The organism is Rouxiella chamberiensis (assembly GCF_026967475.1).
GTDB lineage: Bacteria > Pseudomonadota > Gammaproteobacteria > Enterobacterales > Enterobacteriaceae > Rouxiella > Rouxiella chamberiensis.
Genome location: NZ_CP114058.1, coordinates 3,167,837 through 3,283,179, shown reverse-complemented (window position 1 = coordinate 3,283,179; position 115,343 = coordinate 3,167,837). Strand labels below are relative to the sequence as shown.

The 115,343-nt window shown below is 54.6% G+C and carries 96 protein-coding genes, 4 tRNA genes, 1 other RNA gene, 12 pseudogenes and 1 other annotated feature (2 of these 114 running past the window's edge); of the genes and pseudogenes, 57 read left to right on the top strand and 56 right to left on the bottom strand.

Features of this window, described 5'->3' with window-relative positions; all coding sequences use genetic code 11:
• The 6 genes and pseudogenes from lptB to O1V66_RS15185 all read right to left on the bottom strand — a co-directional run.
• A protein-coding gene (gene lptB, locus O1V66_RS15210; protein WP_045048345.1) for an LPS export ABC transporter ATP-binding protein crosses the window boundary here: on the bottom strand, positions 1 to 127 show its 5' end (the start). Its footprint begins 599 nt before the window's first position; only the first 127 of its 726 coding nucleotides appear in the window; the start codon lies at positions 125 to 127; its stop codon lies off the left edge, out of view.
• A gap of 6 nt (positions 128 to 133) precedes the next feature.
• Positions 134 to 685 carry a lipopolysaccharide ABC transporter substrate-binding protein LptA gene (gene lptA / locus O1V66_RS15205; RefSeq protein ID WP_045048346.1) on the bottom strand — a complete coding sequence of 184 codons (552 nt, stop codon included), beginning with the start codon at positions 683 to 685 and terminating at the stop codon, positions 134 to 136.
• Positions 663 to 1,238, bottom strand: coding sequence for an LPS export ABC transporter periplasmic protein LptC (gene lptC / locus O1V66_RS15200; RefSeq protein ID WP_045048347.1), 576 nt, complete (start codon positions 1,236 to 1,238; stop codon positions 663 to 665). Before lptC ends, lptA begins: the two co-directional genes overlap by 23 nt.
• Positions 1,235 to 1,801: a 3-deoxy-manno-octulosonate-8-phosphatase KdsC gene (gene kdsC / locus O1V66_RS15195; protein WP_045048348.1), complete on the bottom strand. Its 567-nt coding sequence runs from the start codon at positions 1,799 to 1,801 to the stop codon at positions 1,235 to 1,237. Before kdsC ends, lptC begins: the two co-directional genes overlap by 4 nt.
• Before the next feature lie 67 nt (positions 1,802 to 1,868).
• Positions 1,869 to 2,853: pseudogene (gene kdsD, locus O1V66_RS15190) on the bottom strand (arabinose-5-phosphate isomerase KdsD).
• Positions 2,854 to 2,918: 65 nt separating this feature from the next.
• Positions 2,919 to 3,896: a calcium/sodium antiporter gene (locus O1V66_RS15185; protein ID WP_045048350.1), complete on the bottom strand. Its 978-nt coding sequence runs from the start codon at positions 3,894 to 3,896 to the stop codon at positions 2,919 to 2,921.
• A 363-nt stretch (positions 3,897 to 4,259) separates the two neighbouring features.
• Here O1V66_RS15185 and mlaF point away from each other — a divergent pair, with 363 nt between their 5' ends.
• The 7 genes from mlaF to murA all read left to right on the top strand — a co-directional run bounded on the left by mlaF (position 4,260) and on the right by murA (position 9,205).
• Entirely contained in the window at positions 4,260 to 5,063 is an 804-nt protein-coding gene (mlaF, locus tag O1V66_RS15180) for a phospholipid ABC transporter ATP-binding protein MlaF (protein WP_045048351.1), read from the top strand.
• A gap of 15 nt (positions 5,064 to 5,078) precedes the next feature.
• Positions 5,079 to 5,861 carry a lipid asymmetry maintenance ABC transporter permease subunit MlaE gene (gene mlaE, locus O1V66_RS15175; protein WP_045048352.1) on the top strand — a complete coding sequence of 261 codons (783 nt, stop codon included), beginning with the start codon at positions 5,079 to 5,081 and terminating at the stop codon, positions 5,859 to 5,861.
• Positions 5,862 to 5,864: 3 nt separating this feature from the next.
• On the top strand, positions 5,865 to 6,500 hold the full coding sequence (gene mlaD, locus O1V66_RS15170; protein WP_045048353.1) for an outer membrane lipid asymmetry maintenance protein MlaD: 636 nt from the start codon (positions 5,865 to 5,867) through the stop codon (positions 6,498 to 6,500).
• Between the two features lie 11 nt (positions 6,501 to 6,511).
• Positions 6,512 to 7,159: a phospholipid-binding protein MlaC gene (gene mlaC / locus O1V66_RS15165; RefSeq protein WP_045048354.1), complete on the top strand. Its 648-nt coding sequence runs from the start codon at positions 6,512 to 6,514 to the stop codon at positions 7,157 to 7,159.
• Entirely contained in the window at positions 7,156 to 7,458 is a 303-nt protein-coding gene (mlaB, locus tag O1V66_RS15160; RefSeq protein WP_045048355.1) for a lipid asymmetry maintenance protein MlaB, read from the top strand. Before mlaC ends, mlaB begins: the two co-directional genes overlap by 4 nt.
• Positions 7,459 to 7,612: 154 nt before the next feature.
• On the top strand, positions 7,613 to 7,867 hold the full coding sequence (gene ibaG, locus O1V66_RS15155) for a BolA family iron metabolism protein IbaG (RefSeq protein WP_045048356.1): 255 nt from the start codon (positions 7,613 to 7,615) through the stop codon (positions 7,865 to 7,867).
• 75 nt (positions 7,868 to 7,942) lie between these two features.
• Complete coding sequence (gene murA, locus O1V66_RS15150) at positions 7,943 to 9,205, top strand: UDP-N-acetylglucosamine 1-carboxyvinyltransferase (RefSeq protein WP_045048357.1); 1,263 nt, start codon at positions 7,943 to 7,945, stop codon at positions 9,203 to 9,205.
• An 80-nt stretch (positions 9,206 to 9,285) separates the two neighbouring features.
• Here the strand turns inward: murA and degS are convergent, their stop codons facing one another.
• From degS to zapG, 3 genes are all read right to left on the bottom strand, one after another.
• On the bottom strand, positions 9,286 to 10,353 hold the full coding sequence (gene degS, locus O1V66_RS15145; protein ID WP_045048358.1) for an outer membrane-stress sensor serine endopeptidase DegS: 1,068 nt from the start codon (positions 10,351 to 10,353) through the stop codon (positions 9,286 to 9,288).
• 91 nt (positions 10,354 to 10,444) lie between these two features.
• Entirely contained in the window at positions 10,445 to 11,812 is a 1,368-nt protein-coding gene (locus O1V66_RS15140; protein WP_045048359.1) for a Do family serine endopeptidase, read from the bottom strand.
• A gap of 106 nt (positions 11,813 to 11,918) precedes the next feature.
• A complete protein-coding gene (gene zapG / locus O1V66_RS15135; protein ID WP_045048360.1) occupies positions 11,919 to 12,323 on the bottom strand; it encodes a Z-ring associated protein ZapG in 405 nt (134 codons plus the stop codon).
• 291 nt (positions 12,324 to 12,614) lie between these two features.
• Here zapG and zapE point away from each other — a divergent pair, with 291 nt between their 5' ends.
• From zapE to sspB, 5 genes are all read left to right on the top strand, one after another.
• Positions 12,615 to 13,748: a cell division protein ZapE gene (gene zapE, locus O1V66_RS15130; protein WP_045048361.1), complete on the top strand. Its 1,134-nt coding sequence runs from the start codon at positions 12,615 to 12,617 to the stop codon at positions 13,746 to 13,748.
• Between the two features lie 316 nt (positions 13,749 to 14,064).
• Positions 14,065 to 14,493 (top strand): 50S ribosomal protein L13, encoded by a 429-nt coding sequence (rplM, locus tag O1V66_RS15125; RefSeq protein WP_045048362.1) that lies wholly within the window; start codon positions 14,065 to 14,067, stop codon positions 14,491 to 14,493.
• Positions 14,494 to 14,508: 15 nt separating this feature from the next.
• The gene (gene rpsI / locus O1V66_RS15120) at positions 14,509 to 14,901 is read left to right on the top strand and encodes a 30S ribosomal protein S9 (protein ID WP_045048363.1); all 393 of its coding nucleotides are present in this window, start codon (positions 14,509 to 14,511) and stop codon (positions 14,899 to 14,901) included.
• Between the two features lie 437 nt (positions 14,902 to 15,338).
• On the top strand, positions 15,339 to 15,983 hold the full coding sequence (gene sspA, locus O1V66_RS15115) for a stringent starvation protein SspA (protein WP_045048364.1): 645 nt from the start codon (positions 15,339 to 15,341) through the stop codon (positions 15,981 to 15,983).
• 3 nt (positions 15,984 to 15,986) lie between these two features.
• A complete protein-coding gene (gene sspB / locus O1V66_RS15110) occupies positions 15,987 to 16,472 on the top strand; it encodes a ClpXP protease specificity-enhancing factor (protein WP_045048365.1) in 486 nt (161 codons plus the stop codon).
• A 106-nt stretch (positions 16,473 to 16,578) separates the two neighbouring features.
• Here the strand turns inward: sspB and O1V66_RS15105 are convergent, their stop codons facing one another.
• Positions 16,579 to 17,997 carry a glutamate synthase small subunit gene (locus O1V66_RS15105; RefSeq protein ID WP_045048366.1) on the bottom strand — a complete coding sequence of 473 codons (1,419 nt, stop codon included), beginning with the start codon at positions 17,995 to 17,997 and terminating at the stop codon, positions 16,579 to 16,581.
• Between the two features lie 9 nt (positions 17,998 to 18,006).
• Positions 18,007 to 22,478, bottom strand: a pseudogene (gene gltB, locus O1V66_RS15100) (glutamate synthase large subunit).
• An 888-nt stretch (positions 22,479 to 23,366) separates the two neighbouring features.
• Between gltB and arcB the strand changes: the two are divergent.
• Positions 23,367 to 25,766 (top strand): aerobic respiration two-component sensor histidine kinase ArcB, encoded by a 2,400-nt coding sequence (gene arcB / locus O1V66_RS15095; RefSeq protein WP_269127895.1) that lies wholly within the window; start codon positions 23,367 to 23,369, stop codon positions 25,764 to 25,766.
• An 844-nt stretch (positions 25,767 to 26,610) separates the two neighbouring features.
• Entirely contained in the window at positions 26,611 to 27,342 is a 732-nt protein-coding gene (gene mtgA / locus O1V66_RS15090; RefSeq protein WP_045048369.1) for a monofunctional biosynthetic peptidoglycan transglycosylase, read from the top strand.
• Between the two features lie 71 nt (positions 27,343 to 27,413).
• Here the strand turns inward: mtgA and dolP are convergent, their stop codons facing one another.
• The 4 genes from dolP to O1V66_RS15070 all read right to left on the bottom strand — a co-directional run bounded on the left by dolP (position 27,414) and on the right by O1V66_RS15070 (position 31,112).
• Positions 27,414 to 27,989, bottom strand: a complete 576-nt coding sequence (gene dolP, locus O1V66_RS15085; protein ID WP_045048370.1) for a division/outer membrane stress-associated lipid-binding lipoprotein — start codon at positions 27,987 to 27,989, stop codon at positions 27,414 to 27,416.
• A 9-nt stretch (positions 27,990 to 27,998) separates the two neighbouring features.
• Complete coding sequence (gene diaA, locus O1V66_RS15080) at positions 27,999 to 28,589, bottom strand: DnaA initiator-associating protein DiaA (protein ID WP_026110499.1); 591 nt, start codon at positions 28,587 to 28,589, stop codon at positions 27,999 to 28,001.
• Between the two features lie 70 nt (positions 28,590 to 28,659).
• Entirely contained in the window at positions 28,660 to 29,049 is a 390-nt protein-coding gene (locus O1V66_RS15075; RefSeq protein ID WP_414058392.1) for a YraN family protein, read from the bottom strand.
• Between the two features lie 14 nt (positions 29,050 to 29,063).
• Complete coding sequence (locus tag O1V66_RS15070; protein ID WP_045048372.1) at positions 29,064 to 31,112, bottom strand: penicillin-binding protein activator; 2,049 nt, start codon at positions 31,110 to 31,112, stop codon at positions 29,064 to 29,066.
• 62 nt (positions 31,113 to 31,174) lie between these two features.
• Between O1V66_RS15070 and rsmI the strand changes: the two genes are divergently transcribed.
• Together rsmI and rnpB are read left to right on the top strand one after the other, a co-directional pair.
• Positions 31,175 to 32,056 (top strand): 16S rRNA (cytidine(1402)-2'-O)-methyltransferase, encoded by an 882-nt coding sequence (gene rsmI, locus O1V66_RS15065; protein ID WP_045048373.1) that lies wholly within the window; start codon positions 31,175 to 31,177, stop codon positions 32,054 to 32,056.
• A gap of 74 nt (positions 32,057 to 32,130) precedes the next feature.
• Positions 32,131 to 32,508, top strand: an RNA gene (rnpB, locus tag O1V66_RS15060) — RNase P RNA component class A.
• 303 nt (positions 32,509 to 32,811) lie between these two features.
• Here the strand turns inward: rnpB and O1V66_RS15055 are convergent.
• Positions 32,812 to 33,516, bottom strand: coding sequence for a pirin family protein (locus O1V66_RS15055; RefSeq protein WP_045048374.1), 705 nt, complete (start codon positions 33,514 to 33,516; stop codon positions 32,812 to 32,814).
• A 110-nt stretch (positions 33,517 to 33,626) separates the two neighbouring features.
• Between O1V66_RS15055 and O1V66_RS15050 the strand changes: the two genes are divergently transcribed.
• Positions 33,627 to 34,523 (top strand): LysR family transcriptional regulator, encoded by an 897-nt coding sequence (locus O1V66_RS15050; RefSeq protein WP_045048375.1) that lies wholly within the window; start codon positions 33,627 to 33,629, stop codon positions 34,521 to 34,523.
• Positions 34,524 to 34,574: 51 nt separating this feature from the next.
• Here O1V66_RS15050 and O1V66_RS15045 read toward each other — a convergent pair whose 3' ends face one another.
• From O1V66_RS15045 to O1V66_RS15010, 8 genes are all read right to left on the bottom strand, one after another.
• Positions 34,575 to 35,561 (bottom strand): glutathione S-transferase family protein, encoded by a 987-nt coding sequence (locus tag O1V66_RS15045; RefSeq protein WP_045048376.1) that lies wholly within the window; start codon positions 35,559 to 35,561, stop codon positions 34,575 to 34,577.
• A gap of 180 nt (positions 35,562 to 35,741) precedes the next feature.
• Complete coding sequence (locus O1V66_RS15040) at positions 35,742 to 36,134, bottom strand: DoxX family protein (RefSeq protein WP_045048377.1); 393 nt, start codon at positions 36,132 to 36,134, stop codon at positions 35,742 to 35,744.
• A 353-nt stretch (positions 36,135 to 36,487) separates the two neighbouring features.
• Entirely contained in the window at positions 36,488 to 36,775 is a 288-nt protein-coding gene (locus O1V66_RS15035) for a YqjK-like family protein (RefSeq protein WP_045048378.1), read from the bottom strand.
• On the bottom strand, positions 36,768 to 37,133 hold the full coding sequence (locus O1V66_RS15030; protein WP_269128362.1) for a phage holin family protein: 366 nt from the start codon (positions 37,131 to 37,133) through the stop codon (positions 36,768 to 36,770). Before O1V66_RS15030 ends, O1V66_RS15035 begins: the two co-directional genes overlap by 8 nt.
• 48 nt (positions 37,134 to 37,181) lie before the next feature.
• Positions 37,182 to 37,487 (bottom strand): ElaB/YgaM/YqjD family protein, encoded by a 306-nt coding sequence (locus tag O1V66_RS15025; RefSeq protein WP_045048380.1) that lies wholly within the window; start codon positions 37,485 to 37,487, stop codon positions 37,182 to 37,184.
• Positions 37,488 to 37,612: 125 nt separating this feature from the next.
• Positions 37,613 to 37,990, bottom strand: coding sequence for a DUF1090 domain-containing protein (locus O1V66_RS15020; protein ID WP_045048381.1), 378 nt, complete (start codon positions 37,988 to 37,990; stop codon positions 37,613 to 37,615).
• A gap of 183 nt (positions 37,991 to 38,173) precedes the next feature.
• Positions 38,174 to 38,617, bottom strand: a complete 444-nt coding sequence (gene mzrA / locus O1V66_RS15015; RefSeq protein ID WP_241481424.1) for an EnvZ/OmpR regulon moderator MzrA — start codon at positions 38,615 to 38,617, stop codon at positions 38,174 to 38,176.
• On the bottom strand, positions 38,610 to 39,290 hold the full coding sequence (locus O1V66_RS15010) for a DedA family protein (protein WP_045048382.1): 681 nt from the start codon (positions 39,288 to 39,290) through the stop codon (positions 38,610 to 38,612). Before O1V66_RS15010 ends, mzrA begins: the two co-directional genes overlap by 8 nt.
• Before the next feature lie 499 nt (positions 39,291 to 39,789).
• Between O1V66_RS15010 and O1V66_RS15005 the strand changes: the two genes are divergently transcribed.
• Positions 39,790 to 40,350, top strand: coding sequence for a YgjV family protein (locus O1V66_RS15005; RefSeq protein ID WP_045048383.1), 561 nt, complete (start codon positions 39,790 to 39,792; stop codon positions 40,348 to 40,350).
• Between the two features lie 57 nt (positions 40,351 to 40,407).
• Here the strand turns inward: O1V66_RS15005 and O1V66_RS15000 are convergent, their stop codons facing one another.
• From O1V66_RS15000 to argF, 10 genes and pseudogenes are all read right to left on the bottom strand, one after another.
• On the bottom strand, positions 40,408 to 41,139 hold the full coding sequence (locus O1V66_RS15000) for a proteasome-type protease (RefSeq protein ID WP_045048384.1): 732 nt from the start codon (positions 41,137 to 41,139) through the stop codon (positions 40,408 to 40,410).
• Between the two features lie 33 nt (positions 41,140 to 41,172).
• Positions 41,173 to 41,968, bottom strand: a pseudogene (locus O1V66_RS14995) (transglutaminase family protein).
• Positions 41,965 to 42,891 carry an alpha-E domain-containing protein gene (locus O1V66_RS14990; protein ID WP_045048386.1) on the bottom strand — a complete coding sequence of 309 codons (927 nt, stop codon included), beginning with the start codon at positions 42,889 to 42,891 and terminating at the stop codon, positions 41,965 to 41,967. Before O1V66_RS14990 ends, O1V66_RS14995 begins: the two are co-directional and overlap by 4 nt.
• Positions 42,885 to 44,321: a circularly permuted type 2 ATP-grasp protein gene (locus O1V66_RS14985; protein WP_045048601.1), complete on the bottom strand. Its 1,437-nt coding sequence runs from the start codon at positions 44,319 to 44,321 to the stop codon at positions 42,885 to 42,887. Before O1V66_RS14985 ends, O1V66_RS14990 begins: the two co-directional genes overlap by 7 nt.
• 280 nt (positions 44,322 to 44,601) lie before the next feature.
• On the bottom strand, positions 44,602 to 44,988 hold the full coding sequence (gene ridA, locus O1V66_RS14980) for a 2-iminobutanoate/2-iminopropanoate deaminase (RefSeq protein ID WP_045048387.1): 387 nt from the start codon (positions 44,986 to 44,988) through the stop codon (positions 44,602 to 44,604).
• Between the two features lie 115 nt (positions 44,989 to 45,103).
• The gene (pyrI, locus tag O1V66_RS14975; RefSeq protein WP_045048388.1) at positions 45,104 to 45,568 is read right to left on the bottom strand and encodes an aspartate carbamoyltransferase regulatory subunit; all 465 of its coding nucleotides are present in this window, start codon (positions 45,566 to 45,568) and stop codon (positions 45,104 to 45,106) included.
• A 10-nt stretch (positions 45,569 to 45,578) separates the two neighbouring features.
• Positions 45,579 to 46,514 (bottom strand): aspartate carbamoyltransferase, encoded by a 936-nt coding sequence (gene pyrB, locus O1V66_RS14970; RefSeq protein WP_045048389.1) that lies wholly within the window; start codon positions 46,512 to 46,514, stop codon positions 45,579 to 45,581.
• A 39-nt stretch (positions 46,515 to 46,553) separates the two neighbouring features.
• Positions 46,554 to 46,697 (bottom strand): hypothetical protein, encoded by a 144-nt coding sequence (locus tag O1V66_RS14965; RefSeq protein ID WP_160292257.1) that lies wholly within the window; start codon positions 46,695 to 46,697, stop codon positions 46,554 to 46,556.
• Positions 46,698 to 46,761: 64 nt separating this feature from the next.
• Positions 46,762 to 48,582 (bottom strand): alpha-amylase family glycosyl hydrolase, encoded by a 1,821-nt coding sequence (locus O1V66_RS14960; protein WP_045048390.1) that lies wholly within the window; start codon positions 48,580 to 48,582, stop codon positions 46,762 to 46,764.
• A gap of 152 nt (positions 48,583 to 48,734) precedes the next feature.
• Positions 48,735 to 49,742, bottom strand: coding sequence for an ornithine carbamoyltransferase (argF, locus tag O1V66_RS14955; protein ID WP_045048391.1), 1,008 nt, complete (start codon positions 49,740 to 49,742; stop codon positions 48,735 to 48,737).
• Positions 49,743 to 49,902: 160 nt separating this feature from the next.
• Here argF and rraB point away from each other — a divergent pair, with 160 nt between their 5' ends.
• Positions 49,903 to 50,364 carry a ribonuclease E inhibitor RraB gene (gene rraB, locus O1V66_RS14950; protein ID WP_045048392.1) on the top strand — a complete coding sequence of 154 codons (462 nt, stop codon included), beginning with the start codon at positions 49,903 to 49,905 and terminating at the stop codon, positions 50,362 to 50,364.
• Between the two features lie 96 nt (positions 50,365 to 50,460).
• Here rraB and O1V66_RS14945 read toward each other — a convergent pair whose 3' ends face one another.
• The 4 genes and pseudogenes from O1V66_RS14945 to pepA form a co-directional block, all read right to left on the bottom strand.
• A complete protein-coding gene (locus O1V66_RS14945; RefSeq protein ID WP_045048393.1) occupies positions 50,461 to 50,979 on the bottom strand; it encodes a GNAT family N-acetyltransferase in 519 nt (172 codons plus the stop codon).
• Between the two features lie 222 nt (positions 50,980 to 51,201).
• On the bottom strand, positions 51,202 to 54,057 hold the full coding sequence (locus O1V66_RS14940; protein WP_045048394.1) for a valine--tRNA ligase: 2,856 nt from the start codon (positions 54,055 to 54,057) through the stop codon (positions 51,202 to 51,204).
• A 9-nt stretch (positions 54,058 to 54,066) separates the two neighbouring features.
• Positions 54,067 to 54,534, bottom strand: coding sequence for a DNA polymerase III subunit chi (locus O1V66_RS14935; protein ID WP_045048395.1), 468 nt, complete (start codon positions 54,532 to 54,534; stop codon positions 54,067 to 54,069).
• Between the two features lie 62 nt (positions 54,535 to 54,596).
• Positions 54,597 to 56,109, bottom strand: a pseudogene (gene pepA / locus O1V66_RS14930) (leucyl aminopeptidase).
• Positions 56,110 to 56,386: 277 nt separating this feature from the next.
• Between pepA and lptF the strand changes: the two are divergent.
• Both lptF and lptG read left to right on the top strand, forming a co-directional pair.
• The gene (gene lptF / locus O1V66_RS14925; protein WP_045048397.1) at positions 56,387 to 57,481 is read left to right on the top strand and encodes an LPS export ABC transporter permease LptF; all 1,095 of its coding nucleotides are present in this window, start codon (positions 56,387 to 56,389) and stop codon (positions 57,479 to 57,481) included.
• Positions 57,481 to 58,551: an LPS export ABC transporter permease LptG gene (lptG, locus tag O1V66_RS14920; protein ID WP_045048398.1), complete on the top strand. Its 1,071-nt coding sequence runs from the start codon at positions 57,481 to 57,483 to the stop codon at positions 58,549 to 58,551. The genes lptF and lptG overlap by 1 nt, the downstream gene beginning before the upstream one ends.
• A 73-nt stretch (positions 58,552 to 58,624) precedes the next feature.
• Here lptG and ampH read toward each other — a convergent pair whose 3' ends face one another.
• Entirely contained in the window at positions 58,625 to 59,773 is a 1,149-nt protein-coding gene (gene ampH, locus O1V66_RS14915) for a D-alanyl-D-alanine-carboxypeptidase/endopeptidase AmpH (protein WP_045048399.1), read from the bottom strand.
• Positions 59,774 to 60,060: 287 nt separating this feature from the next.
• On the opposite strand from ampH, the gene O1V66_RS14910 reads away from it, so the two are divergent.
• A tRNA-Leu gene (locus O1V66_RS14910) sits at positions 60,061 to 60,145 on the top strand.
• A 137-nt stretch (positions 60,146 to 60,282) separates the two neighbouring features.
• Positions 60,283 to 60,422, top strand: a pseudogene (locus O1V66_RS14905) (Arm DNA-binding domain-containing protein); the annotation flags it as partial.
• Positions 60,423 to 60,606: 184 nt separating this feature from the next.
• On the opposite strand, the gene O1V66_RS14900 reads toward O1V66_RS14905, so the two are convergent.
• The gene (locus O1V66_RS14900) at positions 60,607 to 61,386 is read right to left on the bottom strand and encodes an HNH endonuclease (protein WP_045048400.1); all 780 of its coding nucleotides are present in this window, start codon (positions 61,384 to 61,386) and stop codon (positions 60,607 to 60,609) included.
• Between the two features lie 164 nt (positions 61,387 to 61,550).
• Here O1V66_RS14900 and ovoA point away from each other — a divergent pair, with 164 nt between their 5' ends.
• The 3 genes from ovoA (at position 61,551) to O1V66_RS14885 (ending at position 65,345) form a co-directional block, all read left to right on the top strand.
• The gene (gene ovoA, locus O1V66_RS14895) at positions 61,551 to 63,692 is read left to right on the top strand and encodes a 5-histidylcysteine sulfoxide synthase (protein ID WP_045048401.1); all 2,142 of its coding nucleotides are present in this window, start codon (positions 61,551 to 61,553) and stop codon (positions 63,690 to 63,692) included.
• Positions 63,693 to 64,338: 646 nt separating this feature from the next.
• Positions 64,339 to 64,902, top strand: coding sequence for a hypothetical protein (locus O1V66_RS14890; protein ID WP_269127873.1), 564 nt, complete (start codon positions 64,339 to 64,341; stop codon positions 64,900 to 64,902).
• Positions 64,872 to 65,345, top strand: coding sequence for a hypothetical protein (locus tag O1V66_RS14885; protein WP_045048402.1), 474 nt, complete (start codon positions 64,872 to 64,874; stop codon positions 65,343 to 65,345). The genes O1V66_RS14890 and O1V66_RS14885 overlap by 31 nt, the downstream gene beginning before the upstream one ends.
• Positions 65,346 to 65,372: 27 nt before the next feature.
• On the opposite strand, the gene O1V66_RS14880 is transcribed toward O1V66_RS14885, so the two are convergent.
• A complete protein-coding gene (locus tag O1V66_RS14880; protein WP_206540503.1) occupies positions 65,373 to 66,290 on the bottom strand; it encodes a helix-turn-helix domain-containing protein in 918 nt (305 codons plus the stop codon).
• A 525-nt stretch (positions 66,291 to 66,815) separates the two neighbouring features.
• Between O1V66_RS14880 and O1V66_RS14875 the strand changes: the two genes are divergently transcribed.
• A complete protein-coding gene (locus O1V66_RS14875) occupies positions 66,816 to 68,492 on the top strand; it encodes a dihydroxyacetone kinase subunit DhaK (protein ID WP_045048404.1) in 1,677 nt (558 codons plus the stop codon).
• A gap of 98 nt (positions 68,493 to 68,590) precedes the next feature.
• Here the strand turns inward: O1V66_RS14875 and O1V66_RS14870 are convergent, their stop codons facing one another.
• A complete protein-coding gene (locus O1V66_RS14870; RefSeq protein WP_045048405.1) occupies positions 68,591 to 69,226 on the bottom strand; it encodes a carbonic anhydrase in 636 nt (211 codons plus the stop codon).
• Positions 69,227 to 69,625: 399 nt separating this feature from the next.
• On the opposite strand from O1V66_RS14870, the gene O1V66_RS14865 reads away from it, so the two are divergent.
• The gene (locus O1V66_RS14865) at positions 69,626 to 69,910 is read left to right on the top strand and encodes a DUF1435 family protein (RefSeq protein WP_045048406.1); all 285 of its coding nucleotides are present in this window, start codon (positions 69,626 to 69,628) and stop codon (positions 69,908 to 69,910) included.
• A gap of 120 nt (positions 69,911 to 70,030) precedes the next feature.
• Here the strand turns inward: O1V66_RS14865 and O1V66_RS14860 are convergent.
• The 4 genes from O1V66_RS14860 to O1V66_RS14845 form a co-directional block, all read right to left on the bottom strand.
• Positions 70,031 to 70,117: transfer RNA gene (locus tag O1V66_RS14860), tRNA-Leu, on the bottom strand.
• 63 nt (positions 70,118 to 70,180) lie between these two features.
• A tRNA-Leu gene (locus tag O1V66_RS14855) sits at positions 70,181 to 70,267 on the bottom strand.
• Between the two features lie 37 nt (positions 70,268 to 70,304).
• A tRNA-Leu gene (locus O1V66_RS14850) sits at positions 70,305 to 70,391 on the bottom strand.
• Positions 70,392 to 70,593: 202 nt separating this feature from the next.
• Entirely contained in the window at positions 70,594 to 71,487 is an 894-nt protein-coding gene (locus tag O1V66_RS14845) for a LysR family transcriptional regulator (protein WP_045048407.1), read from the bottom strand.
• A gap of 117 nt (positions 71,488 to 71,604) precedes the next feature.
• On the opposite strand from O1V66_RS14845, the gene O1V66_RS14840 reads away from it, so the two are divergent.
• The gene (locus tag O1V66_RS14840; protein WP_045048408.1) at positions 71,605 to 72,597 is read left to right on the top strand and encodes an aldo/keto reductase; all 993 of its coding nucleotides are present in this window, start codon (positions 71,605 to 71,607) and stop codon (positions 72,595 to 72,597) included.
• A gap of 112 nt (positions 72,598 to 72,709) precedes the next feature.
• On the opposite strand, the gene rsmC is transcribed toward O1V66_RS14840, so the two are convergent.
• Complete coding sequence (gene rsmC, locus O1V66_RS14835) at positions 72,710 to 73,756, bottom strand: 16S rRNA (guanine(1207)-N(2))-methyltransferase RsmC (protein ID WP_045048409.1); 1,047 nt, start codon at positions 73,754 to 73,756, stop codon at positions 72,710 to 72,712.
• A gap of 111 nt (positions 73,757 to 73,867) precedes the next feature.
• On the opposite strand from rsmC, the gene O1V66_RS14830 reads away from it, so the two are divergent.
• Both O1V66_RS14830 and rimI read left to right on the top strand, forming a co-directional pair.
• Positions 73,868 to 74,305 (top strand): DNA polymerase III subunit psi, encoded by a 438-nt coding sequence (locus tag O1V66_RS14830; protein WP_045048410.1) that lies wholly within the window; start codon positions 73,868 to 73,870, stop codon positions 74,303 to 74,305.
• Positions 74,250 to 74,693, top strand: a complete 444-nt coding sequence (gene rimI, locus O1V66_RS14825; protein WP_045048411.1) for a ribosomal protein S18-alanine N-acetyltransferase — start codon at positions 74,250 to 74,252, stop codon at positions 74,691 to 74,693. Before O1V66_RS14830 ends, rimI begins: the two co-directional genes overlap by 56 nt.
• 50 nt (positions 74,694 to 74,743) lie before the next feature.
• Here rimI and tsgA read toward each other — a convergent pair.
• Positions 74,744 to 75,923: pseudogene (tsgA, locus tag O1V66_RS14820) on the bottom strand (MFS transporter TsgA).
• Between the two features lie 427 nt (positions 75,924 to 76,350).
• Between tsgA and prfC the strand changes: the two are divergent.
• The 9 genes and pseudogenes from prfC to deoD all read left to right on the top strand — a co-directional run bounded on the left by prfC (position 76,351) and on the right by deoD (position 86,467).
• Positions 76,351 to 77,940: a peptide chain release factor 3 gene (gene prfC, locus O1V66_RS14815; RefSeq protein ID WP_045048413.1), complete on the top strand. Its 1,590-nt coding sequence runs from the start codon at positions 76,351 to 76,353 to the stop codon at positions 77,938 to 77,940.
• 384 nt (positions 77,941 to 78,324) lie between these two features.
• On the top strand, positions 78,325 to 78,921 hold the full coding sequence (gene osmY / locus O1V66_RS14810; RefSeq protein WP_045048414.1) for a molecular chaperone OsmY: 597 nt from the start codon (positions 78,325 to 78,327) through the stop codon (positions 78,919 to 78,921).
• Between the two features lie 277 nt (positions 78,922 to 79,198).
• Complete coding sequence (locus O1V66_RS14805; RefSeq protein ID WP_013577105.1) at positions 79,199 to 79,360, top strand: DUF1328 domain-containing protein; 162 nt, start codon at positions 79,199 to 79,201, stop codon at positions 79,358 to 79,360.
• A 249-nt stretch (positions 79,361 to 79,609) separates the two neighbouring features.
• Positions 79,610 to 80,881 carry a patatin-like phospholipase family protein gene (locus O1V66_RS14800; protein ID WP_045048415.1) on the top strand — a complete coding sequence of 424 codons (1,272 nt, stop codon included), beginning with the start codon at positions 79,610 to 79,612 and terminating at the stop codon, positions 80,879 to 80,881.
• Positions 80,878 to 81,666: a TatD family hydrolase gene (locus tag O1V66_RS14795; protein WP_045048416.1), complete on the top strand. Its 789-nt coding sequence runs from the start codon at positions 80,878 to 80,880 to the stop codon at positions 81,664 to 81,666. Before O1V66_RS14800 ends, O1V66_RS14795 begins: the two co-directional genes overlap by 4 nt.
• Before the next feature lie 457 nt (positions 81,667 to 82,123).
• A complete protein-coding gene (gene deoC / locus O1V66_RS14790; protein ID WP_045048603.1) occupies positions 82,124 to 82,903 on the top strand; it encodes a deoxyribose-phosphate aldolase in 780 nt (259 codons plus the stop codon).
• A 91-nt stretch (positions 82,904 to 82,994) separates the two neighbouring features.
• Positions 82,995 to 84,333, top strand: a pseudogene (gene deoA, locus O1V66_RS14785) (thymidine phosphorylase).
• Between the two features lie 76 nt (positions 84,334 to 84,409).
• Positions 84,410 to 85,633, top strand: coding sequence for a phosphopentomutase (deoB, locus tag O1V66_RS14780; protein WP_045048418.1), 1,224 nt, complete (start codon positions 84,410 to 84,412; stop codon positions 85,631 to 85,633).
• A gap of 114 nt (positions 85,634 to 85,747) precedes the next feature.
• Positions 85,748 to 86,467 carry a purine-nucleoside phosphorylase gene (gene deoD / locus O1V66_RS14775; protein ID WP_045048419.1) on the top strand — a complete coding sequence of 240 codons (720 nt, stop codon included), beginning with the start codon at positions 85,748 to 85,750 and terminating at the stop codon, positions 86,465 to 86,467.
• 130 nt (positions 86,468 to 86,597) lie between these two features.
• Here deoD and O1V66_RS14770 read toward each other — a convergent pair whose 3' ends face one another.
• Positions 86,598 to 87,401, bottom strand: coding sequence for a YtjB family periplasmic protein (locus tag O1V66_RS14770; RefSeq protein WP_045048420.1), 804 nt, complete (start codon positions 87,399 to 87,401; stop codon positions 86,598 to 86,600).
• A 127-nt stretch (positions 87,402 to 87,528) separates the two neighbouring features.
• On the opposite strand from O1V66_RS14770, the gene serB reads away from it, so the two are divergent.
• Genes serB through nadR form a run of 3 tightly spaced genes read left to right on the top strand, consistent with a single transcriptional unit; the run spans position 87,529 to position 91,182 of the window.
• Positions 87,529 to 88,494 (top strand): phosphoserine phosphatase, encoded by a 966-nt coding sequence (gene serB, locus O1V66_RS14765; RefSeq protein ID WP_045048421.1) that lies wholly within the window; start codon positions 87,529 to 87,531, stop codon positions 88,492 to 88,494.
• 39 nt (positions 88,495 to 88,533) lie between these two features.
• On the top strand, positions 88,534 to 89,916 hold the full coding sequence (gene radA / locus O1V66_RS14760; RefSeq protein ID WP_045048422.1) for a DNA repair protein RadA: 1,383 nt from the start codon (positions 88,534 to 88,536) through the stop codon (positions 89,914 to 89,916).
• A 21-nt stretch (positions 89,917 to 89,937) separates the two neighbouring features.
• A complete protein-coding gene (gene nadR / locus O1V66_RS14755; protein ID WP_045048423.1) occupies positions 89,938 to 91,182 on the top strand; it encodes a multifunctional transcriptional regulator/nicotinamide-nucleotide adenylyltransferase/ribosylnicotinamide kinase NadR in 1,245 nt (414 codons plus the stop codon).
• A 137-nt stretch (positions 91,183 to 91,319) separates the two neighbouring features.
• Here nadR and O1V66_RS14750 read toward each other — a convergent pair whose 3' ends face one another.
• Positions 91,320 to 92,321 (bottom strand): zinc-binding alcohol dehydrogenase family protein, encoded by a 1,002-nt coding sequence (locus O1V66_RS14750; RefSeq protein ID WP_045048424.1) that lies wholly within the window; start codon positions 92,319 to 92,321, stop codon positions 91,320 to 91,322.
• Positions 92,322 to 92,438: 117 nt separating this feature from the next.
• Here O1V66_RS14750 and O1V66_RS14745 point away from each other — a divergent pair, with 117 nt between their 5' ends.
• Complete coding sequence (locus O1V66_RS14745; RefSeq protein ID WP_045048425.1) at positions 92,439 to 93,347, top strand: LysR family transcriptional regulator; 909 nt, start codon at positions 92,439 to 92,441, stop codon at positions 93,345 to 93,347.
• 59 nt (positions 93,348 to 93,406) lie between these two features.
• Here the strand turns inward: O1V66_RS14745 and ettA are convergent, their stop codons facing one another.
• A complete protein-coding gene (gene ettA / locus O1V66_RS14740; RefSeq protein WP_072045090.1) occupies positions 93,407 to 95,074 on the bottom strand; it encodes an energy-dependent translational throttle protein EttA in 1,668 nt (555 codons plus the stop codon).
• Positions 95,075 to 95,512: 438 nt separating this feature from the next.
• Here ettA and sltY point away from each other — a divergent pair, with 438 nt between their 5' ends.
• The gene (sltY, locus tag O1V66_RS14735) at positions 95,513 to 97,441 is read left to right on the top strand and encodes a murein transglycosylase (protein WP_045048427.1); all 1,929 of its coding nucleotides are present in this window, start codon (positions 95,513 to 95,515) and stop codon (positions 97,439 to 97,441) included.
• Between the two features lie 56 nt (positions 97,442 to 97,497).
• The gene (gene trpR / locus O1V66_RS14730) at positions 97,498 to 97,845 is read left to right on the top strand and encodes a trp operon repressor (RefSeq protein WP_045048428.1); all 348 of its coding nucleotides are present in this window, start codon (positions 97,498 to 97,500) and stop codon (positions 97,843 to 97,845) included.
• A 17-nt stretch (positions 97,846 to 97,862) separates the two neighbouring features.
• Here trpR and yjjX read toward each other — a convergent pair whose 3' ends face one another.
• Complete coding sequence (gene yjjX / locus O1V66_RS14725) at positions 97,863 to 98,396, bottom strand: inosine/xanthosine triphosphatase (RefSeq protein ID WP_045048429.1); 534 nt, start codon at positions 98,394 to 98,396, stop codon at positions 97,863 to 97,865.
• A 49-nt stretch (positions 98,397 to 98,445) separates the two neighbouring features.
• Between yjjX and gpmB the strand changes: the two genes are divergently transcribed.
• On the top strand, positions 98,446 to 99,093 hold the full coding sequence (gpmB, locus tag O1V66_RS14720) for a 2,3-diphosphoglycerate-dependent phosphoglycerate mutase GpmB (protein WP_045048430.1): 648 nt from the start codon (positions 98,446 to 98,448) through the stop codon (positions 99,091 to 99,093).
• 118 nt (positions 99,094 to 99,211) lie between these two features.
• Here gpmB and robA read toward each other — a convergent pair whose 3' ends face one another.
• Entirely contained in the window at positions 99,212 to 100,081 is an 870-nt protein-coding gene (gene robA, locus O1V66_RS14715; RefSeq protein ID WP_045048431.1) for an MDR efflux pump AcrAB transcriptional activator RobA, read from the bottom strand.
• A 212-nt stretch (positions 100,082 to 100,293) separates the two neighbouring features.
• On the opposite strand from robA, the gene creA reads away from it, so the two are divergent.
• On the top strand, positions 100,294 to 100,770 hold the full coding sequence (gene creA / locus O1V66_RS14710) for a protein CreA (RefSeq protein WP_045048432.1): 477 nt from the start codon (positions 100,294 to 100,296) through the stop codon (positions 100,768 to 100,770).
• 166 nt (positions 100,771 to 100,936) lie between these two features.
• Here creA and arcA read toward each other — a convergent pair.
• Positions 100,937 to 101,669: pseudogene (gene arcA / locus O1V66_RS14705) on the bottom strand (two-component system response regulator ArcA).
• A 650-nt stretch (positions 101,670 to 102,319) separates the two neighbouring features.
• Between arcA and O1V66_RS14700 the strand changes: the two are divergent.
• From O1V66_RS14700 to thrC, 5 genes and pseudogenes are all read left to right on the top strand, one after another.
• A pseudogene (locus O1V66_RS14700) lies at positions 102,320 to 102,991 on the top strand (tRNA/rRNA methyltransferase); the annotation flags it as partial.
• Between the two features lie 232 nt (positions 102,992 to 103,223).
• The gene (gene thrL, locus O1V66_RS14695) at positions 103,224 to 103,292 is read left to right on the top strand and encodes a thr operon leader peptide (RefSeq protein WP_072045096.1); all 69 of its coding nucleotides are present in this window, start codon (positions 103,224 to 103,226) and stop codon (positions 103,290 to 103,292) included.
• Positions 103,231 to 103,348: a sequence feature (Thr leader region), on the top strand. (Overlaps the previous gene by 62 nt.)
• A gap of 53 nt (positions 103,349 to 103,401) precedes the next feature.
• Positions 103,402 to 105,877 (top strand): annotated as a pseudogene (thrA, locus tag O1V66_RS14690) (bifunctional aspartate kinase/homoserine dehydrogenase I).
• Position 105,878: 1 nt separating this feature from the next.
• Entirely contained in the window at positions 105,879 to 106,808 is a 930-nt protein-coding gene (thrB, locus tag O1V66_RS14685; protein ID WP_045048436.1) for a homoserine kinase, read from the top strand.
• 3 nt (positions 106,809 to 106,811) lie between these two features.
• Positions 106,812 to 108,100 (top strand): annotated as a pseudogene (gene thrC, locus O1V66_RS14680) (threonine synthase).
• Positions 108,101 to 108,180: 80 nt separating this feature from the next.
• Here thrC and yaaA read toward each other — a convergent pair.
• Positions 108,181 to 108,957 carry a peroxide stress protein YaaA gene (yaaA, locus tag O1V66_RS14675; RefSeq protein WP_045048438.1) on the bottom strand — a complete coding sequence of 259 codons (777 nt, stop codon included), beginning with the start codon at positions 108,955 to 108,957 and terminating at the stop codon, positions 108,181 to 108,183.
• Between the two features lie 135 nt (positions 108,958 to 109,092).
• Positions 109,093 to 110,505, bottom strand: a complete 1,413-nt coding sequence (locus tag O1V66_RS14670) for an alanine/glycine:cation symporter family protein (RefSeq protein WP_045048439.1) — start codon at positions 110,503 to 110,505, stop codon at positions 109,093 to 109,095.
• 209 nt (positions 110,506 to 110,714) lie between these two features.
• On the opposite strand from O1V66_RS14670, the gene tal reads away from it, so the two are divergent.
• The 4 genes and pseudogenes from tal to dnaK form a co-directional block, all read left to right on the top strand.
• The gene (tal, locus tag O1V66_RS14665) at positions 110,715 to 111,668 is read left to right on the top strand and encodes a transaldolase (protein WP_045048440.1); all 954 of its coding nucleotides are present in this window, start codon (positions 110,715 to 110,717) and stop codon (positions 111,666 to 111,668) included.
• Positions 111,669 to 111,863: 195 nt separating this feature from the next.
• Positions 111,864 to 112,451 (top strand): molybdopterin adenylyltransferase, encoded by a 588-nt coding sequence (gene mog, locus O1V66_RS14660; RefSeq protein ID WP_045048441.1) that lies wholly within the window; start codon positions 111,864 to 111,866, stop codon positions 112,449 to 112,451.
• 120 nt (positions 112,452 to 112,571) lie between these two features.
• A pseudogene (locus O1V66_RS14655) lies at positions 112,572 to 113,893 on the top strand (MFS transporter).
• 215 nt (positions 113,894 to 114,108) lie between these two features.
• Positions 114,109 to 115,343: the 5' portion of a molecular chaperone DnaK gene (gene dnaK, locus O1V66_RS14650; protein ID WP_045048443.1), read on the top strand. It continues 667 nt past the right edge of the window; the window shows 1,235 of its 1,902 coding nt (coding positions 1–1,235); its start codon is at positions 114,109 to 114,111; its stop codon lies beyond the right edge, outside the window.

Sequence of the window (115,343 nt, the reverse complement as noted above, 5' to 3'; positions counted from 1 at the left end):
TTTTACCGGCGCCGTTTGGACCCAAAAGTCCGACGATTTCACCTGACTTGACCGACAGGCTGACGTCTTCAACAACTTTACGGCCCTTGTAGGCTTTCGCCAGATTTTCTGCGATTAACGTTGCCATAGATTATCAGTTACTCTTTTTCTGACCTGCAGCCGCAGGGGTCTTTTGCTGTAGCTGAGACGGTACCAGCACGGTGGTCACGCGGCTACCCTTGTCGCTATAGGCCTGCATCTGCTGCTGTTGCACCAGATAGGTAATGCGATCGCCCTTGACGTTACTGTCGAGCTGTTCGAGATACGCATCGCCTGTCAGCGTAACCAGATCCTTCTCGACTTCATAGCGGACTTTCGCGGCGTGGCCTTTCAGCGGCTTGCCGTTGTCCTGCATCTGCTGGAACGTCACCGGATTACCGAAACCTTCGACCACTTCCTTGCCGGACTCGCCGTTGGGACGAACGATGGTCGCGCGATCGGCATGGACCAGAATACTGCCCTGCTTCAGGATAACGTTACCGGTCAGGGTCACGGTATTGGTATTGATATCCACCGCCTGATTATCCGATGTGATAGTCATGGGTTTGGTGGTGTCATCTTTCAATGCCAGCGCCGGAAGACTTACCGCTAACAGCGCGCTGGTGATCAGAAGGTTACGGAGATTATTTTTGGTTTTGAATTTCATAATTTGTATTTACCTTTTCGATCAGCTGTGCGGTTTTATTTCTCAGATTACCACGCATTTTCATGCCGTTAGAGGTAAAACCGGTGCCATAAATGTAGACTTCATCGTCTGAGGCTACGTCCTGTGTGACCAGATTCACCTGGGCATTGTCTGTTTTTATTCTTTGCAGCTGTGACGTGGTCGGCGTCAGGCTATCAACCTGCACGTGACCATAGAGATACAGCATCTTGTCATCGGTCAGTTTGGCGCGGTCGGAACGAATGGTCCAGGTCGCGACGCTGGTTTGCGGGTCATACATGGTCACCACCGGATTGGTAAACCAGGTAAGCTGGTCCGTGGTGTAATATTTCACTTCTTCCGAGACCAGCTTGTAGTTCAGTTTTCCGGTCGGGTCATAGACCACGGTCACCGTGTGCTGACTCTGGTAGGTCGGATCCTGGGTATTGACTGCGGCACCGGGCGTCGGCTCGGTGTTGTCCGACAGGGTCCAGCCGATCAGGATAAGGACCAGCAGACCCAGCAGCAACGTTATCCAAAGCTTGGTTTTATTCATATCGACAGCCCTTTGGCGTCCTCCAGCTTGCCCTGCGCCAGCAGAATCAGGTCGCACAGTTCGCGAACCGCGCCACGTCCACCGGCAATGCGCGTCACATAATTTGCCTTGGGCAAAAGAATGGGATGGGCATCCTGCACGGCCACGGAAAGCCCGACCTGCTCCATGACCGGCCAGTCAATCAGGTCATCGCCGATATAGGCAACCTGCGCAGGTTCGAGGGACAGTGTATCCAACAGTTCGCGGAAGGCCAAAAGCTTATCGGACTGACCCTGATAAAGATGGCGAATGCCGAGTGTTTCGGCACGATCTTCCAGTAATTTGGCCTTGCGCCCCGTAATGATGGCCACCTCGACTTCAGAGGTCAGCAGGCAGCGGATCCCGTAGCCGTCGCGCACATTGAAGCTTTTTAGTTCTTCGCCCTGGTTGCCCATGAAAATCAGGCCGTCGGACATGACGCCATCAACGTCGCAAATCAGCAAGCGAACCGCCTTGGCTCGCTCCAGCACTTCTGCGCTAACGGGACCATAACAGGTATCCACGGTGGCTGCGCTATTACTCATTCGGGAAGTTCCTTAATTTAAGGCTGTTTTTTGTTGCCAGTGTTAAACATGTTAATGCGTTTGGCTATCAGACAACACCGGCTCGCAGCATGTCATGCATATGTACCACACCCATCAACTGGTCGCCATCGGCCACCATGACGCAGGTAATGTGCTTGTCCTGCATCAGATTAAGGGCGTCGACGGCCAGCAGGGAAGGCCGGACGCGGATACCGCCGGTTGTCATGACATCGGTGATTTTGGCTTCGTTGATGTTTACGCCCATATCGAAGATGCGGCGCAAGTCGCCGTCGGTGAAGATCCCCTCGATTTTCATCAGGTCGTCGGTAATCACCGTCATGCCGAGATTCTTGCGGGTTATCTCCAGCAGGGCATCGCGCAGCGAAGCCTGGCGGCTGACCTGCGGGATTTCGCTGCCGGTGTGCATGATATCGCTGACGCGCAGCAGAAGCTTGCGACCCAGTGCGCCGCCCGGATGGGACATCGCAAAATCTTCCGGCGTAAAGCCGCGGGCCTCGAGCAGCGCAACGGCCAGCGCATCGCCCATGACCATAACCGCCGTCGTGCTGGACGTTGGCGCAAGCCCGAGCGGGCAGGCTTCTTTTGGCACCTTGACGCAAATGTGCACGTCGGCCGCCTTGCCCATCGAGCTTTCCGGATTGGCCGTCAGGCAGATAAGACGGATATCCAGCCGTTTGAGCACCGGTATCAGAGACAGAATTTCGTGCGATTCACCGGAGTTGGAGATAAGGATGACAATGTCCTGTTTCGACACCATGCCCAGATCGCCGTGGCTCGCTTCGCCGGGATGCACGAAAAACGCAGGCGTGCCGGTGCTGGCAAAGGTCGCGGCCATCTTGCGGCCGACGTGGCCCGATTTGCCCATGCCCATCACGATGATTTTGCCGGTGCAGTTGAACATCATCTCGCAGGCGCGGCTAAAGTCATGGTTGATGTACTGGTCGAGCTGCTCCAGCCCCTCGCGGTTCGGTCAACAGAACCTGTTTACCAACCTCGATGAAATTAAAATTTTCGTTCTCAAATGATGTCATCGTCAATTCCTGTGACTTTGTCCGAACTGCGCAATATCTACACAGATTCTATCAGATCTTCAGATCTAGAGTGCTGCGCTTCCGGGAGCAAAGAAAAGCACGCCGAGATAGGCAATAAATCCGCACAACAGCAGGGCGCCGGCAAGGTGGCCAATCCGGTGCTTGCGCATCAGGCAGAGTCCGGTCAATACGATGCTGACCACCAGCATCACCCAGTAATCCCGATGGAAGGCGTCGGGGTTGAAACTGCCCGGGGCGACCAGCGCGGGCAGGCCGAGAACCAGACACATGTTAAAAATATTGGCACCGATGATATTGCCGAGTGCAATATCGTCTTCCCCTTTCAACGCACCCGCAATAAAGGTGGCGAGTTCGGGCAGGCTGGTGCCGATGGCGACGACGGTCAGGCCGATAACCAGCTCGCTCACGCCAAAATAGCGGGCAATGACCGAGGCATTGTCTACAATCATGTTCGATGCCAGCGGCATGATAATAAACCCCAGCGCCAGCCACAAAAATGCTACTGTGTTGCTGCCATCCTGCGGTAATTCGGCCATCTGCTCGCTGGTGAGCGTGTCCTGCCCAAGCTGCTGGGACTTTTTGGCAATCCTGACCATAAACAGCAGAAACACGGCGGCAGCGGCAATCAGGATAATGCCGTCCCATCGATTAAGCTCGCTGTCACTCAGCAGGAATCCGCAAAGCACGGTGACCATCAACATTAGCGGCAGTTCGCGTCGCAGGATATCAGAACGCACGGAAAGTGGATGAATTAGCGCAGCACCACCTAGAATCAGAAGAATATTAGTGATATTCGAGCCAATCACGTTGCCAACCGCCAGATCCAGCTGACCATTCATGGCCGCCGTCGTCGAGACAACCAGCTCAGGCAGGGAAATCCCCACGCCAACGACCGTCATACCAATAACAAGAGGGGGAATACCGACCGAGCTTGCCAGAACCGAAGCGCCGTACACCAGACGATCGGCGGCATAAACAAGCAGAAACAGGCCGACTATCATTAGTACGCTAGCGAGAAGCATGGAAAATCCTTTAATGGGTATAATGCAATGTTCGTAAGTCTGGCAAGGAACCAAAATGAGTTTGATCAATCAGACTTTCGGCAAAGGGCCGAGTCGGATTGAAAAGGGTTCCATAATAGCGATTACCTTGGCTTCTGACTTTCTGTTTTGACACTTTTATTGCATGCAGAGGTGAGTTCTGCCGCAGTCCGCTGATTTTGACCGTCCGAGCCTGAAAAGTAAATCAATGGCAACTTTGGTAACGTATTCGCAGTAAGTTTTTGTAAAATGTTGGGAGTTGTTCGCCCTGTTTAGGACAAAGTTAGGCAATGACTTCTACCCTAAGAGGGTTTTTATGTGGCGTTCGCCCAGAGGAAGAGACTAATGAGTCAGAGCGAAGCGAATCTGGTGGAGATTAAGGGCATGAGTTTCATGCGCGGCGATCGACCCATTTTCGAAGAGATAAACATGACCGTACCGAAAGGCAAAGTGACCGCAATCATGGGGCCTTCCGGGATCGGTAAAACCACGCTGCTGCGACTCATCGGCGGCCAGCTTGCTCCCGACAGCGGAGAAATCTGGTTCGACGGAGAAAACATCCCGACTCTGTCACGCGGCAGACTGTACGAAACGCGCAAGAAAATGAGCATGCTGTTTCAGTCGGGCGCGCTGTTTACCGACCTGACCGTGTTCGAAAACGTGGCCTTTCCGCTGCGCGAGCACAGCAAGTTGCCCGAAGAACTGCTGCACAGTACGGTCATGATGAAGCTCGAGGCGGTAGGCCTGCGCGGAGCCGCCGACCTGATGCCGGCCGAGCTCTCCGGCGGCATGGCGCGTCGCGTTGCGCTGGCGCGTGCCATTGCGCTCGACCCCGAACTCATCATGTTCGACGAGCCGTTCGTGGGACAGGATCCCATCACAATGGGCGTACTGGTTAAACTTATTGATGAGTTAAATCATGCGCTGGGCGTTACCTGTATCGTGGTTTCTCACGATGTACCGGAAGTTCTCAGTATCGCCGACTATGCTTATATCGTTGCCGCTCAGCACGTTATCGCTGAAGGAACCACCGAAGAACTGCGCAGCAACCCGGATCCACGTGTTCGCCAGTTCCTCGACGGTATCGCCGACGGACCGGTGCCTTTCCGTTTCCCTGCCGGTGATTACAAGGCCGAGCTGCTTGGATGATGGAGTAGTAAATCAATGTTAATTAGGGCGTTAGCGTCAGTAGGCCGCAGCGGATTGGCGACCTGTGCGTCATTTGGACGAGCAGGGCAGCTTTTATTCCGCGCGCTGGTTGGACGACCGCAGTTTGCCAAACAGTGGCCATTATTAATCAAACAGTTGTACAGCGTTGGCGTATTGTCGCTGATGATCATCGTGGTATCGGGCCTGTTTATCGGCATGGTACTCGGCTTGCAGGGCTATCTGGTCCTGACCACCTACAGTGCAGAAGCCAGTCTCGGCATGATGGTTGCGCTGTCGCTCCTGCGTGAACTGGGGCCGGTTGTGACCGCGCTGCTGTTCGCCGGGCGCGCCGGTTCTGCGCTGACCGCCGAAATCGGCCTGATGAAGGCGACCGAGCAAATCTCGAGTCTGGAGATGATGGCTATCGACCCGCTGCGCCGCGTCGTAGCGCCGCGTTTCTGGGCCGGGCTTATCAGTATGCCGCTTCTGACGGCCATTTTCGTTGCCGTGGGTATCTGGGGCGGATCTCTCGTTGGCGTGAACTGGAAGGGCATCGACAGCGGCTTTTTCTGGTCGGCGATGCAAAACGCCGTAGAATGGCGTTCGGATTTGCTTAACTGTCTGATTAAAAGCGTGGTTTTCGCGATTACTGTGACCTGGATAGCGCTTTTCAATGGTTATGATGCAATCCCGACCTCGGAAGGGATTAGCCGGGCAACGACCCGTACCGTCGTGCATGCGTCACTGGCGGTGTTGGGATTGGATTTTGTGCTGACAGCACTGATGTTTGGGAATTGAGCCATGCAAAGTAAAAAGAGTGAAGTGTGGGTTGGCGCATTTATGCTGATAGCCTTGTGTGCCGTAATATTTATCTGCCTGAAAGTGGCCGATATTCGCTCCTTCGGTTCGGATCCGACCTATCGTATCTATGCCGATTTCGACAATATCGGCGGATTGAAAACCGACTCGCCTGTCAAGGTGGGCGGCGTGGTGATTGGTCGCGTCAACAGCATCACCCTTGATAAAAACTATTCGCCTCGTGTGGCGATGGATATCGACCAGAAATACAACGAGATTCCTGACACCAGTTCGCTGGCGGTGCGTACTTCCGGTTTGCTGGGCGAACAGTATCTGGCGCTGAACCTGGGCTTCCAGGACCCCGATATGGGCACGGCCATTCTGAAAGACGGCGGCACTATCCAGGACACCAAATCGGCCATGGTGCTGGAAGACCTTATCGGTCAGTTCCTTTACAAGAGCGGCGGGAAGGATGATGCATCGAAATCCGCAGACCCTGCCGCAACGCCCGACGGCGTAACCCAACCCGATGCAGCAGACCCTTCCGCGCCGGAAGCGACATCCCGGCCAGACACTGCGGCTCCACAAGGCACGTCCGCTCCAGCAGCTTCCTCTGCGCCAGCGGCTCAAGGTAATTAAGAGGACTTTCTATGTTTAAACGTTTAATGGTGGTGGCTTTACTGATGATTGCTCCGCTGGCAGCCAATGCGGCCGCCGCGGTAGACAAGACCAATCCCTACAGCGTGATGAATGCCGCGGCCGACGCGACCTTCACCCGCCTGAAATCGGATCAGCCGAAAATCAAGCAGGACCCCAACTACCTGCGTACCATCGTGCGTGAAGAGCTTCTGCCTTATGTGCAGATAAAATACGCCGGTGCGCTGGTGCTGGGCCGTTATTACAACTCTGCCACGCCTGCGCAGCGCGAAGCCTACTTCAGCGCGTTTGGCGACTACCTGCAACAGGCCTACGGTCAGGCGCTGGCGCTGTACACCAACCAGACCTACCAGGTGCAGCCGCAGCAGACTATCGCCTCCGGCACCAACATCGTGGCGATTCGTGTGACCATCGTCGATCAGGGCGGTCGTCCACCGGTTCGTCTGGACTTCCAGTGGCGTAAGAACAGCCGCACCGGTGAGTGGCAGGCGTACGACATGATTGCCGAAGGTGTGAGCATGATAACCACCAAGCAGAACGAATGGGCAGACATCCTGCGTCAGAAGGGCATTGACGGTCTGACCGCGCGCCTGAAATCCGCCGCCGCCCAGCCCATCACCCTGCAGCAGAACAATAAATGAGTAATGGACTGCACTTTGAATCATTGCAGCAATGCCTGATCCTCAGTGGCTGCCTCGACCGTGAAACGCTGCTCCCGCTCTGGGAGCAGCGCGAAAGTCTGCTCAAGGGCGTAACCTGCGTCGACGTCGCGCAACTCGAGCGCGTTGACTCTTCCGGCCTCGCATTGCTGGTCCATTTGCGTGATTTTGCGGGCAGGCACGGCGTCGAGCTGCAAATCTCCGGGATTACCGACAGATTGCGCACGCTGGTCGAACTGTACAATCTCAAGGGAATAATTCCTCTCGATTCGGACAGTTAGCGCTACTCCCATCGCCATTTTTCTGCGATAAATCAGGCTTCAAAACAGGGCCCCTGTCTGAAACTCTCAAACAGGGGCTTTTTGATGGTTTAAGAGTTGGCCGGATCTCTATAATATGTTCGGCTATTACTTCCCATACGATTAAACAGGTTTTATGGAAACTAGCGAAATTAAAGACGTGCTGATGGCCGCACTGGCCCTCGATGAAGCACACGTGACCGGCGACGGCAGCCACTTTCAGGCCATCGTGGTAGGCGCCATGTTCGACGGCATGAGCCGCGTCAAAAAACAGCAGACCGTCTACGCTCCGCTGATGGAATACATTGCCGACAACCGTATCCACGCCCTCTCTATCAAGGCTTATACCCCGGAAGAGTGGCAGCGCGACCGCAAGCTCAACGGTTTTTGAGCATGACGGGCACGCACTGCGGCCGGTTATTTAGCTATACCCAAAAGCACATTGATTACAGATAAGAGAGCAATAATGGATAAGTTTCGTGTACAGGGCGGAACCCGCCTGAGTGGAGAAGTCACGATCTCGGGTGCGAAAAATGCCGCGCTGCCTATTTTGTTCGCCGCATTGCTCGCTGAAGAACCGGTTGAACTGCAAAACGTCCCGCATCTGAAAGACATCGACACCACCATCAAACTCCTGAGCCAGCTCGGCACCAAAATCGAGCGCAACGGGTCTGTGTGGGTCGACGCCAGCGGCGTGAACGAGTTCCGCGCCCCTTACGACCTGGTGAAAACCATGCGTGCCTCTATCTGGGCGCTGGGTCCGCTGGTCGCACGTTTCGGCTGTGGCGAAGTTTCGCTGCCGGGCGGTTGTGCCATCGGCGCACGTCCCGTTGACCTGCACATCACCGGTCTCGAGCAACTCGGCGCGAAAATCGTGCTGGAAGAAGGCTACGTCAAGGCGACCGTCGAAGGCCGTCTGAAGGGCGCACACATCGTGATGGACAAGGTCAGCGTTGGCGCGACCGTGACCATCATGAGTGCCGCGACGCTGGCCGAAGGCACCACCGTTATCGAAAACGCGGCACGTGAGCCGGAGATTGCCGATACGGCAGCCTTCCTGAACGCGATTGGCGCGAAGATCACGGGCGCTGGTACCGACAAAATCACCATCGAAGGTGTTAAGCGTCTTGGCGGCGGTGTTCACCGCGTCGTGCCCGACCGTATCGAAACCGGCACCTTCCTGGTGGCCGCGGCGATTTCGGGTGGCAAAGTGGTTTGTCGCGAAACCCGTCCCGACACGCTGGATGCCGTCTTGGCAAAACTGCGTGAAGCCGGAGCCGACATCGAAACCGGCGAAGACTGGATAAGCCTCGACATGCACGGCAAGCGCGCGAAAGCCGTGACCCTGCGTACTGCGCCGCATCCGGGCTTCCCGACCGATATGCAGGCTCAGTTCAGCCTGCTGAATCTGGTGGCCGAAGGCACCGGTGTTATCACCGAAACCATCTTCGAAAACCGCTTCATGCACGTACCCGAGCTTATCCGCATGGGCGCACACGCTGAAATCGAAAGCCATACCCTGATTTGCCACGGCGTTGAAAAACTGTCCGGCGCACAGGTCATGGCGACCGACCTGCGTGCCTCGGCAAGTCTGGTGCTGGCGGGTTGCATTGCAGAAGGCGTGACCATTGTGGATCGCATCTATCACATCGACCGCGGTTATGAGCGTATCGAAGATAAACTGCGCCTTCTGGGTGCCAAAATCGAACGCGTGAGCGGCGCGGAATAACGCCTCGCGTCTCGATAGCGTCATCAAAAAAGCCGGAAGGGGAGACCTTTCCGGCTTTTTTTGCGGCTGATTCAGACATCCTAGTGCTCTGGATATTCCTGAATGGTGACTTGCAGGCTTATTTTCTTGCCATTGCGGTTAATCACCACCGGAATCACCGATCCCGGACGGATTTCCGCGACCTGGTCCATCGTCTCGATGGCCGAAATTGCCGGCTTGTTGTTGACGCTGACTATCACGTCTTTTACTTCTATGCCCGCATTGGCCGCCGGTCCGTTGGCGGTGACTTCGTTCACCACGATGCCCTGAAGATGATCAACGTTGTTGGTCGGGCCATGCAGCGGCGACACTTCACGTCCGGCAATGCCGATATAGCCGCGAATCACGCGTCCGTCACGGATAAGCTTGCCCATAACCTTGGTTGCCAGCGCGGTGGGAATGGCGAAGCCAATGCCTTCCGGCGTGGCGCCATCGTTGCTCTGGTCAAACGACAGCGTATTGATGCCCACCAGCTCGCCGAGCGAATTCACCAGAGCCCCGCCGGAGTTGCCCTGATTGATGGAAGCGTCGGTTTGCAGGAAGTTCTGACGACCGGACGGGCTAAGACCAATGCGGCCCGTCGCGCTGATAATGCCCTGCGTCACCGTCTGACCGATGTTGAACGGGTTGCCGATAGCCATCACCACGTCGCCGACGTGCGGCACGCGTTTGGCGTTGATAGGGATCATCGGCAGATTGGTGGCGTCTATCTTGAGCACGGCCAGGTCGGTCAGGCTGTCGGACCCGACCAGCAGCGCGTCGAACACGCGGCCATCCTGCAACGCCACGATAATTTGATCGGCATTGTTGATGACGTGTTTGTTGGTCAGGATGTAGCCTTTGTCATTCATGATGACGCCGGAACCCAGCGTGCGGATCTGCAATTCGTTTTGCGAGGAGTCGCCCATATTGCGGTTGTAGACGTTGACCACCGCGGGCGCAGCGCGGCGCACCCCTTCATTGTAACTGGCGGGCTGTTCGCTGTGATTGCTGAAGTCGTGCTCGAAAATCGGTTCGATGATGCTTTTACGCAGCGTCGGGACAGCCACCAGCAGAATGGCAGCCACAACAAGACCAATGAGTGCGGATCTCAATAACTTAACAAACATGGGTTTATAAAGGTCGCTAGAAAATGTGCAAGCAGGATAGCATGAGTTTTTAGACGTAGCTTGCGCTACGTCTAATTCATCAGTCGAATTGTTAAGGCATCAGCAGATACAGGCTCTGGCCCTTGCGCATAATGCTTAACGCGACGAGGTCGGGCTTGGCTTCCAGAATCTTGCGCAGGGCGTCGAGATTATCGATAGGCGCACGGTTCACCCCCACGATGATATCGCCCTGCTGGAACCCGACCTGATCCGCCGGCGAGCCCTTCACTACTTCATCAATCTGCACGCCCTTGCCGACCTTGGCATCGACATTGCTGAGCGTGGCACCGGTCAGCGCCGGGTTTATCTTGTCGAGCGCCACGGCGACGTCGGGACTGGTGCCGAGCGTGACATCGACGTCCATCGCCTTGCCCTCGCGCAGCACGCCGAGCTTCATGGTGACGCCCGGACCCGCCGTGCCGACTTTGGCGCGCAGCTCCGCAAAACTGCTCAGCGGTTTGCCGTCAAGGCTTATCACCACGTCGCCCGATTTGATCCCGGCTTTGGCCGCCGCCGAATCAGGCAATACTTCATTGACGAAGGCCCCGCGCTGGCTGTCGAGCTTGAAGGCTTTGGCCAGATCCGGCGTCATTTCGCTGCCGCGAATACCCAGCAGACCCCGTTTAACCTGACCGAATTCGATTAACTGCTTGCTGAGGTTCTTCGCCATGTTGACAGGAATGGCAAAGCCTATCCCCATGCTGCCGCCCTGCGAAGAGAGAATGGCGGTATTGATGCCGACCAGCTCGCCCTCCAGATTCAGCAGCGCGCCGCCCGAGTTGCCGCGGTTGATGGAGGCATCGGTCTGAATAAAGTTTTCCAGCCCTTCGAGATTCAGGCCGCTGCGACCCAGCGCAGAAATAATGCCGGAGGTCACCGTTTGTCCGAGGCCGAAAGGGTTGCCGACGGCGACGGCGAAATCGCCCACGCGCAGCTTGTCGGAGTCGGCCATCGGAATTTGCACCAGATTTTTGGCGTCTTTGAGCTGAATGATGGCGATATCGGACTGGTCGTCCTTGCCTATCAGTTTGGCCTCGTATTCGCGGCCATCGTTAATTTGTACGGTAATCTTGCTGGCGTTGTTGACCACGTGATTGTTGGTCAGTACATAGCCTTTGGCGGCGTCGATAATGACCCCGGAACCCAGACCTTCAAACGGCTGGCCGTCCTGCTTTTGCGTTGGCGCATCGGGGCCGAAGAAGAATTTGAACTCCGGCGGCACTTGATCTGCAGGCGGCTGCGTGCCGGAAACACGCACGCTTACCACGGCGGGCAACACTTTTTGCAGCATGGGCGCCAGACTTGGCAGGGCTTGTCCTTCAACGGCGACGGGCAGGGCGGCGCTGGCTACCTGAAAGGAAGAGAGGCTTAATCCAAGGCTGACCGCCAGTACACTGAGTAAAAATGACTTTTTGTTCATTGGGATCACTCTCTCTTGATTGAATCGAGAACTTAAACCAGATGACAGGGCCAGGCTGCGGGCCGAAGGAAGAGCCAGTGACGGATGCCACTGGCTTGGGACAATCTTATTTGCGGCGTGGACGGTCTCCGCCGCGCAGCAGGCCTGACGCACCGTCGGAATAGTCACGCGGCATTTCAACCGGCGCCTGATCGTTATCGGCTTCGGAGCCGGTCAGACGGTAGTTGAACGGGTTATCCTGCATCGGCATATCAGGTAACAGGTTGTTGGAGCTTTTCGCCATGTGCTGATAAAGCTGGCGATAATCCGTCGCCATGTTATCCAGCAGTTCGGCGCTGCGGGCAAAGTGGCCCGTCAGTTCCAGACGATACTCTTCCAACTCGGCTTTGCTCTTGTCGATTTCGTTCTGCATCACTTGCTGATCGCGTAGTTTACGGTTGCCAAAGCGCATCGCTACCGCTCCGATAACGATACCGACTACCAATCCAATGAGCGCATACTCCCAGGTCATAATAACTCCTATTATTGACAACGTTGTCCTGTAGGGCTTTTTGGCGTAACTTTCTCACCAATCTTTTTAAACAAAACTTTTACATGGCAAGCTTTACGTCAAACAGTACACCACTATAACCGCTAACCTCGGGTTAGTGGAATCCTGTGGCATTTTTCTCATTCGTCGATGAGAGAGGTTCTTGCCATAACTGCGGTAAATGCCGCGAAATAGTGGAAAAATCTGCGTTAAACGTCATGAAAACTGCGCCATGAATCACTGAAAATATTTTTCTCACGGACGTTCATTATCATGCAATCGAAAACACCGCTGACTTCTTATCAGACTGCACTCGACGCGGGAGAGTTCCAACCGGATGCCGTACAACGGCAGGCCGTAACGCGTCTTGATGCCATTTATCAGGAATTGATCGCCCAAAAACCAGCGGAATTGCCTGAAAGCAGTGGCTGGCTGGGGCGGCTATTCAGGAAAACCCCGAGCAAGGCCCATGTGCGACCGGTGCAGGGGCTTTATATGTGGGGCGGCGTCGGGCGAGGTAAAACCTGGCTGATGGACATGTTCTATCACAGCCTGCCAGGCGATCGTAAGATGCGCCTGCACTTTCACCGTTTCATGCTGCGCGTGCACGAAGAGCTGACCCAGTTGCAGGGGCAGTCCGATCCGCTCGAAGTCATTGCCGACCGCTTCAAGCAGGAAACCGATGTGTTGTGCTTCGACGAGTTTTTCGTCTCGGACATTACCGATGCGATGCTGCTCGCCACGCTGCTGCAGGCGCTGTTTGCTCGAGGCATTACGCTGATTGCCACCTCCAACATTCCGCCGGACAACCTCTATCGCAACGGCTTGCAGCGCGCGCGCTTCCTGCCGGCGATTGCGCTTATCAATGAATATTGCGACGTGATGAACGTCGATGCGGGCATCGATTATCGCCTGCGTACGCTGACGCAGGCCAATCTCTGGCTGACGCCGGAAGCGGGGCAGACGGCGGAAGACCTCAATCCGGCCATGCAGCAGATGTTTGGCAGGCTGGCAGGCAAGGCGGGCGAATCGGCGCCGGTATTGCAAATCAACAACCGCGCTCTCAAAGCCATCGCTTCGGCCGAGGGCGTGCTGGCCGTGGAATTCCACACGCTGTGCGAAGAAGCGCGCAGTCAGCTCGACTATATTGCGCTGTCGAAACTCTATCACAGCGTGCTGCTGCACAATGTGCCGGTGATGAAGGCGGATCAGGAAAATGCGGCGCGCCGTTTTCTGGCGCTGGTGGACGAATTCTACGAGCGTCACGTCAAGCTGGTTGTGTCGGCACAGGCGCCGATGTTCGAGATTTATCGCGGAGAGCGCCTGAAGTTCGAATACCAGCGCTGTCTGTCGCGCTTGCAGGAGATGCAGAGTGAAGAGTATCTTGCACGCGAACACCTGCCGTGAGGGGTGATTATCTGCGCAATCTTTGCGCAATGTCGCTACAATGGCCGCAGGAAGAAAATCTTCACTTTTTTCGAAAAAGGGTTCGATTTTTATGGGGGACTTCTCTATAATCTTGCGACCCCACGTTACAACAAAGTTTTTTCCCGAAACTTTATAGTGCCGGCAATGGCTATTCGAAGGGGTAGGTTTGCTGGACTGATGGTCGTGTGAACCTCCAATACTATTTTGTAAACTGTGTTTGAGAAAATGTAGTTTATAAAAACATATAGGCGTTTGGGTGTTCGCCAACGTGTAACTTAAATTGGGTAAGCTTTTAATGAAAACTTTTACAGCTAAACCGGAAACAGTACAGCGTGACTGGTTCGTAGTTGACGCAAACGGTAAGACCTTGGGTCGCCTGGCCACTGAGCTGGCTCGCCGTCTGCGTGGCAAGCATAAAGCGGAATACACTCCGCACGTTGATACTGGTGATTACATCATCGTTCTTAACGCAGAAAAAGTTGCTGTAACCGGCAACAAGCGTTCAGACAAGATTTATTACCATCACACTGGCCACATCGGTGGTATCAAACAAGCGACCTTTGAAGAGATGATTGCTCGCCGTCCTGAGCGTGTGATTGAGCTCGCGGTTAAAGGCATGCTGCCGAAGGGTCCGTTGGGTCGTGCAATGTACCGTAAACTGAAAGTTTACGCGGGCAATGAGCACACTCATGCGGCACAGCAACCGCAAGTTCTTGACATTTAATCGGGATTATAGGCAATGGCTGAAAATCAATACTACGGCACTGGTCGCCGCAAAAGCTCTGCTGCTCGCGTTTTCATCAAACCGGGTAGTGGTAACATCGTAATTAACCAGCGTAGCCTGGAACAGTACTTTGGTCGTGAAACTGCCCGCATGGTAGTTCGTCAACCTCTGGAACTGGTCGACATGGTTGAGAAATTTGACCTGTACATCACCGTTAAAGGTGGTGGTATTTCTGGTCAAGCTGGTGCTATCCGTCACGGTATCACCCGTGCACTGATGGAATATGACGAAACTCTGCGTGGCGAACTGCGTAAAGCAGGCTTCGTGACTCGCGATGCTCGTCAGGTTGAACGTAAGAAAGTCGGTCTGCGTAAAGCACGTCGTCGTCCTCAGTTCTCCAAGCGTTAATTTGCCCTCTGCTTCGGCAGTGGTATGGAACCTCGGTTTCATCCCGGCACAACGCAACAAAAACCCGGTCTTGTACCGGGTTTTTTTCGTCTGTAATCGGCGAAAATCGGCGGAGTCGTCCTGCTTTAGCGAAAAATCAGGCCTCAAAGCCCTTGTTTTCTGCCGCAAATTGCCCTCTGAAACACATTTCGCCGCGAAATCGCATCCTTCATCCCCCCAGCAGCAGCAAAATCTGGTAAACTATCACACACTTTTGCGCCTGTTCGCCAAGCAGTGAACCAACGGAACGTGCTGGCTGTGTTCCCCCGCTTTGGCTTATCTACGAAACTGTGGGTTACAGGTGAGATGTGCCCGAACTACGATGGGCATGATTATTCAGGATAGCAGCCTGATAGTGGCTATTCGCAGTATAATTCTAGATAAACTTGGAGGTTTTCATGGCTGTCGCTGCCAACAAACGTTCGGTAATGACGCTGTTTTCTGGCCCGACCGACATTTTTAGCCATCAAGTACGTATCGTACTGGCGGAGAAAGGTGTCAGTGTCGAGATAGAGCAGGTAGAAATGGATCACCTGCCACAGGACCTTATTGACCTCAACCCGTACCGCACTGTGCCTACGCTGGTCGATCGTGAGCTGACCCTTTTCGAATCGCGCATCATCATGGAATACCTTGATGAGCGTTTCCCGCATCCACCTCTGATGCCGGTTTACCCGGTTGCCCGTGGTGAAAGCCGTCTGATGATGCACCGCATCGAAAACGACTGGTACACGCTGCTACGTCAAATCGAGCAGGGTTCTGCCGCCGAAGCCGATGCCGCGCGCAAGCAACTGCGTGAAGAGCTGCTGGCCATTGCGCCAATCTTCTCTTACATGCCTTACTTCAAGAGCGAAGAGTTCAGCCTGGTCGATTGCTATCTGGCTCCGCTGCTGTGGCGCTTGCCTGAACTGGGCATCGAGCTGTCGGGTGCCGGTTCCAAAGAGCTGAAAGGCTACATGACGCGCGTCTTCGAACGCGATGCATTCCTGGCGTCTCTGACTGAGCCAGAGCGCGAAATGCGTCTGAACGGTGCTCGGGGTTAAGTTATGGAGATGACTGAAATGTCTCCTCGCCGTCCCTTCCTGCTGCGTGCATTCTATGACTGGTTGCTCGACAACCAGCTGACGCCGCATCTGGTGGTCGACGTTACCCAGCCGGGTGTCAGCGTGCCGATGGAGTTTGCGCGCGACGGGCAAATCGTTCTCAATATTGCGCCGCGTGCGGTTGGCAGTCTTGAGCTCGGCAATGCCGACGTTCGCTTCAACGCACGTTTCGGTGGCGTTCCGCGCGAAGTATTCGTGCCGATCGCCGCTGTGCTCGCTATCTATGCCCGTGAAAACGGCGCAGGAACGATGTTCGAACCTGAGCCGGGTCTTGACGGTGAAGCTGCCTTCGAAGCGCTTGAAGAGCAGAATCCCGAGCCGACCATGTCGGTCATTGACGGCGATTTGCCGGACAACGCCGAAGACGGTGATGACGAGCCGCCAACGCCGCCACGCGGTGGGCGTCCGTCGCTGCGCGTGGTGAAGTAAATCACGTCGCAGTCACCTGAACCTCGTTTCCGGTGTCACAGGCATAAAAAAGAGACCGCATTGCGGTCTCTTTTCACATCAGAGGGTCATGAAACCCGTAGAGGATTTAGACTTCCAGGAAGCACATAATCCCGTCAGCGGCTTTACGGCCTTCGGCAATCGCCGTCACCACCAGATCAGAACCGCGAACCGCATCGCCACCGGCGAAGATTTTCGGGTTGCTGGTCTGGAACGCGTTGTCGCTGCCTTCCGGCGCAACGATACGGCCCTGACTGTCCAGCTCGACGTCGTGCGCGGCCAGCCACTCCATCTTGTGCGGACGGAAACCAAACGCCATCACCACGGCATCGGCGTCCATCACGTGCTCGGAACCCGCAACGATTTCTGCACGACGACGGCCCTGGGCATCCGGTGCGCCCAGCTCGGTACGCGCCATGCGCACCCCTTTCACGCGACCGGAATCGTTCAGCTCAATGCTCAGAGGTTGCAGGTTGAACTTGAAATCCACCCCTTCTTCACGCGCATTCTTCACTTCACGACGTGAGCCAGGCATGTTTTCTTCGTCACGACGGTAAGCACAGGTCACTGCGCTTGCGCCCTGACGAATGGACGTACGCACGCAGTCCATCGCGGTATCACCGCCGCCCAGAACGACAACGCGCTTGTGTTCCATGCTGATGTACGGCTCGTCCTGCTGGGCTTCAAAGCCCATCAGCTGCTTGGTGTTGGCAATCAGGAACGGCAGGGCATCGAACACGCCCGGCGCATCTTCATTTTCCAGGCCGCCGCGCATTGACTGATAGGTGCCCACGCCGAGGAACACGGCATCGTATTCGGCCAGCAGCGCATCCATCGTCACATCTTTGCCGACTTCGGTATTAAGCTGGAACTCGATACCCATCTCGGTGAAGATCTCGCGACGTGTGGTCATCACGGATTTTTCCAGCTTGAACGACGGGATCCCGAAGGTCAGCAGACCGCCGATTTCCGGATGGCGGTCAAACACGACCGCCTTCACGCCGTTGCGGGTCAGCACGTCGGCACACGCCAGACCTGCGGGACCTGCGCCGACAATCGCCACGCGCTTGCCGGTAGGGTGCACGTGAGACATGTTGGGACGCCAGCCCATCTCGATGGCTTTATCATTGATATAGCGCTCGATGTTACCGATGGTCACTGCGCCGAACTCGTCGTTCAGCGTACAGGAGCCTTCGCACAGGCGGTCCTGCGGGCAGACGCGCCCGCAGACTTCCGGCAGACTGTTGGTCTGGTGCGCCAGATCGGCGGCTTCCATGATACGTCCTTCGTTGGCGAGCTTCAGCCAGTTCGGGATGTAGTTATGGACCGGACATTTCCATTCGCAATACGGGTTACCGCAGGACAGACAGCGGTCTGCCTGTGATGCAGCCTGAGTTGCCGAGAACGGCTCGTAAATTTCTACAAACTCAATTTTACGGATCTTCAGCGGCTTCTTTGGCGGATCAACGCGCTGTAAGTCGACAAATTGATAAACGTTTTGACTCATCTTAACCTCTTACTGCGCTTGTACCCGCAGCTCGGCTGCGGAACGACTACGGTGACCCAACAATGCTTTAACATCACTGGACTTCGGTTTAACCAGGGCAAATTTAGCCGCCCACTGAGGCCAGTTCGCCAAAATCTCTTCACCACGGGTCGACGCGGTCAGCTGTACGTGTTCGGTAATCAATCCACGCAGATGCTCTTCATGAATCGCCAAATCTGCTACTTCAAGCACTTCGACCAACTCCGGGTTGACGCGCTTGCGGAATTCGCCGTCTTCGTCGAGGACGTAGGCGAAGCCGCCGGTCATGCCTGCGCCGAAGTTGACGCCGGTACGGCCCAGCACACAAACAATGCCGCCGGTCATGTATTCACAGCCGTTGTCGCCAATGCCTTCAACCACGGTAATGGCGCCGGAGTTACGCACTGCGAAACGCTCGCCCGCACGGCCCGCTGCAAACATCTTGCCGCCGGTTGCGCCGTAGAGGCAGGTGTTGCCCGCGATTACGGCTTCGTGACTGCGATACGCCGAACCAATCGGAGGACGGATGGCGATACGGCCACCGGCCATACCTTTACCCACATAGTCGTTGGCATCACCGGTCAGCATCAGGTCGACGCCACCCGCATTCCACACGCCGAAGCTCTGGCCTGCGGTACCGTTGAAGTGGATACGCACCGGATCGGCCGACATGCCCTGATCGCCATGTTTCTCGGCGATGGCACCCGACAGCAGCGCGCCGACGGAGCGGTCGGTGTTGCGGATATCGAAGTAGAACGCCTTGCTCTGCTTCGAGTCGATATGGGGCGCGGCCTGCTCCAGAATATCCTTGTTCAGCTGGCCCTTGTCGAATGACGGGTTGCTCTCGGTGCAGTACACGGCTTTGCCCGGATGCGGGGTCGCGGTGGTCAGCAGAGGAGACAGGTCCAGCTTGTTCTGTTTCGCCGTGAAACCGTCGAGTTCGACCAGCAGATCGGTTCTGCCAATCAGGTCGGTTAACTGACGAATACCCAGCTCGGCCATTATCTCGCGAGTTTCCTGTGTGATGAACTTGAAGTAGTTCGTCACGCGCTCCGGCAAACCGTGGTAATGGTTGCGGCGCAGTTTTTCGTCTTGGGTCGCCACACCGGTTGCGCAGTTGTTCAGATGGCAAATACGCAGGTATTTACAACCCAGCGCCACCATCGGGCCGGTACCAAAGCCAAAGCTCTCGGCACCCAGAATCGCCGCCTTGATAATGTCGACGCCGGTTTTCAGGCCGCCATCCACCTGTAGACGAATCTTGTGACGCAGACCGTTGGCGACCAGCGCCTGCTGCGTTTCAACCAGACCCAGCTCCCACGGGCTGCCGGCATATTTCACCGACGTCAGCGGGCTTGCGCCTGTTCCGCCGTCGTAGCCGGAAATGGTTATCAGATCGGCATAGGCTTTCGCGACACCGGTGGCGATTGTGCCGACACCCGGTTCGGAAACCAGTTTGACGGAGATCATCGCCTTCGGATTCACCTGTTTCAGGTCGAAAATCAACTGCGCCAAGTCTTCGATGGAATAGATGTCGTGGTGCGGCGGCGGTGAAATCAATGTCACGCCCGGCACGGAATAACGCAGTTTCGCGATGTACGGCGTCACTTTGTCGCCCGGCAGCTGACCGCCTTCGCCCGGTTTTGCACCCTGTGCCACTTTTATCTGAATAACGTCGGCGTTGACCAGATAGGCAGGGGTGACACCAAAGCGGCCGGAAGCGACCTGCTTGATACGGGACACTTTGTTGGTGCCGTAACGCGCAGGATCTTCACCGCCTTCACCGGAGTTGGAACGACCGCCGATGCTGTTCATCGCTTCGGCCAGAGACTCGTGCGCCTCCGGGCTCAATGCGCCGATAGACATGGCCGCCGAGTCGAAACGGGCAAACAGACCTTCGGCCGGTTCAACCTGATCCACAGGAATCGGCTCGCCGTTCGGGGTGATTTTCAGCATGTCGCGCAGCATTGACGCCGGACGCTCGTTCACCAGTTTGGCGTATTTTTTATAGTCGTCGTAATCGCCGCTGTTGACCGCTGCCTGCAGGGTTTGCACCACATCAGGGTTATATGCGTGATATTCGCCGTCGTGCATGTATTTCAGCAGGCCGCCGTTGTCCAGCGTCTTGCGTTTCAGCCAGGCACGTTTGGACAGGTTTTGCAGATCCTGCTGGAAGTCGCTGTAGCTTGCGCCACCGATACGGCTTACCACGCCCGGGAAGCAGACGTTGCTCAACTCTTTATGCAGACCTACGGCTTCGAACAGACGTGCGCAGCGGTAGGAGGCAATGGTCGAGATGCCCATTTTGGACATGATCTTGTACAGACCCTTGTTGATGCCGTTACGGTAATTCAGCATCACTTCGCGATAATCTTTGTCGATCACGCGCGCATCAACCAGTTTGGCCAGCGTTTCGTAGGCCAGATACGGGTAGACGGCGGTAGCACCGAAGCCCAGCAGCACGGCGAAGTGGTGCGGGTCACGGGCGCTCGCGGTTTCTACGATGATGTTGGCATCGCAGCGCAGGCTTTTTCGACCAGACGGTACTGCAGCGCACCGACTGCCATCGGTGCAGGCAGCGGCAGGCGGTTGGCGGCGATGTTGCGGTCAGACAGCACCAGCAATACGGCCCCTTCACGCACTTTGCGCTCGCCTTCGTCACACAGTTGCTGAACGAACTGCTCCATATCCATTTCGGACGGGTCGAACGTCAGGTCCAGCGTCTCGGCGCGATAGTGCTTGCTGTCGAGCGTGGTCAACTGGGTGAAGTCGGAGTACAGCAGAATCGGCGACTTGAAGCTCAGACGGTGTGCCTGGCCTTCGGCTTCGCAGAACACGTTCATCTCGCGGCCAATGCTGGTCGCCAGAGACATGACGTGTGCTTCGCGCAGCGGGTCGATTGGCGGGTTGGTGACCTGCGCAAACTGCTGGCGGAAGTAGTCGTAAATAATGCGTGGACGGCTGGACAGCACGGCAAACGGGGTGTCATCGCCCATTGAACCGACCGCTTCCTGACCATTTTCGCCCAGCACGCGAATGATTTGATCCAGCTCTTCGCTGCTGTAGCCGAACTGCTTCTGATAGGTTTCGAGCAGCGTGTCATCCAGTTCGCGCTGACCGACCTGATCGGCAGGCAAGTCTTCGAACGGCACCAGACGCTGAACGTTTTTCTCCATCCACTCCCGGTAAGGGTGGCGGCTCTTCAGGTCGTTGTCCGTTTCGCCGGAGTGGTGAATTTTGCCGCTGCGAGTGTCGATAACCATCAGCTCGCCCGGACCGACGCGGCCTTTTTCGACCACTTCGTCAGGCTGGTAGTCCCAGATCCCGACTTCGGACGCGCAGGTGATGAGCTTGTCTTTGGTAATGACATAGCGCGCAGGGCGCAGGCCGTTACGGTCAAGGTTACAGGCCGCATAGCGACCGTCGGACATGACGATGCCCGCCGGGCCGTCCCACGGTTCCATATGCATGGAGTTGAAGTCGAAGAACGAACGCAGGTCCTGATCCATGTCCGGGTTCTGCTGCCAGGCCGGTGGAACCAGCAAACGCATGGCGCGCAGCAGATCCATACCGCCCGCCAGGAACAGCTCGAGCATGTTGTCCAGTGAACTGGAGTCGGAACCGGTTTCGTTTACAAACGGTGAAGCATCCTGCAAATCGGGGATAAGCGGAGTCTTGAATTTATAGGCACGCGCGCGCGCCCACTGGCGGTTGCCGGTGATGGTGTTGATTTCACCGTTGTGCGCCAGATAACGGAACGGCTGCGCCAGCGGCCAGCGTGGCACCGTGTTGGTCGAGAAGCGCTGGTGGAACAGGCAGATGGCCGATTCCAGACGCAGATCTGCGAGGTCCAGATAGAAACGTGGCAAATCTATCGGCATGCACAGACCTTTATAGATGTTCACCGCGTTGGAGAAGCTGCACACGTAGAACTCTTTATCCGGGTTCTCGCACTCGCTGATACGTTTTTCAATGCGGCGGCGCGCCATATACAGGCGACGCTCCATATCACGCGGACGCCAGCCGGCAGGCGCGTTGATAAAAATCTGTTCGATGCGCGGCATGGAGGAGAGCGCAATCTCGCCGAGAACGTCAGGGTTGGTCGGCACTTCACGCCAGCCCACTACGGACAGCGTCTCGTTCAGGATCTCCTCTTCGATGATGCGGCGGCTTTCGGCGGCCAGCTGTTCATCTTTATTGAGGAAGATCATGCCCACGGCATAGTTTTTCGCCAGGCGCCAGTTGCGCTCTTCAGCGATCATACGGAAGAAACGGTCAGGTTTTTGCAACGACAGACCGCAACCGTCGCCCGTCTTGCCGTCAGCAAGAATGGCGCCACGGTGTTGCATACGCGCCAATCCGTGAATGGCCGTACGAACAACTTTATGGCTAGGTTCGCCTTCAATGTGGGCGATCAGACCAAAACCACAGTTGTCCTTCTCATGGGATGCATCATACAACATAACGGGAACCTCCCCAGGCTCTGCGAGACTCTCACACCTACTGCGAGGGAGCGTAACAACGGGGATTCAGCATAGTGACGCACTCTTATGGTGCGATTTGTGGCTGACATCCTCCGTCAGTGGCCCCTCGTGACGGTTCTCACAAGTGGAAAATGACTTGTTTTAATGAGGGAGTCTTCAATTACTGCATAAATATGACGAGTTGTTTGCTCATCGATTTTTAACTGATAAAGAGTGCTTCCAGCGGACTTCCAACTTAGCGAGAAAGCGGATGTAGGTCAAATATCCATTGACTCACAGCCAAAAAGGGTATTTTTCAATTTAAGTAAATGATTTGTATGAATTTAATGGTTTTTTAGAAGCCATATTAACTGTGTGGAGCACTGGACGAAGTGTGAGCTGTCTCACTATGCGGTGAGGCCAATAACTGTGCACCGTGCTAGGGGAGAAGGGTTTGCCAGCGTTTTATTCTGGTAAAGGGGGTCGGCGGATGCTTTATTACTGTTTTTAATCATACCGTAATAATGTGCTAATAGAGGCCGGATAATAAGAAATATTCATAGTGTAAAGAATGACTTTATTTGCAGTAATACTGAATAGTTATTCTTTCTATTTAGCGTTGTCAGCAAGAGGGGGTAATAAGGAAAAGAGAAAAGTCTTTACAGGCTGGACCTTGGCAATTCAAGGCGGGGCGGTATTTATAATCTCAAGCCCGTGATTAGTCAATAAACACCATTTAAGTGCGCAGCCCCCGCCCATGCCCCATAACTGCGCGTTGTCGAAAAATTCCTGTCCAAAAGCTCATCCGGAGCCGAATTGCGGTATGATTTCCGCCTACTTTATTCCCGTCTCGTTGGGATATTGGCGCATTCTTCTCAAGGAAAGGCTATGAAGCAAATCAGATTACTTGCCCAGTACTACGTTGACCTGATGGTCAAGCTCGGGCTGGTCCGTTTCTCGCTGTTGCTGGCTTCGGCGCTGGTCGTGCTGGCCATGATTGTGCAGATGGCGGTAACCATGCTGCTGCGAGGACAGGTAGAGAGCATCGACGTGGTGCGTTCGATCTTCTTTGGTCTGATTATTACCCCGTGGGCGGTCTATTTCCTGTCGGTCGTGGTCGAACAGCTGGAAGAGTCGCGCCAACGCCTGTCGCGGCTGGTCGACAAACTCGAAGAGATGCGCCATCGCGATCTCACCCTCAACGAGCAGCTGACCGAAAATATTTCACAGCTTAATCAGGAAATTACCGACCGAATCAAAGCCGAAGAAGCGCGTCTGGCGGTAGTCGATAAACTCAAGCTCGAAATGCATCACCGCGAACAGGCGCAAATCGAGCTCAGCCAGCAGTCGGCCCTGCTGCGATCCTTCCTTGATGCGTCGCCCGACCTGGTTTACTACCGCAATGAAGACAAAGAGTTTTCAGGCTGTAACCGTGCCATGGAACTGCTGACCGGCCTCAGTGAGAAGCAGCTGATCGGTCTGACGCCCAATGATGTTTACTCGCCCGATATCGCCGAAAAAGTCATTGAAACAGACGAGAAAGTGTTTCGTCACAACGTGGCGCTTACCTACGAGCAGTGGCTGGTTTATCCCGACGGGCGCAAGGCCTGTTTCGAGCTGCGTAAAGTGCCGTTCTACGATCGCATCGGCAAGCGCCACGGCCTGATGGGCTTTGGTCGCGATATTACCGAACGTAAGCGCTATCAGGACGCGCTGGAGAACGCCAGCCGGGAGAAGACCACCTTTATTTCAACGATTAGCCACGAGCTGCGTACGCCGCTTAACGGCATCGTGGGCCTGAGCCGCATTCTGCTGGATACCGAACTCAATGACGAACAGCACAACTATCTGAAGACTATTCACGTCAGCGCCATCACGCTCGGGAACATCTTCAATGACATCATCGAGATGGACAAGCTCGAACGCCGCAAGGTGCAACTCGACAACACGCCGGTCAACTTTACCGATTTCCTCTCCGAGCTGGAAAACCTTACCGGTCTGCTGGTGCAGCCGAAAGGGCTGAAATTTGTGATGCAGCCTGATATTCCGCTGCCGCACACGCTGATTACCGACGGAACACGCCTGCGCCAGATTCTGTGGAATCTGATTGGCAACGCCGTCAAATTCACGCATAAAGGCGAGATCGTGGTGCGGGTGCATCATGACGAAGGCGATCGTCTGTGCTTCGAGGTGCAGGATTCCGGCATGGGCATCCCGCAGGACGAACAGGACAAAATCTTTGCCATGTATTATCAGGTGAAAGATCAGCACGGCGGAAAACCGGCGACCGGGACCGGCATCGGGCTGGCCGTCTCCAAACGTCTGGCGCAGAGCATGGGCGGCGACATCACGGTAAGCAGCGAGCTGGGCAAAGGCTCCTGCTTTACGCTGACGGTGTCTGCGCCGTCGCTGGATGAACCCGAGAAAGCGATCGACGAAGACGACCTTCTGCCGCTGCCGGCGCTGAATATTCTGCTGGTGGAAGACATCGAGCTGAACGTGATTGTTGCCCGCTCCGTGCTCGAGAAGCTGGGCAGCAGCGTCGAGGTCGCCATGACGGGCCACGAGGCGCTGGAGATGTTCGACCCTTATGAATTCGATCTGGTGCTGCTGGATATTCAGCTGCCGGACATGACCGGACTGGATGTGGCGCGGATCTTGCGCGAAAAATTCGCCGGACAGGACTTGCCGCCTCTAGTGGCGCTGACCGCCAACGTGCTGAAAGACAAGAAAGAGTATCTGGAAGCGGGCATCGACGATGTGCTGAGCAAACCGCTTTCTGTCCCGGCGCTGACCGCGATGATTCAGCAGTACTGGGATCGTCCGCCGGAAAATGACCCTTCCTCAGAGGACACCAAGCCAATGAAAACCAATGAAGCCTTGCTCGATATTCCGATGCTTGAACAGTATATGGAGCTTGTCGGCTCCGGATTGATTCATCAGAGCGCCGATATGTTCGAACAGATGATGCCGGGCTATCTGGAGGTGCTGGATTCCAACATGACCGCGCGCGATCAGCACGGCATTGCCGAAGAGGCCCACAAGATCAAGGGCGCAGCGGGATCCGTCGGCCTCAAGCATCTGCAACAGCTAGCACAACAGATTCAAACGCCTTCATTACCGGCGTGGTGGGACAACGTTCAGGACTGGGTCGACGAGTTGAAGCTGGAATGGCGCAATGACGTGCAAACGCTGCGTGACTGGACGGCGGAGGCGGAAGCTGGAAAAAATAACCCCAGCCTAGGCCGGGGTGCGCGAATACTGCGCCAACACCAGGGAAAATGGTAACCCGCGTATTGTTGTACTGAGGGTTTCGTTCGCAGGTCTTGGTTAATCAGATGTATAAGTGTAATACAAGTTACTCGACTCAACATAACAAATATCAGCGAACCTGTTACGAGAATCATTAAAAACTGTGATGTAGATTAATCTTTGTCTATACAAAAGTTCAAGCGTTAATCTCAGTTAATTTTTAATAAGGTCGGCGCAGGTGCAAGGCGGACTACCTTGAGAGAGGTAGTCCAAAGCAGGTTCCTGGAGAATGTGTCGTATTCTTCGCCTTCTTTCGCTGAAAAGTTGTGCTTTCAAAGCACAATATATCGCCGGTTATTATTTGCAAATTATTGTAATTTATCGATTATTTTTAAAATCTCTAGCTGAATCGGGTCAAGCTTCATTTCAACCCCCTGATTTCGCAGGTAGTGAAAAAATTTCACTTTAGTCAACCGGCTGGGATTGGTTCCATTTTTGGGTGATTGACCCCCGGTCAACAGAAACGGACGGTTATCCGAGAGAAATCGAGAAGCAATCCTTACGGAATCATACCTCGACAGGGCACGTAAAAAGGCCTGATACATAAGAGTTGTGAATGTTTTGAGGGGTCAAGTGGGGCATGAGCAAACTGCCTGATTTTGTTAAAATTATGTTAACTCATGAGCTGGCCGAATGCGATGAATTATAAGGATTTCATTGACGGCTTGCGTTTCAAAACCGTAATTTAGCTCAGTTAAACAGCGTTTTTTAAAGATGATAGCCACATTGTTAGCCTCGCTGGCGGAGGATTTGCTAGCGCTTCAAATGAGGTTGTTGTGGGCATTGATAAGTCGGCAAGATGTGTCAGGGATCGTATCTAATGAGTAAATCGATAAAGAAGTCTCCGTTTTATCGGCCGCTCCTCTGGTTGAAAAGGGGAGTTATTGGGCTGCTGGGCCTCTGGTTGGCGGGCATCGTGGTGTTTGCATTTTTGCCGGTGCCCTTTTCGGCCGTGATGGTCGAGCGACAGGTTGTCGCCTGGGCGACCGGAAACTTTGGCTATGTTTCTCACTCGGACTGGGTACCAATGAGTGAAATTTCTTCACCCATGGCGCTCGCCGTGATGGCCGCAGAGGATCAAAAGTTTCCGGAACACTGGGGATTCGACGTGGGTGCCATTCAGTCTGCGTTGTCCAATAATGAAAAAGAAGATGCACGAATTCGCGGCGCATCGACGCTCTCTCAGCAAACTGCCAAGAATCTGTTTCTATGGGATGGGCGCAGCTGGCTGCGCAAGGGGCTGGAAGCCGGGCTGACCGTCGGCATCGAAACGGTGTGGAGCAAGCGGCGTATCCTGACGGTCTATCTGAATATTGTCGAGTTTGGCGACGGCGTGTTTGGCGTTGAAGAGGCCGCTCAACACTATTTCAACAAACCGGCGAGTCGCCTGACCGCGTCGCAGGCCGCATTGCTGGCCGCCGTCTTGCCGAATCCGCATCAGTTCAAGGTCAACGCGCCGTCGGCCTATGTGATTCGCCGTCAACAGTGGATCCTGAGGCAGATGAGCCAGCTTGGCGGAGACAGTTTCCTCACCGCCCACAAGTTGCACTGACAGCGGCGCAATAAAACGAGAAAAGGACAGCCGAAGCTGTCCTTTTTTCGCCGCAAGGCCCTGAAACGAGTTTATTTTACATAGCTGAACGCAGTCGTGACGTGCTTCACGCCGCTGACGCCCGCTGCAATCTTGGCGGCCGACTGGCCTTCTTCCTGCGTCACCAGACCCAGCAGGAACACTTCGCCGTTTTCAGTGGTCACTTTCACATTGGAAGATTTAACCTGATCGCTTGTCAGCAACTGTGAACGAACCTTGGTCGTTATCCAGGTATCCATCGAGGCGGTGCCCAGACTGATAGGCGAGCCGGTGCGGATCTCGTTGTACACATCCGTTGCGCCATCCACTTTCAGGGCAATCTGCTTCGCGGTTGTCGCCATATCCGGCGTTGGTGCCTGACCGGTCAGCAAGACTCTGCCCGAGTAGGCCGTCGACACGATCCGTGCCTTGTCTTTCAAGTCCTTGTTACCATTGAGAGCGTTGGCAACGCGCGCCTCCAGTGTGGTGTCATCGACCTGGGTGCCCACGGTACGCGGGTCAGTGCCCGACTTCGTGGCGACGCCAGCAACGCCAACGACTGCGGCGGCAACACAGCCTTGTAGCAAGAGGGCGCTCAGCACTACAGCAAAGAGGTAGTTTGCCTTCATTGGTTCTCCTTAATCGTCCTGGTGTGGAAATAGCGTGTTATCTATTAGATCACAGAGGCAATTAACGGTGAGCATATGCATTTCCTGAATGCGGGCGCTGCGATGAGAAGGAATACGGATCTCAACGTCATGCGTACCCAGCAATCCAGCCAGCTCGCCGCCGTCATAACCGGTAAGGGCGACAATGGTCATATCCCGTGTCACTGCTGCCTCTACCGCCTTGACGATATCACGACTGTTACCACGCGTCGAAATCGCCAGCAACACATCGCCTGCCTGACCCAGCGCCCGAACCTGCTTGGCATAAATCTCTTCATGCAGGCGATCGTTGGCGATAGCGGTCAGAACAACGTTATCTGCTGAAAGTGAGATTGCGGGAAGGCTCGGACGTTCAGTCTCGAAACGATTTATCAGACAAGCGGCAAAATGCTGAGCGTTTGCAGCCGAGGTTCCGTTCCCACAGCAAAGGATCTTGTTGCCGTTCAGCAGCGATTGGACCAGCGTCATCGCGGCTCGTGATATCGCATCAGGCAGAGCTTCTGCTGCGGCTATCTGAGTTTGGATACTTTCGGTAAAGCAGGCTTTGATTCTTTCCAGCACGTTGTTTTCTCGTCAGTCAAATGTGTTGGCACGCAGGGAAAACGCCGCTGCGTGTCCGTCAGTCTTGGAACTATCCTTGCGCATTGAATGCATCCGGCAACCATTCTAGCTGGCTCCCCGTGATGGCTAAAACATCAAAACGGCAAGATGATGTGTCAAGGCTCGCATTGTGTTGCGCAAGCCAGAAGGCGGCAGCGCGCAACAGCCGCTGCCGTTTGGAATGCGTGACGCTTGCCGCCGCGCCGCCAAAATCGGCATTGCGGCGGTAACGCACTTCGACAAACACCCAGGTGTGGCTGTCGCGCATGATAAGGTCTATTTCACCGGCGCGGCAGCCAACGTTGGCCGCCACGAAGGTCAACCCCGCCCGCTCGAGATAGCGTCTGGCAAGGCCCTCGTAATTCGCGCCGACCTTGCGGTTGTCTGGCTTCATTCCTTGTACATCCGTGTTGTCAGTCATGTCCTGCAGGAGGATTATGATGATACCGGAACAAGGCTGCCCTGACGGTATTGTAACCAAGGTAGCTGGCGATGTATCACACAATTGCTGTTTGCAGACAGATTGCCGGTGGTTCCCGAAAGCTGGAAGCCCGGCACCTGACGAATTTGCGTGAAGTGATTGGCCAGATTGTAGGCATCGATGCCCATTGCATACAGACGAACCAGCGAGTAATCGTTGCGGAACTTGCCGGTCGCCTGCTGCATCAGCGCAGGGTTGGTGCCGGCCAGCAGCGGAATATCGCTGAACTGCAAGCCTTCCATCTCCAGACGATAATCCGGGCCCGCACCCGCCTGATAGCTGCGCGAGCTGGCATAGATTGACGGTTTCACGCGCGTATTGATAGACAAATCAATCATCGGCTTCATCAGCGCGAGTTCGTCCTGCGTCGCGACCACATAAATGGCATCGACGTTGCCCGCGCTTTCTGCGGAACCGCCGGTCACCTGCGCGTCGGTCGGTGGCGAAGGAATGGTTATCCCGCCGATAGTCACGCCCGCAGGCTGCGCCGGTGCCGTGCTGACCGGAGTGCCGGACAGACGCAGACCGCCGCCGCGGCTCACCTGCGCCTTGAGGTCGGCGTAGGAACCCATGCTCTGTTTCAGTACGGTCTGGCCGCCTTCCTTCTGCCATTCGTCGGCAAAGGCCAGCGCGATGCGGTCGCCAAAATCGCCACGCGGCACCATCAGCAGTGGCATCTGCTTTTGCTGGGCGCGAATGTGGCGTGCGGCGTCGCGGGCTTCATCTTCCGGCGACAGCGCGAAGTAGCAGATATTCGGGCTGTTTGGCGTCGCATTTTGCGGCTGGTTCAATGCCAGAACATTCAGCGACGTCTGTTCGGTCGACAGCGCGGTGACCTGATCTTTCAGCAGCGGACCGACGACGAGCGTTGCGCCATCCTGCTGCGCCTGTGCGAGCAGGGCAGGAATAGGCTGGCTGTTGGTGTCGTAGACTTTGACCTGCACATTGTTACTCGGCGTGCTCGGGGCAGGCGCTGGCGTCGCTACGGCGGGTGTGGCGGTCGCAGGCGTCTGTGCGGCGCTGGTGTTGTCCGCCGGAGCCGAAGGGCTGACGGCCGCGTTGGGGTCGACCGGCGTGGTGTCTGCCGCAGGCGTTGCCTGAGGCGCGGTCACGGGCTGAGCCGGTGTCGGCGCATTCGCCTGACCGTTTGCCGCGGCGTTGAAGCCCTGCTGAATCGCGTTGCCGTAAACCTGCGCGGCACCGCTCAGCGGCAGCAACAGCGCCACTCTTTCCGTTGAGCCCGGTTTGAAATTCAGCACGTTGTTGAGCGCCGTCGGCAGCGTTTTTGCCGCCGGATTATACGGATAACGCTGCTGCCAGTCCTGAATGGCCGCTTTCAGGCGATCGGGGTCCTGCTTGTTGGCTTGCCACTGGTTAAGGAGATCCAGCCAGCCTTGCAGCACGTTTTCATTGGCGTTGATGGCGATGCCGTTGACCACCTGCGGACTCAGCTGGGTCAGGGCGAGCCAGGTCGCGTCAAGGTTGTCTTGATGCGCCTTGCCTTGCAGCAGAGGTTCCTGGGCAATATAGGCACGCAGCAACGGCAGGCTGGCATGGCCCTGACTCGCGGTGATCAGCGCCTGATAGTAACGGCCTTTCTGCTCGGCGGAGAAGTTGTCGACGTCGAGTTTACTCAGCGCAGTATTGGCCGCCGGATAGTTTTTCTGCGCATTCAGCAGTTCGCCGTTGAGCAGTTGCTGTTCCATAAACTGGGCATTGTTCAAACCCTGTTGCGGAAGTTGACCCAGCTGGGTCGCAGCTTCGGATACGCGGTTTTCACGTAACAGGGCATGAATCGCAAGTAATTGCCAGTTAGCCTTGTTATCATCACTGCTCTGCTGCGCCTGTTTCAAATAGTAGTCGGCGCTGCCGGTGCCCGCATCCTGTACGCTCTCTTTCGGCGATTGCGGAGCCTGGCTCGAACAGCTGGCAAGTAACATCGCCACGATAATTGCAGGGATCAAACGCCCCGTGCGGGTACGAAAAGTAGTTGAGGAAGGCATGCTGTTTCCAGTGATGTTTTTTTCAAGATGCTCAATATTAAATCGGCAATCCGGATGAAACAATGAATCAACACGATCAAGCAGATATTTCTGCATCAACGCTTTACGTGGTACCGACGCCAATCGGCAATCTGGGAGACATCACGCAGCGTGCCCTGGCCGTTTTGAGCCGTGTCGACTTGATTGCCGCCGAAGATACGCGTCACACCGGATTGCTGCTCCAGCACTTCGCCATCAGCGCAAAAATGTACCCCCTGCACGACCATAACGAGCAGCAAAAAGCGGACCACCTGATTGCAAAACTCCAGGAAGGTCAAAGCATTGCGCTGGTTTCGGATGCAGGTACGCCGCTTATCAACGACCCTGGCTACCATCTGGTTCGCCGGTGTCGCGAAGCCGGGATCCGCGTGGTGCCGCTGCCGGGTGCCTGTGCCGCCATTGCGGCGCTGAGTGCGGCGGGTCTCCCTTCCGATCGCTTCTGCTATGAAGGTTTTCTGCCGGCGAAGACCAAAGCGCGAAAAGACACGTTGCAGGCGCTGATTGAAGAGCCGCGCACGATGATTTTCTATGAATCGACGCACCGCCTGCTGGAAAGCCTGCAAGATATGGTCACCGTCTGGGGTCCGGCGCGCTATGTGGTGCTGGCGCGCGAAATCACCAAAACCTGGGAATCTATCAACGGCGCGCCGGTCGGCGAGTTGCTCGCGTGGGTGCAGGAAGATGAAGTGCGCAAGCGCGGCGAGATGGTGCTGATTGTCGAGGGGCATACTCCCGACAGCGAAGCCCTGCCAGCCGAGGCACTGCGCACTCTGACGCTGCTGCAAAAAGAGTTGCCGCTGAAAAAGGCGGCGGCGCTGGCGGCGGAAATCCACGGCGTGAAGAAAAATGCGCTGTATCGCCACGCGCTTGACCTGCAGGGCGAAGAGGCAGGCGAAGAAGCCTAGGCTTTTACACAGAGAAAGGCCTTAAGTGACATCTACCCTATACATCGGCGCGTGAACCCCCTATAATCCGCGCCGGAGTTGACCAGACAGTCGCCGCTTCGTTGCCGTCCCTTTCGGGGGAGACAGATGGAGGGAGGAAAGTCCGGGCTCCATAGGGCAGGGTGCCAGGTAACGCCTGGGAGGCGCGAGCCTACGACAAGTGCAACAGAGAGCAAACCGCCGATGGCCCGCGCAAGCGGGATCAGGTAAGGGTGAAAGGGTGCGGTAAGAGCGCACCGCGCGGCTGGCAACAGTCCGTGGCACGGTAAACTCCACCCGGAGCAAGGCCAAATAGGGGTTCACATGGTACGGCCCGTACTGAACCCGGGTAGGCTGCTTGAGCCAGTGAGCGATTGCTGGCCTAGAGGAATGACTGTCCACGACAGAACCCGGCTTAACGGTCAACTCCACTCCTCTAAAAACCCCGCTTCGGCGGGGTTTTGCTTTTCTGGATTCGAATAAAGAAATCAACGGCAGAGGAATGACTGTCCAAGACGCTATATGAAGGTCGGCGGCTTAACGGTCAACGCCAACTCCTCCAAAAACCCCGCTTCGGCGGGGTTTTGCTTTTCAGGATTCGAATAAAGAAATCAACGGCAGAGGAATGACTGTCCAAGACGCTATATGAAGGTCGGCGGCTTAACGGTCAACTCCACTCCTCTAAAAACCCCGCTTCGGCGGGGTTTTGCTTTTCATGGCCCGAATAAGCTTTTGCCTTAGATGGGCAGGTCGATCAGTAGGGCCTGAAGCGGCGTGCGGGCCTTTACGGTCAGGGTATTTTCCTGATGAATGAAAGCGCCATCGCCGCAAACCAGTTTCTGCTCGGCATGGGTTTCTCCGCCCTTGACGTCCGCCTGACCATGAATGGACTGAAGGTAGGCGCGCGGACCGCCGATTTTGACCTCTATCTCTTCACCCGACTCAAGATTCAGATGATGGATGCACACCTGCTGGCGAAGTTGCAGGCTGTTTTTCTCGCCGTTGGGCGAGGCGAGCAGAACATAAGGTTGTTCACCGACCTCGATTTTCTGTATCAGCGGGTTTTCATGTTCGGGGCAGGCATCGAGCCACAGCTGCATCCGCGTCAAAGGTTCAGTCTGACTGATGTTGTACTCGCTGTAGCTGATGTTGGGCTGGGTAGACAGCAATACCGCCTCGCCTGCGCCGACCTGCACGCTGTGACCTTCGCTGTCGCGATACTCGGCTTCTCCGTGCAAGATCAGATTAAGCACGTCGACACGCGGATAGGTTCGCGGCTGAAAACTGGCGCCGGGCGCCAGAATCTCCTGATTCAGCACGCGTAGCGAGGCGTAACCTATCAGGGTCGGATCAAAATAGTGTCCAAAGGAAAAGGTGTAACGTGCCTGAAGCCAACCAAAGTCGGCTTTTCCGCACTCTTGCGCTGTTCTGCTCTTAATCATGGCCGTGGCTCAGTTAAAATAATCGATGGATTCATGGTAAGCGTCTGGACGCACGATTGTTAGCCAGTTAATCTGGTCGCCATATTCAAATTTCCTGACAGAGAAAAAACATGGCCAAGGATCGCGCGCTGACTCTTGAAGCATTGAGAGTGATGGATGCAATTGACCGTCGCGGAAGCTTTGCTGCGGCGGCAGACGAGTTGGGGCGAGTGCCCTCCGCGCTGAGCTACACCATGCAAAAGCTCGAAGAAGAGCTGGATGTTGTCCTGTTTGACCGTTCCGGTCACCGCACGAAATTCACCAATGTCGGACGAATGCTGCTCGAGCGCGGTCGCGTACTACTGGAAGCGGCCGATAAGCTCACGGTCGATGCCGAGGCGCTGGCCCGAGGCTGGGAAACCCACATTACTATCGTCTGTGAAGCGCTGGCACCGGCTGCGCAGCTGTTTCCGCTTATCGAAAAACTGGCGCAAAAAGCCAACACGCAGGTTTCTCTTATAACCGAAGTCCTGGCGGGGGCATGGGAGAGGCTGGAAAACGGTCGAGCAGACATCGTTATCGCCCCCGACATGCATTTTCGTTCATCGTCCGAAATCAACAGCCGCAAGCTGTACAAGATAATGAGCGTCTATGTTGCCGCGCCGGAACATCCGATTCATCTGGAAGCCGAACCGCTGTCGGAAGTGAGCCGAGTTAAATATCGCGGCATCGCCGTGGCGGATACCGCGCGCGAACGTCCCGTATTGACCGTGCAGTTACTTGATAAACAACAACGTTTAACGGTAAGCAGTTTGCAGGAAAAACGGGAGGCCCTGATTGCCGGACTCGGCGTCGCCACCATGCCGTATCCGATGGTTGAACAGGATATCGCCGAGGGGCGATTGCGGGTCGTGAGTGCCGAATATAATCGCGAGGCGGATATAATCATGGCGTGGCGTCGCGACAGCATGGGCGAAGCCAAAGCCTGGTTCCTGCGCGAAATCCCCAAACTGCTGGGTACGCGCTAAGCTTTTGCTTTTAAAATTCCCCGCCCATCTGCAAGGGCGGGGATAAAACGTCTAGCCGAATCGGGTATCGCGGCCGTGTGGCGAGTCGAGATCCTGCACCGGCCCGGTCGAGATAATGCCGTACGGATTAATCGTCGCGTGGCTACGGTAATAGTGGTTGCGGATGTGCGCCATGTCGACGGTGTCGGCAATGCCTTCCAGCTGATAGATATCGCGCAGAAAACCATAGAGGTTCGGATAATCGCTGATGCGGTATTTATCGCATTTGAAATGCGTGACATAGACCGGATCGAAACGTACCAGCGTCGTCCACAGGCGCAAGTCGGCCTCGGTCAGCTCATTCCCCGTCAAATACCGACTTTTCTCGAGAATGGCCTCGACGTTATCCAACCCGTCGAAGACGCCTTTTACCGCTTCGTCATAGGCTTCCTGCGTCGTCGCGAAACCGGACTTGTACACGCCGTTGTTAATCTCGGGATAAATCCACGCATTCAGCGCATCAATCTCTTCGCGCAGCGCTTTCGGGTAGTAATCACCGGCACGCGCGCCCACGGCATCAAAAGCACTGTTGAACATGCGCATGATATCGGCGGACTCGTTGCTGACGATAGTCTGCTGTTTTTTGTCCCATAGAATCGGCACTGTTACGCGGCCGGTGTAGTCATTCTGGGCGCGCAGATAGATTTCGTAGGCAAAGTTATGCTGATAAAGCGTATCGCCCGTCGCACCCGGAAAATCCGTGCCGAAAGTCCAGCCGTTTTCCAGCATCAAGGGATGCACAACGGATACGGAAATCAGGCGCTCCAGCCCTTTCAGGGATCGCATAATCAGCGTGCGGTGTGCCCACGGGCAGGCGAGGGAGACATAAAGATGATAACGGTCTTTCTCGGCCGTGAATCCGCCTACGCCGTGCGGGCCGGGTTCGCCGTCGGGTGTTATCCAGTTACGGAACTGTGATTCGGAACGTTTGAAACGTCCGCCGGTGGATTTTGTGTCGTACCACGTATCCTGCCATTGACCTTCAACCAGTTGTCCCATGATGACTTTCCTTCTCTTCCCGCGCGCGTCGCACCGGGATACAGGGTTAAATCCATAAAATTCGGATGTAAAAAAGGGCGAAGTGATTAATCACCTCGCCCGTTGTCAGTCTTGCCGATGATTCACTGCATCAAGTATAGCGGGTCATCGTGGTCACCGAGGCGCGGTAACGAGGTGTGATTACCAGTTCTTTTTCAGCAAACGGTCGATGCTGAAAGCGCCCGGACCGGAGGCGAACAACACCAGGAAACCGCCAGCGATAGACAGGTTTTTCATAAACATCATCTGGTTGACGGCAACCGAGAAGTCAACGTGGAAGATGACGGCAGTCAGCAGAGTAAAGATGGCTGTAATCAACGCGGTGGTACGGGTCAGGAAGCCGAACAGAATGGCCAGGCCGCCGCCGAATTCAAGCAGAATGGTCAGTGGCAGGAAGAAGCTCGGCACACCCGCAGACGCCATGTAGCCCGCCGTTGCGGTATAGGCGTGCATTTTGCCCCAGCCTGCGACGATGAAAAGGATAGGCATCAGGATACGGGCGACTAACAGGGCTGCGTCATGGACTTTGTTCATTTCATTGACTCCGATTGAAAGCACCAAAAAATTTGGCTTTATTATTAATGTTTGGGTTAAGGCGCTTTGGGCTTGTATCCCCCGTCACAGCCTTGTCTCTGTTGATGGAGCTGATAATAGGGGAAAGATCGCAGTTTGTTAGCAAGTAAAACTGTCTAAATTCATCAAAAATATTGAATTAGCACATTAAGCCAAGAAATCGGCAGAGAGAGGAATTTTGGGTAACTTATTAATAACGTAAGGAAATAGTTGAGGGCAGGTAGCCTTTACGCTCTCTGCCCTGATAACGGGATGCATAATATTTGGAAAAATCGAGATCAAAAAAGAGGGGAAAAACGGGAAATACCAGATTATCAGTTCTTGCTCAGGGTCTTACGGAACAGACGAACCGTGCCCCAGATGCTGAAGGCGCGTTTGGACCAGCGAATCAGGCGGCTAGGGTGACGAATGCTGTAAACGGCGACCGCGCTTGAGGCGACGACCATATACTTGCGCATATCCACGATTTTGACCCAGGTTTGATCCAGTTTGGTCGTCGACAACAACCACTCTTCTTTGGCGATCGCAAGATCGGCGCGTTCGCGCTCGATCTTGCGGAGTAGACGGACTTTCTCGATGACAGGGGAAGGTTTATTACTCATCCTGTTCGTCCTTATCCAGCAAGGCACGATCAATCTTGAGCTGACGGCGCGAAGCACTCAGCAAGGTTGAACGTCTGGCTTTGCCGAGCGTCCAGGCACCCAATATAACGGCCAGCAGCAGCAGCACTGCCGTGGTCGTCGCCATGGCGGTCAGGCGATACGCCGGGTCGATGGCGAAAAACAGCACCACCAGTAGGCTCATCAAGCCGAATGCCGTGAAAATCAGGGTAATGCAGGCCATCAGCAGCAGCTGGAAGAGGTTGGCTTTCTCTTCTTCCAGTTCGACAACGATCAGTCTCAGGCGAGTCTCGACCATCCCGACCATAATGGTCACGATACGTTGCGCACTGTCGAAAATGCCGCGTCCCGGCCCCTGTGGGGAGTTCTTGGAGTGTCAGCCATAATATCAGCGACGGGCTAAAAGAACGCCGATGACAACGCCGATTGCGGCACCGATACCTACGCCGGTCCACGGTTTGTCATGCACGTAGTCGTCCGCCTTGCTGGCAATCTCTTTGGTTTGGCTGGCAATTTTGTCGCCAGTATCGCTCAGGCGTGCACGGGTGTCTTTAAGCAGACCTTCCGCCTTCACGCGCAGGTTGTCGATTTCGGCTTTAGACTTATCCGTTGAAGTCTGGAGCACTTCTTCAAGGGTATCTGCCAGTGATTTCAGTTCGGCACGCAGATTGTCAGACGTTGGGGTAGTAGCCATTGTTCGTCACTCCATAACTTTATGATAAGAATATTAAACATAGCGGATTTTACCGGCAGTGCAAATGCGATTTCTCTGGGTCATCGGCGTTGCCGGTAATCCGCGGTAAAAGCGGGCGTAAATGCTTACTGTGTCGACACTTCGTTCAATTCATGCAGCGCTTCATCGAGCTTCTTCTGCTGCTTGGCTATCTTGCTCTTGTCACCTTTGGCCTGGGCTTTTTTCAGTTCGCGGGTGCGCTCGTTAACCTTTTCCTGCTTTTCGGCAATCTTTTGCTGTTTGTCGGCATGCAGATTCGCTTCCGTGCAATGGGCCTGACTTTCAGCCAGCGCTTTCTGTAAACCGGCAATCTGGTCTTTATTGTTGTGCTGGTGGGCGGCCTCGAGCTGCTGCTTGATAGCCTGCTGTTTGGTGGCGCAGGTTTCCTGCTGCGGGGCGGCATAGGCGGTTGCTGTCAGGGCCATGGCCGGGATCATTAACAGCATTGCAAACGTCTTTTTCATGATTTCCTATCCTGTTGATAAGCATTGCGCGCTACGCGCAGAATCCTTGCGGCGCCGACAAGCGCCTAACGGAAGTTCGGGCAGGTGAGCAAAAATCTATCGATGGAATAACTATAGTGAGGAGGCGATGAAATGGCTATTAAGCGGACTCTGAAAGCGTTTTGGGCTGTAAAGAATGTGCGCTCAGCCCACTTTCGAGCGATCGCGGGCAAACTTGCTGGCCCATTCGTGAGAAGGCTCGGGGCTGTAGGGCTGGATATTGTAGTGGCCGGGTAGCAGCGCCTTGAGCGTTTCCTGCGCCAGATGCTGCTGGCCGGAGGAGTGCAGACGAACCACCAGACTGCCGTTGGCGGGCGTAATGCTGTCGATTTGCACTCCATGCTGACTCAGTCCTTGGTACAGCGTAAAGCCGTCGGGAAGATCTTCGCCCATCCTGGCCGGACTAATTTTCAGGGCATCGCTGTTTTCAGGCATTTTTGGTAAGGCGATAACGCCCACGGTGGTCAGCATCAGCAACATCGCGAAGGTAAGCGGCCATAAAATCAGGCGTTTCGAGAACGTGCGCTTGAACATCAGAACGGCCCAGCCTGAATCATCGAGTGGTCGAAAATAAACAGCTTCATGCATTTTTCCCTTTGGCGACGCGGTCGGCCTTTTTCTTTTTCCATAACACCACAAGCGATCCGACTAAACCCACAACCAGCAATAATAGCGGCAAAATCATCAGGCACAGCATTAACTGGTCTTCATACTTTCTGAAAAGCGGGGTTTTGCCGAGTACATAACCGAGACTGGTGAGAATGATTATCCATAGGAAGCCGCTTATCCAGTTGAAGAACTGGAAACGGGCATTGCTGAGACCCGAAAGCCCTGCGATGGTGGGCAGCAGCGTTCGTACAAACGCCAGAAAGCGGCCGACCAGCAGCGCGGAAAGGCCATGACGATGAAACAGCTGGTGAGCACGCTCGTGATACTGCACCGGAAGATGCCCCAGCCAGCCCTGCACGACACGCGTGTTGCCGAGCCATTTGCCCTGAATATAACTGAGCCAGCAGCCCAGACTCGCCGCCGTGGTCAGCAGCACGATGGTCAACGGAAAATTCATGGCGTCTTTGGCTATCAGCACACCCACGAGAATAAGGAGGCTGTCGCCCGGCAAAAAGGCAGCCGGCAGCAGACCATTCTCAAGGAAAATAATCACGAACAATACGATATACAGTGTCCAAATCAGCGAAGGATTGGCCAGCGTTTCGTAATCCTGCTGCCACAGGGCATGCATAAGTGAACTGATAATTTCCATGTAGTTTCAGAAACTCCATTAAATTCATTTGGTAAGAGATCAATCCACGGAGAAACCGCCTCAACGCCGAATGCTTACCGAGTGTGGTGAGTTTCCCGTTGTGCATCATGCACAAAGCCTGCGATGACAGAATGTCGCTTTCGAAAAAGGGCCGTAAGAAAACTGGTCTAACTGTAACAAAGTATCAATCGGCGAAACAGCCCATTATTCCGATAAGTCGGGTCAGGTCGGCGTTAAAAGACGGTTTTTACATTGGCTGACATTACTGGACGAGCATTGACAGAGTTGAGGATGTTAAATAAATAAAGCGAGTTATTTCTAAAAATATACATTATTAACATCACGGTCACATTGTCAGCGATTGGCATTCTCTATAGGATAGCGAACCAAATGGATAATTCGCGTTTTGTTCTGCAAAACGTTGTCGCTTTCTGCCTATAGTCCCCCGGATCCGGTACTCAAACAGAAGGTCTTTTCCTGTATGACGGGGATAAACATCATGTCGCTCTACTGGTTCGCGCAGGGTATCGGGTTACTGGCTTTTTGTGTCGGCATTACCATGTTTTTCAGCCGCAGCGATCGCCGTTTCAAACAGCAGCTTTCGGCTTACAGCGCCATTATCGGCGTACATTTTCTGTTGATGGGGGCCAATTCCGCCGGCAGCGCGGCGTTGCTCAACTCGATCCGCACCCAGTTGGCACTGCGCACCCGCAGCGTCTGGGTGATGCTGGCGTTTATTATTCTGACCCTGAGTTTCGGATTGGGTAAGGCCAAACATTTGATGGAGGTGTTGCCGGTCATCGGTACCGTCGCCAGCACCTGGGCTTTATTTCGCACCAGTGGCCTGAAAACGCGGGTGATTATGTGGTTCTCGACCTGCGGCTGGGTAGCGCATAATATCTGGCTGGGATCTATTGGCGGCACGCTTATCGAAAGCAGTTTTCTCGTCATGAACGGTTTTAACATCCTGCGTTTTTACCGTATGCAGCAGCGCGGCATCGATCCCTTTGCCGTCGAAACTCAGCTCGAGAAAAAAGAGGCGCAGGCGGAAGCCGTGTGAGAATACGGCCCTTCGATGCAGGGCCGGAGGATTGACATAAGAGCGCAGGACGCCGCGTTACTTCTCCAGTTTGAGCGGCGGTAGCTGGGCAAAGATGCTGAGCAGGCCTTCTCCCCAGCCTTTGCGGATCATGGCAAAATACGGGTGATCTTCTGTAATTCGGTACTGCTGCGCATCGCTGAAACTGTCTTTCGGATAGGTCATGACATCAAGCGGCAGGCCGACAGAGAGATTGCTGCGCAGAGTGGAATCCATTGAAATCAACGCGCACTGCATCGCCTGCTCCAGCGCCGTATCATAGGTCAGCACGCGATCGATAATCGGTTTGCCGTACTTGCTTTCGCCCACCTGAAAATACGGCGTATCATGCGTCGCTTCGATGAAATTCCCCTGCGGATAAACATGGAACAGCCGCAGCCCTTCGCCCTTGATCTGCCCGCCCAGCAACAGGTTACAGCTGAAATCCGTCATGCCGCCCTGATTGTCGCCACTGTCGCGGGCAATCACTTCGCGCACCGTTTCCCCCAGCAGGCTCGCCGCATCATACATCGACTCGACGTTGAGCAAGTTGGGCACTGTGGCATCCAGACTACGGCGGTGCAGCAGGCTGAGAATGCTCTGTGTGGTCGCCAGATTGCCGGCACTCTGAATCACCAGCACGCGCTCATCGCTCTGATGAAAAACATGCAGTTTGCGGAAAGTGGAAATATGGTCCACCCCGGCATTGGTTCGCGAGTCGGAAACAAACACCAGGCCAGAGGACAATCGCATGGCCACACAGTAAGTCATACCGTTACCTGTCTTGAGTAGGGAAAAAGAGCGCTATTGAGGAGTATCGAGCATTTGCACGGCGGCTATCGTGTGCATATCTTCACACCCGCCGCCGAGACGGATACCGCGCACCGGACAAGCATCAAGATAATCTATCCCGATGGCGAGTTTCAAATGCTGATTGGGCTGACAGGTATTATTGGTGACATCAAAACTCTGCCAGCGGCCGTCTATCCAGGCTTCGGCCCAGGCGTGCGTCGCCACGTGTTCCGTATCCTGACTGTAGAGATAGCCGCTCACGTAGCGCGCCGGAATGCCCAGACTGCGGCAGCAGGCGAGAAACACGTGCGTGTGATCCTGACAGACTCCCTGCTGCGCGCCAAACGCCTGCGCGGCGCTGTCCTTGACCGTCGTCGTGCCCGGACTGTAAGGCATTTTCAAAAGCAGTTCGCCCATCAGCTTGCATAGACTCTCGTGCTGCGCCTGCGGACGATAGTAGCGCGAGGCGAAATCGCGGATGGCGGCATCGGCGTGCGTCAGCGGGCTGGCACGCAGAAACACCAGCGGCGAGAGATGCCCGAAGTTGTCGTCCTCGACGTTATCTTCGATTTCCACCACGCCGGTTCGCCTCGATGGTAATGGCCTGATGCGGCTGGTCGAGGGTTAACACGTGCAGCACGTTGCCGTAGGCATCAATGGTGCGCGTGGCGTATTCCGGCAGGCTCAGTTCCCAGGTGAGGATCTTCTGGTGGCTGGAGTTCTGCGGCGTCAGACGAAGATACTGGGTCGAACGTTTAACCTGTTGCGCATAGGTATAATGCGTCTGATGACTGACGTTAAGTTTCATTGTGCCTCCAAATAGGTCTGGTGAACGCTCTCGGCAATCGCATTGGTCTGGTTGAGGAAGTCATTCAGCCAGTCGCTGAGGCCGACTTCCTGAATCTCGGCGAGGGTGGAGAAGCGCAGTTGGGCATGCAAGGTATGGGCGCGACGGCGCGGCAGATTGCCTGCGCTGCCGCCTATCAGTTCCAGCTGTTCGGTGATGACCTCGACGCAGGCCAGCAGCGAACGGGGCAGTTCGCGTCGCAGAATCAGCAAGTCGGCGATGGTTTCCCGGCTAAGTTGCTGTTTGTAGAGGCTATGGAAGGCTTCACGGGCGCTGACCGCGCGCAGCAGCGTGTCCATGCGATAGTATTCGCGCACCGGATCCTCGTCGGCATCCAGCAGCTGATTTTTGGCCTCAAGCAGGCGTGCGGTGCTGTCTGCGCGCTCAAGCATGGTGCCGAGACGAATGAAATACAGCGCATCGCTGCGCAGCAAAGTGCCGAACATCGCGCCACGGAACAGGTGCGACCGTTCTTTTACCCAATCGAAGAAGCTGTCTGCGCCCGCCGACCCGACGCCCTGGCGGCGGATGATTTTCATTTCAATCCACGAGGCGTTGATGCTTTCCCACACTTCCGACGACAGGCTGCCGCGCACCGCGTGGGCATTGTTCCACGCCATCTGCATGCAGCTGATAATGCTGCTGTGGTTGTTGCTGTCGATGGCAAAGAAATGCAGCAGGTTGTTCATGGTGACCTGCTGATAGGTTTCGTTAAACAGCGACTGGGTGCCGGTCAGCAGCAGCGGCACCAGAAGATCATGGTTGCTGTCGCGGATAGACATCATCGACAGCTTGTTGGTCACGTCCATCAGGCGGGCAATGTTTTCGGCGCGCTCGAGATAGCGGGCCATCCAATAGAGTTCACTGGCTGTTCTGCTTAGCATGCGTCATCCTCCAAAACCCAGGTGTCCTTGGTGCCGCCGCCCTGTGACGAATTGACCACAAGCGATCCTTCGGCCAGCGCCACGCGGGTCAGTCCGCCCGGCACCAGCCGGATTTCGGCACCGGTCAGCGCGAACGGACGCAGGTCGATATGGCGCGGAGCCAGACCGTCGTCGACAAAAGTCGGGCAGGTCGAGAGCGCCAGTGTCTCCTGCGCGATGTAGTTTTGCGGCCGCGCCCTGAGAAGCTGGCGGAAGGTTTCGATTTCACCCTGCGTCGCCTGCGGGCCAATCAGCATGCCGTAACCGCCTGCGCCATGAACCTCTTTCACCACCATCTTTTCGAGGTTGGCGAGCACGTAGGAGAGATCCGTTTCCTTGCGGCACTGCCAGGTCGGCACATTGTTGAGGATCGGATCTTCGCCGAGGTAATAGCGGATCATCTCCGGCACATAAGGGTAGATAGACTTGTCGTCGGCAACGCCGGTGCCGATTGCATTGGCCAGCACCACATTGCCGGTGCGGTAGACCGACAGCAACCCCGGCACGCCCAGCATCGAATCGGCGCGGAAGGCGAGCGGGTCAAGAAACGCGTCATCGAGACGGCGATAGATAACATCGACCTTGCATGGCCCGGCGGTCGTGCGCATAAACACGGCCCCTTCCTTGACGAACAGATCCACACTTTCTACCAGCTCCACGCCCATCTGCTGCGCGAGGAAGCTGTGTTCGAAATAGGCGCTGTTGAAACGGCCCGGCGTAAGCACTACAACGGTCGGATCGTTGACCGGCGTGCTTTCGCGCAGGGTTTGCAGGAGATGGGAAGGGTAGCGGGAAACCGGCGCAATGCGCTGTTCGCTAAAGAGTTCGGGATAGAGCCGCATCATCATCTTGCGGTTTTCCATCATGTAAGAGACGCCCGATGGCGTGCGCAGGTTGTCTTCCAGCACATAATATTCGCCGTCGCCGCCGCGAACCATGTCGGTGCCGGCAATATGCGCGTAGGTGTCGCGATGCAGATCCACACCCTGCATGCACGGCTGGTATTGATCGTTGGCCAGAACCTGTTCGGCGGGAACGATCCCGGCCTTGAGGATCCGCTGATCGTGGTAGATATCATGCAGGAAGCAGTTCAGCGCCTGTACCCGCTGACGAATGCCGCTATCCAGCATCTGCCACTCTCTGGCCGGAATAATGCGCGGCACGCTGTCAAAGGGGATCAGGCGCTCGGCACCGTCGTCGTCCCCGTACACGTTGAAGGTAATCCCCACCCGATGAAACAACAGCGCGGCTTCCTCTTTCTTGCGCTGTACGGCCTGTTGATCGGCCTGCTGTAACCATTGCCAGTAGGCTTGATAATGGCTGCGGTGTTGCCCCTTGGCCATTAACATTTCATCAAAAAAGGGCGAATCGAAAAGATCTATATTAATCATCATCACCTCACTGACATAACAGGCTAGGGTTCGTGCATACCTGAAATCGACCGCACACAGAGACTACGCATAAAGTGTGCCAGCGTGCAGATTTCCGGGAAAATCGCCGAAACAGTGGGGAGATCGCGCTTCAAGAGTGCGCATGACGACGCAAAATGCCAAAAAATGAGCGAAAAAAGTGCGTCATTCTTGATTATGAGCGGTAATGGGGCATTAACAAGACGGGAGCAAAAACTAAAAAGGCCAGCGCGAGGCTGACCTTTCAGGAAAGAGAGCAGGCTTAGCGACGAACGGCGATAGCTTCAATCTCGATGTTGACGTCCTTTGGCAGACGGGCAACTTCCACGCAGGAGCGCGCCGGGAACGGTGCATTGTGCTCGGTGAAGAAGGCTTCATAAGTCGCGTTGACGGTCGCGAAGTCGTTAAGATCTTTAACGAACACGGTGGTTTTCACGATATCGGCCACTTTCAGGCCGGCCGCTTCGACGATAGCCTGCACGTTTTCAAGCGACTGACGCGCCTGTGCCGCAATGTCGTCTGCAACCGCGCCGGTTTTAGGATCGACAGGGATCTGACCGGAGGTGATGATCATGCTGCCGAGATCAACGCCCTGCACGTAAGGACCGATAGCCGCTGGTGCATTTTCTGTACTGATTACGCGAGACATACTAGTTCCTTGTTGAATTGAAAAGCCTTGTGGATTGAACAAGGCCTGACTGAAAAAAATGCGTTCAGACAGTATAGGGAGCGGGGCGCAGGAAATCATCCCCCAATCTCCCGCGCTATTCGTTATTCAACACCACCTGATGCTCGAACTCTTTCTCGCAGTACTTGCACTGCAAATGCACTTCATCATGGCGATTTTTCACCGCGAAGCTGGATTTTACAGGCTCGAAACGGCTGATGCAGTTGCCATTCGGGCAGCGCAGCACGCCTTCGATACGATCCGGCAGGCTTGGGTGCAGCTTTTTGACCACCACGTAATCGTCGATACGGTTGACCGTCGCATGCGGGGCATACACGGCCAGCTGATTGACCTGCGATTCGGTCAAGAAGGTGTTCTCTATCTTGATGATGTCCTTGCGGCCCAGCTCGTTGGACGGCAAATTCAGGCCGATGGTGATCCGCTGGTCGGTTTCCGTAAGTTTAAACAGCGACAGCAATTTAAAGCCGACCTGCGCGGGAATATGGTCGATAACCGTGCCGCATTTGATGGCTTCTACCTGGAGTTTATTGTCTTGCGTCATGATGCGCTCCTTATTCGGCGGTGTCGGCGTTGAGAACCAGTGCCAGCAAAGCTTGGCGTGCGTAAATCCCGTTACCGGCCTGCTGGAAATACCAGGCGTAAGGGGTGCTGTCGACGTCGGTGGTAATTTCGTCGATGCGCGGCAGCGGGTGCAGCACCTTCAGATTCGGCCGGGCTTCGGCCAGATCGGCGGCGCGCAGGATGAACTGGGCTTTGACGTTGGCGTATTCGGACGGGTCCAGACGCTCTTTCTGCACGCGCGTCATATAGAGAATATCCAGCTCCGGCACCACTTCATCAATGCTTTCATGCAGGCTGTATTCGATGCCTTTCTCTTCCAGCAGATTCAGAATGTATTCCGGCATCGCCAGCGCATCGGGCGCGATAAAGTAGAAGCGGTTGCCGTTGAACTTGGCCAGCGCCTGCGCCAGGCTGTGAACCGTGCGGCCATATTTCAGGTCGCCGACCATCGCAATCTTGATGTTGTCCAGACGGCCCTGGGTTTCGCGAATGGTAAACAGGTCGAGTAGAGTCTGGGTAGGATGCTGATTCGCGCCATCGCCGGCATTGAGAATTGGAATGCCGCCCGAGAATTCGGTTGCCAGTCGCGCCGCGCCTTCCTGCGGATGGCGCATGACGATAGCATCCACGTAGGTGCCAATCACCGAAATCGTGTCGGCCAGCGTTTCGCCTTTCTTGCCGAGCGAGGTGTTGCTGCCGTCGGCAAAACCGACCACCTGAGCGCCCAGGCGATGGATGGCCGTTTCGAAAGACAGGCGGGTCCGCGTCGAGGCTTCAAAAAAGCAGCTGGCGATCACTTTGTGTTTCAACAGTTCAGGCTGCGGATTGGCTTTCAGGCTTGCAGCGGTGTCCAGCACCTGCTCAAGCGCTTCCCGGCTGAGATCGTTAATTGAAATAATGTGTTTTTGATACAGCGGATTGGCCATTTTCGCTCTCCTCTACGATGACAGACAAAAAAAAGCCCCTCAATGAGGGGCTTTCAGCGATCGATTCTTTGTTTGCAGAACCACGGATGCCTGCAAGGCAATAACGGGAGACAACGGCTGAACGCCGCCAGCAGGCACTGGATTCGGTGACGCGTCGAAGCGCAATGTCGTGATGTTTTTCATGTCAGTCTCCCGGCAAATTGTGGCGCATTATACGCGCACGAATCTTGCCTGCAAGAGGGTGACCTCACCTTTTTGCTTTCCCCAATCCCCGTCGCAGCAATCGGTTGGCCTTCGACTTTTTCAGCGAGATCATGATTTTTCTTCGCCAGCGGCGCAGTCCGCCCAGTTTCTCCGGCGCCTTGAGTTTGTGTTCAATCCAGACCACCTGCCACGGCTGTAGCCGCATCTGTCCGGTAAAGGCTTCGCCGCCAATCAGATCCTCACCTTCGACCGCGAGTTTAAAGGTTTGCGACTGACTGCTGATATTGAAGATGCAGCTGATCCGGTTATCGGTTTTAGGATCAAAGCGTTCAATGGCAAACAGTTTTTCGCTCAGTTCAAACACCCGCTGACCGGCCTGAGGCGAGAAGGCAGGGCGGGATCGCCGAATCGCGATCAGTTTTTTCAAGCCGTTGAACACCTCCGATCGCAGCGATCCTTTTGTCTCCAGCTCTTTCTCGAGTTCATCCAGCTTGAGCTTCTTGCGGTTGATACGCCGGTTGATACCGGACTGATGCATGCCGTCGAGATCGTTTTCGCTGCCAAGCAGGCTGTGGATATAAAGGGCCGGAACGCCCAGAAACGCCAGCAGCAGCGCCTGTGCGGCAAGAAACTTGCGCGTTTTCAGCTCGACGCTGTCGTTGGCTTCCGTCAGCGCGCTAAGGTAGTTGATGTTCAGCTCGTAAGGCGAATGGGTGCCGTCGCCGTTGTCTTTGTAGGAGACGCGCCCCTCTTTGCGCTGCGTCTCCTGCGCCATATATTTGCGCTCGTCGTCGTGGAGAAAGGTTTCTGTCGGACGCAGGCCGATGCCGTCATGGCTCGACAGGAAGTTGAAATAGGTGGTTTTGGGATAGTGCGCTTCCGCGTTGAGGCCTTGCGCCCACTGTGTCAGCTTGCGGGTGTCTTCGCGCAGGAAGGCGTGCAGCGTCAGCGGCGGCAGCGCAAACTGATAGACCATGTGCGCCTCGTCGCCTTCACCAAAATAGCTGATGTTTTCATGATGCGGCACGTTGGTTTCGGTAATGATGCGGGTGCCGGGGATCACCTCATCCAGAATGGTGCGCCACAGCTTGATGATGTTGTGCGCCTGCGGGCGGTGAATACAGGTGGTGCCCAGCTCTTTCCAGATATAGCCAATCGCGTCGAGGCGAATCGACTGTCCGCCGCTGGCCGCATACTGCAACAGCACGTCGATGCTTTCGAGCAGGACCTGCGGATTCTTGAAATTGATGTCTATCTGATCTTCGCTGAACGTGGTCCACAGATAAAGCTGTGTGCCGTCGGCCTTGATGAACGGCGTCAGCAGCGGCGAGGCGCGCGGACGCACGACGCGGCTGTAATCCAGCTCGGGCTTGGCTTCAATCAGGTAATCGCGATAGTAGGGATCGTCATTGATATAACCTTTCACCCAGTCGCTCGAACGGGAAATATGGTTGATGACGCAGTCGAACATCATGTTGAAATGGGCGGAGAGGTGATGGATATCGCTCCAGCCGCCCAGATGTTCGTCGATGCGCCGGTAATCAATCACGCTAAAGCCGTCGTCCGAGCTGTACGGGTACATCGGCAGAATATGAATATCGCTGATGCTGTCTTTCAGATGTTTTTGCGCAAAGTCATTCAGGGTGGCAAGCGGAGGGCGGTCGGGCTGCGAAATCGTGTCGCCGTAGGTAATGAGATACACGTTGGTGCCGTCGACCCACTCCGACGAACGATGTTCTCCGTAACGCCATTTGTCTCCAAGATGCAGAATCTTCTTTATCAGATCGCCAATATGTTCCTTGGGATAGACTCTACTCAGCAAACTTTCCAAACGAAGCACGAACTCGGGATTTACGGCGCCCATAACTCTTCCCTTTTTTATTCACATGGTGAAAGGTTAGTAGAAAAAGTGCGCAGTCGACGGGTAAAGGACGGTAAAGAAGGTAAGGGAGAGGGCAGAAGCGCTTGAAAAGTCAGCCCGCCAAGATGCTGCGCGCTGACTTGATCAATTTGTGCTTAAAGCGAGCCGAGGGTGGCGAGCATGACCGCCTTGATGGTGTGCATGCGGTTTTCGGCCTGATCGAACACAACGCTGTGCGCCGACTCGAACACGTCGTCGGACACTTCCATCCCGCCGTGCAGATCGTATTCTTCGGCCATTTGACGGCCAAGCGTGGTTTGATCGTCATGGAAAGCCGGCAGGCAGTGCAGGAACTTGACCTGCGGATTGCCGGTTTTCGCTATCATGGCCATGTTGACCTGATAGGCGCGCAGCAAATTGATGCGCTCTTTCCATACCGCTTTCGGCTCGCCCATCGATACCCAAACATCGGTATACAGGAAGTCTGCGCCTTTCACTCCCGCATCGATGTCTTCCGTCAGCGTGATGGAACCGCCGTTCTCCTGCGCCAGCTGCTGACAGCTTGCGACCAGCTCCGCTTCGGGCCAGCAGGCCGAAGGCGCAACCAGACGTAAATCCAGACCGCACAACGCGGCGGCTTCAAGCAGGGAGTTGCCCATGTTGTTGCGCGCGTCGCCGAGATAGGCCAGCGACATCTGCGACAGCGCCTTGCCCGGCAACTGCTCCTGCATGGTCAGCAAATCGGCCAGCAGCTGCGTCGGGTGGAATTCATCGGTCAGTCCGTTCCAGACCGGCACGCCCGCGTGTTCCGCCAGCGTCTCGACAATGTCCTGGCCGAAACCGCGATACTGAATACCGTCGAACATTCTGCCCAGCACGCGCGCGGTGTCTTTCATCGACTCCTTATGGCCGATTTGACTGCCGCTCGGGCCGAGATAGGTGACTTGCGCGCCCTGATCGTATGCGGCAACTTCGAAAGAGCATCGGGTGCGGGTCGAGTCTTTTTCGAAGATGAGCGCGATGTTCTTGCCTTTCAGGGACGGCTTTTCGGTGCCGTTCTTCTTGGCCGTTTTTAACTCTGCGGACAGTTTCAACAGGGTCGCGATTTCTGACGGGGTAAAATCCAGTAGCCTAAGAAAATGGCGTTTGTTTAACAGACTCATGTGCCTATCTCCGAAACATATATAATGAATTAAAATTCAATTTATATGTATGAATATGCAAATACAACCCCAAAGTAAAAACTTTGTCGTTTATAGTGGAGGAGAGCCGTCTGCTGTGTGAAAATAGCGTACAAACGTCATATTGATTGAGGACCGAGGCATGGCAAACCGTGAATTGCTGGACGAACAACGTGAAGAGACCCGCTTAATCATCGAAGAGCTGTTGGAAGACGGCAGCGATCCTGACGCGCTTTACACTATTGAGCATCATTTCTCCTGCGAGAAATTCGAAGTTTTAGAGCGAGCAGCCGTAGAAGCCTTCAAGCTGGGCTATGAAGTGACCGACGCAGAAGAGCTGGAAGTTGAAGACGGCTCAATGGTGATGTGCTGCGACATCATCAGCGAAGTTGCGCTGAACGCCGACATCATCGACAAGCAGGTCGAGCAGCTGGTGGCGCTGGCCGAAGCAAGCGGCGTAAACTACGACGGTTGGGGCACCTATTTCGAAGACCCGAACGGCGAAGACGGCGATGATGAAGACGAGTACGAAGACGACGAAGAAGAAGACGACGTCGCCGAGAAGAAGTCTGTTGATAAAGACGACGACGGCAAACGCCACTAATCACCGCGTCTCTTCTGCGCCCCGGCGCTTGAACACGCTGTGATTTCGACACAAAAGCCGACGAAAGTCGGCTTTTTTTATTCCTGAAACAGAAGATTACAGCGTTTTTAACATCGTGACTTCACAGTCGACGTGGCCGGTGCTGCCGAGTGCGCCGTCGATGTGTTCGAAACCGAGATGTTCATACAGCGCGATGGCCTGTGTCAGACTGGCGGTGGTTTCCAGATAACAGCGGGAAAATCCCTGCTCTTTGGCATGGGCAAGCGCCTGCAACGCCAGCCGTTTTGCCAGACCCTTACCGCGCAGGCTGGACATGAAATACATCTTTTGCAGTTCGCACAGACTCTCGTCGCCGCCCACCAGAGGCGCAATACCGCCGCCGCCGGCTATCTCGCCATTCAGCTCAACCACCCAGTACGCGCTGCGTGGCTGGCTGTACATTTCACACAGAATATCCAGATTGGGATCGGCCACGGTATAGCCCTTGTCGGCCGTCAGACCAAATTCGGCGGACACCGTGCGGATCACGTTCGCGATCGCGGCGTTGTCATCACAGGTAATGCGGCGTACCGAAATCGTGTCCTGTGGCGTGTCGAGTTTCACTGCTGTTGTCATTGCGTACTTACCCCACACCCTATGTTCATGAAGCTACCGCTGCATGAGCGGCGAGTCGTCACTTCAACGATCCGGGTCTGCTAAATTTTGAATTATTTGAATCGGCTCAACGCGATTTCTTGTTCTTGTGCATTTAATACCGCGAGCGGACGCGTTTTGCAATTGTAAAAAAAACGGCAGAGCGTTTACTCTGCCGTTTTAAGGGGTATCGACCGGCCGAAATTACAGCGCGGCGATGGTCACCTGTTGTTCCTGAATCTTTATCTTCGCTTCGGCACAGGCTTGCAGACGTTCGCGCTCTTTCGCGACCACGGCTTCCGGTGCACGCGCGACAAAGCCTTCGTTGGACAGCTTGGCTTCGATACGCTCGACTTCGGCATCCAGCTTGGCAATCTCTTTGCCAAGACGCTCAAGCTCGGCTTCCTTGTCGACCAGACCCGCCATCGGGATCAGCAGTTCGGCACCTTCCACCAGTTTGGTGACGGAAACCGGACCCTTGTCGCCCACAGGCAGTACAGTGATGGACTCGAGACGCGCCAGCGATTTGATAAAGCTCAGGTTCTGCTCGACACGACGCTGGGCATCGGCGCTTGCGCCACGCAGCAACAGGTCCAGCGGTTTGCCCGGCGCGATGTTCATTTCGGCACGCACGTTACGAATCGCGATGATAGCCTGTTTGATCCACTCGAGGTCGACCAGGGCGCTTTCATCGGCTTTCTCCGGCGAATATTCCGGGAAAGGTTGCAGCATGATGGTGTCTGCAGTGATGCCTTTCAGCGGTTTCACACTCTGCCAGATGGTTTCGGTGATGAACGGAATGATCGGATGCGCAAGACGCAGCAGGCCTTCCAGCACCTCTACCAGCGTATGACGCGTACCGCGAAGCTGCGCTTCGGTGCCGCCGTTCATTACCGGCTTGGCAAGCTCCAGATACCAGTCACAGAACTGGTTCCAGGTGAATTCATACAGAATGCTCGCCGCGAGATCGAAACGATAGTTGTCCAGCGCTTCGCGGTAGGCTTTCACGGTGCGGTTGTACTCGGCCAGAATCCAGCGGTCGGCCAGAGACAGGTCCAGTTCGCCGCCGTTCAGGCCACAATCCTGCCCTTCGGTATTCATCAGCACGAAACGGCTGGCGTTCCACAGCTTGTTACAGAAGTTGCGGTAACCTTCGAGACGTTTCATGTCCCAGTTGATGTCACGACCGGTCGAGGCCAGCGCCGCAAGGGTAAAGCGCAGGGCGTCGGTGCCGTGCGGTTCGATCCCGTTCGGGAACTGCTTCTCGGTACGCTTGCGGATTTTTTCCGCCAGCTGCGGCTGCATCATGTTGCCGGTGCGTTTCTCAAGCAGGTCTTCAAGCGAGATACCGTCGATCATATCCAGCGGATCGATGACGTTACCTTTTGACTTGGACATCTTCTGTCCTTCGTCGTCGCGGATAAGGCCGGTCATGTAAACCGTATTGAACGGCACCTGCGGCTTGCCGTTTTCGTCTTTCACGAAGTGCATGGTCAGCATGATCATGCGGGCAATCCAGAAGAAGATGATGTCGAAACCGCTGACAACCACGCTGCTTGGGTGGAAGGCTTTCAGGTCCGGCGTCTCGTTTGGCCAGCCCAGCGTGGAGAAGGTCCACAGGCCGGAGGAGAACCAGGTGTCCAGCACGTCTTCGTCCTGGCTCAGCACAACGTCTGCGCCCAGGTTGTTTTCGCGGCGCACTTCTTCTTCGTCGCGACCGACGTAGACTTTGCCTTCTGCGTCGTACCATGCCGGAATGCGGTGACCCCACCACAGCTGACGCGAGATGCACCAGTCCTGAATGTCGCGCATCCAGCTGAAGTACATGTTTTCATACTGTTTGGGCACGAACTGGATTTCGCCGTCTTCGACCGCTTCAACGGCCACTTTGGCCAGTGGTGCAGTGCGCACGTACCATTGGTCGGTCAGCATAGGTTCGATAACCACGCCGCCGCGATCGCCATAAGGAATGGTCAGGTCGTGCGGTTTGATGTCTTCAAGCAGGCCGAGTTCGTCGAAGGCGGCGACAATGGCTTTACGCGCGGCAAAGCGCTCGAGGCCACGGAACTGCTCGGGAATCTCGTTGCTGCACGCGTCGCTTTCTTCGCCTTTGGTATCAAACACTTCGGCACTCTGACGGATATCGCCATCGAACGTCAGGATGTTGATCATCGGCAGGCCGTGACGTTTACCGACTTCATAGTCGTTAAAGTCGTGGGCAGGCGTGATTTTCACACAGCCGGTGCCTTTTTCCATGTCGGCGTGTTCATCGCCAAGAATTGGAATGCGGCGACCAACCAGCGGCAGGATAACTTCCTTGCCAATCAGGTCTTTGTAGCGCGGATCTTCAGGATTAACCGCAACGCCGGCATCGCCCAGCTCGGTTTCGGGACGAGTAGTGGCGACCACCAGATAATCTTTGCCATCGGCCGTTTTCACGCCGTCGGCCAGCGGATAGCGCAGGTGCCAGATGGAACCCTTGGATTCGCGGTTTTCAACTTCGAGGTCGGAGATAGCCGTGCGCAGTTTAGGATCCCAGTTGACCAGGCGCTTGCCACGGTAAATCAGATCTTCTTTATAGAGACGCACAAACACTTCGCGAACGGCGTTGGACAGGCCTTCATCCATGGTGAAGCGCTCGCGCTCCCAGTCCACGGAGTCGCCGAGACGGCGCATCTGACGGGTGATGGTGCCGCCCGATTCCGATTTCCATTCCCAGATTTTGTCGATAAACGCTTCACGACCGTAATCTTTACGGGTTTTGCCTTCTTCGGCGGCAATCTTGCGCTCGACAACCATCTGCGTGGCGATACCGGCGTGGTCGGTCCCCGCCTGCCACAGCGTATTTTTGCCCTGCATGCGCTGGTAGCGGATCATGGCATCCATGATTGTTTGCTGGAAAGCGTGACCCATATGCAAGCTACCGGTAACGTTCGGCGGCGGGATCATGATGCAGAAGCTTTCCTTGCTGGTATCACCGTTAGGCTTGAAATAGCCCTGTTCTTCCCAGTGCTCGTAAAGCGGTTGCTCGATATCTTGCGGGTTATATGTCTTATCCATTTCGCTTCGTTATTCTGTAGTCGTTGTATTGACGTCGGGCGGTGTCGCCGTGGTCAAATTGAAGCCGACGCTGCGATAGGCTTTGTAGCGTTCGCGCGCCAACTGCTTTAAGGAATCTTCGTAAGGAACGAAGTCTACCACTTCATGGAAAGCGGTGGCAAAATCTGCAAACTGCCCAAGCAGGCTAATCAGCAAATCTCGCGGGGCGTTTCCACGTTTTCCGGGCCAGCATAGCTCGACGGGCGCGCCGAAACGCGGGCCTTCGCCTGCCAGATTGTGTGGCACAAACTGGTCGGCCTCACGTTTCCACAGCGCCTCGTCCAGCCGTTCGGCCTGCTTCTGGTCGTCGCAGGCAATCAGCACCCGTTGACCCGCACGGTAGCGTTGGGCAGCTATCTGACAGGCCAGCGCTTCATGGCTGGCAAGCTCGCCGCCGCCGTCTGGAGAATCGAGTAGAAAGAATGTTGCCTGTTTCATAGGTGCCTTCCTGACACCGCTTTCCGTAGCGTTTCGGAAAGCGGGTTTGCAGCCGCGGGCGATTAATCGTCGCCGTTAAGACCTGCACGGTTTAACAGGAACTGGGACAGCAGAGAAACGGGACGTCCCGTAGCTCCCTTGTTTTTACCCGAACGCCACGCGGTACCGGCGATGTCCAGGTGAGCCCAGTTATACTTCTCGGCAAAGTGTGACAGGAATACGCCCGCGGTGATAGCACCGCCCGGACGACCGCCGATGTTTGCCATGTCTGCAAAGTTGGATTGCAGCTGCTCGTCGTATTCGTCACCCATTGGCAGACGCCATGCGCGGTCGCCGGATTGTTCGGATGCAGTGATAAGCTCGTGCGCCAGCGGGTTGTGATTCGACAGCAGGCCGGTGATGTGATGACCCAGCGCAATCACGCAGGCACCGGTCAGGGTGGCGACGTCGATAACCAGTTCCGGGTCGAAACGCTCGACGTAGGTTAGCGCATCGCACAGCACCAGACGGCCTTCGGCATCGGTATTCAGCACTTCGACGGTTTTGCCGGACATGGTGGTCAGAATGTCGCCCGGACGGAATGCGCGGCTGCCCGGCATGTTTTCGCATCCGGCCAGAACGCCCACGACGTTCAGCGGCAACTTGAGCTCGGCCACAACGCGCATCACGCCGTACACGGTCGCGGCGCCACACATGTCATACTTCATTTCATCCATGTCGGCCGCAGGCTTGATGGAGATGCCGCCGGAGTCGAAGGTCAGACCTTTACCGACCAGTACAATCGGCCTGGCGTCGGCGTTGGGATTGCCTTTATATTCCATCACCGACATCAGCGATTCGTTCTGCGAACCCTGACCGACCGCCAGATAGGCATTCATGCCCAGCTCTTTCATCTGCTGGTTCGCCGATGACGCGAGTCGTGATATTGGTGCTGAAGGCATCCGCCAGCTGGCGCGCCTGTGAGGCCAGATAGGCCGCATTACAGATGTTTGGCGGCATATTGCCTAAATCTTTCGCCGCTTTCACGCCGTAGGAGATAGCCAGACCGTGGGCAATTGCGCGATCACCGCTGTTGAGTTCGCGGCGAGTCGGCACGTTGAAGACCATTTTACGCAGCGGACGACGCGGCTCGACCTTGTTGGTTTTCAGCTGGTCGAACGTATAAAGCGACTCTTTCGAGGTTTCGACGGCCTGACGCACTTTCCAGTAGGTATTGCGGCCCTTGACGTGAAGCTCGGTGAGGAAGCAAACGGCTTCCATAGAACCGGTTTCGTTCAGGGCGTTGATGGTTCTCTGGATAACCTGCTTGTATTGGCGCTCGTCGAGTTCACGTTCCTTACCACAGCCTACCAGCAGAATACGCTCGGACAGAATGTTTGGAACATGGTGCAGGAACAGGGTCTGGCCCACTTTTCCTTCCAGTTCGCCGCGGCGGAGCAGGGCGCTGATATACCCGTTGCTGATCTTGTCGAGCTGTTCAGCCATAGGAGATAGGCGGCGAGGTTCAAATACGCCGACTACAATACAGGCACTGCGCTGTTTTTCCGGGCTGCCGCTTTTTACACTGAACTCCATGCACTCTCCTGAATCTTAAAGACAAAGGCGGGGGTACGGATAGAATGGGGCATCCGTTACACTCTCCCGTCATTGATGTAATGACCTGTGTTAACCTGAACGGCGATAAATTTTATTTTTGGCGCCTATAAGCATCTTCCTATAGGTCACCCAAATTTACAGTGGTGTAATACTATTTTAGCTGTGAAGGTTGCCATATGATGAGAAAAAATGACGGATTAGCGATGAAATTATCGATTTTCCTGCAAAAAGACAAGTTTTCACAGGCGTATTCAGCGTGATCATCATTAGATATCTGGTTAGGGAAACCTTCAAGAGCCAAATTGCGATCCTGTTTATTCTGCTACTCATCTTCTTCTGTCAGAAGCTGGTCAGGATACTGGGTGCGGCAGTCGATGGCGATATCCCGACAAACTTAGTCATTCGGCTGCTTGGGTTAGGCATACCCGAGATGGCTCAACTCATCCTGCCACTCAGCCTTTTCCTGGGACTGCTGATGACGCTCGGCAAGCTCTATACTGACAGTGAAATCACTGTTATGCACGCCTGCGGACTTGGAAAAAGGTCACTAATCGTTGCTGCCATGCTTCTGGCGCTGCTTACCTCTATTTTCGCAGGTATTAATGCGTTTTGGGCCGGTCCGTGGTCCTCGAAACATCAGGATGAAGTGATGGCCGAGGCGCGTGCCAATCCAAGCGCGGCGGCGATGGCGGCCGGGAAGTTTACCCCGTCTTCCGACGGCAGTTCGGTGCTGTTTGTAGGCAGCGTGCGCGGAAAAGAGTTCAGTAACGTCTTCCTGGCGCAGCTTAGACCCAACAATAATCAGCGACCTTCAGTCGTTGTGGCCGAACACGGTCACATGGACCAGCGTCCCGACGGCGCCCAGCAGGTCACGCTGGATACCGGCACCCGCTATGAAGGAACTGCGCTGCTGCGCGACTTCCGTATCACCAACTTCACCGACTATCTGGCCGTTATCGGTCGTCGCGCCGTTGAAATCGACAGCAGCGATGCCGAGCAGATGAGCATGACGCAGCTGGTGCAGTCGCCGACCGTCGAGGCGCGCGCCGAACTGAACTGGCGTCTGACGCTGGTAGTGTCCGTGTTTATCATGGCGCTGATGGTCGTACCGCTTTCTGTCGTCAACCCGCGTCAGGGGCGTGTGCTGAGCATGCTGCCCGCTATCTTCCTGTATCTCATCTTCTTCCTGCTGCAAAGCTCGTTGAAATCGAATGCCGAGAAAGGGAAGCTTGATCCGATGATCTGGATGTGGGTCACCAATCTGGTGTATCTGGCGATCGCCGTATTGCTCAACCTGTGGGATACCCTGCCTATGCGCAGAATTCGCGCCCGTTTGAGAGGAGCGGCCTGATGTTTGGAGTTTTGGACCGTTATATCGGACGCACGATTTTCAACACCATCATGATGACGCTGTTCATGCTGGTGTCGCTCTCCGGCATCATCAAGTTTGTCGATCAGCTGCGTAAAGTCGGGCAGGGCAGCTATTCCGCTCTGGATGCCGGGTTGTATACCCTGCTTTCCGTGCCGAAAGACATCGAGATTTTCTTCCCGATGGCGGCGCTACTGGGTGCGCTGCTGGGGCTGGGGGCGCTTGCGACGCGCAGTGAGCTGGTGGTCATGCAGGCTTCCGGCTTCACGCGTTTGCAGGTGGCGACTTCGGTGATGAAAACCGCGATCCCGTTGGTGTTGCTGACGATGGCGATTGGCGAGTGGGTCTCTCCGCAGGGCGAACAGATGGCGCGTAACTATCGTGCCGAGCAGATGTTTGGCGGCTCGCTGGTTTCCACCCAGAGCGGTCTGTGGGCCAAAGACGGCAACGACTTTATCTTTATCGAGCACGTGACCGGCGATAACCAGATTACCGGCGTGAATATCTACCATTTCGATGACAACCATAAGCTGTTGTCCGTGCGTTACGCGACCTCTGCGCAGTATGACAACGGTAGCTGGCAGCTTTCGCAGGTTGACGAGTCCGTGCTTGGCAGTCCGACCACCATTAGCGGTTCGCAAACGCTGAACGGAGAATGGAAAACCAATCTGACGCCCGACAAGCTCGGCGTGGTCGCACTTGACCCCGATGCGCTGTCGATTAGCGGCCTGTACAACTACGTCAAATACCTCAAGCAGAGCGGTCAGGAAGCCAAGCGCTACCAGCTGAACATGTGGCGCAAGATTTTCGCGCCGCTCTCGGTCGCCGTGATGATGCTGATGGCGCTGTCGTTTATCTTCGGACCGCTGCGCAGCGTGCCGATGGGAGTTCGCGTGGTGACCGGTATCTGCTTTGGATTCCTGTTCTACGTCCTCGACCAGATCTTCGGCCCGCTCAGCCTGGTGTACAATATTCCGCCGTTATTGGGCGCGATATTACCGAGCGCCCTGTTCCTGTTTATCAGCGTGTATCTTCTTCTCAAACGCAGTTAGTCAGGCAGTAAAGATAAAAAAAGCAGCTCACTCGAGCTGCTTTTTTATTTTCCGGGAGCAAGGCCTGCTCTCGTCAGATTTCGTTGTTGCGAACCAAATCTGCGACCAGCGCATTGACGCCATCGCTCATGTTCTTGAACTTGCTCAACTCTGAACGCGTGACCACGATAAACACCCCGACACCACGCTGCGGCACCATCGCCATGTAAGTGATGAAACCGCCGCCGCCGCCTGTTTTCTGAATGATGCGCGGCAACAGCGGCGTCGGTGCCATCGTTACCCAGCCCATTCCCAGCTCGTAGGCCTGCCCCGGCACATCCATGCCTTTAAGCGAAACCAGATCGGTACGGCGATAAATCATCTTCTGCGCCAACGCCGCCGTCTGACTTTGCTGACCGTTCAGAGACGGAATGAACTGTTTCATCCAGCGGCCCATGTCTTCCGGCGTGGAATACACGCCACCGCTGCCGATTGCCGCCGTGGTATTCAGACACGGGCTTGGGCGCAGACCTTCCATCAGACGCGCGCACTGCGCCGCTGTAGGAGTGTAGGTAGTGTTCACCATCCCGTTGGGCTGCGTGATCAATTCACGGAACAGCTGGGTGTAAGGTTTGTGCGCGGCATCGGCCAGCCCGTCGGCCAGCAGGTCGAAGCCCAGATTCGAATACGCCGCGTTGGCACCCGGCGGCGTTTTCATGCTCGCCGACTGCAACCAGCTCCAGCGCTCGACGCGATTCGGCCAGGTAAACACCGGACGATGCGCCACACCGCCCGGCTGCTCGCGCGGAAGACCGCTGGTGTGCGTGGCCAGACTAAGCAGGGTAATCGGTGACGTTGGGCTGTAATACGGCACAAAGGCATTGCCCGGTGCGTATTTGCGCAGCGGATCCGTGACTTTCACCGTACCCTGTTCCGACAGCTTGACCAGCACTTCACTGGTCATCAGCTTGGTCAGCGACGCGATGCGGATTAGCGAATCCTCACGTGGACGCAACCCCGACCCCGGTTTGGTTTCTCCAAAACTGCGGAAAACCTGCTGATTATTATCAACGACAACCATGGCCATACCCATGGCGCCGCTGCCGTAATAGATGTGTTCTGCATGGTCATCGACCACCTGGGAAGCCAGACGTTGTGACTGCGCCTGACTCAGCGCCGGCAGAGTGGCAAACGCCAACGCCAGCAGCGAGAGAGAGAATTTTTTCAACAAACGCATTTCCATATAAAAGGGTAAAAGGGAGAGTTAATTTATCTTAATGGGATACGCGCAGAACCGCATGAGGAATTCATCGCTTCACTGAAAAATTTACAGTCTTACTCCGCGTTGAAGGGGCATAACGCGCAATCGGCAAATAATTGTGGGTAAACCTCGATTTTTTGCCTGAAAATCAATCTCAAAAGCGCGGTGTGACTGTTTTTTCAGCACTTGGAATAAGAACCGAGGGATAAGTATTGCGTAGGGTCGCGGTAGAGGTATAATGCACCCGTTTTCCGCATACTACTTGCAGTGCCGAAGTGGCGAAATCGGTAGACGCAGTTGATTCAAAATCAACCGCCGCGAGGCGTGCCGGTTCGATTCCGGCCTTCGGCACCATTAGTATGAAAATCAAGTCACCTTAAGAGGTGGCTTTTTTTTGCTCTCAATTCGTCCGAGCACATCCGTTGCCATCCGGTTACTCGGGGCGACATAGATTGGAGGCATCTTCACTTCGATAAGAAAACGTGTCCCAGATAAAGCTCAATGCCCGCCAAGTCAACCTGCAAAACCCAAAGAAAAAACCCATAAAATTAATGATGTTGGCGATTTTTATCTTGAGATCTCAGTCAAGGGATCCAAATACTGGCGCATGAAGTACCGGCGACCTGAGAACGTGCAGCTGATTAACGCCGCGCTAAAATAAAACGGCCGGAACCAGCAAGAGAACGTCATTCTTAAGTGCAAATTTCGGTAATCAGATCACCTCAAAGGGTGGCCTTTTTGGGGTTTTTCGGTTATTCGATTAGCCTTCATCCATTAGCCAGACTGTGTCTGCACACATTGAATATTTAAACGTCTTAGGCAATCTCGCTTTTCTTGTCGAAAATTTTTTCTCTATGGAAAGCCAACTGACTGGGATCAGGAAAGAAGTTTTTCGGTGAACGAATCTTGTTCCCTTCATATTTATGGAAATTCTCCTGACTGATCGCGCTTTTGAGTCTTTTGATTTTAGGCGACAGCACGAGTTCCAGATGCTCGTTGAAAGTAATAAGCCCCTGATCGAATGCCCGGTCGTGAAGGTTTGAGAGACATAAACCATTGCTGGGGTTGAGCCGGTGCTGTTCACTCTCTTTCCACGGCAGAATATGGCTGGCAACCAGTAGAGACGTCTCTTCCAACCCCGTTACGCAGCATCGAAAATCATAGGCCGTTAGAACGCGCTTTCTAAAAAGTTGTTGTCCCACTCTGGCCTTAACGAGGGTCAATCTGTCTTTTCCAGTGAAATCAATGATATCACTGTCTTCGAGTACATAATTTGTAGGTTGGGGGGACAATGCTTGCATCGCCTGGGCGCAATCGACTTCAAACTTTTCGCAATCCTGATTCATCTCCTGCCACACTGCGCGGTCTGCATTGGAGGCACCATCCAATCCTTTTCTTCCTGAATCAAGAATATAAGGGTCGAGACTCGCCAGATTAACGAGCTTCATGGCAAGTGAAGAGGGCGTGCGGCCCAACAGATTGGCGTAAAGGATAATGTCTGGATTGCGGGAATGTAATCGACCAAAGGGAATCTGGCTATAGAGCTTCATCGCTATCAATAACTCTTCCCGTGTCCAACGCTTCCCTGCTGCCATTTCTATTTACTCACTTAGCTAATTGATTACATTAACTATGCCAGGCAAGGGTAGTCGTGCGCTATTCCTTTCTTACACTTCTTCCATGCCCTCAAAGTGATGCCGTTTCTGCACCTGCTACACTTATTCCTGTTCTGTTTCCAAAACAAAGATAAGGAATAAAGATGGCGAGCAGCAAAGCGATTAGCGGAGGGTTACCCGCTCCAACGAAGACCTTACTGTTGAGCGGTAATGACGTTGAGAAAAAACGCGATGAAATTCTTGGATATTTTAACCAGACCTGGGAACTGTATGAGAGCCTGTTTGACGTGCTGGCAGATGAGCGCGCCTATTTTACCAAGGCCATTTCGCTCAGACACCCGCTGATTTTCTATTTCGGACATACGGCGACGTTCTATATCAACAAGCTGATGGCCGCAGGGCTTATCCACGAGCGCATCGACCCGAACATTGAGGCAACGCTGGCAATCGGCGTTGATGAGATGAGCTGGGATGACCTGGATAACAGCCATTACGAGTGGCCGTCAGTGGCCGAGTTGCGCGATTACCGCGGCAAGGTGCGCCAGCGCGTAACGCAGCTGATTAACACCATGCCCATCGAGTTGCCGCTGGATTGGGAAAGCCCGGCATGGATTGTCATGATGGGTATTGAACACGAGCGCATTCATTTGGAAACGTCGAGCGTATTAATGCGCCAGTTGCCTATCGAATGGGTCGCACCTCAGGCGCATTGGCCGGTCTGTCAGAAAGCCCGCACCGATCGCACCGCAGCACCCGAGAACACGCTGGTCGCTCTGCCTGAAACGTCCATTACATTGGGTAAAACGGATGAAACCTACGGTTGGGACAATGAGTACGGCCGTTTCGAAACCAAAGTCAGCGCTTTCAAGGCCAGCAAAATGCTGGTCAGCAACGCCGAATTTTATGAATTTGTTCAGGCGGGTGGCTATCAGAATTCCCGGTGGTGGGATGAAGAAGGTGAGGGCTGGCTCAAATTTTCGAAAGCGGAGATGCCTACTTTCTGGGTTGGTTCGATTAATGAACCTGCCGCACTGAAATTGCGTCTGCTGGCAGAAGAAGTAATGATGCCATGGGATTGGCCCGCCGAGGTCAATCAGCTGGAAGCGGCTGCATTCTGCCGCTGGAAGGCGGATGACACGGGCAAATCCATTCAATTGCCGACCGAAGCGGAATGGTATGTGTTGCGCGAGCAAGTTGAAGGCGATCAAACTAGCTGGGAACAGGCTCCGGGCAATATCAATCTGGCGTACTGGGCCTCGAGTTGTCCTGTGGACCGTTTTGCGCAGGGCGATTTTTACGACATCGTCGGCAATGTCTGGCAGTGGACCACGACGCCGATAAGCGGTTTTGACGGTTTCAAAATCCACCCAATGTATGACGATTTCTCTACGCCGACCTTTGATGGCAAGCACGCGATTATCAAGGGCGGCAGCTGGATCTCGACCGGAAACGAGGCGCTGAAATCGGCGCGTTACGCGTTTCGTCGTCATTTCTTCCAGCATGCGGGATTCCGCTATGTGCTGTCGACGCATCAGGAAAAGGTCACCGTTAATCCTTATGAAACGGATACGCTGGTGTCGCAGTATCTTGATTTCCAGTACGGCCCGAGCTATTTCAATGTGCCGAACTATGGTCGCGCGCTGGTAGATATCGCCGAGCAGGTGGTAACAAAACGCGGTTCTGCGCTGGATATCGGCTGCGCAACGGGTCGGGCGAGCTTCGAGTTGGCGCGTACGTTCGACAAGGTTACGGGAATGGATTACTCGGCGCGCTTTATCGACGTCGCGCTGTCGTTGGTGCGTGGTGAAGAACGCCGTTATCTGATGCCGGAAGAGGGCGAGCTGATGCAATATTGTCAGGCCAGTCTGGCGGATATCGGCATCTCTGCCGAGCAGGCGTCTCGCGTGCAGTTTATGCAGGGCGATGCCTGTAACCTGAAACCTCAGACCGAGTCCTATGATCTGGTGCTGGCCTCCAACCTGATTGACAGGCTGCGCGATCCTCGTCGGTTCCTGCGCGATATCACGCCAAGAATCGCGCGCGGCGGGATCCTGATGCTGTCGTCACCTTATACCTGGCTTGAAGAGTTCACGCCGAAAGAGAACTGGATAGGCGGCGTGCGTGAAAATGGCGAGGCGCTGACCAGCTATCAGGCGCTACAACGGTTGCTGGCGGCCGATTTCGAAGAGGTGCAGGCCCCTGTCGATATCCCGTTTGTTATCCGTGAAACAGCGAGAAAACACCAACATACGGTCGCGCAGTTAACCGTATGGCGCAAGAAGTAATACGCTGGTGCCCATGAGCTGATTTAGGTCAGTGAACAAGCCGACTCGATATCTCTTGAGTCGGCTTTTTAGCATCTAATTCTCAGGTTTATATCAGGTTTATATCAGGTTCTCTTCAGGTTTTTCTCAGGCTAGGCAACTCTACTCAAACTCTTGATGATCTTTATCGTCTGAACACCCACTCTTAATACCCGATTAATAATAATTTTTTATTAATTAAATATTATTCATTGTGCTCTGAGCAACTGATTAAATTGATTTAAAAATCAGGTTTTATTCAGGCGAATTCAATGTGAGTAAATCGTGAGAATATAATGATAATGCATAGTGGACGTGTGAGGGATATGTTATGTTCCAGAGCGATTATGCAATTGCGATTTGTACGTCACCGTGTAAATGAATTAATCGATTCGGGTAATCAAAAAGTAAATGCTCCTGTGATAACCAATGGAATAAGGATGTTTATGGGAACCAGTAAAATGCCTTTGCGCGAGGGGGTTTATTATAATTCGGCATTATCCTGTCTGGAGAGTCCCGCCGGAGATATTCACCTCACGCCCAACGAGAAAAAATTCTTGAAATCATTCTCTCAAAACGAGGGCGCAAGGAAACCATCATTGACGAGATCTGGCACGAACAGGGAATCGTGGTCAGTGAATCGAGTTATCACCAGCTGGTTAAAATGATCCGGCGTAAATTTGTCGCGGCGGGCATGCCTTCTTCCTGCCTCAAAACCATTCCGAGATATGGCGTGGTTTATCAGACGCAGGCGGATGACGAGTCTGAAAATGGCACTGAGTATTGTGATAAATCTCTGAAGATGTCTGAAGATTTTCAGCAAGCGCCGGGGATCGTATCAGCGGAAAAAACGCCGGTGGTCGAGTGTCGACCTGCAGGTCACAGGCTCTCTCTCTGGTCCTCCTCGGCTATCTGGCTGATATTTTCACTGACGATTCTCTGGGGCCTACGCACGCATGATACGCGTGACTATTTTATTCCGTTTAAGGCAGTCGGGGAGGTGAGTTACCACGTTGCGCCGGCGACCAAGGTCTCGCAAGCGCTATGGCAACGGATTGAACGGCAGGTGCAGCCTGTAACCAGAGAAGCCTATATCGCGTCGAACGGCCCCAAAGTGTGGGTGGCTTACTGCGAAAAGAGTATTTATAAGGACAATGCCCCGTGCACTTACGAACATTTTTCACAGTACTGATTGCCGTTGGCGCACTGACGCTGGTGGGCTATTTTGTCGCGACCCGCCTCATTTTTGATGAATCGGTTCCCGATGCACCCTGCACGATGGAAATTTCCCATGGTGAATTCATAAACGACCAATATCGGCAGTATCAGTTCAATGGATCTATCACACTGTGGTTAAAGAACAATGTCATCACGCTATTTGGTGTCTACAACACGGCGGAAGGGATGAAAAAGCTGACACGCAGCCTGCTGCTGGAACACGTCAACAGGCGCTCTGACGTCGTCATGGCCGACGTCAAGGCAACACGGGTTGCTCCTTCCGATGAAGTCCACGACCCCGACAACTTCTTTGCCCGCAATAACGAAAGCCTGACGTTTCATTTTCAGAAAATCAAACGCGGTGAATATCTGGTGATGATTAACAACAATTGGGTCGCGACCTGCAAAGAGCATTAACCTGTGCGCGCAGGCTGGGGGAACGCCTTATTTTTGACGAAGGTGCCAGGGCGTTTCACCATAGAATTTCAAAAAAGCGCGGCGTAGGCTTTTTGTTCCGGAGAAGCCACAGAGCGAGGCGATTTTGTCTATCGACAGCCGGTCCTGTAAAACATGCTGACGCGCCACTTCGGCCCGAATCTGCGCCACGGCTTTGGCGGGTGAAGTTCCCGTCTCTTCCTTGAACAGGCGGCTAAACTGTCGCGGGCTGAGGTTGGCCCGTTCGGCCAAATGGGTAATGGTGACTTTATTGCGCAGATTGTCGCGAATGAAACGCAGGCTGGCATTGATACGATCGCTGTTTCCATCACTGGAAAAGTTCTGTAACACCGCCAGTTGGCTGTTGTTCTCATATTTATTGAACACGCCCTCAAGCGTATTGATGAGCTGCATCGCCGCCGCTACGCCCGACTCCTCTTCAACAAGAGTGAGGACAAGATCGATTCCCGCCCAGACGCCACCGGCGGTCCAGAGCTTATCCGCCAGCAATAACGCTGACTCTTTATCGAAACTCACTTTCGGCAAGAGTGTGGCAAACATGGCCAGGTGATAGCAGACACCCGCGCCTGCCTGGGCATTATCAGGCTCAAATCCAGCCAGCAAGGTCTGAAAAGCGTGTTTCTGTTTCCCGAGGGCATTCACGTTGTGGGAGGTCGAGGTGGAAGAAAGGGAAAGGTTATCGAAATGAAAAGAAGACTGTCCCGCAGGCCCTTTTTCCATAATCAATAAACTGTTGAGGGTCGAGAATAGCTCTGCTGTAGCTCGTTGCGTGTTTACGGGCAAGGTACAGGCACTGTAGAGTGCACCGCCTTCCGCAGAGAGCAGGTTGAGTTGATAGGGTTTTATTTTAGGAAAAAGTGAATTTGCCAAATCCACAGCGGCCGATAATCTCGCAAGCGTGAGCATGTTAAATCCGGTAGATATAAAACAGCCGATTTTTTTCATTTGGGCGCTCTGATTGGCTCAAATCATCCAGTATGAGTGACTTGTTTAATAATTTTTTATTATTCTGAAAAGTGAACGATGTTATTAAAAATGAGGGCAGGCAATGTTTCATTAGCGATGATAAAGTGTATTCCCTATTTTCGTCAATATTAGTTAACCTATCTGTTCACGGTATGTATTTGTTTCGTTGAGGTAGGGTTTATTCCAGCGGTATTTAGCCGATCTGCATCACAATTTCTCTTTAAATAAAAGCGAACGAATGACTTTCAGTATTCGTGTTTCATTTATTCTATTGGCTGATGACGATTATTAATAAGTCATTATTCTTAATGCTTTCAGTAAATGTCGATAATCTTTTCTTAAAAATGCAATGCATCTCTATTATGATTTATTATCATAAAAGATATTAACCGCACGGGCAGGTCAATCTTTCACTATGCTTGGAGAAGTTTTCTTTTAATCACAACAACAAGGAGTTCACCTGGTATGTCCAACTTTTTCATGAACGACCGTAGTACGCTGATTGATGATGTGATTGAGGGGGCTATTTTAACCTCTCCTTTTAAGAACCTGTCCAAACTGGCGGTGGATTCTGCTATCCGTGTTGTGGTTAGAAATGACTGGGATAAAAGTCAGGTCGCGCTGATATCCGGCGGCGGTTCGGGACATGAACCGGCGCACGTGGGCTTCATCGGCAAAGGCATGCTTACCGCAGCGGTGTGCGGCGACGTTTTCGCTTCCCCAAGCGTGGATGCGGTGCTCAATGCCATTGTGGCGGTTACCGGCGAAGCTGGCTGTCTGCTGATTGTCAAAAATTACACGGGCGATCGTCTCAACTTTGGTCTGGCCGCCGAGAAAGCCAAGAATCTGGGGTACAAGGTTGATCTCGTGATGGTGTCCGACGACATTGCCCTGCCTGACAACAAGCAGCCGCGCGGCATTGCGGGCACGGCGCTGGTGCACAAGGTGGCGGGCTATGCGGCAGAGCAGGGGAAATCTCTTGAGGAGGTCGTGCAGATTGCCCAGAAGGCTATCGACGCCACCGCCAGTATCGGCGTTGCCATGCACGGCTGTAATCTGCCGGGCGGAGACGATGATGAAGCGGACAATGACCGAATCGCAGCCGGACACGTCGAGCTTGGGCTTGGCATTCACGGCGAACCCGGTATTTCGACACTGAAAACCCATAACTCGCAGAAAATCGTCAAGGCGCTGGTCGAGGCATTGCAAAAGCGTTTAAAGAGCAAAGCTAAAGTGGCGGTGCTGATAAACAATCTCGGGGGCGTTTCGCCGCTTGAGATGAATCAGATTACCAAAGAGGTGGTGCATTCCGAGTTGGCGGGCGCCATACGTTATCTGATTGGCCCTGCGGCGCTGGTCAGTGCGCTGGACATGAAAGGATTCTCCCTTTCCACTATCGTGCTTGAAAAGGGGATTGAAGAGGCGCTGCTTGCCGATGTCGAGGCAGCCGGTTGGCATCCTTTGGTAAAACTCGAGAAACTGCCGGTTCAGAAAGCCAAAAAGATTTCTCAAAAAGTTAAGGTCAAGGCTTCCAGAAACGAAGCCGTGAGCCAGATTATCAATACCATTGCCGAAACGCTGGTTTCACTTGAGAGCGAATTGAACAAACTGGATGCCAAAGTCGGCGATGGCGATACCGGTTCCACTTTCGCCTCGGGGGCCAAAGATCTGCTGGTGCAAAACCAGGACAAAAAATTGCCGCAAGATGACTTGTCCGCACTCTTTGCCGTGGTGGGCGATCGTTTGGCAACGGTTATGGGAGGCTCGAGCGGGGTATTGATGTCTATCTTCTTCACGGCGGCGGGGCAGAAAGTCAGTGAAGGCGGCAATCTGGCGCAATCGTTGCTGTTCGGACTCGACCGTATGAAACATTACGGCGGCGCAGATCTCGGCGACCGAACACTGATAGACGCGCTCCAGCCCGCGCTGGAAGCGCTGGATAAAAAAGCCGATGATTTCAAAGGTGCCGCCAAAGCTGCGGCAAAAGGCGCTAAAGACACGGCCGGCATGAAAAAAGCCAACGCCGGACGCTCTTCCTACCTTAATAGCGACAGCTTGAAAGGCGTGAAAGATCCGGGTGCAGTCGCGGTTGAAAAAGTGTTCGCGGCGCTCCTCGAGCACAATCCGCCCGTTAAAAAATAGCTTCTCATTAAAAGTTTCGCCGTTTAAACAGAAAAGCCCCTTTCGAGAAAGGGGCTTTTTATGGGCACATCAACCGGATTTGATTATCGGGTCTGCATTCAGGTTTCCAGCGCGTACTCAGGGGCGCTCTGGTGCATCAACTCTTTCAAATGACCGGTGTGCAGGTCATACACACAGCCAAATACGTCGAGTTGATGGCCCTCTTTCCAGCGCTGTAGCACGGGTTCGGCGACCACCAGATTGGCAAACTGCGTTAATACGTTGGCTTCGACCAGCTGTTTCTGGCGCGCAGTTTCGTCCACGGGGGTTGAGGACGATTGACTCAAGCTCTCGCTCAACGCCTGCCGAAGCAGTCGGATACGTCGGGAAAGGGCGTTATCCTGTGCAGCCAGCGGCATGTCGGGCAGTGCGCTTGCGGCCTGTACGCCGCCGCAGCCATAGTGGCCGCACAGGATAATGGCAGAAACATTCAAATATTCGAGCGCGTATTGCAGCACGCTTTGCAGGTTATCGTCATCTTCGACCACCATGTTGGCGATATTGCGATGCACGAACAATTCGCCAGGATGCGATCCGGTCAGCACTTCGGCGGGTACGCGGCTGTCCGAACACCCAATCCACAGCGAATGCGGCTGCTGGGGTTGCGAGGTATTCTCGAAATAATGCGGATCACACTGACACTGCGTGTCTGCCCAGCTTTTATTACGCTCAAGAAGGGGTTTGAGGATGGTCATAATGTGCTTCTCTCTCTGTCAGGGGATTATCGGCCAATGCCGATGCTCCGGTGGCAATAAACGTCGTAAAATATGCCTTCATGTTTACGGCTTGAAGCTTGTAGATACATTTCCTAACAGAGTAGCCAACCTCGCCAAAGAAAGAAAATAAGGAAAACAGCGATCGGAGTCGCATTTTAAGGATTCAAATTTTGATCTAAATCAAGTTAACGCCAGTTATCACGCGCCTCTCCTAATCCGTTTTGGCTCCTAATCCCCCTTATTTTCTTGCGGAGAAAATTACAGTTCTTTGCAAAAACCGGCTAGAAACGGGCAGAAATTGCACGGTAAATTCGTGCGCAATGAGAAAAATTGCTATATGCTACTGGTTATCATTATCAGTTATTGGGAGACAGCAGCATGATTGCAGCCATTGTTACCGCATGCGGATTGTGGGGTGTGAGTTGGTGTTTCGGAAAGCGTCTTTCAAGCGGATGGGGTGTGCTGTTGCCCTGCGCGTTATTGCCTCTGCTGGCAATGGCGAATATGTCGCTCGGCCAACTGAAAGCTCTGGTCATCTTCGCGATGCTGGCTACGCTGGTCATGCTGCTCAACAATAAGCTGAGGCATTACATGCTGCTACCTTCTTTTGTCGCTCTGGCAGGCGGACTGGCGGCGATATCGGTGAACTTCAATCTGATGTAACAGGAAAGAGACAACGGACAAATATTGTTTGAAAATGCATTGATGTCGCAGAGATTGCGTGGGTAAGACAGAGATAAATCAGGGAGATACTACAGAAAGGAGAGTTCTGAAAGAGTCATCTGGTGCGAAGAGAGGGACTTGAACCCTCACGTCCGTAAGAACACTAACACCTGAAGCTAGCGCGTCTACCAATTCCGCCACCTTCGCACAAATGATTACTTTTTACTGCGGTTTACATCTACTTTATTGGCGCAAGCCATACAATCACAGTGGTGCGAAGAGAGGGACTTGAACCCTCACGTCCGTAAGAACACTAACACCTGAAGCTAGCGCGTCTACCAATTCCGCCACCTTCGCAACGTTCTGCGTTGTACTACCGACTGCCTGTGATTGTTGGTGCGAAGAGAGGGACTTGAACCCTCACGTCCGTAAGAACACTAACACCTGAAGCTAGCGCGTCTACCAATTCCGCCACCTTCGCAAACCTTTTCCTAGCGCATAAAACTCGTCTATACGACTAAGACAACCACGGGGCCGAATTCTAGAGATTTTCACGAGGGCGTCAATACTTATTTCATCGTTTGGCGGCGATTGTTGGAAAAAACGGCATTTCAGTCACAAATCGTCATTTTATTGGCCACCGATCCCGCTTGTCGTTGGTTTTATAGGCGTTTTGAAAGCCGTCAAAGTTTTGCAAATAATTCAATCAACCAGTCCAGCAAGACCCTGACACGCGGCGCAAGAAAACGGCCGGGTGGATACATAATGTACAGCGGCATGGGCGGCGGCATGAGATGGGGCAAGACTTCCACCAACTCGCCGCGCGCAAGTTCAAGGCCGACGACCTGTCTTGAAGTTTGAATCAGCCCATAGCCCGCCTTGGCGGCCGCAATGTAGGCATCTGCTCCGCTAACGGTCAGCGAGCTTGCCATCGGCACGCGATGAATCGTTTTACCCAGCATAAACTCCAGCTGTGATTCCGGCCGTTGATGGGCAAAGAAATAGGCCACAGCCCGATGCGTGTCGAGATCCTCAAGAGTGTCAGGGTGCCCATGGCGTGCCAGATAATCTGGAGAGGCGCAGGTGGTTTGCGCCAGCATGGCGATAGGCCGCGACTGCAAATTTTCGTTTTCCGTAGGCCAGGCGCGGATGACGCAGTCTACGCCCTGATGCAGCAGGTCGACGGCGTTGTCGTTGGCACTGACGGTCAGATTGAGGTGCGGATAACGCGCGGTAAATTCCGGCAGGGCGGGCAGCACAATCTCGCGCGCCATCGAATGCGGCATATCGATGCGCACATTGCCCGCGGGCTGGGCTTTCTGATGGGCGAAAAGATTTTCCGTTTCTTCAAAAGCCGAGAGCAACTGGACGCAGCGCTGGTAGTAAAGCTCGCCTTCTTCGGTAATCTTCACCTGTCGCGTGGTGCGCAAAAACAGCCGCACGCCAAGGCGCTGCTCGAGATGTTTCAGCGTGGTGCTGACCGTTGCGCGAGGCAGGTCGAGATCCTCCGCCGCGCGGCTGAAACTTTCCAATTCTCTGATACGGATGAAAATCCGCATGGCCTGAATCTGGTCCATATCGTTTCCCGATTGTTGGTGATTTCTGAACAGTGTTGCATAAATTGGCGTATTTATCTTTTTTCAGCCAACAACCACACTGTTTTCAATCGTATGAAAGATGAAAAGGAAAAGCACATGAAACAGCGTCAACTGGGTAAAAACGGGCCTTGGGTCTCTGCGTTAGGATTGGGTTGCATGGGAATGAGCGAATTTTACACTCAAGGTATGGATGAAAAAGAGTCGCTGGCCACGCTGGATCTCGCCATAGAACGCGGCATAACCCTGCTGGATACCGCCGACGTCTACGGCCCGCACACCAACGAAGCGCTGCTGGGCCGCGCTTTGCAGGGGCGTCGTGACAAGGTCTTTCTGGCGACCAAGTTCGGCATTGTCCGCGATGCGGCGGATCCCGGCGCGCGCGGCAGCAATGGACATCCCGACTACATTCGGCAATCGGTGGAAGGCAGTTTACAACGGCTTAAAACCGACGTCATCGACCTCTATTATCAGCACCGCGCCGACCCGAACGTGCCGATTGAAGAGAGCGTCGGCGCACTGAGTGATCTGGTGCGTGAAGGCAAGATTCGCTATATCGGCATGAGCGAAATCTCGGCGGCAACGCTGGAAAGGGCGCATAAAGTCCACCCAATCAGCGCATTACAGAGTGAATATTCATTGTGGAGCCGCGAAGTAGAGGCGAGCATTCTGCCTGCCTGTGCGCGCCTCGGCGTTGCCTTTGTGCCTTACAGCCCATTGGGACGTGGATTTTTGACGGGCGCGATTCGTTCTCCGGATGATTTTGCCGAAAACGATTTCAGAAAGGGGAATCCGCGTTTTCAGGGTGAAAACTTTGTCAAAAACCTGCATTTGGCCGACAAAGTGGTGGAAATCTCCAGCGGAAAAGGGGTGAAGCCTTCTCAACTGGCATTGGCGTGGGTATTGGCACAGGGTGAAAACATTGTGCCAATACCTGGAACGAAACGTCGTACTTATCTGGAAGAGAACATCGCCGCGCTTGATGTCATCCTGAATGAAGCCGAACTCGCGGCGATTGAAGCGGCCTTTCCATTAAATGCTGCCGCAGGCGGAAGATATACGCCTGCTGTCATGCAGCTCATAGACCGCTAAATCCCAGACAGTACAGGCGTTGGCGGTCCAGGCTTACCGAAGCGGGTTCTCGCGGCTGCCGGGTGACCGCCTATCCGAAGCGTGAAATCTTTACGCGTTTAACGCTGAATGATTAACGCTTTTTCTTTTTGTCGTCGCGCGGTGGACGGCCACGGGTGGCTTCGTACACTTTGAAACGGCCGTTCTGCGCCAGCACTTCATGGTTGCCGAAGGTGGCGTCCAGCAGCGCGGCATAAGGCAGGAAGGCGTTGGCGACGATGCGCAGTTTTCCGCCGATATTCAAGTGGTTAACGGCACCGCGAATCAGCTGCTCTGAAGCGTGCAGGCTGGTTTGCAGACCTTCGTGGAACGGCGGGTTCGAAATAATCATGTCGAAACGGCCTTTAATGTCGGAATAGACATTACTGGCAATCACTTCGCCCTCAAGACCGTTGGCCTCAAGCGTCGCGCGGCTGGCGGCCAGTGCGGCGGCACCGACATCACTCAGGGTGACTTTCATTTTCGGCGAATAGGTGGCGAGCACGGAGGCCAGCACGCCGGAACCGGAGGCGATATCCAGTACCTTGCCTTTGATTGGCTCCTCGAAGCTGTTGATAAGCAACAGACTTCCGCTGTCCAGACCTTCACGGCTGAACACGCCCGGCAGGGTTTTAATCGTCACTTCTTCGACCATATACGTTTGCCACCACGCATCGGCGTCAAACTCGGGCTGCTTCTCGAGGCGGCCATGATAAAGACCGCAGCGGCGTGCGCTGTCGACTTTATCCAACTGACAGAACTCGGCAAGGATCTCTTCGGCGCTACGTACGCCGCTGCGGTTTTCACCGACCACGAAGACGTCAATGCCGACCGGCAGCATGGAAAGCAGGTTAAACAGCTGGAATTTTGCTTCCTGTTTGCTCTTCGGCCAGTAGTAAATCAGCATATCGCTTTGCGCGATAAACTCGGCATCCGCCACCAGACCAAACTGCACGTCGTCTTTCAACGAGGCGCTGAGCATCTGCCAGTGGTGATATTGATTGGTATGAACTCGCACGTTTTCGGCATCGAAATCGGCTGGCAGGTCATCTTGTAGATCGCCTGCGAACAGTACGCGGCGGCCGATAAAATCATCGCTGTGGCGCAGTATGACTTCACTGGCCGGGGTTAATGCTGACATCAGATAAGGCTCCTCAGGAATATGGGCGGCATTATAGAGGTTTATTGGCGCAGGTTCGATGTGTTTGCTAGCATAGCGCGCTATAAGCATCGCCAACGGGCAGGAAAAAGCATGGCATCAAGACGAGACTGGCTGTTACAGCAACTGGGCATTACCCAGTGGACGCTGCGTCGCCCCACCGTTTTACAAGGCGAAGTCGCCGTCAGTCTGCCGGACCAGACAAAGCTGTTGATTGTTGCCGACGTGCTGCCGCCGGAAGGGGATTTACTGGTAAAAGACGTGATCCGCAGTCTGAATCTGCACGATTCGCAGGTTTATCGCCTGCAAAAGGATCAGGTGGCGATGCTGCCGGAAGACACGCACTGCAACACCTGGCGACTGGGCATCGGCGAACCTTTGACGGTCGCGGGCGCGCAGTTATCTAGCCCGGCGCTGGCCGAGCTTTCTCAAGACGCTGGAGCCAAACGCGCGCTCTGGCAGCAGATTTGTGAAAATGAACAACATTTCTACCCTGACCCCCGCGGATCTGAATCGCGCGTTCGAGATTGAACAAGCCAGTCACGCCTTTCCCTGGAGTGAAAAAACCTTTGCCAGCAATCAGGGCGAACGTTATCTCAATTTAAAGCTGGAACAGCAGGGCAAGATGGTCGGTTTTGCGATTGTGCAAACCGTGCTCGACGAAGCGACCCTGTTCAATATTGCCATCGATCCTGCGTTTCAGCGGCAGGGACTCGGGCGCGTACTGCTGGAGGCCGTGCTGGCGCAGCTCGAAACGCGCGATGTATTTACGCTGTGGCTTGAGGTGAGGGCGTCGAATCGTGGCGCGATTTCACTGTATGAGAGCATGGGCTTCAACGAAGTCTCGATTCGTCGCAATTACTATCCGGCGGCGTCGGGGCGTGAAGACGCCATCATCATGGCCTTGCCGTTAGGCTAAAAAAGCGGGCTTGCAGCCCGCTTTTTACTGTCATTTCACACTTTCGCGACTTATTTGTGGCCGTGCGTTTTATGTTTGGTCACAAAGCCCAGAATTACACACATTACAAACACCACGAAGTATAGCCCGTTTGCCGTTGCCAGCGCGGCATGGGCACCGCTTTTCGCCACGATAGGTCCGGTTACCACGAAGGTCAGCATGGTGCCGACGGTGCCGCAGGTCAGGATAAAGTTCACCAGTTTCGGCGAGGCCACTTTGGTCTGCAATGATCCCAGCGTAATAATGGTGGTGTAAATCGCGCTTGAGACAAAGCCCAGCCCCATAATGGCGTAGGCCAGATGCGCCGGATTTTCGGTCGAAATAAACAGATACATCGCGACGGTCGCAAGCAGCGTCAGCAGAGTGACGATGCGTTGCAGGTCGAAGAAGCGCAGCACAAAGCTGAACACCCACATGCCAATCATGTAAGACAGCCAGAAGTCGCCGACCAGTTTACCGGCCTGATTGATATCCAGATTAAAGGTTTTAGTGACGTATTCCGGCACCCACTGGATAAAGCCAAGCTGGCCGAGGATGTAGCACAGGGCCGCAATCGACAGGAACCAACACGCCAATGCCCCACTTTTCTTTCGCGACAGGCTGGCTGTCGGTCTGGCCCTTTTTGCCCAGAATCGGGAAATCGGCCATCAGCGTCAGCACGAAAATCGCGACATACAGCACGCCGATACAGGCATAAACCCAGTACCAGCCGATGCTGCGAGCCAGCAAAATACCGGCGACCACCGGGAAAATCATCCCGGCCATGCTGAAGAAGGAGTCGGTAAACAGCAGCCGCGAGCCGCGCTGACGTCCTTCGTACAGATGCGTAATAAGGAAGGTGCCTATCGACATGGTAATTCCGCTCACCACGCCAAGCACAAACATGCACAGCGAGAACACGCTGATGCTTTTGCTGAACATCAGACCCAGCACGGCCAGCACCATCAGCACAAAGCCGAAAATCAGCTGCCGTTTCAACGGGATCACTTCCATCAACCAGGCATTGAGGAAAATAGCGACCAGAATCCCGGTATTGAGGAAGGTGAACGTGTTACTCATGCTGGAAACAGGCAGGCCGAAATAATCGGCAATATTGCCCATCACCATGCCGGTGACAATAACCAGCGCACCGGTCAAGCCATAGGAGAAAAAGCTAATCCAGGTGAGAAGCAATCGATTACTTTTAGTCATTAAGATACATCCTTATGATGTATAAGAGGTTAAATCACGCAACAAAAGAGTTCAGATATCGGCTGCATAGTGCGCCAAGACACGCCGTACAACTTTTATGGGCCGATTATCCAGAAAGGAGTGGGCCAATTTTGTGAGGAACAGCTATTTTTAATGCAATGGATAAAGTTATGCAAAAATTATGTGTGATCTGTATCACATTTTAATGCAATTGCCGGTAATTTAACCCCTTTCCCTGCCGCTGTACGCGCGTTGTTGCCCGGTCAAATCGGCCCGGTCGAAGGCGAAACTGAAAGCATTGATTGTCTATCCCCGTCAAATCATAGAAAATAGCCGGCTATAACTTTTATTACCGCTTTGCCTGATGCCGTTCTGGCGTAAAATCAATACCGATGCAGGGCGGACAACCGCAGAAACGTGGAAAAACATGTCTCCTAGTGAATACGCCCTCGAAGTCGCCAAACGTCGCACCTTCGCCATTATCTCGCACCCCGATGCGGGTAAAACCACCATTACTGAAAAAGTGCTGTTGTTCGGACAGGCTATTCAGACCGCCGGTACGGTAAAAGGCCGTGGCTCCAACAACCACGCCAAATCCGACTGGATGGAAATGGAAAAGCAGCGTGGTATCTCCATTACCACCTCCGTGATGCAGTTCCCGTACCGTGAAGCGCTGGTCAACCTGCTCGACACCCCCGGACACGAAGACTTCTCCGAAGATACCTATCGTACGCTGACCGCCGTCGACTGCTGTCTGATGGTTATCGACGCCGCCAAAGGTGTAGAAGACCGTACCCGCAAGCTGATGGAAGTAACCCGTCTGCGCGACACGCCCATTCTGACCTTTATGAACAAGCTGGACCGCGACATCCGTGATCCTATGGAAGTCATGGACGAAGTCGAGCGCGAGCTGAAAATTGCCTGCTCGCCTATTACCTGGCCTATTGGCTGCGGCAAGATGTTCAAGGGCGTTTATCACCTCTATAAAGATGAAACCTATCTTTATCAGACCGGCAAGGGCCACACCATTCAGGAAGTCCGTATCGTGAAAGGGCTGGATAACCCGGATCTCGACGCGGCAATCGGTGAAGACCTGGCAATGCAGCTGCGTGAAGAGCTGGATCTGGTGCAGGGCGCCTCGCACGAGTTCGACCACGACGCCTTCCTGAGCGGCGATCTTACCCCTGTGTTCTTCGGCACCGCGCTGGGTAACTTCGGCGTTGACCACATGCTCGACGGGCTGGTGGAATGGGCGCCTGCGCCAATGCCGCGCAATACCGACGTGCGCGAAGTCAAGGCGGCCGACGAGAAGTTCACCGGTTTCGTGTTCAAGATTCAGGCCAACATGGACCCGAAACACCGCGACCGCGTGGCCTTTATGCGCGTGGTGTCCGGTAAATATGAAAAAGGCATGAAACTGCGTCAGGTGCGTACCGGCAAAGACGTGGTGATTTCGGATGCGCTGACCTTCATGGCCGGCGACCGTTCCCACGTTGAAGAAGCCTTCCCGGGCGATATCATCGGCTTGCACAACCATGGCACGATTCAGATTGGTGACACCTTTACTCAGGGTGAAAACATGAAGTTCACCGGGATTCCGAACTTTGCCCCCGAGCTGTTCCGCCGTATCCGCCTGCGTGATCCACTGAAACAGAAACAGTTGCTGAAAGGGCTGGTGCAGTTGTCCGAAGAGGGCGCCGTGCAGGTGTTCCGTCCGCTTATCAATAATGACCTGATTGTCGGCGCAGTCGGCGTCCTCCAGTTTGAAGTGGTCGTGGCGCGTCTGAAAAGCGAATACAACGTCGAAGCTATCTACGAGTCGGTCAACGTTTCTACCGCGCGCTGGGTAGAATGCAAGGACGTGAAGAAGTTTGAAGACTTCAAACGCAAATGCGAGGCGAACCTGGCACTGGATGGCGGCGACAACCTGACTTACATCGCGCCTTCGATGGTGAACCTCAACCTGACCAATGACCGTTATCCGGAAGTCGATTTCCGTAAAACGCGCGAGCATTAATCGCCCGCTTCAGGTTTAAAACATTAAAAAAGACGGTCTATTGGCCGTCTTTTTTTCGCCTCGAGACTGAAAAATAGTTTATGTGCGAAATTAAATGGCCCTTTTTGAGGGTTTTTAGTCTAAAAATCGTGAAAATGCTCAGACTTATCTGTATTACCGGTTAATTAGCCATTCTTACTACAGTTTTGCTCATGGTCGACTATATTAAATATACGCGCAACGAAAGGCAGACATTAACGCTGGCCTTAGGATACTAAGTAGAGAGTTGTGCTGAATTTTTTAAATTCACAGTGACGTGATCACAGTAACAAGCTTTTAAGTCGTCACCACCATGTGGCGTAAAGAGTCCTCGATTAGGACTGGCAAACTGTAAGGAAGAAATCGATGAAAAAGTCTAATTTTGCATACTCAATGATGGCCGTTGTTCTGGGTACCGCGCTGATGAGCGGTAGTGCATTGGCTGCCTCAGACAGCTCCACGAGCTCTGCGGGTTCAAAAATCGATAGCTCCATGAAGAAAGTTGATGGCTACATGGGCGATAGCGCCACCACAGCGAAAGTAAAAAGCGCCCTGGTTGACGATAAAGCTATTAAAAGCACCGACATTTCCGTCAAAACAGATAATGGCGTCGTGACACTAAGCGGTTTCGTAGGCTCTCAGGCCGAAGCGGAACAGGCAGTCGCGGTAGCAACCAAAGTTGAAGGCGTTAAATCCGTCAGCGACAAACTGCACACTAAAGACAGCAGCAAGCAATCCGTGAAAGGTTATGCCGGTGACGCCGCCACAACCACTTCCGTAAAAGCCAAGCTGCTGGCCGATGACGTCGTACCTTCGCGTATGATCAAAGTTGAAACCACCGACGGTGTTGTTCAGCTCTCCGGTACTGTTAAAGATCAGGCTCAGTCTTCCCGCGCTGAAAGCGTTGCCAAGACCGTTGATGGCGTGAAAAGCGTTAAAAACGACCTGAAAGTTCAACCTTAATTCTTTTTAACGGCGCGGCCTGCCAGGCGGGCGGGTCTGCGCCAGTCTTGAAAAGACCTGAGGTAGAAAGTAAAGCACCACGCGTACTGTAAAAATAAAAAATGAATTACGAATTTTTTACGTGAGAAATCACTGAGTTTCCGTTCGTTTTTTAAATATCGAGCTATCTTTAATACTGTACTTCCGATTGTCGTAACTACAGTAATAAACCGTTATTCACGACGCATTTCATAAACGAGTGACGTACGAATATTTTAATTAGGGTAAGGAGAAGCTTATGTTTCGTTGGGGTATTATATTTCTGATTATCGCGTTGATCGCGGCAGCGTTAGGTTTCGGTGGTCTGGCTGGTACAGCTGCATGGGCTGCGAAAATCGTCTTCGTCGTAGGTATCATTCTGTTCCTGGTCAGCCTGTTTACCGGCCGTAAACGACTCTGACACCTATAACGATTAAAAGATAAAGTGATTTTTATCTGAATAATTCCGGAGATTAATGAGAGTTTGCCTTATCAAGGGGCACGGATGACAAGGATCACCCGAGGCAGACTCTTTAGCCGCATCATTGGACGACGCGGCGTGTGGTTAACAGGAAGTAACGATTTAATCTCCGGGATTTTGCAACAACTCTATCGATCGGACACAGACGGAGTATGCTCATCATAGAAGCACTATTTTGAGGAGCCTGCGTTGGGATACAGAATTCCGGTCACGCTGGGGAATATCGAAGCCCTGGCTTACAAACCCTACAAGCCTGGCAAGATTGCGCTGGTCTGTGAAGGCGGCGGTCAACGCGGCATCTTTACGGCAGGTGTGCTTGATGAATTCCAGCGCGCAGGGTTCAACCCTTTCGACCTTCTTATCGGCACTTCCGCCGGTGCACAAAATCTCTCGGCGTATGTTTGCGGTCAGGCAGGTTATGCCCGACGCGTGATTACACGCTACACCACCAGCCCTAACTTCTTCAATCCTCTACGATTTGTTCGTGGCGGACACCTTATCGATCTCGACTGGCTGGTCGATGAAACCTCCAGGAACATGCCGCTCGCAATGGACAGCGCCGAAAAGCTGCTGATCGACGGCCGCGAATTCCTGATGTGCGCCTGCCGCAGTGACGATTACCAACCCAATTACTTTGCTCCTACCCGCGAAAGCTGGCTGCCCCTCATAAAAGCTTCAAGCGCGATTCCGGGTTTTTACCGCATGGGCGTGGATCTTGACGGAATCAGCTATCAGGACGGCGGAATCAGTGATGCCATTCCAGTGGAAGAGGCCTATCGCCGCGGCGCAGACACCATTGTCGTTATTCGCACCGTGCCTTCGGCGATGTTCTATACCCCGCAATGGATGAAGCGCATGGAGCAGTGGTTGAGCGAAAGCAGCCTGCAACAGTTGGTCCATATGGTGCAGCATCACGAGCAAAGCTATTACCGCATTCAGCAGTTTATCGAGAACCCGCCGGGCGACCTGCGCATCTTCGAAATTTTCCCGCCGAAACCGCTTGCCAGTCATGCACTTGGCAGCCGTTTGCCAGCGCTGAATCAGGATTACCATCTTGGCCGCCGCTGCGCGCGCTACTTCCTTTCGATAGCCTCGCACTGGTTGATGCCGCGAGAAAAAGACATGCCTATGCCGATTATTACGCCGCGCAAGGTTCGCCGCACCGCTGTCGTTATCCCGCCTTTAACCACGCCGGAAATCGCGTTGCCGCCGAGTGCCGCGGCGAATCAGGCATTCATTGCGCCGCAACCGGCCGTTAATGATATCGTTGTTCCGGATGATATCGCCCTGACGGAAAATCTGCTCGACGTCGCGCAGCGCAAAGTCGCCAGCGCGTTTATGGATGAAGCTTCCCGCGTGGTCGGCAGCCCCGTTCAGGAAACCGCTGACATCGACAGTCCGTTCGCGCCGGATACGCGTATGACGCCGCCAACCCTGGAAGGCGAGGGAGACGCGCTGTGAAGCCCGCATTTATCGATACCCACTGTCATTTTGATTTCCCGCCTTTTAGCGGTCACGAAGCCGAAAGCCTGCGGCTTGCGGCAGAGGCGGGCGTAAAGCAGGTGATTGTGCCCGCCGTCGAAGCGGCACGTTTTGAAAAAATCCTGCGTCTTGCGAAAGAACATGGCGCGCTGTTTGCCGCGCTGGGCCTGCATCCAATCTGTATTAGTAGCCATACCGATTCCTGCCTCGAACAACTCGACGAGCAGCTTGGCGGCCGCCATGAAAAGCTGGTGGCGATCGGTGAAACGGGGCTGGATCTGTATATGGAAAACCCCGATTTCGACAAACAGCAAAGGTTACTGAATGCCCAGTTTGCTCTCGCCAAAAAATACCATCTTCCTCTGATTCTGCATTCACGGCGCACCCACGATAAGCTGGCCGCCATGCTGCGAAAAGTCTCTCTACCCGCAACCGGCGTGGTGCACGGCTTTGCCGGTAGCCTCTCTCAGGCCGAAGCCTTTGTACGGCTGGGTTTTGCCATCGGCGTAGGCGGCACCATTACCTATGAAAGAGCGCAGAAAACACGGCAGGTGATGGCGAAACTGCCGCTGACTTCTCTGTTGCTTGAAACCGATGCGCCAGATATGCCGTTGCAGGGTTTTCAGGGGCAACCCAATCGGCCGGAACGGGCCGCGCTGGTTTTCGCCAGTTTATGCGAACTGCGTGAAGAATCGCCCGAGCACATTGCCGATGCGCTACAAGAAAATGCCCGACGCGTCTTCAACCTGCCAAAGCTTCCCTGATGTCTTGATGTTAATTAAATAACATTTATCACCTGCCGGAAGGCCCGCTCATTCCTGAAATTTATAAGTCAAAGAGCCGATCGCGCTCGCAATCAGCGTAAAATGTTATTTAATTAACATTCTGCTCTGAGGTATTATGGCGTGATGGAGCGTTAACCCGAAAAACGAGTGTCATGATTCGGGTGTACACTTTTACTTATTGCCAGAGTCCGAGCAAAGGGTAGAAATGTTGATGAAGATCACATTTTCCCGAGTAACGTTGCAATCAAATTTCATTTTGTGTGAAATACTGCACAACATAGATGGCGTCCAACTGTTCAAATGGTTTAAACAGCTGGGTGATTGCCCTCGTCTGCTCGCCAGAGTCGAGAACACTACGGGCGCTTGCGGGTGCCGCGTTCCCGACCGGATGCTCGGTTTTGACGGCGTGTCAGAACTGAAAATTGTGGAGAGTTTTATGACCGATTTTACCGTAGCGGCGCAGCGTGCGCTGAGCCTGATGGATTTAACGACCCTGAATGAAGACGACACGGCCGAAAAAGTGGTCGCCCTCTGTCAGCAGGCAAAAAGCCCGGCAGGAAACACCGCTGCCATCTGCATTTATCCGCGTTTCATTCCGGTCGCACGCAAGGCACTGCGCGAGCAGGGCACGCCTGACATCCGTATCGCCACCGTCACCAACTTCCCGCACGGCAACGACGATATCGAGATTGCCCTCGCAGAGACCCGTGCGGCGATCGCCTACGGTGCCGATGAAGTCGACGTGGTATTCCCGTATCGCGCCCTGATCGAGGGGAATGAACAGGTCGGTGCCGAACTGGTCAAACAGTGCGCCGAGGCCTGTCACGCAGCCAACATTCTGCTGAAAGTCATTATCGAAACCGGTGAGTTGAAGCAGGACGCGCTTATCCGCAAGGCGTCGCAGATTGCCATCGAAGCCGGTGCGGACTTTATCAAGACCTCGACCGGTAAAGTGCCGGAAAACGCCACGCTGCATAGCGCCGAGCTGATGCTGACCGTTATCAAAGAGCTGAATGTCGCCGACAACGTCGGTTTCAAACCTGCCGGTGGCGTGAAAACTGCCGAAGATGCGGCGCAATATCTGGCGCTTGCCGACAATATTCTGGGTCGCGAATGGGCCGATGCCCGTCACTTCCGCTTTGGTGCGTCCAGCCTGCTGGCAAGCCTGCTGACCACACTCGGCCATCAGACCGAAAAATCCACCAGCGGTTACTGATAACGTTGCCGAGGGCGCGGCGCTGTGCTCGTGACCTCGGTTTTATCCTCGATATTGTGATTTCCTCTCTGTATCCCATTGGAGTGAGAACGTGGCTGCTGCACAAAAAACCTTTCTGGCTCAGGAAATAATTCGCAAGAAACGCGACGGGCACGCGCTGAGCGAAGACGAAATCCGCTTCTTCATTAACGGCGTGCGCGACAGCAAAGTGTCGGAAGGGCAAATTGCCGCGCTGGCAATGACCATCTATTTCAATGACATGAATGTCGAAGAACGTGTGGCGCTGACCATGGCGATGCGCGATTCCGGCAGTGTGCTCAACTGGAAACCGCTCGCGCTCAACGGGCCGATTGTGGATAAACACTCCACCGGCGGCGTGGGGGATGTCACCTCGCTGATGCTGGGGCCTATGGTCGCGGCCTGCGGCGGGTATATTCCAATGATTTCCGGTCGCGGTCTGGGCCACACCGGCGGCACGCTCGACAAACTCGAAAGCATTCCGGGGTTTGATATTTTCCCCGATGACGCGCGCTTTAGAAAAATTATTCAGGACGTTGGGGTGGCGATTATCGGGCAGACCAATTCGCTGGCACCTGCGGACAAACGTTTTTACGCCACCCGCGATATTACCGCGACAGTGGACTCCATTCCGCTCATTACCGCCTCGATTCTGGCGAAGAAACTGGCCGAAGGACTGGATGCGCTGGTGATGGATGTTAAAGTCGGCTCCGGCGCATTTATGCCAACCTTCGAGCAGTCTCAGGATCTGGCGCAGGCGATTGTCGACGTGGCGAGCTGGCGCAGGATGTAAAACCACCGCGCTATTGACCGACATGAATCAGGTGCTGGCTTCAAGCGCCGGAAACGCCGTGGAAGTGCGCGAAGCCGTGCGCTTCCTGACGGGCGAATACCGCAGTCCGCGCCTGCTGGAAGTCACCCTGGCATTATGTGTCGAGATGCTGCTTTCCGCAGGGCTTGCAGACAACGATGCCGAAGCGCGCCAAAAGCTGCAAACCGTGCTCGACAATGGTCGCGCGGCAGAAATCTTCGGCATGATGATTGCGGCACAGAAAGGGCCGACCGATTTTATTGAACATTATGACCGCTATTTACCTCAGGCGACCCTGAGCAAAATGGTGTATTCGGAAAGGGCAGGGATTATCACGTCAATGGATACCCGCGCCCTCGGGATGAGCGTAGTGGCGATGGGCGGCGGACGTCGCCGTGCCACCGACGCCATCGATTACAGCGTGGGGTTGACGCAAATGTCGCGTATCGGACAACAGGTCGATACCCGGCATCCGCTGGCAATGATTCACGCCAATAGCGAAGAGTCGTGGCAACAGGCCGCCGATGCCGTGCGCTCGGCCATTGTGCTGAGCGATCGGGCACCTGAAACCTTGCCCGTGGTGTATCGCCGCATCAGCTAGTGCGACCGCGTAACCCCATCACCAGAACGGCTCTGACAGGGCCGTTTGCAACGCGCATGATGCGCAGGAGAGCAAAATGAAACGTACATTTATCATGATGTTGGACTCATTTGGGATTGGCGCCAGCAAAGACGCCGACCGTTTTGGTGACGTGGGTTCCGATACGCTTGGCCATATTGCCGAGGCCTGCGCCCGCGGCGAAGCGGACGTGGGCCGTAAAGGTCCGCTGCATTTGCCGAATCTGACCAGTCTGGGACTGGCGAAAGCCGCCGAAGCCTCGACGGGCCGTTTCCCGCAGGGCATGGACCCCGATGCCAACATCATCGGTGCCTATGCCTACGCCAGCGAGTTGTCGTCAGGTAAAGACACGCCGTCGGGCCACTGGGAAATCGCCGGTGTTCCCGTGCTGTTTGACTGGGGCTATTTCTCCGACGAGCAAAACAGCTTCCCGCAGGAACTGCTCGACAAACTGGTCGAACGCGCCGCTTTGCCGGGATATCTTGGCAATTGCCATTCATCCGGTACGGTAGTGCTCGACGCGCTCGGCGAAGAGCATATGAAAACCGGCAAACCGATTTTCTATACTTCGGCCGACTCGGTATTTCAGATTGCCTGCCACGAAGAGACATTCGGCCTCGAGCGTCTTTATGAACTGTGCGAAATCGCACGCGAAGAGTTGACCGAAGGCGGCTACAACATCGGTCGTGTCATTGCGCGTCCTTTTATCGGCGATAAAAAAGGCCACTTCGAGCGTACCGGCAACCGTCATGATCTGGCGGTTGAGCCGCCTGCGCCGACCATCCTGAAAAAGCTGGTTGACGAGAAGGGCGGTGAGGTCGTTTCCGTCGGCAAGATTGCCGATATCTATGCCCACGTCGGCATCACCAAAAAAATCAAAGCCACCGGTCTGGACGCGCTGTTCGACGCCACGGTGCAAGAGATGAAGGTCGCCGGTGATCAGACCATCGTCTTCACCAACTTTGTGGACTTCGATTCGGCTTACGGCCATCGCCGCGATGTGCCGGGCTACGCGGCCGCACTGGAGCTTTTCGACCGCCGGATGCCGGAGTTGCTGGCGTTGGTCAAGGAAGACGACATCATTATCTTTACCGCCGATCATGGCTGTGACCCGACCTGGCGAGGTACCGACCACACTCGCGAACACATTCCAGTGTTGATCTACGGCCCGAAAGTGAAGCCGGGTTACCTTGGCTATCGCGAGACATTTGCCGATATCGGACAGACGGTCGCTCACTATTTCGACCTGTCGCCGATGGAATACGGAAAATCCATGCTTTAAGGCGAATTTTTTGCGAAGATTCAGTTAAATCACTCGGTTCATTACCCAGGCGTGATTGACCGCGGCCCGCTGCGGTTTGTCACAGGAAGGGTCAACACTTTAAGGAATGTAATTATGGCAACGCCACACATTAACGCAGAAATGGGCGATTTCGCTGACGTAGTCCTGATGCCGGGCGATCCTTTGCGCGCCAAACACATCGCCGAAACCTTCCTGGAAGACATCAAGCAGGTGAACGACGTGCGCGGCATGCTCGGTTTTACCGGCACTTACAAGGGCCGCAAGATTTCGGTCATGGGTCACGGTATGGGGATTCCATCCTGTTCCATTTACGCGAAAGAGCTTATTACCGAGTTCGGCGTGAAGAAAATCATTCGCGTAGGCTCCTGCGGCGCGGTGCGTAGCGACGTCAAACTGCGCGATGTGGTTATCGGCATGGGTGCCTGCACCGATTCCAAAGTGAACCGTATGCGCTTCAAAGACCACGACTATGCGGCCATTGCCGATTACGACATGGTGCGTCACGCGGCCGACGCGGCGGCGGCAAAAGGCATCAAGGCGCGCGTGGGTAACATCTTCTCCGCCGATCTGTTCTACACGCCAGATCCGCAAATGTTTGATGTAATGGAAAAATACGGCATTCTGGGTGTCGAGATGGAAGCGGCCGGTATCTACGGCGTGGCGGCAGAGTTCGGCGCGAAAGCGCTGGCTATCTGCACCGTGTCCGACCATATCCGCAGCGGCGAGCAAACTACGGCCGCCGAACGTCAGACCACGTTCAACGACATGATTGAAATCGCGCTGGAATCCGTTCTGCTGGGCGACAAAGCGTAAGCGACCCGTCTTGCCGAATCAAAAACGGAGGCCTTCGCGCCTCCGTTTTTATTTCACAAATTCTTTATTGGCCAGTCAGATGCGCGAAAACATAAGGGCGTTGACGGCGGAAATCAGCCGTCTCGCCTCGCTATTTTTTCGGGGATTTCGGTTTTCGGCTGCGTTGCAGATTGCGGTGAGCGGCCTGTACGGCTTCCTGTTCGGCTTCTTCTTCCGGCGTCAGCGCCGGTTTGTCTTCCACTCTTTCTTCTGCGATGGCAATCACCAGCGGCTCATTGTTGTGCGCGGGCAGGTCGTCGTCTTCATCGCGCTCTTTCAAACGGGTGCTGGCGGTCAGCAGGAACGGCGACTGCTCCCAGCGGGAGCGACGGCCCTGCAACAGACTGCGCGCGAGAATAATGCCGATCGCCAGCGCCAGCAGCATCATCAGCCGCAACAGGTTGGTGGTGTTATCGACCTGCTTGGCTTCGGTGGCCAGCACGTGGGTATCCAGCGTCATGCGCAGAAAACCGCTCGGGCCGCCTTTGTCGCCAATCGGCTGCACTATCTGATGGTTGAAATAACTGCCCGCGCGCTTGCCGTCGAGCGCCAGACGGTCACGCACCGGCACAGTCTCGCCGGAATGGGCAATCAGCGAGCCGTCGAGCTGGTACACGCTGGCATCAAGTATGCGACTCTGATCGGTAAGTTGATTTAAAATGGTAGTAATTTGTGCGATGTCTGCGCCATCATTCTGGCTGTCCATCAGCGGGGCAAGCGAGAACGCCACCTGCCGTGCAAGCGTTTGTGTGAGCTGCTCGACCTGTTGTGATCGCGCTAACTGGTGCCCTAAGCTAAAATAGGACGCACCTTGCATCAATAAAACTAATAAAGCTAAGCAAATCAGCACGATAACCGTGCGGTGTCTGCGAAGTTTCAGTTTGGCCTCTGCCATTCTGTTTCCTTAAGGTATTCGACGACTTTAATGTTGCCAGAAGCGTTAGCGATAGGGTAGCTTGATGCGTCGTTTTATCGCGGCCCCTCTGCTTTTCGACAGAGTTTTTGCTCTTACAGGAGAAATCATGCCAAACCGTCTGACCTATTGCGATCTTCCTTCCGAGATCCACCAATGGCCGGGACTTCCACTTTCACTCAGCGGTGACGAAGTGATGCCGCTCGATTACCGGGCAGGGCACACAGGCTGGCTCCTGTATAGTAGAAAGCTCGACAAGTTAAGTCTTAGCCGTTTCCAGAGCTTGCTGGGTCGCGCGCTGGTGATTGTCAGCGCGTGGATGGTCGAAGACTATCAGGTCGTTCGTCTTGCGGGTCCACTGACCCCCGATGTTTTCGAGCTGGCCGAACAGTTCGAATTCGACATCACCCCTCTGCGCAAGGTGCCGCACATGCGCACGCCGGGCCTGCTGGTGATGGACATGGATTCTACGGCAATCGAGATCGAATGCATCGATGAAATTGCCAAGCTTGCCGGTGTGGGCGAACAGGTGGCCGAAGTCACCGAACGCGCCATGCGGGGCGAGCTGGATTTCGCCGCCAGCCTGCGTCAGCGTGTCGGCACGCTGAAAGATTCCGATGCCAACATCCTGCTGACGGTGCGCGAAACGCTGCCGTTCATGCCGGGTCTGCGCAAAATGGTGGCTCGATTGCAGGAAATGGGGTGGCACGTTGCCATCGCTTCCGGCGGTTTTACCTATTATGCCAACTATTTGCGTGATGAGCTGGATCTGGTCGCCGCCGTCGCCAACGAGCTGGAAATCTTTGACGGCAAGCTGACCGGACAAGTGATCGGGCCTATCGTCGATGCCCAGCACAAAGCCGATACGCTGCTGGCGCTGGCCGAAAAACTGGGTGTGCCGAAAGAGCAGACCGTGGCTATCGGCGACGGTGCCAACGATTTGAAAATGATGTCCGTCGCAGGACTGGGCGTCGCCTTCCACGCCAAGCCGAAAGTCTACGAGCAGGCCGAGGTCAGCATTCGTCATGCGGATCTGATTGGCTTGCTGTGTATTCTCAGCGGCAGCGTGGCGTAATCAGAACAACGGGGCGTTCGCGCCCCAACGAGGTAAATTTTGGCAAAAGCAGCAAAACGCGCATTTGTGTGTAATGAATGCGGCGCAGATTATCCGCGCTGGCAGGGGCAATGCAGTGCCTGTCAGGCCTGGAACTCCATTACCGAAGTCCGTTTGGCTGCTTCGCCGACCGTGGCACGCAATGAGCGTCTTACCGGCTATGCCGGTGATGCAGGCGTCAGCCGTGTGCAGAAACTGTCGGAAATCAGTCTCGACGAGACGCCGCGCTTCAGCACCGGTTTCAAGGAGTTCGACCGCGTACTCGGCGGCGGCGTGGTGCCGGGCAGCGCCATTCTGATAGGCGGTAATCCGGGCGCAGGTAAGAGTACCTTGCTGCTGCAAATATTGTGCAAGCTCGGCGAAAACATGAAGACGCTGTATGTCACCGGCGAAGAGTCGTTGCAGCAGGTAGCGATGCGCGCGCACCGTCTCGGCCTGCCGACCGCCAGCATGAATATGCTCTCCGAAACCAGCATCGAGCAAATTTGCCTGATTGCCGATCAGGAACAGCCGAAACTGATGGTGATCGACTCCATTCAGGTGATGCACATGGCGGATATCCAGTCGTCGCCGGGTACGGTCGCACAGGTGCGTGAAAGCGCGGCTTACTTGACGCGCTATGCCAAGACGCGCGGCGTGGCTATCGTCATGGTTGGCCATGTTACCAAAGACGGCTCGCTGGCCGGCCCGAAAGTGCTGGAGCACTGTATCGACTGTTCCGTGCTGCTCGACGGCGATGCCGATTCCCGTTTCCGCACCTTGCGTAGTCATAAAAACCGTTTCGGCGCAGTCAATGAGCTGGGCGTCTTTGCCATGACCGAACAGGGCCTGCGCGAAGTCAACAATCCTTCCGCCATCTTCCTGAGTCGTGGAGACGAAATCACCTCCGGCAGTTCGGTGATGGTGTTATGGGAAGGCACGCGTCCGCTGCTGGTCGAGATCCAGGCGCTGGTCGATCACTCGATGATGGGCAATCCGCGCCGCGTGGCCGTAGGGCTTGAACAGAACCGTCTGGCGATTCTGCTGGCGGTGCTGCACCGTCATGGCGGTTTGCAGATGGCGGATCAGGACGTCTTCGTCAACGTGGTGGGCGGCGTAAAAGTCACGGAAACCAGCGCCGACCTCGCACTGCTGATGTCGCTGGTGTCGAGCCTGCGGGATAGACCGCTGCCGCAGGATTTGGTGGTGTTCGGCGAAGTCGGGCTGGCCGGCGAGATCCGTCCGGTGCCAAGCGGGCAGGAGCGTATTACCGAAGCCGCCAAGCACGGTTTCAAGCGCGCCATCGTGCCGCACGCCAATGTGCCGAAAAAGGTGCCGGAAGGAATGAAGGTATTCGGCGTGAAAAAACTGGCCGATGCGCTGTCTATTCTCGACGACCTCTAAAATTGTTTAAAAGGACCCGCTATGCCGCAGTTTGATTATCTCAAGGCAGCGATCAAGCAACAGGGATGTACGCTGCAACAGGTCGCCGAAGCCAGCGGCATGACCAAAGGGTATTTAAGCCAGTTATTAAACGACAAGATAAAAAGTCCCAGCGCACAGAAGCTGGAAGCGCTGCACCGCTTTCTGGATCTGGAGTTTCCCCGTCGGGAAAAGAAAATCGGCGTGGTGTTCGGCAAGTTCTATCCGCTGCACACCGGCCATATTTACCTTATCCAGCGCGCCTGTAGCCAGGTCGACGAGTTGCACATCATTCTCGGCTATGACGAGCCGCGCGATCTCGAGCTGTTTGAAAACAGTTCGATGTCGCAGCAGCCTACGCTCAGCGATCGCCTGCGCTGGCTGTTGCAGACCTTCAAGTATCAGAAAAATATCCGCATTCATGCTTTCAATGAAGAGGGTATGGAGCCTTATCCGCACGGCTGGGACGTGTGGAGTACAGGGATAACCGCCTTCATGGAACAGAAGGGCATTCATCCCAATACCATTTATACCAGTGAAGAAAACGATGCCCCGCGTTATCGCGAACACCTCGGGATCGACACGGTGCTTATCGATCCAAAACGATCGTTTATGAAGATCAGCGGCGCGCAGATCCGCCGTAATCCTTTCCGTTACTGGGACTATATTCCCACCGAAGTAAAACCGTTCTTCGTTCGCACGGTGGCGGTGCTGGGCGGTGAGTCCAGCGGAAAATCGACGCTGGTCAACAAGCTCGCCAATATCTTCAACACCACCAGCGCGTGGGAATACGGGCGTGAATACGTGTTCTCCCATCTGGGCGGCGACGAAATGGCGTTGCAGTATTCCGACTACGACAAAATTGCGTTGGGTCAGGCGCAGTACATTGATTTTGCAGTGAAATATGCCAATAAAGTGGCATTCATCGACACCGATTTTCTGACCACGCAGGCGTTTTGCAAAAAATACGAAGGCCGCGAACATCCTTTCGTGCAGGCGCTGGTGGATGAATACCGGTTCGATCTGGTGATTCTGCTGGAGAACAACACGCCGTGGGTGGCCGATGGCCTGCGCAGTCTGGGCAGCTCTCTGGATCGTTCGGAGTTCCAGAATCTGTTGATTGAAATGATGCAGAAGAACAACATTGCCTTTACGCACGTCAGCTCGGCGGATTATGACCAGCGTTTTCTCGACTGCGTGGAACTGGTCCAGAAGATGCTCGGCAACGACGATCCTGCCTTCGAGTAAAAGGCTTCCTCTCTCAACGAAGGTTAAGGCTGCCGCTGGCTCTACGCGGAGTTGAAAGGGGGCGGCCTGCGTTTTGTCACCACGACGACATGAAAAAGGCCGCCATCAGGCGACCTTGTCATGAACACGCGAAACGATTAGAACGTCACGACCACTTTGCCCTGCATATGACCTTCGAGCACTTTGTCGTGCGCGGCCTGAATGCTGTCGACGGACAAACCGTTCAGGGTTTCGGTCAGCGTGGTGCGCACCTTGCCCGCGTCCACAAGCTCGGCAACCTGTTGCAGAATATGCCCCTGTTCGGCGATACACGGCGTGGTGAACATGCTGCGGGTAAACATGAATTCCCAGTGCAGCGATGCGCTTTTCAGCTTGAGCTGATTTTGATCCAGCGGATGCGCATTCTCGACGATAGTACAGATTTTGCCGAGCGGCGCGATAAGCTTGCCTAGCGCGTCCCAGTGACCATCGGTGTCGTTCAGGCAGAAGATATAGTCAACCTGCTTGATGCCCTGTTTTTCCAGCTCGCCGACCAGATCCTGATAATTCACCGTGAGATCCGCGCCGCGCTCCAGACACCACGCCGCAGATTCCGGACGTGACGCGGTGGCAATGACCTTGACCTTGCTGCGCAGGGCAGCAAAAGGAATAGCCAGCGAGCCGACGCCGCCCGCGCCACCGACAATCAGCAGCGTCTTGTCCTCTCCCGCTTCCTGAATTTTCAGGTGTTCGAACAGACCTTCCCATGCGGTGAGCGCGGTTAACGGCATCGCGGCGGCTTCGGCCCAGTTCAGCGACTGCGGTTTTTTGGCGACGATGCGGTAATCAATCAACTGTTCGCTGGCATTGCTGCCCGGACGGGTAATGTCGCCCGCATACCAGACTTCGTCGCCCACGTTGAAGCCGCTGACGTTTTTGCCGACCGCCTTCACCACGCCGCTTGCGTCCCAACCCAGCACTTTCGGTTTGTCCAGGCCGTTTTTAATCGCGCCCTGATGCACCTTGGTATCCACCGGATTGATGGAAACGGCTTTCACTTCCACCCGTAAATCGTTATCCCCCATCTCAAGCGGCGGTAAGTCGATTTGGATAAACTGTTGCGGATTTTTTGGATCTACGGCGATTGCTTTGCTGCTCATGGCACTACTCCATTCATTAAGGTCAGTATTTTGCGTCATGCGTTTAGTGTAGTCGCGCGCAGACAAGCTGATAAGATGGACAATAATTAACAAAGTGTTCGGCCAAGGTGAACAATCATGTTTAAGCAATTGCAGGATATGGCGCTGTTTGCGCTGGTGGCCGAAACGGGCAGCTTTACGGCGGCCGCCCGGCGTGCGGGTCTGCCGAAATCCAGCGTCAGTCAGCGGGTCAGTCAGCTCGAGCAAAGCCTCGGCCTCCGTTTACTTAATCGCACCACGCGGCAGCTCAATCTGACCTTTGCCGGAGAGCGCTATCTGGTGCACTGTCAGGAGATGCTTCAGGCGAGTGAACGCGCAGAGCTGGCTATCTTGCGGCTCAGGGATAATCCCAGCGGCCGCCTGCGCATTACCAGTCCCGCCGGACTTGGCGCAACCTTGCTGGCACGCATGAATGCGGAGTTTACCGCGCGGTATCCCGATGTTTCGCTCGAAGTGTCTGTTTCCGACCAGCTTATCGATCTGGTACAGGAAGGTTTTGATGTTGCGCTGCGCAGCGGCAAACCGCAGGATTCGTCACTCATCGGCCGATCGCTTGGGGAAGGGCCGCGATATCTGCTGGCCTCGCCCGACTATCTGGCGCGTCATCCGGCGCTGACCTCGCCGCAGCAGCTTGAAATGCACAGTTGCATCGGGCATCGGGCATGGAAGGAGTGGGTCTTGCGGCGTCATGATGTCTATCATCGCTGGGTGTTGCCGTCGGCGCACAGCACCGACAATCTGCTCTATGCCCGTGAATGCGCGATGGCGGGTGCAGGCATTACGCTGCTTCCGGCGTTTATGTGTCGTGAAGAGGTCGGCAGTGGGCGTCTGGTCAGAGTGCTGCCGGAATGGGAGGCGGAGAGTAACTCGCTGTATCTGGTGTATCCCAGCCGCAAGCTGAATTCGCCCGCGCTGGCCTGTTTTATCGATTTTATGCTCAACGACTACGCCTTCGCCGAGCGCTATGCGGCCGGGCTTGGCGAATAGCGGGCAATAAAAAACCCGGGCCAACGGCACCCGGGTTATCAGGAAGACAGGTAAAGAACTTACTTGGTAATCTTCTTGTATTTGATACGGCGCGGTTCCAGCGCATCTGCGCCCAGCGTGCGCTTCTTGTACTCTTCGTATTCGGTAAAGTTACCTTCGAAGAATTCAACCTTGCCTTCATCCTGATAATCGAGGATGTGCGTTGCGATACGGTCGAGGAACCAACGGTCGTGGGAAATGACCATTGCACAACCCGGGAACTCCAGCAGGGCGTTTTCAAGCGCGCGCAGGGTTTCGATATCCAGGTCATTGGTCGGTTCATCGAGCAGCAGCATGTTGCCGCCAACCTGCAACAGCTTGGCCAGATGCAGACGACCGCGCTCACCACCAGAGAGTTCGCCAACGCGTTTGCCCTGATCGACGCCCTTGAAGTTGAAACGGCCAACGTAAGCGCGGCTTGGCATTTCAGTGGTGCCGATACGCATGATGTCCTGACCGCCGGAAACCTCTTCCCATACGGTTTTGCTGTTGTCCATGGCATCACGGAACTGATCGACAGACGCCAGCTTGACGGTTTCGCCAAGCTCGATGGAGCCGCCGTTCGGCTGTTCCTGACCTGACATCATACGGAAGAGGGTAGATTTACCCGCACCGTTCGGACCGATGATGCCCACGATTGCGCCTTTCGGCACGGAGAAGGACAGGTCATCAATCAGAACGCGGTCGCCGTAGGACTTGTTCAGGTTCTTCACTTCGACCACTTTGTCGCCGAGGCGTGGGCCAGGTGGAATGAACAGTTCGTTGGTTTCGTTACGTTTCTGGTATTCGGCGTTGTTAAGCTCTTCGAAACGAGCAAGGCGGGCCTTGCCTTTCGACTGCTGGCCTTTGGCGCCTTTGCGCACCCACTCGAGCTCTTTCTCGATGGATTTGCGACGGGCCGCTTCGGAAGAGGCTTCCTGCGCCAGACGTTCGTCTTTCTGCTCAAGCCACGAGGAGTAGTTGCCTTCCCACGGAATACCTTCACCGCGGTCAAGCTCGAGGATCCAGCCGGCTACGTTGTCGAGGAAGTAACGGTCGTGCGTAATCGCCACAACGGTGCCTTCGAAGTCATGCAGGAAGCGCTCGAGCCACGCCACGGATTCGGCATCCAGGTGGTTGGTCGGTTCGTCGAGCAGCAGCATTTCAGGTTTGTCGAGCAGCAGGCGGCACAGCGCGACGCGGCGACGTTCACCCCCGGACAGGTTGGCGATTTTGGCATCCCACTCCGGCAGACGCAGCGCATCGGCGGCACGTTCAAGCTGGGCGTTCAGGTTATGGCCATCGTGCGCCTGGATTATCTCTTCCAGCTTGCCTTGCTCGGCGGCCAGTTTGTCGAAATCGGCGTCGGGATCGGCGTAAAGCGCATAAACTTCGTCGAGGCGCTTCAGCGCACCCACGACTTCGGCAACGGCTTCTTCCACGGACTCACGCACGGTGTGTTCGAGGTTCAGCTTGGGTTCCTGCGGCAGGTAGCCGATTCTCAGGCCAGGCTGTGGACGCGCTTCACCTTCGATATCGGTATCGATGCCGGCCATAATACGCAGCAGTGTGGATTTACCTGCGCCGTTAAGACCGAGTACGCCGATTTTGGCACCCGGGAAGAAGCTGAGTGAGATGTTCTTCAGGATATGACGCTTTGGCGGGACAACTTTGCCAAGGCGGTGCATGCTGTATACGTATTGAGCCACGTTGTTTTGAGCCTCTTGCTTGCAGGCCGGTTGCAGAGAGCAGGTCAGTGAGACACTGCGCGCGCACCGGCAGATTAAAGCCAGTCGCGCCTGACTACGGCATGACTGAGATATGTTCCGACTGCGAAGTTTAGCCTGTTTCGCCCCAACTCTCACCCCCATCGCCAAATAGATCTGCCCGTGTTCACAAGGTTGGAACCTTTCTCGCCGCGTTTTTCTGCCAAAGGGGCTGTTATCGTCCGCAAGACGCAGGCCGACCGCGCCGATTCTTCAAACTGTGTAAAGTTTTTGGCGTAGACAGGGCATTTCTTCATTTATGGCGGCGAATAGATTAGCGTAGACAGGTCTATAATGACGGCTGGGCTTTTTTGCCATCACAGTGCATGAGCAGTCAGGCCAGGTAGGTCAGCAATACAACCAGCGAGGATAAAGGTAAGTATGGTCAAGGCGGACAAGTGGCAATTTCTGACAGCAGGACTGTTATTGGTGACGGCAGCGGGCGCGGCACACGCCGACTCTCTCGATGCACAACGTCAGCGTTATACCCAGATCAAGCAGGCCTGGGATGCCAACCAGCTGGACGTCGTCAGTCAGCTGATGCCGACCCTGACAGACTATCCTTTATATCCCTATCTGGAGTATCGGCAGCTCACGCAGAACATTGCGCTGGCCACGCCGCAGCAGGTGACGGCCTTCGTCAAGGCCAACCCGACGTTGCCGCCTGCGCGCTCCCTGCCGGGCCGGTTCATCAACGAACTCGCCAGCCGTCAGGACTGGCAGGGCCTGCTGGCCTTTAGTCCGCAGGCACCCCGACCCGTTGCCGCACGCTGCAACTACTATTTTGCCAAGTGGTCGACCGGTCAGCAGCAGGTCGCCTTCGATGGCGCAAAAGATATCTGGCTGACCGGCACGTCACTGCCGACCAGCTGCGACAAGCTGTTCAACGTGTGGCAGCAGGCCGGAAATCAGACCGCGCTGACCACCTTGCAGCGTATCGGTCTGGCCATGAAGGCCGGGAATACCAGTTTGGTGGTTTATCTGGCCAAACAGCTGCCGCCGGATTACCAGACCATGAGCGACGCGCTGGTGGCGCTGCAAAACGATCCCAATACCGTCGAAAGCTTTGCCCGCACCGTCGGGCCGACCGATTTTACCCGTAACGCCGTCAGCATCGCCTTTGAGCGTGTCGCGCGTGACGACATCGAAAACGCCCGCTCAATGCTGCCTATCCTCGTGCGTTTGCAGAAAATGGACGACAGCGATCGCCTCAAGCTGGAAGAAGTGATCGCCTGGCGGTATATGGGCAGCGATGCAACGCCCGAGCAGGCGGCATGGCGCGACGGCGTTATCCTGCGCAGCCACTCGACCTCGCTTGTAGAGCGCCGTATTCGCATGTCGCTGGCCGTCGGTGACCGTCAGGGGCTGGCCCGCTGGATTGCGCGTCTGCCAGACGACGCCATGCAGGAAGACGAATGGCGTTACTGGCACGCCTCGCTGCTTATCGATCAGGGCCGCCGCAGCGAAGGGGAAAGCATTCTGCGATCGCTGATGCAGGGCCGTGGATTCTATCCGATGGCCGCCGCGCAAAAGCTGAAAGTGCCGTATCCGATGGTGATTCTTGTCGCCACCAAACCCGACAGCGATCTCGATAAATCCCCTGAAATCGCCCGCGTGCGCGAGCTGATGTACTGGCAGATGGACAATCTGGCGCGCACCGAATGGACCTACTTCGTACAGAGCCGCAGCAAACCGCAGCAAGAAGCTCTGGCACGCTATGCCTATGAAAAGGGCTGGCCCGAACTGAGTGTGCAGGCGACTATCGCCGGCAAGCTGTGGGACTATCTTCAGGAGCGTTTCCCGCTCGCCTGGTCACCGGAATTCCGTCAGGCGACGGAAAACAAGGGCATTACCCAGAGCTACGCGATGGCGATTGCCCGTCAGGAAAGTGCCTGGAATCCGCAGGCGCGTTCGCCGGTCGGTGCATCCGGATTAATGCAGGTCATGCCCGCCACGGCGCAGCACACGGTCGACATGAGCGGTATTCCGGGTTACATGAACAGCAGCCAGCTGCTTGATCCGCAAACCAATATTACTATCGGTACCAGTTATCTGGAGTATGTTTACCAGATGTTTGGCCGCAATCGGATTCTCTCGAGCGCGGCCTACAATGCGGGGCCGTCGCGGGTCAATACCTGGCTTGGCAACACGCAGGGACAAGTCGATGCGGTCGCCTTTATCGAGAGCATCCCGTTCTCTGAAACTCGCCGATATGTTAAAAATGTGTTAGCATATGATGCGTTTTATCGTTACTTTTTACATCAGCCAGCCAAAATCCTAACCGATGCGGAGTGGCAGCGGCGTTACTGATTTTTGCGCCACTATGCTATGCTGCTGTACTAGTTAAATAGTATGGCAGCCTATTCATGGTACAAAATTCTCCTAACGACCCGGCTCTTTCCCAACAAGGCAATGAGGACTGGCAATGTTTTCTGACATTGCTACAGCAATCTTTTGCTGAAAATCTGCACTATTCCCTGTTACAGCTGTTTCTGACGCCCGACGAACGCACGGCGCTTGGAACCCGTCTGAGAATTATTCAGGAATTGATGAAAGGCGAGATGAGTCAACGCGAGCTGAAAAGCCAGCTGGGTGCCGGAATAGCCACGGTAACGCGAGGATCCAACGGATTGAAGTCTGCGCCGCCCGAGCTAAAAGCCTGGTTGGCAGCGCAGTTGCTTGATAAGCCTGCGGACGATAGCGCGGCGTCGTAAAACGCCGCTCTCGACTATCAGTGCGTTTGCGAACGCGTCTGATAAATCACGTTATGAAAGGGCGCAAGGGCCAGCACCAGCGCCTGATGATACACGCTGGTGCGCGTCAGTTTACCGGCGGTGAAGATGCCAATCGCGCCGCCTTTGCGTTTAACTTCGGCAATTCCGGAAAGTTTTTCCATTTCGTCGCCCAATTCACTCCCCTGATTGATCTCCTGTAATATAATTTCAGGCAACATAAGGCTGGCAGAGCGCGATTCGCCGCGTTGGTGCATGTTTTCTATCACCATCCAGGCGAATGTCATGTTGTCTTCGATTCCCGCTTCAATCCCGACCCAGAAGTCTGCTTCCGGACGAATCTGACGGGCGCCGATCACGCGATGTCTCGCGCCGGTGCGGGTTTCGATATTGCCAATGGGCTGATCGGGAACACCGCTATTGACCTCAACGCCTTCGATACGGAAAGCATCGGCGCCGAAAATGTCTTCAAAAGCCTGGGCAATGGCGTTGATTTTTGCCGGGTTCGTCGTCGCAGCGATAACGTGATACATAAATTTTATTGTCCTTAGCTTATTTGACGCAGTATAACGGAAAAAACTCATGTTACAGGTATATCTCGTCCGTCATGGCGAAACCGAATGGAATGCCGCACGCCGAATTCAAGGGCAGTCTGACAGCCCGTTAACGGAAAAAGGGATCTTTCAGGCACAGCAGGTTGCCGAAAGAGTGCGCAATGAGGGTATCACACATGTCATCGCCAGCGATCTCGGTCGTACCAAACGCACCGCAGAAATTATCGCCGATGCCTGTGGATGCAAGGTGTTAACCGATCCACGTCTGCGTGAACTGCACATGGGCGTGCTGGAAACCCGTAATCTCGACGGGCTGACCGGCGAGGAAGAGGCATGGCGCAAGCAGATGGTCGATGGCACGCCGGAAGGCCGTATTCCGCAGGGCGAAACCATGAGCGAGCTGGCCGCGCGTATGCACGAGGCGCTTAACAGCTGTCTCGACCTGCCGCCGGGCAGCAAGCCGCTGCTGGTGAGTCACGGCATCGCGCTTGGCTGTCTGGTCAGTACCATTCTTGGCTTGCCGGCCTATGCCGAACGTCGTTTGCGTCTGCGCAACTGTTCGCTTTCCCGTGTCGATCATCAGCAAAGCGCCTGGTTGGCATCGGGGTGGATTGTTGAAACGGCAGGAGATATTGCCCATCTGGATCAGCCTGCGCTCGACGAAATCCAGCGATAATCAGGCGGGCATCACTTTCGGGTGAAGCGGGCGAAAAGGTCTGTTTGCGGGCTTGAGACGGCGTGACATGAACTAACCAGGCGCAGGCAGGTCGAGAAACCTGTGCGTCTGGTCAGCATTAGCGGCGGATAGGGATCAGGTAATCGCAATCCAGCTCTTTGGGTGGCTCTGTGCCCATCGTTTTGCGCGTCGGATGGAAACGCTCGATGTCCTGGCCCTTGCGGCGGGTCAGTTTCAGCATAGGCAGACAGGTGGTGTACAGGGTCAGAATAAATTCCTGCAACTCTGTCGGCGTACCCTTGAAGCGGAACAGCGCATATTCGCCTTCGTGGAGTACGATTTCCTTGCCTTCCGTCATGTTTTCGGTGATGTGGCTTGGCTCGAGGGCGGTGGTGTACATCACTTCCTGCTCGTCGTCTTTTTCCTGGCTCGGTCGCGTCTGATGCAGGCCGTAAAGCAGCGGCGGCAAGGCCGTGGATTCGCCGATGTATTGACGCCAGAAATGATCGCGCATTTCATTGCGGTAGGTCGAGATCTGCTCCAGCGTACAGGAGTAGCTTTGCGTCACGCCAACCAGATGCTTTTCAGGCAATGACAGAAATTCCGGCTGTGGCAGAATGAACGCGCCCAGACGGATTGGCGGACAGATACCGAAGGAGTGCCAGTCTTCGGAACGGCGGTACAGTGCAGGCGTTTGTGCGAATTGTTTTTTGAAAGCCCGGGTGAAAGTCTGTTGAGAGTCAAATCGGTATTGCAGGGCAATATCGAGAATTGGCCGACTGGTCAGACGCAGTGCTACCGCAGCTTTAGAAAGCCTGCGAGCCCGAATGTAAGCACCGATAGCATTATTCGTGACATCCTTGAACATCCGCTGCAGGTGCCATTTTGAATAGCCTGCTTTTGCTGCAACGTTGTCGAGTGATAACGGCTGGTCCAGATGTGTTTCTAACCAGCTGAGAAGATCACGAATGATTCCTGCTTGATCCATAGATCATCCTCGTTGAACTAATATAGGCGCATAGTGTTGTTAACCGCAGCATGATAGCAATTTTTTAACAGTAAAACTCGCAGATATTTTTTAGCTTCCTGTGCGCTTTTGCAAAAAATGTGTCTTAATCATTTTCACTTTGTGAGCTTGCTCAACTCGATGACGTGCTAACCTCAAAGCTCGTCAAAATAACAGGTACTAAAGGTAACCCGATGAAAAAGTGTTTAATTTTTGTTCTTGGCGTACTGTCGCTATGCTCTGCCGCCGCACAGGCAGAACAGATAGGCTCTGTCGATACCGTCTTCAAGCTGTTTGGACCGGATCATAAAATCGTGGTTGAAGCCTTCGACGATCCCGATGTCAAAAATGTAACCTGTTATATCAGCCGTGCAAAAACCGGCGGCATCAAGGGCGGACTGGGTCTGGCGGAAGATACCTCGGATGCGGCCATTTCCTGCCAGCAGGTTGGAGCGGTCGAGGTGTCTGATGACATCAAGAAGGGCGGAGACAAGGGGACGGTGGTCTTCAAACAACGTACCTCCCTGATTTTCAAGAAACTTCAGGTCGTACGTTTCTATGACGCCAAGCGCAATGCGCTGGTTTATCTGAGCTATTCGGACAAGGTCGTTGACGGTTCGCCGAAAAACGCCATCAGCGCCGTGCCTATTATTCCGTGGACCAATCGCTAAGGTCGGGGCAGAGTCAGGCAGTCACTGTCTGTAAAACCGCCAAAGTTAAGGCCAGCATTCGCTGGCCTTTTTTACTGTTACAGACCGGTTGGCAACCCGTTTGTTAACGATTTTACTCTACAGCGACGGCAGTTTCTCCGCCAGGCACTACGCGGCGGGAAGAGGGTTACTCTTCGAGATCGCCGCAGAAGCGATAACCTTCACCATGAATGGTGGCGATGATTTCCGGGGTATCGGGTGTCGCTTCGAAATGTTTGCGAATGCGACGAATGGTCACGTCCACGGTACGGTCATGCGGCTTGAGTTCGCGGCCGGTCATTTTTTTCAGCAGATCGCCACGGGTCTGAATCTTGCCCGGGTTTTCGCAGAAATGCAGCATGGCGCGGAATTCACTGCGCGGCAGCTTGTACTGGTCACCCGCCGGGCTTACCAGTGAGCGGCTGTTGATGTCGAGTTCCCATCCGTTGAAACGATAGCTCTCGACCAGACGACGCTCTTCACCCACCGGGCTAAGATTCATGGTACGGGTCAACAGGTTGCGTGCACGAATCGTCAGCTCACGCGGGTTGAACGGTTTGGTCATGTAATCGTCGGCACCGATTTCCAGGCCGAGAATTTTATCGACTTCGTTGTCGCGGCCGGTCAGGAACATCAGCGCCACGTTTCGCCTGCTCGCGCAGTTCGCGAGCCAGCAGCAGGCCATTTTTGCCTGGCAGGTTGATGTCCATGACAACCAGATTGATGTTGTTTTCGGACAGAATGTGATGCATTTCGGCACCATCATTGGCCTCGAATACGGCATAGCCTTCTGCTTCAAAAATACTTTTTAAAGTATTACGTGTTACTAACTCGTCTTCGACGATAAGAATTTGGGGGTCTGCATTTTTGCTACCTAAGATTGCCAACAAATAGAAAATAGGAGTACAGAAGTCTTTGATATACACATGAATTCGACAGTTTCTTGTCCTGTTCCACTCTTTACATGACTCAAGTACGTAAACGCGTTCTAGGTACAGTTTCCATCAACGGCAACAACATCGCCAGCCCAGTTGGGATACCACATCCTGCAGTTCCGAGGGTACCTTGAGCGGCGCATATCCTAACCCTATTAACAGCAATATAACAGCGAGTACCGAAACTGCCATGCAACAAAACTACGCTTTGTTGACATATATCAATTTCAATTGTAGCACGGTAACAGAAAGGTGAAAAATACTTAAAATCCGGTACTCGGCACTTACATTTCATCGCTTATTAAAAATTATTTGATAGTTAAATAACCTTAAGTTTCATAAAAGTTAACAAGTAGTATCAGAGTTCTTATTTCCCTGATTTGTAAGTGTTATTAATACGAGAATGTGACGCAGCCCCTATTCGGCTATCTCTATGCAGGCTAAATGCTTTTCCCGATTCCTTCCGGCCGACATATTCGAAGACTGTTAAACGGATGTGAATTATAATTGCCGCCATCCCGATTGTCTGTTGCCTTAAATAAATCGAAATGGCGACCTACTGATCTTCTTTAATCTTCATTTTTCAGAGGTAGCGCATGCAGCTGCATATTATTCTCGTCTCGCCGGCCCGGCCCGAAAATGTCGGCGCAGCGGCGCGGGCAATGAAAACCATGGGGTTTGCCTCCCTGCGTATTGTCGACAGCCAGGCGCATCTCCAGCCGGAAGCCGGTTGGGTTGCCCACGGCTCGGGCGAGATTTTGCAAAATGCCCGGCACTTCGACAGCCTGAAAGCGGCGCTGGCCGATATGGATTTCACCATCGCCACCACCGCCCGCAGCCGCGCGCGCTTTCATTATTACTGCACGCCGCAGGAGCTCGAAAGCCAGCTCGCCGAACGCCAGAGCTGGACCCGGAATGTCGCGCTGGTGTTTGGCCGCGAAGATTCGGGGCTGACCAATGAAGAGCTGGAGCTGGCGGATGTGCTGACCGGCGTGCCGATGGTCGCCGATTATCCTTCGCTGAATCTTGGGCAGGCGGTGATGGTGTTCTGTTATCAGCTTTCCTCTCTGAATCAGCTGGCGCAGAAACAGCCGCTGCCGGCCGAAGCCGGTCAACTCGAGGCATTGCGTGCGCGTGTCTCGCGTTTGCTGGTGAATCTCGACGCGCAGGATGACCAGAAACTGGCCGATTGGCTCCAGCAAAGACTCGGCGTGCTGGAGCAGAGAGACGCGGCGATGTTGCATACTTTGCTGCACGATATCGAAAAAAATTCGCCAATTAGGCTGAGGGGCTTTTTGTCGCCCCTGAAGCGGATTGTCTATCTCTTATGCGCATTACTGGTTTTATTATCTAAAAACAGGGCAGCGACATGGTCAATTGCACTGCGCGAACAGAATGCGTTTTTTGGTCAAAAAATAGAAAAAAATTGACTTACGGAGCCTGATGCTTTAGCTAATAGGGCAGACAGAGTAAAAACCGACAAGATAACCATAAAAAAATATGCGACACATCAGCCTGAACACAACAATTATTACCACCACCATTACCATCGGTAACGGGGCGGGCTGACGCGTACAGGAAAAACAGAAAAAAGCCCGCACCTAACCAGTGCGGGCTTTTTTTTACGGCTACATTCCCTTGTAAAAATTGCTCATTACGAGAGTAGGAGAAACCAGAAATGCGAGTGTTGAAATTTGGCGGGACTTCAGTAGCAAATGCCGAACGCTTCCTGCGGGTCGCGGATATCATGGAAAGCAATGCAAGTCAGGGACAGGTCGCTACGGTATTGTCAGCCCCTGCTAAAATTACCAATCATCTGGTCGCGATGATCGAAAAAACCGTTGCGGGGCAGGACATCCTGCCGATCATGAGCGATGCAGAACGCATTTTTGCCGAGCTGATTGGCGGTCTGGCCGCCGCGCTGCCGAACTTTGATCAACCCGCCGTCAAACTGTTTGTCGAACAGGAGTTCGGCCAGCTCAAGCAACTGCTGCACGGCATCGGTCTGCTGGGGCAATGCCCGGACAGCGTCAACGCCAGCATCATCTGCCGAGGCGAGAAGCTGTCCATCGCCATCATGGAGGCGGTCTTCAAGGCCAGAGGTTATGGCGTCAGCGTCATCAATCCCGTCGAGAAGCTGCTTGCCGTCGGCCACTATCTCGAATCTACCGTTGACATTAATGAATCCACCGCCCGCATTGCCGCCAGCAACATTCCTGCCAGCGATATCGTGCTGATGGCCGGTTTTACCGCCGGGAATGAAAAAGGCGAACTCGTGGTGCTGGGCCGTAACGGTTCCGACTATTCGGCCGCCGTTTCTGGCCGCCTGTCTGCGCGCCGACTGCTGTGAAATCTGGACCGACGTCGACGGCGTTTATACCTGCGACCCGCGTATCGTGCCGGATGCACGCCTGCTGAAGTCGATGTCCTATCAGGAGGCGATGGAGCTTTCGTATTTTGGTGCCAAAGTTCTCCACCCGCGCACCATCACGCCCATCGCCCAATTCCAGATCCCGTGCCTTATCAAGAACACCTCCAATCCGCAGGCGCCGGGCACGCTTATCGGCAGCCACAGCGCGGGCAGTGAATTCGAAGACAAGAATACGCCGGTCAAGGGCATCACCAACCTGAACAACATGGCCATGATCAACGTCTCCGGTCCGGGCATGAAAGGCATGATTGGCATGGCCGCCCGCGTATTTGCGGTCATGTCGCGCTCGGGCATTTCGGTGGTGCTGATAACCCAGTCTTCTTCGGAATACAGCATCAGCTTCTGCGTGCCGCAGTCCGAACTGATTCGCGCACGCAAGGCGCTGGAAGACGAATTCTATCTGGAGCTGAAAAACGGCCTGCTGGAGCCGCTGGATGTCACTGAAAAACTGGCGGTTATCTCCGTCGTCGGTGACGGCATGCGCACCCTGCGCGGTATTTCGGCCAAGTTCTTCTCGGCTCTGGCGCGCGCCAACATCAATATCGTGGCGATTGCGCAAGGCTCTTCCGAGCGCTCGATTTCGGTCGTGGTCAATAATGACGATGCAACAATGGGCGTGCGCGTCAGCCATCAGATGCTGTTCAACACCGATCAGGTCATCGAAGTGTTCCTGATTGGCGCAGGCGGCGTGGGCGGCGCATTGATCGAACAGATTCGTCGTCAGCAGGCGTGGCTCAAGGCCAAACACATCGATCTTCGCGTTTGCGGTATCGCCAACTCCCGCGCGATGCTGACCAACGTGCACGGCATCGCGCTGGAAAGCTGGCGCGACGAGCTGGGCGCGGCGCAGGAAACCTTCAGCATTGGCCGTCTCATCCGTCTGGTGAAAGAGTATCACCTGCTGAATCCGGTGATTGTCGACTGTACGTCGAACGAAAGCATCGCCAATCAATACGCTGATTTCCTGGCCGACGGTTTCCACGTGGTGACGCCGAACAAACGCGCCAACACCTCGTCGATGAACTACTACTATCAGCTGCGCAAAGCGGCCGCCAGTTCGCGCCGCAAGTTCCTTTACGACACCAACGTCGGCGCGGGCCTGCCGGTTATCGAAAACCTGCAGAACCTGTTGAATGCAGGGGACGAACTGGTCCGTTTCAGCGGCATCCTTTCCGGTTCGCTGTCGCAGATTTTCGGCAAGCTGGATGAAGGCGTGTCGCTGTCTGCCGCTACGCTTGCAGCACGCGAAAGCGGCTTTACCGAGCCGGATCCGCGCGATGACCTGTCCGGAATGGACGTGGCGCGCAAATTATTGATTCTGGCGCGTGAAGCCGGTTACAAACTCGAACTGTCCGATATTGAAGTCGAATCCGTTCTGCCGGTATCCTTTGACGCTAGCGGAGACGTCAGCACCTTCCTCTCCCGTCTGCCCGAAATCGACGGCGAGTTTAAACAGCGCGTGGCCGAAGCCGCCGCGGCAGGCAAAGTGCTGCGCTATGTCGGCGCGATTGACGAAGGGCGCTGCCGCGTCAGAATCGAAGCCGTTGACGGCAATGATCCGCTGTACAAAGTAAAAAATGGCGAGAATGCGCTGGCATTCTACAGCCGTTACTATCAACCGATTCCTTTGGTTTTGCGCGGCTACGGTGCGGGTAACGATGTTACTGCCGCCGGTGTTTTCGCCGACCTGCTGCGAACGCTGTCATGGAAGTTAGGAGTTTAATATGGTTAAGGTGTATGCCCCGGCATCAATTGGTAATGTCAGCGTTGGTTTTGATGTGCTGGGCGCAGCCGTTTCTCCGGTAAACGGAGAGCTGCTGGGTGACTGCGTGACCGTCGAGGCGGCCCCGGTATTCAGTCTCAGAAACGAAGGGCGCTTTGTCTCCAAACTGCCTGACAAGATGGAAGAGAACATTGTTTACCAATGCTGGCAGCGTTACTGTCAGGAAGTCGGCAAAGCTATTCCGGTCGCCATGACGCTCGAGAAAAACATGCCGATCGGCTCGGGGCTGGGTTCCAGCGCCTGTTCCGTGGTGGCGGGTTTGATGGCGATGAACGAATTCAACAACAATCAGCTCGACGACAATAAAATGCTCGAGTTGATGGGCGAGCTGGAAGGGCGCATTTCCGGCAGCGTTCACTTCGATAATGTGGCACCGTGCTATCTTGGTGGCTTGCAGTTGATGCTCGAAGAGCTGGGTATCATCTCTCAGGACGTGCCGTGCTTCGACGACTGGCTGTGGGTCATGGCCTATCCGGGCATCAAGGTTTCCACGGCCGAGGCGCGCGCCATTTTGCCTGCGCAGTATCGTCGTCAGGACTGCATCAGCCACGGCCGCTATCTGTCCGGCTTTATCCACGCCTGTCATACCCGACAGCCGGAACTGGCCGTTAAATTGATGAAAGACGTGATTGCCGAGCCTTATCGCACCCGTTTGCTGCCGGGCTTTGCCGAGGCACGTACCGCCGCCGAAGAGATAGGCGCGCTGGCCTGCGGAATTTCAGGCTCCGGCCCGACGCTGTTTGCTATCTGCAACGATAGCGCGACGGCACAACGAATGGCTGACTGGTTGCAGACGCATTATCTGCAAAATGACGAAGGCTTTGTTCATATTTGTCGCCTGGATACCGCAGGCGCGAGACTACTGGGATAATCAATGAAACTCTACAATCTGAAGGATCACAACGAGCAGGTCAGCTTCGCCCAGGCGGTGAAGCAGGGTCTGGGTAAGCAACAAGGACTGTTTTTCCCGCTGGATCTGCCCGAGTTTGAGCTGACTGAAATCGACAGACTGCTCGAGATGGATTTCGTCACGCGCAGCAGCCGTATTCTTTCCGCTTTTATTGGCGATGAAATTTCCGAAGAGCAGCTGTATCAGCGGGTGAAAAACGCCTTTGCCTTCCCGGCACCGCTGGCGAAGGTCGAAGAAGACGTGGCCTGTCTGGAGCTGTTCCACGGCCCGACGCTGGCGTTCAAGGACTTCGGCGGCCGCTTTATGGCCCAGATCCTGACCGAAGTCTCGGGCGATCAACCGGTGACCATTCTGACCGCCACCTCCGGTGATACCGGTGCCGCCGTTGCCCACGCCTTCCACGGCCTGAAAAACGTGCGCGTGGTGATTCTCTATCCGCGTGGCAAAATCAGCCCGCTGCAGGAAAAACTGTTCTGTACGCTCGGCGACAACATTCACACCGTCGCCATCGACGGCGATTTCGACGAATGTCAGGCGCTGGTCAAGCAGGCATTTGATGATGAAGAGCTGAAAACCGCGTTGCACCTCAACTCGGCCAACTCCATCAACATCAGCCGTCTGCTGGCGCAGATTTGCTACTACTTCGAAGCCGTGGCGCAACTGCCGCAGGAAGCCCGCAATCAGCTGGTGGTTTCCGTGCCGAGCGGCAACTTTGGTGACCTGACGGCGGGCCTGCTGGCCAAGTCTCTGGGTCTGCCGGTCAAGCGCTTTATTGCCGCGACCAATGCCAACGACACCGTGCCGCGTTTTCTGGGCAACGGCGAGTGGACGCCAAACAAGACAGTGGCCACCTTGTCCAACGCAATGGACGTCAGCCAGCCGAACAACTGGCCGCGCGTTGAAGAGCTGTATCGTCGCAAGATCTGGCAGTTAAAGGATCTGGGCTATGCGGCGGTAAGCGATCAGACCACGGAAGAGACCATGCGCGAGCTGGCCAAAAAGGCTATATCTCCGAACCGCACGCGGCCATTGCCTACCGTGCACTGCGCGATCAGTTGCAGGAAGGGGAGTTCGGGCTGTTTATCGGTACCGCGCATCCGGCGAAATTCAAGGAGAGCGTCGAGGCAATTCTGGGTCAGTCACTCCCGCTGCCGAAAGAGCTGGCCGATCGCGCCGAGCTGGCGTTGCTGTCTCACGACCTGTCCGCCGATTTCAGCGAACTGCGTAAATTCCTGATGGCGTTGCCAGAGTAATTGCCGTAGAAACACAAAAAGGCCATCGGATGATGGCCTTTTTTATGCATTTAAGAGCGGGCTACGTGGTCGATAAACGGCTAGTGGATATCCGCGCGGGTAAACACCAATTCGTTGCCCTGCGAACGCGCAGAGTCGAACTGATATCCTTCCAAATCAAACTCCTGCAACTGTTTACGCTGTGTCAGACGCTCCTGGATGATAAAGCGGCTCATTAATCCACGCGCTTTTTTGGCATAGAAACTGATGACTTTGAACTGGCCGTTTTTCTCGTCGAGGAACACCGGCTTGATGATTTCACCCTCCAGCTTCGACGGTTTAACCGCTTTGAAATACTCGTCGGAAGCCAGATTGACAAGCAGGTTATCGCCTTGCTGCTTGAGAATGGCGTTGAGTTTTTCCGTCAGCAAATCTCCCCAGAAGTGATAGAGATTGCTGCCTTCGGTATTTTTCAGGCGAATACCCATCTCGAGGCGGTATGGCTGCATCAGGTCCAGCGGGCGCAGCAGGCCGTACAGTCCTGACAGCATACGCAGGTGTTGCTGCGCGAAATCGAAATCGCGTTCGCTGAAGTTTTCGGCTTGAAGACCGGTATAAACATCGCCTTTAAACGCCAGAATCGCCTGTCGCGCATTCTCGGGGGTAAAATCAGGCTGCCAGCTGTTGAAACGCTCGGCGTTGAGATGCGCGAGTTTGTCGCTGATGCCCATCAGGCTGGCAATCTCGGCGGGCGACAGCTTTTTGGCAATCGAAATCAGTTGGCTGGATTTATCCAGCAGTTCAGGCTGCGTGTAGCGACGGGTGGCAAGCTCACTTTCGTAATCAAGCGTTTTGGCTGGAGAAATAATAGTCAGCATAAGGGCGTCCGGTTGGTCTGCGCGGTGAATCTGCAGGAAATTAAAAGGCTGTTTTTCGATGTTTTAGGGAGTCAGTTTATCAAAGAAACGCCTGAATTAGAAAAATCGTACCGATAGGCTGTGCCTTCGTGCGGGCTATTTCCAAATGCCGACCTCCAGTTGCCCTTTCAGCTCCGGAAAACTGTCGGGATTGAAGACTGGAACCCGTCCCATCGCGCATTGGCGTTCGTAATCTTTAATCACCCTGAGCGCCAGACCCGAAAGCAGCACAATGGCGGTAAGATTGATGATGGTGATCACCGCCAGCGAAATGCTCGCCGTCTGCACCAGCAACGGCGTGCTGACAAGGCAACCGGCCAGTAACAGCACCAGCATCAGCACGCGCAGCAGATAAATCGATCCCGTTTTCCCGCGTTGTAAAAACAGCAGATTGTTCTCGCAATACAGGTAGTTGGCAATCATGGTGGTAAACCCGAAGGCCAGCATGAACAGCGCCAGTATCTGCGGCCCGACGGTGCCGACACTGGCATTGACCGCGAGCGCCAGCAGCCCGATGCCGCTGATGCGATCGGTGGGAGCATTCAGCAAACCCGACGACAGAATGATCATCGCCGTAGCGCTCGAGACAACGAAAGTATCGACCAGAATGCCGAGCATTTGCGAAAAGCCCTGACTGGCCGGATGCCTCGCGGCGGCGAGGGCGGCGATATGCGGCGTGGATCCGGAACCCGCCTCATTGGAAAACAGACCTTGCTGAATCCCCTGCGTCAGAGCCAGCGTCACGCCGTAGCCCAGGGCACCGGCAGCAAACTCCTGCAACCCGAAAGCGCTGCGGAAAATCAGCATGAACACGGCGGGGAGGCGGGCGAGGTTATCGGCCATGACCCAGCAGGCCAGCAGCAGATAGCCAAGACTCATCAGCGGCGCAAGCCAGACGGACATTCTGGAGATGGCCCGCAAACCGCCAAACAGGGTGAGCGTAAAGACCACGCCGAGCGCGATTGCCGTATACCGTGGATTGAAGTCGAAGGCACCGGAGAGGGCATGAACGACCGCTTTGGCCTGCAAGGCGTTGAAAACGATGCTGACGGTGAGCATCATCAATACGGAAAACAGCACGCCCATCCAGCGCATACCCAGGCCACGGGTCATATATTCGGAAGGCCCGCCGCGAAACTGCTGGCGTTGATCGGTGGTTTTAAAAATCTGCGCCAGCGTGTTTTCCACCAGTGCCATCGGCATGCCGAGAAGGGAGATTACCCACATCCAGAAAATGGCGCCGGGTCCGCCTGCGGCAAGCGACATGGCCACGCCGACCAGACTGCCGACCCCGATTCGCCCCGACAGCGTTACTGCCAGCGCCTGCCAGCCTGAAAGGCCGCGCCGGTCGTCGTTATTGTCGCGTTTAAGGCTGCGAAACATTTCCGGCCAGCGGCGAAACTGCACGAAGCGGGTACGCAACGTGAGATAGATTCCGAAACCGAGCAGGAAATAGATAAGGATCGATTCCCATAAAATATCGTCGAGAAAGTTAAGCAAACTGGCCATTCAAATCCCTATTCCTTAAATAACGCATGGCTAATCCATCATCCTTTGCCTATTTTTTACCCATTTATTGCACTAATAATCAACTTTTAATATGCAAAACTTTCACAGCCACATCTGCCTTGCGCATGTCATCGCGCATGTTATCATCAAGAGAAGGCAAGGCATGAAAATGCCTCAACGATAATCTACAAACGATGAGATATGCCACAATGACCGATAAACTTACTTCTCTACGCGAACTGACCAAAGTCGTTGCAGACACCGGTGATATCGCGGCAATCAAGCTGTATCAGCCTCAGGATGCTACGACCAACCCTTCACTGATCCTCAACGCTGCACAGATCCCTGAATACCGTAAACTGATTGACGAAGCGATTGCCTGGGCAAAAGACCAGAGCAGCGATCGTGAGCAGCAGATTACCGATGCGGCCGATAAACTTGCCGTAAACATCGGCCTCGAAATTTTGAAACTGGTTCCAGGCCGTATTTCCACCGAAGTTGACGCGCGTCTGTCTTACGACACCGAAGCCAGCATCGCCAAGGCGCACCGCTTCATCAAGCTGTACAACGACCATGGCATCAGCAACGACCGTATCCTGATTAAACTGGCGTCTACCTGGCAGGGCATCCGTGCCGCCGAGCAGCTGGAAAAAGAAGGCATCAACTGTAACCTGACGCTGCTGTTCTCCTTCGCCCAGGCGCGTGCCTGTGCCGAAGCCGGTGCCTACCTGATTTCCCCGTTCGTTGGCCGTATCCTCGACTGGTACAAAACCAACGGCGACAAGAAAGAGTTCGCGCCAAACGAAGACCCGGGTGTGGTTTCCGTTACCGAGATCTACGAATACTACAAACAGCACGGCTATGAAACCGTTGTTATGGGCGCAAGCTTCCGTAACACCGATGAAATCATCGAGCTGGCCGGTTGTGACCGTCTGACCATCGGACCTGCACTGCTTAAAGAGCTGAAAGAAACCGAAGGTACCGTTGAGCGCAAGCTGTCCTACACCGGTGAAGTGAAACCTCGTCCAGAGCCGCTGACCGAATCTCAGTTCTACTGGGAGCACAACCAGGATCCTATGGCTATCGACAAGCTGGCCGACGGCATCCGCAAGTTTGCCGTAGACCAGGGCAAGCTTGAAAAAATGATCGCCGACCTGCTGTAATCGTCGACGCGCCGTGAAAACGGTGAAATAAATGAAAGAGGTGGCTCAGGCCACCTTTTTTATGTCTTTTTGCGGCAAAAATCGGGTTTGTTACTCCTGCACGCATGCAGGTTACCGATATACTCGAGTTTTATTTGGCACGACAGCGCGACAACTTGGCGCGCGCTATTTTTATCGTCATTCAGGAGGCGTGAAATGGATAAATTACGAATTGGTCTGGTGTCGGTTTCCGACCGGGCGTCGAGCGGTGTCTATCAGGATAAAGGCATTCCGGCGCTGGAAGAGTGGCTTCAGCAGGCGCTAACGACCCCTTTCAGCCTTGAAAAACGCCTGATCCCCGATGAACAGCCGCTGATTGAGCAGGCGATTTGCGAGCTGGTGGACGAAGCCGGTTGTCATCTGGTGCTTACCACCGGCGGCACGGGGCCGGCACGACGTGATGTGACGCCCGACGCCACGATGGCGATTGCCGACAGAATCATGCCAGGCTTCGGCGAACAAATGCGCCAGATAAGCCTGCACTTCGTGCCTACCGCGATTTTGTCGCGTCAGGTCGGGGTTATTCGTAAACAGGCGCTGATTCTCAACCTGCCGGGCCAGCCAAAATCCATCAAAGAGACGCTGGAAGGGCTAAAAGACGCCGAAGGTAAGGTCATAGTGTCAGGAATATTTGCCAGCGTACCTTATTGTATACAGTTGCTTGACGGACCCTACGTGGAAACGCAGAGCAGCGTGGTAGCAGCTTTTCGTCCCAAGAGCGCAATCCGCGAGATAAAAAGCTGAAGTTGACTTTTTTCTGCTATAAGATTCAGACTCTGTGGTGTGAAAATTATTTGCCGCTTATAGTAATCTTTACTTTACACAAGGCGGCAGTTTTTTTCCCTACACGGCTTCGGGTATCTTATGCAACACGACAATAATCGCCGGCTTAACCGGCAGGACTACAAAACCCTCTCCCTCGCGGCATTGGGCGGCGCGCTGGAATTCTACGACTTCATCATTTTTGTCTTCTTTGCCGCAGTTATCGGCGATCTGTTTTTCCCGGCCTCCATGCCCGACTGGTTACGGCAGGTGCAGACCTTCGGCATTTTTGCGGCAGGGTATCTGGCCCGTCCGCTCGGCGGCATCGTCATGGCGCATTTTGGCGATCGCGTAGGCCGTAAACGGATGTTCAGCCTCAGTATTCTGCTGATGGCGTTGCCGACGCTGGCGATTGGCCTGCTGCCGACCTATTCCTCCATCGGCATTGCCGCGCCTCTTCTATTACTGCTGATGCGTCTGTTACAGGGCGCGGCGATAGGCGGCGAAGTGCCGGGGGCGTGGGTGTTTGTTGCCGAACACGTGCCGCAAAAGCGCATCGGATTTGCCTGCGGAACGCTGACGTCCGGCCTGACCGCGGGGATCCTGCTGGGTTCTCTGGTGGCGACCTTGATGACCACCCTGATGCCCGCGTCTTCCATCACGGCCGGTGGGTGGCGTATTCCGTTCTTTATCGGCGGTATTTTTGGGCTGATTGCGCTGTATCTGCGCCGCTGGCTGCATGAAACACCGGTATTCGTCGAGATGAAGGCCAGCAAGGCCCTGTCGGAAGGCCTGCCGCTGAAATCGGTGATGCGTGACCACAAGAAAGAGATTGTGGTGTCAATGCTGATGACCTGGCTGCTGTCGGCCTGCATCGTGGTGGTGATTCTGATGACGCCAACCTTCCTGCAAAAGCAGTGGGGCATTCCGGCGGCGCAGGCGTTGCAGGCCAACAGCATGGCAACCATTGCCCTACTGGTTTCGGCTGCGTGATGGCGGGCTGGGCGGCGGATCGCTTTGGCGCCAGCAAAACCTTTATTGTCGGCAGCCTGTTTCTGGGGGTCTGTACCTGGGCGTTCTATCACCTGGTCGCGCAGGACAGCACGCTGCTCAAGCCGCTGTATACGCTCGCCGGCTTCAGCATCGGCATTGTCGGTGCGGTGCCGTTTGTGATGGTGCGCGCGTTTCCGGCCGAGGTGCGCTTCACCGGCCTGTCTTTCTCCTATAACTTGTCGTACGCGATATTTGGCGGCCTGACTCCGATTTTCGTTACGCTGGTCATGCGCCTGACGCCGATGGCGCCCGCCTATTATGTTCTGGCGCTGGCGGCTCTTGGTTTGGGACTGGGTCTGTTCCTCAATCGCGACATCAACCATACCGCAAAGCGTGAAAATCGGCTGATCGACTCCCTTCCGGGCGCGTGATAACGGCCCATTCCGTCTAAAAATGATCCCAAAGGGCAATAACTCGAATTTTTTTTGTTATTGCCCTTGATGCTGAGTTACTTGGCCCCATCTTATTCTCAACCGCAGTTGTTACCGCCGGTCTTAAGCAATATCGGACAGTTGAAATCAAAAAAACCGTCCGCATATAGAGTAACAACCTCAACGAATAATGAATTTTAGTGGAGACGTTTTAGATGGGTAGAATTATTGGGATCGACCTCGGTACCACCAACTCTTGTGTAGCGATCATGGATGGCACTACTGCACGTGTGCTTGAAAACGCCGAAGGGGACCGTACCACACCTTCAATTATTGCTTATGCGCAGGATGGTGAAATCCTGGTTGGCCAACCTGCTAAGCGTCAGGCTGTCACTAACCCGCAAAACACCCTGTTTGCGATCAAGCGTCTGATCGGTCGTCGTTTCCAGGACGAAGAAGTTCAGCGTGACAAGGGCATCATGCCTTACAGCATCGTGGGTGCTGAAAACGGTGACGCCTGGATCGACGTGAAAGGTCAGAAAATCGCACCTCCGCAGATCTCTGCCGAAGTGTTGAAGAAAATGAAGAAAACCGCTGAAGATTATCTGGGCGAGCCAGTGACCGAAGCTGTTATCACCGTTCCGGCCTACTTCAACGATGCGCAGCGTCAGGCGACCAAAGACGCCGGCCGTATCGCAGGTCTGGAAGTAAAACGTATCATCAACGAACCAACTGCAGCGGCACTGGCTTACGGCCTGGATCGCGAAGTCGGTAACCGCACCATCGCGGTATACGACCTGGGCGGTGGTACTTTCGATATTTCCATCATCGAAATCGACGAAGTTGACGGCGAGAAAACCTTCGAAGTTCTGTCTACCAACGGTGACACCCACCTCGGTGGTGAAGACTTCGACAGCCGTCTGATCAACTACCTCGTTGAAGAATTCAAGAAAGATCAGGGCATGGATCTGCGTAACGATCCTCTGGCCATGCAGCGTCTGAAAGAAGCGGCGGAGAAAGCGAAAATCGAACTTTCTTCTGCACAGCAGACCGACGTGAATCTGCCATACATCACTGCCGATGGCAGCGGCCCGAAACACATGAACATCAAAGTAACCCGTGCAAAACTGGAATCTCTGGTTGAAGATCTGGTTACCCGTTCCATCGAGCCTCTGAAAGTTGCGCTGAAAGATGCCGGCCTGTCTGTTTCCGACATCCAGGACGTGATTCTGGTCGGTGGTCAGACCCGTATGCCAATGGTTCAGAAGAAAGTTGCTGACTTCTTCGGTAAAGAGCCACGTAAAGACGTTAACCCGGACGAAGCCGTTGCTATCGGTGCTGCGGTTCAGGGCGGCGTGTTGTCTGGTGATGTTAAAGACGTTCTGCTGCTGGACGTGACTCCACTGTCCCTGGGTATCGAAACCATGGGCGGCGTGATGACTCCGCTTAT

What these genes read in the sequence shown, in the direction of transcription:
- lptA (WP_045048346.1), bottom strand. Translation starts at nt 685, where the DNA reads ATGAAATTCAAAACCAAAAATAATCTCCGTAACCTTCTGATCACCAGC.
- lptC (WP_045048347.1), bottom strand. Translation starts at nt 1,238, where the DNA reads ATGAATAAAACCAAGCTTTGGATAACGTTGCTGCTGGGTCTGCTGGTC.
- kdsC (WP_045048348.1), bottom strand. Translation starts at nt 1,801, where the DNA reads ATGAGTAATAGCGCAGCCACCGTGGATACCTGTTATGGTCCCGTTAGC.
- O1V66_RS15185 (WP_045048350.1), bottom strand. Translation starts at nt 3,896, where the DNA reads ATGCTTCTCGCTAGCGTACTAATGATAGTCGGCCTGTTTCTGCTTGTT.
- mlaF (WP_045048351.1), top strand. Translation starts at nt 4,260, where the DNA reads ATGAGTCAGAGCGAAGCGAATCTGGTGGAGATTAAGGGCATGAGTTTC.
- mlaE (WP_045048352.1), top strand. Translation starts at nt 5,079, where the DNA reads ATGTTAATTAGGGCGTTAGCGTCAGTAGGCCGCAGCGGATTGGCGACC.
- mlaD (WP_045048353.1), top strand. Translation starts at nt 5,865, where the DNA reads ATGCAAAGTAAAAAGAGTGAAGTGTGGGTTGGCGCATTTATGCTGATA.
- mlaC (WP_045048354.1), top strand. Translation starts at nt 6,512, where the DNA reads ATGTTTAAACGTTTAATGGTGGTGGCTTTACTGATGATTGCTCCGCTG.
- mlaB (WP_045048355.1), top strand. Translation starts at nt 7,156, where the DNA reads ATGAGTAATGGACTGCACTTTGAATCATTGCAGCAATGCCTGATCCTC.
- ibaG (WP_045048356.1), top strand. Translation starts at nt 7,613, where the DNA reads ATGGAAACTAGCGAAATTAAAGACGTGCTGATGGCCGCACTGGCCCTC.
- murA (WP_045048357.1), top strand. Translation starts at nt 7,943, where the DNA reads ATGGATAAGTTTCGTGTACAGGGCGGAACCCGCCTGAGTGGAGAAGTC.
- degS (WP_045048358.1), bottom strand. Translation starts at nt 10,353, where the DNA reads ATGTTTGTTAAGTTATTGAGATCCGCACTCATTGGTCTTGTTGTGGCT.
- O1V66_RS15140 (WP_045048359.1), bottom strand. Translation starts at nt 11,812, where the DNA reads ATGAACAAAAAGTCATTTTTACTCAGTGTACTGGCGGTCAGCCTTGGA.
- zapG (WP_045048360.1), bottom strand. Translation starts at nt 12,323, where the DNA reads ATGACCTGGGAGTATGCGCTCATTGGATTGGTAGTCGGTATCGTTATC.
- zapE (WP_045048361.1), top strand. Translation starts at nt 12,615, where the DNA reads ATGCAATCGAAAACACCGCTGACTTCTTATCAGACTGCACTCGACGCG.
- rplM (WP_045048362.1), top strand. Translation starts at nt 14,065, where the DNA reads ATGAAAACTTTTACAGCTAAACCGGAAACAGTACAGCGTGACTGGTTC.
- rpsI (WP_045048363.1), top strand. Translation starts at nt 14,509, where the DNA reads ATGGCTGAAAATCAATACTACGGCACTGGTCGCCGCAAAAGCTCTGCT.
- sspA (WP_045048364.1), top strand. Translation starts at nt 15,339, where the DNA reads ATGGCTGTCGCTGCCAACAAACGTTCGGTAATGACGCTGTTTTCTGGC.
- sspB (WP_045048365.1), top strand. Translation starts at nt 15,987, where the DNA reads ATGGAGATGACTGAAATGTCTCCTCGCCGTCCCTTCCTGCTGCGTGCA.
- O1V66_RS15105 (WP_045048366.1), bottom strand. Translation starts at nt 17,997, where the DNA reads ATGAGTCAAAACGTTTATCAATTTGTCGACTTACAGCGCGTTGATCCG.
- arcB (WP_269127895.1), top strand. Translation starts at nt 23,367, where the DNA reads ATGAAGCAAATCAGATTACTTGCCCAGTACTACGTTGACCTGATGGTC.
- mtgA (WP_045048369.1), top strand. Translation starts at nt 26,611, where the DNA reads ATGAGTAAATCGATAAAGAAGTCTCCGTTTTATCGGCCGCTCCTCTGG.
- dolP (WP_045048370.1), bottom strand. Translation starts at nt 27,989, where the DNA reads ATGAAGGCAAACTACCTCTTTGCTGTAGTGCTGAGCGCCCTCTTGCTA.
- O1V66_RS15075 (WP_414058392.1), bottom strand. Translation starts at nt 29,049, where the DNA reads ATGACTGACAACACGGATGTACAAGGAATGAAGCCAGACAACCGCAAG.
- O1V66_RS15070 (WP_045048372.1), bottom strand. Translation starts at nt 31,112, where the DNA reads ATGCCTTCCTCAACTACTTTTCGTACCCGCACGGGGCGTTTGATCCCT.
- rsmI (WP_045048373.1), top strand. Translation starts at nt 31,175, where the DNA reads ATGAATCAACACGATCAAGCAGATATTTCTGCATCAACGCTTTACGTG.
- O1V66_RS15055 (WP_045048374.1), bottom strand. Translation starts at nt 33,516, where the DNA reads ATGATTAAGAGCAGAACAGCGCAAGAGTGCGGAAAAGCCGACTTTGGT.
- O1V66_RS15050 (WP_045048375.1), top strand. Translation starts at nt 33,627, where the DNA reads ATGGCCAAGGATCGCGCGCTGACTCTTGAAGCATTGAGAGTGATGGAT.
- O1V66_RS15045 (WP_045048376.1), bottom strand. Translation starts at nt 35,561, where the DNA reads ATGGGACAACTGGTTGAAGGTCAATGGCAGGATACGTGGTACGACACA.
- O1V66_RS15040 (WP_045048377.1), bottom strand. Translation starts at nt 36,134, where the DNA reads ATGAACAAAGTCCATGACGCAGCCCTGTTAGTCGCCCGTATCCTGATG.
- O1V66_RS15035 (WP_045048378.1), bottom strand. Translation starts at nt 36,775, where the DNA reads ATGAGTAATAAACCTTCCCCTGTCATCGAGAAAGTCCGTCTACTCCGC.
- O1V66_RS15025 (WP_045048380.1), bottom strand. Translation starts at nt 37,487, where the DNA reads ATGGCTACTACCCCAACGTCTGACAATCTGCGTGCCGAACTGAAATCA.
- O1V66_RS15020 (WP_045048381.1), bottom strand. Translation starts at nt 37,990, where the DNA reads ATGAAAAAGACGTTTGCAATGCTGTTAATGATCCCGGCCATGGCCCTG.
- mzrA (WP_241481424.1), bottom strand. Translation starts at nt 38,617, where the DNA reads ATGCATGAAGCTGTTTATTTTCGACCACTCGATGATTCAGGCTGGGCC.
- O1V66_RS15010 (WP_045048382.1), bottom strand. Translation starts at nt 39,290, where the DNA reads ATGGAAATTATCAGTTCACTTATGCATGCCCTGTGGCAGCAGGATTAC.
- O1V66_RS15005 (WP_045048383.1), top strand. Translation starts at nt 39,790, where the DNA reads ATGTCGCTCTACTGGTTCGCGCAGGGTATCGGGTTACTGGCTTTTTGT.
- O1V66_RS15000 (WP_045048384.1), bottom strand. Translation starts at nt 41,139, where the DNA reads ATGACTTACTGTGTGGCCATGCGATTGTCCTCTGGCCTGGTGTTTGTT.
- O1V66_RS14990 (WP_045048386.1), bottom strand. Translation starts at nt 42,891, where the DNA reads ATGCTAAGCAGAACAGCCAGTGAACTCTATTGGATGGCCCGCTATCTC.
- O1V66_RS14985 (WP_045048601.1), bottom strand. Translation starts at nt 44,321, where the DNA reads ATGATTAATATAGATCTTTTCGATTCGCCCTTTTTTGATGAAATGTTA.
- ridA (WP_045048387.1), bottom strand. Translation starts at nt 44,988, where the DNA reads ATGTCTCGCGTAATCAGTACAGAAAATGCACCAGCGGCTATCGGTCCT.
- pyrI (WP_045048388.1), bottom strand. Translation starts at nt 45,568, where the DNA reads ATGACGCAAGACAATAAACTCCAGGTAGAAGCCATCAAATGCGGCACG.
- pyrB (WP_045048389.1), bottom strand. Translation starts at nt 46,514, where the DNA reads ATGGCCAATCCGCTGTATCAAAAACACATTATTTCAATTAACGATCTC.
- O1V66_RS14965 (WP_160292257.1), bottom strand. Translation starts at nt 46,697, where the DNA reads ATGAAAAACATCACGACATTGCGCTTCGACGCGTCACCGAATCCAGTG.
- O1V66_RS14960 (WP_045048390.1), bottom strand. Translation starts at nt 48,582, where the DNA reads ATGGGCGCCGTAAATCCCGAGTTCGTGCTTCGTTTGGAAAGTTTGCTG.
- argF (WP_045048391.1), bottom strand. Translation starts at nt 49,742, where the DNA reads ATGAGTCTGTTAAACAAACGCCATTTTCTTAGGCTACTGGATTTTACC.
- rraB (WP_045048392.1), top strand. Translation starts at nt 49,903, where the DNA reads ATGGCAAACCGTGAATTGCTGGACGAACAACGTGAAGAGACCCGCTTA.
- O1V66_RS14945 (WP_045048393.1), bottom strand. Translation starts at nt 50,979, where the DNA reads ATGACAACAGCAGTGAAACTCGACACGCCACAGGACACGATTTCGGTA.
- O1V66_RS14940 (WP_045048394.1), bottom strand. Translation starts at nt 54,057, where the DNA reads ATGGATAAGACATATAACCCGCAAGATATCGAGCAACCGCTTTACGAG.
- O1V66_RS14935 (WP_045048395.1), bottom strand. Translation starts at nt 54,534, where the DNA reads ATGAAACAGGCAACATTCTTTCTACTCGATTCTCCAGACGGCGGCGGC.
- lptG (WP_045048398.1), top strand. Translation starts at nt 57,481, where the DNA reads ATGTTTGGAGTTTTGGACCGTTATATCGGACGCACGATTTTCAACACC.
- ampH (WP_045048399.1), bottom strand. Translation starts at nt 59,773, where the DNA reads ATGGAAATGCGTTTGTTGAAAAAATTCTCTCTCTCGCTGCTGGCGTTG.
- O1V66_RS14900 (WP_045048400.1), bottom strand. Translation starts at nt 61,386, where the DNA reads ATGGCAGCAGGGAAGCGTTGGACACGGGAAGAGTTATTGATAGCGATG.
- ovoA (WP_045048401.1), top strand. Translation starts at nt 61,551, where the DNA reads ATGGCGAGCAGCAAAGCGATTAGCGGAGGGTTACCCGCTCCAACGAAG.
- O1V66_RS14880 (WP_206540503.1), bottom strand. Translation starts at nt 66,290, where the DNA reads ATGCTCACGCTTGCGAGATTATCGGCCGCTGTGGATTTGGCAAATTCA.
- O1V66_RS14875 (WP_045048404.1), top strand. Translation starts at nt 66,816, where the DNA reads ATGTCCAACTTTTTCATGAACGACCGTAGTACGCTGATTGATGATGTG.
- O1V66_RS14870 (WP_045048405.1), bottom strand. Translation starts at nt 69,226, where the DNA reads ATGACCATCCTCAAACCCCTTCTTGAGCGTAATAAAAGCTGGGCAGAC.
- O1V66_RS14865 (WP_045048406.1), top strand. Translation starts at nt 69,626, where the DNA reads ATGATTGCAGCCATTGTTACCGCATGCGGATTGTGGGGTGTGAGTTGG.
- O1V66_RS14845 (WP_045048407.1), bottom strand. Translation starts at nt 71,487, where the DNA reads ATGGACCAGATTCAGGCCATGCGGATTTTCATCCGTATCAGAGAATTG.
- O1V66_RS14840 (WP_045048408.1), top strand. Translation starts at nt 71,605, where the DNA reads ATGAAACAGCGTCAACTGGGTAAAAACGGGCCTTGGGTCTCTGCGTTA.
- rsmC (WP_045048409.1), bottom strand. Translation starts at nt 73,756, where the DNA reads ATGTCAGCATTAACCCCGGCCAGTGAAGTCATACTGCGCCACAGCGAT.
- O1V66_RS14830 (WP_045048410.1), top strand. Translation starts at nt 73,868, where the DNA reads ATGGCATCAAGACGAGACTGGCTGTTACAGCAACTGGGCATTACCCAG.
- rimI (WP_045048411.1), top strand. Translation starts at nt 74,250, where the DNA reads ATGAACAACATTTCTACCCTGACCCCCGCGGATCTGAATCGCGCGTTC.
- prfC (WP_045048413.1), top strand. Translation starts at nt 76,351, where the DNA reads ATGTCTCCTAGTGAATACGCCCTCGAAGTCGCCAAACGTCGCACCTTC.
- osmY (WP_045048414.1), top strand. Translation starts at nt 78,325, where the DNA reads ATGAAAAAGTCTAATTTTGCATACTCAATGATGGCCGTTGTTCTGGGT.
- O1V66_RS14805 (WP_013577105.1), top strand. Translation starts at nt 79,199, where the DNA reads ATGTTTCGTTGGGGTATTATATTTCTGATTATCGCGTTGATCGCGGCA.
- deoC (WP_045048603.1), top strand. Translation starts at nt 82,124, where the DNA reads ATGACCGATTTTACCGTAGCGGCGCAGCGTGCGCTGAGCCTGATGGAT.
- deoB (WP_045048418.1), top strand. Translation starts at nt 84,410, where the DNA reads ATGAAACGTACATTTATCATGATGTTGGACTCATTTGGGATTGGCGCC.
- deoD (WP_045048419.1), top strand. Translation starts at nt 85,748, where the DNA reads ATGGCAACGCCACACATTAACGCAGAAATGGGCGATTTCGCTGACGTA.
- O1V66_RS14770 (WP_045048420.1), bottom strand. Translation starts at nt 87,401, where the DNA reads ATGGCAGAGGCCAAACTGAAACTTCGCAGACACCGCACGGTTATCGTG.
- serB (WP_045048421.1), top strand. Translation starts at nt 87,529, where the DNA reads ATGCCAAACCGTCTGACCTATTGCGATCTTCCTTCCGAGATCCACCAA.
- nadR (WP_045048423.1), top strand. Translation starts at nt 89,938, where the DNA reads ATGCCGCAGTTTGATTATCTCAAGGCAGCGATCAAGCAACAGGGATGT.
- O1V66_RS14750 (WP_045048424.1), bottom strand. Translation starts at nt 92,321, where the DNA reads ATGAGCAGCAAAGCAATCGCCGTAGATCCAAAAAATCCGCAACAGTTT.
- O1V66_RS14745 (WP_045048425.1), top strand. Translation starts at nt 92,439, where the DNA reads ATGTTTAAGCAATTGCAGGATATGGCGCTGTTTGCGCTGGTGGCCGAA.
- sltY (WP_045048427.1), top strand. Translation starts at nt 95,513, where the DNA reads ATGGTCAAGGCGGACAAGTGGCAATTTCTGACAGCAGGACTGTTATTG.
- trpR (WP_045048428.1), top strand. Translation starts at nt 97,498, where the DNA reads ATGGTACAAAATTCTCCTAACGACCCGGCTCTTTCCCAACAAGGCAAT.
- yjjX (WP_045048429.1), bottom strand. Translation starts at nt 98,396, where the DNA reads ATGTATCACGTTATCGCTGCGACGACGAACCCGGCAAAAATCAACGCC.
- gpmB (WP_045048430.1), top strand. Translation starts at nt 98,446, where the DNA reads ATGTTACAGGTATATCTCGTCCGTCATGGCGAAACCGAATGGAATGCC.
- robA (WP_045048431.1), bottom strand. Translation starts at nt 100,081, where the DNA reads ATGGATCAAGCAGGAATCATTCGTGATCTTCTCAGCTGGTTAGAAACA.
- creA (WP_045048432.1), top strand. Translation starts at nt 100,294, where the DNA reads ATGAAAAAGTGTTTAATTTTTGTTCTTGGCGTACTGTCGCTATGCTCT.
- thrB (WP_045048436.1), top strand. Translation starts at nt 105,879, where the DNA reads ATGGTTAAGGTGTATGCCCCGGCATCAATTGGTAATGTCAGCGTTGGT.
- yaaA (WP_045048438.1), bottom strand. Translation starts at nt 108,957, where the DNA reads ATGCTGACTATTATTTCTCCAGCCAAAACGCTTGATTACGAAAGTGAG.
- O1V66_RS14670 (WP_045048439.1), bottom strand. Translation starts at nt 110,505, where the DNA reads ATGGCCAGTTTGCTTAACTTTCTCGACGATATTTTATGGGAATCGATC.
- tal (WP_045048440.1), top strand. Translation starts at nt 110,715, where the DNA reads ATGACCGATAAACTTACTTCTCTACGCGAACTGACCAAAGTCGTTGCA.
- mog (WP_045048441.1), top strand. Translation starts at nt 111,864, where the DNA reads ATGGATAAATTACGAATTGGTCTGGTGTCGGTTTCCGACCGGGCGTCG.